Source organism: Sinobaca sp. TMA16-18 (assembly GCF_059510535.1).
Genome location: NZ_JCAKFM010000001.1, coordinates 398559 through 512781, shown reverse-complemented (window position 1 = coordinate 512781; position 114223 = coordinate 398559). Strand labels below are relative to the sequence as shown.

General features: G+C 44.3%; 123 protein-coding genes, 1 pseudogene and 2 other annotated features (2 of these 126 only partly in view). Of the genes and pseudogenes, 98 read left to right on the top strand and 26 right to left on the bottom strand.

What is annotated here, in order from left to right:
* The 31 genes from lon to AC5W14_RS02515 form a co-directional block, all read left to right on the top strand.
* Window positions 1-1699: the 3' portion of an endopeptidase La gene (gene lon, locus AC5W14_RS02665; RefSeq protein WP_496059649.1), read on the top strand. The gene continues 560 nt to the left of window position 1, outside the view; only the last 1699 of its 2259 coding nucleotides appear in the window; its start codon lies beyond the left edge, outside the window; it ends in the stop codon at window positions 1697-1699.
* Window positions 1696-2283 (top strand): ribosome biogenesis GTP-binding protein YihA/YsxC, encoded by a 588-nt coding sequence (gene yihA, locus AC5W14_RS02660; protein ID WP_496059149.1) that lies wholly within the window; start codon window positions 1696-1698, stop codon window positions 2281-2283. The genes lon and yihA overlap by 4 nt, the downstream gene beginning before the upstream one ends.
* 228 nt (window positions 2284-2511) lie before the next feature.
* The gene (gene hemA / locus AC5W14_RS02655) at window positions 2512-3912 is read left to right on the top strand and encodes a glutamyl-tRNA reductase (RefSeq protein ID WP_496059150.1); all 1401 of its coding nucleotides are present in this window, start codon (window positions 2512-2514) and stop codon (window positions 3910-3912) included.
* A gap of 15 nt (window positions 3913-3927) precedes the next feature.
* Window positions 3928-4758, top strand: coding sequence for a cytochrome C assembly family protein (locus AC5W14_RS02650; protein ID WP_496059151.1), 831 nt, complete (start codon window positions 3928-3930; stop codon window positions 4756-4758).
* A gap of 35 nt (window positions 4759-4793) precedes the next feature.
* Complete coding sequence (hemC, locus tag AC5W14_RS02645; RefSeq protein ID WP_496059152.1) at window positions 4794-5726, top strand: hydroxymethylbilane synthase; 933 nt, start codon at window positions 4794-4796, stop codon at window positions 5724-5726.
* Window positions 5723-6505, top strand: a complete 783-nt coding sequence (locus AC5W14_RS02640) for a uroporphyrinogen-III synthase (protein ID WP_496193628.1) — start codon at window positions 5723-5725, stop codon at window positions 6503-6505. The genes hemC and AC5W14_RS02640 overlap by 4 nt, the downstream gene beginning before the upstream one ends.
* Window positions 6498-7484 carry a porphobilinogen synthase gene (gene hemB, locus AC5W14_RS02635; RefSeq protein WP_496059154.1) on the top strand — a complete coding sequence of 329 codons (987 nt, stop codon included), beginning with the start codon at window positions 6498-6500 and terminating at the stop codon, window positions 7482-7484. The genes AC5W14_RS02640 and hemB overlap by 8 nt, the downstream gene beginning before the upstream one ends.
* Window positions 7485-7598: 114 nt before the next feature.
* A complete protein-coding gene (hemL, locus tag AC5W14_RS02630) occupies window positions 7599-8888 on the top strand; it encodes a glutamate-1-semialdehyde 2,1-aminomutase (RefSeq protein ID WP_496193627.1) in 1290 nt (429 codons plus the stop codon).
* Between the two features lie 66 nt (window positions 8889-8954).
* Window positions 8955-9176, top strand: a binding site (T-box leader).
* 66 nt (window positions 9177-9242) lie between these two features.
* Entirely contained in the window at window positions 9243-11888 is a 2646-nt protein-coding gene (locus AC5W14_RS02625; RefSeq protein ID WP_496193626.1) for a valine--tRNA ligase, read from the top strand.
* 81 nt (window positions 11889-11969) lie between these two features.
* Window positions 11970-13265, top strand: a complete 1296-nt coding sequence (locus tag AC5W14_RS02620; protein WP_496193625.1) for a bifunctional folylpolyglutamate synthase/dihydrofolate synthase — start codon at window positions 11970-11972, stop codon at window positions 13263-13265.
* 88 nt (window positions 13266-13353) lie between these two features.
* Complete coding sequence (locus tag AC5W14_RS02615; RefSeq protein ID WP_496193624.1) at window positions 13354-14115, top strand: prepilin peptidase; 762 nt, start codon at window positions 13354-13356, stop codon at window positions 14113-14115.
* A gap of 37 nt (window positions 14116-14152) precedes the next feature.
* Window positions 14153-14845 (top strand): RadC family protein, encoded by a 693-nt coding sequence (gene radC, locus AC5W14_RS02610; RefSeq protein WP_496059159.1) that lies wholly within the window; start codon window positions 14153-14155, stop codon window positions 14843-14845.
* A gap of 233 nt (window positions 14846-15078) precedes the next feature.
* Window positions 15079-16125 carry a rod shape-determining protein gene (locus AC5W14_RS02605; protein WP_496059160.1) on the top strand — a complete coding sequence of 349 codons (1047 nt, stop codon included), beginning with the start codon at window positions 15079-15081 and terminating at the stop codon, window positions 16123-16125.
* A 17-nt stretch (window positions 16126-16142) separates the two neighbouring features.
* Window positions 16143-17075 (top strand): rod shape-determining protein MreC, encoded by a 933-nt coding sequence (mreC, locus tag AC5W14_RS02600; protein WP_496059161.1) that lies wholly within the window; start codon window positions 16143-16145, stop codon window positions 17073-17075.
* Entirely contained in the window at window positions 17075-17596 is a 522-nt protein-coding gene (gene mreD, locus AC5W14_RS02595) for a rod shape-determining protein MreD (protein WP_496059162.1), read from the top strand. The genes mreC and mreD overlap by 1 nt, the downstream gene beginning before the upstream one ends.
* A gap of 80 nt (window positions 17597-17676) precedes the next feature.
* The gene (minC, locus tag AC5W14_RS02590; RefSeq protein ID WP_496059163.1) at window positions 17677-18378 is read left to right on the top strand and encodes a septum site-determining protein MinC; all 702 of its coding nucleotides are present in this window, start codon (window positions 17677-17679) and stop codon (window positions 18376-18378) included.
* Between the two features lie 63 nt (window positions 18379-18441).
* Window positions 18442-19239, top strand: coding sequence for a septum site-determining protein MinD (gene minD, locus AC5W14_RS02585; protein WP_496059164.1), 798 nt, complete (start codon window positions 18442-18444; stop codon window positions 19237-19239).
* 152 nt (window positions 19240-19391) lie between these two features.
* On the top strand, window positions 19392-19550 hold the full coding sequence (locus tag AC5W14_RS02580) for a hypothetical protein (RefSeq protein ID WP_496059165.1): 159 nt from the start codon (window positions 19392-19394) through the stop codon (window positions 19548-19550).
* A gap of 69 nt (window positions 19551-19619) precedes the next feature.
* Window positions 19620-21116: an Rne/Rng family ribonuclease gene (locus tag AC5W14_RS02575; protein WP_496193623.1), complete on the top strand. Its 1497-nt coding sequence runs from the start codon at window positions 19620-19622 to the stop codon at window positions 21114-21116.
* Window positions 21117-21168: 52 nt separating this feature from the next.
* Window positions 21169-21242 (top strand) — a sequence feature (ribosomal protein L21 leader region).
* Window positions 21243-21255: 13 nt separating this feature from the next.
* Entirely contained in the window at window positions 21256-21564 is a 309-nt protein-coding gene (gene rplU / locus AC5W14_RS02570) for a 50S ribosomal protein L21 (protein WP_496059167.1), read from the top strand.
* Between the two features lie 12 nt (window positions 21565-21576).
* Complete coding sequence (locus tag AC5W14_RS02565) at window positions 21577-21906, top strand: ribosomal-processing cysteine protease Prp (protein WP_496059168.1); 330 nt, start codon at window positions 21577-21579, stop codon at window positions 21904-21906.
* A gap of 6 nt (window positions 21907-21912) precedes the next feature.
* A complete protein-coding gene (gene rpmA / locus AC5W14_RS02560; protein WP_496059169.1) occupies window positions 21913-22197 on the top strand; it encodes a 50S ribosomal protein L27 in 285 nt (94 codons plus the stop codon).
* A 66-nt stretch (window positions 22198-22263) separates the two neighbouring features.
* Window positions 22264-23001, top strand: coding sequence for an MBL fold metallo-hydrolase (locus AC5W14_RS02555; RefSeq protein ID WP_496193622.1), 738 nt, complete (start codon window positions 22264-22266; stop codon window positions 22999-23001).
* 236 nt (window positions 23002-23237) lie between these two features.
* Window positions 23238-24242 (top strand): PstS family phosphate ABC transporter substrate-binding protein, encoded by a 1005-nt coding sequence (locus AC5W14_RS02550; RefSeq protein ID WP_496193621.1) that lies wholly within the window; start codon window positions 23238-23240, stop codon window positions 24240-24242.
* 93 nt (window positions 24243-24335) lie between these two features.
* Window positions 24336-25280, top strand: coding sequence for a phosphate ABC transporter permease subunit PstC (gene pstC / locus AC5W14_RS02545; protein ID WP_496059650.1), 945 nt, complete (start codon window positions 24336-24338; stop codon window positions 25278-25280).
* Entirely contained in the window at window positions 25281-26189 is a 909-nt protein-coding gene (gene pstA / locus AC5W14_RS02540; RefSeq protein ID WP_496193620.1) for a phosphate ABC transporter permease PstA, read from the top strand.
* 75 nt (window positions 26190-26264) lie between these two features.
* On the top strand, window positions 26265-27032 hold the full coding sequence (pstB, locus tag AC5W14_RS02535) for a phosphate ABC transporter ATP-binding protein PstB (RefSeq protein ID WP_496059651.1): 768 nt from the start codon (window positions 26265-26267) through the stop codon (window positions 27030-27032).
* A 17-nt stretch (window positions 27033-27049) separates the two neighbouring features.
* Window positions 27050-27703: a phosphate signaling complex protein PhoU gene (gene phoU / locus AC5W14_RS02530; RefSeq protein WP_496059173.1), complete on the top strand. Its 654-nt coding sequence runs from the start codon at window positions 27050-27052 to the stop codon at window positions 27701-27703.
* Window positions 27704-27878: 175 nt separating this feature from the next.
* Complete coding sequence (locus AC5W14_RS02525) at window positions 27879-29894, top strand: chemotaxis protein CheW (RefSeq protein ID WP_496193688.1); 2016 nt, start codon at window positions 27879-27881, stop codon at window positions 29892-29894.
* A 10-nt stretch (window positions 29895-29904) separates the two neighbouring features.
* Window positions 29905-30369, top strand: a complete 465-nt coding sequence (locus AC5W14_RS02520; RefSeq protein WP_496059174.1) for a chemotaxis protein CheW — start codon at window positions 29905-29907, stop codon at window positions 30367-30369.
* A gap of 18 nt (window positions 30370-30387) precedes the next feature.
* Window positions 30388-30750 carry a response regulator gene (locus AC5W14_RS02515; protein WP_496059175.1) on the top strand — a complete coding sequence of 121 codons (363 nt, stop codon included), beginning with the start codon at window positions 30388-30390 and terminating at the stop codon, window positions 30748-30750.
* A gap of 66 nt (window positions 30751-30816) precedes the next feature.
* Here AC5W14_RS02515 and AC5W14_RS02510 read toward each other — a convergent pair whose 3' ends face one another.
* Window positions 30817-32022, bottom strand: coding sequence for a DUF418 domain-containing protein (locus AC5W14_RS02510; protein ID WP_496193619.1), 1206 nt, complete (start codon window positions 32020-32022; stop codon window positions 30817-30819).
* Between the two features lie 301 nt (window positions 32023-32323).
* Between AC5W14_RS02510 and AC5W14_RS02505 the strand changes: the two genes are divergently transcribed.
* From AC5W14_RS02505 to AC5W14_RS02475, 7 genes are all read left to right on the top strand, one after another.
* Window positions 32324-33451: an FtsW/RodA/SpoVE family cell cycle protein gene (locus AC5W14_RS02505; protein ID WP_496193618.1), complete on the top strand. Its 1128-nt coding sequence runs from the start codon at window positions 32324-32326 to the stop codon at window positions 33449-33451.
* Between the two features lie 86 nt (window positions 33452-33537).
* Entirely contained in the window at window positions 33538-34179 is a 642-nt protein-coding gene (locus AC5W14_RS02500; protein ID WP_496059178.1) for an SDR family oxidoreductase, read from the top strand.
* Between the two features lie 125 nt (window positions 34180-34304).
* Complete coding sequence (gene resA, locus AC5W14_RS02495) at window positions 34305-34838, top strand: thiol-disulfide oxidoreductase ResA (protein WP_496059179.1); 534 nt, start codon at window positions 34305-34307, stop codon at window positions 34836-34838.
* A gap of 185 nt (window positions 34839-35023) precedes the next feature.
* Complete coding sequence (locus tag AC5W14_RS02490) at window positions 35024-36184, top strand: D-alanyl-D-alanine carboxypeptidase family protein (RefSeq protein ID WP_496193617.1); 1161 nt, start codon at window positions 35024-35026, stop codon at window positions 36182-36184.
* A 13-nt stretch (window positions 36185-36197) separates the two neighbouring features.
* Entirely contained in the window at window positions 36198-36785 is a 588-nt protein-coding gene (locus tag AC5W14_RS02485) for a CPBP family intramembrane glutamic endopeptidase (protein ID WP_496059181.1), read from the top strand.
* Between the two features lie 37 nt (window positions 36786-36822).
* Complete coding sequence (mgtE, locus tag AC5W14_RS02480; RefSeq protein WP_496059182.1) at window positions 36823-38184, top strand: magnesium transporter; 1362 nt, start codon at window positions 36823-36825, stop codon at window positions 38182-38184.
* Window positions 38185-38256: 72 nt separating this feature from the next.
* Window positions 38257-38775, top strand: coding sequence for a hypothetical protein (locus AC5W14_RS02475; protein ID WP_496059183.1), 519 nt, complete (start codon window positions 38257-38259; stop codon window positions 38773-38775).
* A gap of 70 nt (window positions 38776-38845) precedes the next feature.
* On the opposite strand, the gene AC5W14_RS02470 is transcribed toward AC5W14_RS02475, so the two are convergent.
* A complete protein-coding gene (locus AC5W14_RS02470; protein ID WP_496059184.1) occupies window positions 38846-39289 on the bottom strand; it encodes an RrF2 family transcriptional regulator in 444 nt (147 codons plus the stop codon).
* 143 nt (window positions 39290-39432) lie between these two features.
* On the bottom strand, window positions 39433-40086 hold the full coding sequence (locus tag AC5W14_RS02465) for a potassium channel family protein (RefSeq protein ID WP_496059185.1): 654 nt from the start codon (window positions 40084-40086) through the stop codon (window positions 39433-39435).
* Window positions 40087-40519: 433 nt separating this feature from the next.
* On the opposite strand from AC5W14_RS02465, the gene AC5W14_RS02460 reads away from it, so the two are divergent.
* The 6 genes from AC5W14_RS02460 (at window position 40520) to queF (ending at window position 43948) form a co-directional block, all read left to right on the top strand.
* Window positions 40520-40819 carry an IDEAL domain-containing protein gene (locus AC5W14_RS02460; protein WP_496059186.1) on the top strand — a complete coding sequence of 100 codons (300 nt, stop codon included), beginning with the start codon at window positions 40520-40522 and terminating at the stop codon, window positions 40817-40819.
* 144 nt (window positions 40820-40963) lie between these two features.
* Window positions 40964-41506, top strand: a complete 543-nt coding sequence (dcd, locus tag AC5W14_RS02455) for a dCTP deaminase (protein ID WP_496059187.1) — start codon at window positions 40964-40966, stop codon at window positions 41504-41506.
* A 92-nt stretch (window positions 41507-41598) separates the two neighbouring features.
* Window positions 41599-42267, top strand: a complete 669-nt coding sequence (queC, locus tag AC5W14_RS02450) for a 7-cyano-7-deazaguanine synthase QueC (protein WP_496059188.1) — start codon at window positions 41599-41601, stop codon at window positions 42265-42267.
* Window positions 42267-42710 carry a 6-pyruvoyl trahydropterin synthase family protein gene (locus AC5W14_RS02445; RefSeq protein WP_496193616.1) on the top strand — a complete coding sequence of 148 codons (444 nt, stop codon included), beginning with the start codon at window positions 42267-42269 and terminating at the stop codon, window positions 42708-42710. Before queC ends, AC5W14_RS02445 begins: the two co-directional genes overlap by 1 nt.
* Window positions 42707-43426, top strand: coding sequence for a 7-carboxy-7-deazaguanine synthase QueE (gene queE, locus AC5W14_RS02440; RefSeq protein WP_496059190.1), 720 nt, complete (start codon window positions 42707-42709; stop codon window positions 43424-43426). The genes AC5W14_RS02445 and queE overlap by 4 nt, the downstream gene beginning before the upstream one ends.
* 45 nt (window positions 43427-43471) lie before the next feature.
* Window positions 43472-43948, top strand: coding sequence for a preQ(1) synthase (gene queF / locus AC5W14_RS02435; RefSeq protein WP_496059653.1), 477 nt, complete (start codon window positions 43472-43474; stop codon window positions 43946-43948).
* 35 nt (window positions 43949-43983) lie between these two features.
* Here queF and AC5W14_RS02430 read toward each other — a convergent pair whose 3' ends face one another.
* The 3 genes from AC5W14_RS02430 to AC5W14_RS02420 form a co-directional block, all read right to left on the bottom strand.
* Entirely contained in the window at window positions 43984-44394 is a 411-nt protein-coding gene (locus AC5W14_RS02430; RefSeq protein ID WP_496059191.1) for a hypothetical protein, read from the bottom strand.
* A complete protein-coding gene (locus AC5W14_RS02425; protein WP_496059192.1) occupies window positions 44391-44843 on the bottom strand; it encodes a DUF948 domain-containing protein in 453 nt (150 codons plus the stop codon). Before AC5W14_RS02425 ends, AC5W14_RS02430 begins: the two co-directional genes overlap by 4 nt.
* 200 nt (window positions 44844-45043) lie before the next feature.
* A complete protein-coding gene (locus tag AC5W14_RS02420) occupies window positions 45044-45337 on the bottom strand; it encodes a 4a-hydroxytetrahydrobiopterin dehydratase (protein ID WP_496059193.1) in 294 nt (97 codons plus the stop codon).
* A gap of 227 nt (window positions 45338-45564) precedes the next feature.
* Here AC5W14_RS02420 and accC point away from each other — a divergent pair, with 227 nt between their 5' ends.
* From accC to AC5W14_RS02335, 17 genes are all read left to right on the top strand, one after another.
* Window positions 45565-46914: an acetyl-CoA carboxylase biotin carboxylase subunit gene (accC, locus tag AC5W14_RS02415; protein ID WP_496059194.1), complete on the top strand. Its 1350-nt coding sequence runs from the start codon at window positions 45565-45567 to the stop codon at window positions 46912-46914.
* Window positions 46915-46954: 40 nt separating this feature from the next.
* Complete coding sequence (locus tag AC5W14_RS02410; protein ID WP_496059195.1) at window positions 46955-47584, top strand: TetR/AcrR family transcriptional regulator; 630 nt, start codon at window positions 46955-46957, stop codon at window positions 47582-47584.
* Between the two features lie 13 nt (window positions 47585-47597).
* Window positions 47598-48116, top strand: coding sequence for an acetyl-CoA carboxylase biotin carboxyl carrier protein (accB, locus tag AC5W14_RS02405; RefSeq protein WP_496059196.1), 519 nt, complete (start codon window positions 47598-47600; stop codon window positions 48114-48116).
* An 82-nt stretch (window positions 48117-48198) separates the two neighbouring features.
* Window positions 48199-49746 (top strand): acyl-CoA carboxylase subunit beta, encoded by a 1548-nt coding sequence (locus tag AC5W14_RS02400; protein WP_496059197.1) that lies wholly within the window; start codon window positions 48199-48201, stop codon window positions 49744-49746.
* 17 nt (window positions 49747-49763) lie between these two features.
* The gene (locus AC5W14_RS02395) at window positions 49764-51800 is read left to right on the top strand and encodes a methylmalonyl-CoA mutase family protein (protein ID WP_496059198.1); all 2037 of its coding nucleotides are present in this window, start codon (window positions 49764-49766) and stop codon (window positions 51798-51800) included.
* Window positions 51790-53940, top strand: coding sequence for a methylmalonyl-CoA mutase (scpA, locus tag AC5W14_RS02390; protein ID WP_496193615.1), 2151 nt, complete (start codon window positions 51790-51792; stop codon window positions 53938-53940). The genes AC5W14_RS02395 and scpA overlap by 11 nt, the downstream gene beginning before the upstream one ends.
* A 13-nt stretch (window positions 53941-53953) precedes the next feature.
* The gene (gene meaB / locus AC5W14_RS02385) at window positions 53954-54967 is read left to right on the top strand and encodes a methylmalonyl Co-A mutase-associated GTPase MeaB (protein ID WP_496059200.1); all 1014 of its coding nucleotides are present in this window, start codon (window positions 53954-53956) and stop codon (window positions 54965-54967) included.
* Between the two features lie 110 nt (window positions 54968-55077).
* Window positions 55078-56133, top strand: a complete 1056-nt coding sequence (locus AC5W14_RS02380) for an EAL domain-containing protein (RefSeq protein ID WP_496193614.1) — start codon at window positions 55078-55080, stop codon at window positions 56131-56133.
* 14 nt (window positions 56134-56147) lie between these two features.
* The gene (locus AC5W14_RS02375; RefSeq protein ID WP_496193613.1) at window positions 56148-56756 is read left to right on the top strand and encodes an NAD(P)H-dependent oxidoreductase; all 609 of its coding nucleotides are present in this window, start codon (window positions 56148-56150) and stop codon (window positions 56754-56756) included.
* Window positions 56756-57649, top strand: coding sequence for a fumarylacetoacetate hydrolase family protein (locus AC5W14_RS02370; RefSeq protein WP_496193612.1), 894 nt, complete (start codon window positions 56756-56758; stop codon window positions 57647-57649). Before AC5W14_RS02375 ends, AC5W14_RS02370 begins: the two co-directional genes overlap by 1 nt.
* 84 nt (window positions 57650-57733) lie before the next feature.
* On the top strand, window positions 57734-58777 hold the full coding sequence (locus AC5W14_RS02365) for a LacI family DNA-binding transcriptional regulator (RefSeq protein WP_496193611.1): 1044 nt from the start codon (window positions 57734-57736) through the stop codon (window positions 58775-58777).
* A 51-nt stretch (window positions 58778-58828) separates the two neighbouring features.
* A complete protein-coding gene (locus tag AC5W14_RS02360; RefSeq protein ID WP_496193610.1) occupies window positions 58829-59953 on the top strand; it encodes an AI-2E family transporter in 1125 nt (374 codons plus the stop codon).
* Window positions 59937-60347 (top strand): rhodanese-like domain-containing protein, encoded by a 411-nt coding sequence (locus AC5W14_RS02355; protein ID WP_496193609.1) that lies wholly within the window; start codon window positions 59937-59939, stop codon window positions 60345-60347. The genes AC5W14_RS02360 and AC5W14_RS02355 overlap by 17 nt, the downstream gene beginning before the upstream one ends.
* 90 nt (window positions 60348-60437) lie before the next feature.
* Complete coding sequence (locus AC5W14_RS02350) at window positions 60438-60749, top strand: YbyB family protein (RefSeq protein ID WP_496059207.1); 312 nt, start codon at window positions 60438-60440, stop codon at window positions 60747-60749.
* A 141-nt stretch (window positions 60750-60890) separates the two neighbouring features.
* Window positions 60891-61646 carry a serine aminopeptidase domain-containing protein gene (locus AC5W14_RS02345; RefSeq protein WP_496059208.1) on the top strand — a complete coding sequence of 252 codons (756 nt, stop codon included), beginning with the start codon at window positions 60891-60893 and terminating at the stop codon, window positions 61644-61646.
* 25 nt (window positions 61647-61671) lie between these two features.
* Complete coding sequence (locus AC5W14_RS02340) at window positions 61672-62517, top strand: YitT family protein (protein WP_496059209.1); 846 nt, start codon at window positions 61672-61674, stop codon at window positions 62515-62517.
* A gap of 52 nt (window positions 62518-62569) precedes the next feature.
* On the top strand, window positions 62570-63034 hold the full coding sequence (locus AC5W14_RS02335) for a BsuPI-related putative proteinase inhibitor (protein ID WP_496193608.1): 465 nt from the start codon (window positions 62570-62572) through the stop codon (window positions 63032-63034).
* A 29-nt stretch (window positions 63035-63063) separates the two neighbouring features.
* On the opposite strand, the gene AC5W14_RS02330 is transcribed toward AC5W14_RS02335, so the two are convergent.
* Together AC5W14_RS02330 and AC5W14_RS02325 are read right to left on the bottom strand one after the other, a co-directional pair.
* Window positions 63064-63369 (bottom strand): AzlD domain-containing protein, encoded by a 306-nt coding sequence (locus AC5W14_RS02330; protein ID WP_496193607.1) that lies wholly within the window; start codon window positions 63367-63369, stop codon window positions 63064-63066.
* Entirely contained in the window at window positions 63362-64081 is a 720-nt protein-coding gene (locus tag AC5W14_RS02325; RefSeq protein WP_496059212.1) for an AzlC family ABC transporter permease, read from the bottom strand. Before AC5W14_RS02325 ends, AC5W14_RS02330 begins: the two co-directional genes overlap by 8 nt.
* 71 nt (window positions 64082-64152) lie before the next feature.
* On the opposite strand from AC5W14_RS02325, the gene AC5W14_RS02320 reads away from it, so the two are divergent.
* Entirely contained in the window at window positions 64153-64707 is a 555-nt protein-coding gene (locus AC5W14_RS02320) for a helix-turn-helix domain-containing protein (protein WP_496059213.1), read from the top strand.
* A gap of 12 nt (window positions 64708-64719) precedes the next feature.
* Here the strand turns inward: AC5W14_RS02320 and AC5W14_RS02315 are convergent, their stop codons facing one another.
* Complete coding sequence (locus tag AC5W14_RS02315; protein WP_496059214.1) at window positions 64720-65172, bottom strand: GNAT family N-acetyltransferase; 453 nt, start codon at window positions 65170-65172, stop codon at window positions 64720-64722.
* Between the two features lie 90 nt (window positions 65173-65262).
* The gene (locus tag AC5W14_RS02310; protein WP_496059215.1) at window positions 65263-66108 is read right to left on the bottom strand and encodes a Cof-type HAD-IIB family hydrolase; all 846 of its coding nucleotides are present in this window, start codon (window positions 66106-66108) and stop codon (window positions 65263-65265) included.
* Between the two features lie 163 nt (window positions 66109-66271).
* On the opposite strand from AC5W14_RS02310, the gene ctaG reads away from it, so the two are divergent.
* The 15 genes and pseudogenes from ctaG to fabF all read left to right on the top strand — a co-directional run bounded on the left by ctaG (window position 66272) and on the right by fabF (window position 80956).
* Window positions 66272-67189, top strand: coding sequence for a cytochrome c oxidase assembly factor CtaG (gene ctaG, locus AC5W14_RS02305; protein ID WP_496193606.1), 918 nt, complete (start codon window positions 66272-66274; stop codon window positions 67187-67189).
* A gap of 36 nt (window positions 67190-67225) precedes the next feature.
* Entirely contained in the window at window positions 67226-67822 is a 597-nt protein-coding gene (locus AC5W14_RS02300; RefSeq protein ID WP_496059654.1) for an SCO family protein, read from the top strand.
* Window positions 67823-67836: 14 nt separating this feature from the next.
* Window positions 67837-68010, top strand: a complete 174-nt coding sequence (locus AC5W14_RS02295; RefSeq protein ID WP_496059217.1) for a hypothetical protein — start codon at window positions 67837-67839, stop codon at window positions 68008-68010.
* Between the two features lie 15 nt (window positions 68011-68025).
* Window positions 68026-68337 (top strand): annotated as a pseudogene (locus AC5W14_RS02290) (peroxiredoxin family protein); the annotation flags it as partial.
* Between the two features lie 238 nt (window positions 68338-68575).
* Entirely contained in the window at window positions 68576-69607 is a 1032-nt protein-coding gene (gene argC, locus AC5W14_RS02285) for an N-acetyl-gamma-glutamyl-phosphate reductase (protein ID WP_496193605.1), read from the top strand.
* Window positions 69608-69634: 27 nt separating this feature from the next.
* Entirely contained in the window at window positions 69635-70867 is a 1233-nt protein-coding gene (gene argJ / locus AC5W14_RS02280) for a bifunctional ornithine acetyltransferase/N-acetylglutamate synthase (RefSeq protein ID WP_496059219.1), read from the top strand.
* Between the two features lie 11 nt (window positions 70868-70878).
* Window positions 70879-71655, top strand: a complete 777-nt coding sequence (argB, locus tag AC5W14_RS02275; protein ID WP_496193604.1) for an acetylglutamate kinase — start codon at window positions 70879-70881, stop codon at window positions 71653-71655.
* A gap of 16 nt (window positions 71656-71671) precedes the next feature.
* Window positions 71672-72847 (top strand): acetylornithine transaminase, encoded by a 1176-nt coding sequence (gene argD / locus AC5W14_RS02270; protein ID WP_496059221.1) that lies wholly within the window; start codon window positions 71672-71674, stop codon window positions 72845-72847.
* Between the two features lie 23 nt (window positions 72848-72870).
* Entirely contained in the window at window positions 72871-73953 is a 1083-nt protein-coding gene (locus AC5W14_RS02265; RefSeq protein ID WP_496193603.1) for a carbamoyl phosphate synthase small subunit, read from the top strand.
* Window positions 73946-77122 (top strand): carbamoyl-phosphate synthase (glutamine-hydrolyzing) large subunit, encoded by a 3177-nt coding sequence (carB, locus tag AC5W14_RS02260; protein WP_496193602.1) that lies wholly within the window; start codon window positions 73946-73948, stop codon window positions 77120-77122. The genes AC5W14_RS02265 and carB overlap by 8 nt, the downstream gene beginning before the upstream one ends.
* A 1-nt stretch (window position 77123) precedes the next feature.
* Window positions 77124-78083, top strand: coding sequence for an ornithine carbamoyltransferase (argF, locus tag AC5W14_RS02255; RefSeq protein ID WP_496059224.1), 960 nt, complete (start codon window positions 77124-77126; stop codon window positions 78081-78083).
* Window positions 78084-78247: 164 nt separating this feature from the next.
* Window positions 78248-78415, top strand: coding sequence for a hypothetical protein (locus AC5W14_RS02250; protein WP_496193601.1), 168 nt, complete (start codon window positions 78248-78250; stop codon window positions 78413-78415).
* A gap of 19 nt (window positions 78416-78434) precedes the next feature.
* Window positions 78435-78623: a ComZ family protein gene (locus AC5W14_RS02245; RefSeq protein ID WP_120192467.1), complete on the top strand. Its 189-nt coding sequence runs from the start codon at window positions 78435-78437 to the stop codon at window positions 78621-78623.
* Window positions 78624-78743: 120 nt separating this feature from the next.
* Window positions 78744-79679 carry a beta-ketoacyl-ACP synthase III gene (locus AC5W14_RS02240; protein ID WP_496059226.1) on the top strand — a complete coding sequence of 312 codons (936 nt, stop codon included), beginning with the start codon at window positions 78744-78746 and terminating at the stop codon, window positions 79677-79679.
* Between the two features lie 32 nt (window positions 79680-79711).
* Window positions 79712-80956: a beta-ketoacyl-ACP synthase II gene (gene fabF / locus AC5W14_RS02235; RefSeq protein WP_496193600.1), complete on the top strand. Its 1245-nt coding sequence runs from the start codon at window positions 79712-79714 to the stop codon at window positions 80954-80956.
* Between the two features lie 132 nt (window positions 80957-81088).
* On the opposite strand, the gene AC5W14_RS02230 is transcribed toward fabF, so the two are convergent.
* The 5 genes from AC5W14_RS02230 to AC5W14_RS02210 all read right to left on the bottom strand — a co-directional run bounded on the left by AC5W14_RS02230 (window position 81089) and on the right by AC5W14_RS02210 (window position 86517).
* On the bottom strand, window positions 81089-83623 hold the full coding sequence (locus tag AC5W14_RS02230; protein ID WP_496193599.1) for a CBS domain-containing protein: 2535 nt from the start codon (window positions 83621-83623) through the stop codon (window positions 81089-81091).
* Window positions 83624-83634: 11 nt separating this feature from the next.
* Window positions 83635-83919, bottom strand: a complete 285-nt coding sequence (locus tag AC5W14_RS02225) for a hypothetical protein (protein ID WP_496059229.1) — start codon at window positions 83917-83919, stop codon at window positions 83635-83637.
* A 288-nt stretch (window positions 83920-84207) separates the two neighbouring features.
* Window positions 84208-85191 carry a tryptophan--tRNA ligase gene (trpS, locus tag AC5W14_RS02220; RefSeq protein ID WP_496193598.1) on the bottom strand — a complete coding sequence of 328 codons (984 nt, stop codon included), beginning with the start codon at window positions 85189-85191 and terminating at the stop codon, window positions 84208-84210.
* 76 nt (window positions 85192-85267) lie between these two features.
* Entirely contained in the window at window positions 85268-85456 is a 189-nt protein-coding gene (locus tag AC5W14_RS02215; RefSeq protein ID WP_496059231.1) for a hypothetical protein, read from the bottom strand.
* Window positions 85457-85524: 68 nt separating this feature from the next.
* A complete protein-coding gene (locus AC5W14_RS02210) occupies window positions 85525-86517 on the bottom strand; it encodes a sodium:calcium antiporter (RefSeq protein WP_496059232.1) in 993 nt (330 codons plus the stop codon).
* A 185-nt stretch (window positions 86518-86702) separates the two neighbouring features.
* Here AC5W14_RS02210 and AC5W14_RS02205 point away from each other — a divergent pair, with 185 nt between their 5' ends.
* Window positions 86703-86975, top strand: a complete 273-nt coding sequence (locus AC5W14_RS02205; protein ID WP_496059233.1) for a YciI family protein — start codon at window positions 86703-86705, stop codon at window positions 86973-86975.
* A gap of 110 nt (window positions 86976-87085) precedes the next feature.
* On the opposite strand, the gene AC5W14_RS02200 is transcribed toward AC5W14_RS02205, so the two are convergent.
* Window positions 87086-87616 (bottom strand): HD domain-containing protein, encoded by a 531-nt coding sequence (locus AC5W14_RS02200; RefSeq protein WP_496059234.1) that lies wholly within the window; start codon window positions 87614-87616, stop codon window positions 87086-87088.
* A 337-nt stretch (window positions 87617-87953) separates the two neighbouring features.
* Here AC5W14_RS02200 and AC5W14_RS02195 point away from each other — a divergent pair, with 337 nt between their 5' ends.
* The 7 genes from AC5W14_RS02195 to pepF all read left to right on the top strand — a co-directional run bounded on the left by AC5W14_RS02195 (window position 87954) and on the right by pepF (window position 94956).
* Window positions 87954-89162 (top strand): putative glycoside hydrolase, encoded by a 1209-nt coding sequence (locus AC5W14_RS02195; protein ID WP_496193597.1) that lies wholly within the window; start codon window positions 87954-87956, stop codon window positions 89160-89162.
* Between the two features lie 141 nt (window positions 89163-89303).
* Window positions 89304-89876 (top strand): GNAT family N-acetyltransferase, encoded by a 573-nt coding sequence (locus AC5W14_RS02190; RefSeq protein ID WP_496059236.1) that lies wholly within the window; start codon window positions 89304-89306, stop codon window positions 89874-89876.
* Between the two features lie 63 nt (window positions 89877-89939).
* Window positions 89940-90074, top strand: a complete 135-nt coding sequence (locus AC5W14_RS02185; protein WP_496059237.1) for a hypothetical protein — start codon at window positions 89940-89942, stop codon at window positions 90072-90074.
* Between the two features lie 279 nt (window positions 90075-90353).
* On the top strand, window positions 90354-90749 hold the full coding sequence (spxA, locus tag AC5W14_RS02180) for a transcriptional regulator SpxA (RefSeq protein ID WP_120192454.1): 396 nt from the start codon (window positions 90354-90356) through the stop codon (window positions 90747-90749).
* Window positions 90750-91134: 385 nt separating this feature from the next.
* On the top strand, window positions 91135-91806 hold the full coding sequence (mecA, locus tag AC5W14_RS02175; protein ID WP_496059238.1) for an adaptor protein MecA: 672 nt from the start codon (window positions 91135-91137) through the stop codon (window positions 91804-91806).
* Window positions 91807-91898: 92 nt separating this feature from the next.
* The gene (locus tag AC5W14_RS02170; RefSeq protein WP_496193596.1) at window positions 91899-93068 is read left to right on the top strand and encodes a competence protein CoiA; all 1170 of its coding nucleotides are present in this window, start codon (window positions 91899-91901) and stop codon (window positions 93066-93068) included.
* Window positions 93069-93141: 73 nt separating this feature from the next.
* On the top strand, window positions 93142-94956 hold the full coding sequence (gene pepF, locus AC5W14_RS02165) for an oligoendopeptidase F (RefSeq protein WP_496193595.1): 1815 nt from the start codon (window positions 93142-93144) through the stop codon (window positions 94954-94956).
* Between the two features lie 16 nt (window positions 94957-94972).
* Here pepF and AC5W14_RS02160 read toward each other — a convergent pair whose 3' ends face one another.
* The 4 genes from AC5W14_RS02160 to AC5W14_RS02145 all read right to left on the bottom strand — a co-directional run bounded on the left by AC5W14_RS02160 (window position 94973) and on the right by AC5W14_RS02145 (window position 98059).
* Entirely contained in the window at window positions 94973-95926 is a 954-nt protein-coding gene (locus tag AC5W14_RS02160; protein WP_496059241.1) for a ClpXP adapter SpxH family protein, read from the bottom strand.
* Between the two features lie 22 nt (window positions 95927-95948).
* Window positions 95949-96332: a globin domain-containing protein gene (locus tag AC5W14_RS02155; protein ID WP_496059242.1), complete on the bottom strand. Its 384-nt coding sequence runs from the start codon at window positions 96330-96332 to the stop codon at window positions 95949-95951.
* 349 nt (window positions 96333-96681) lie between these two features.
* The gene (locus AC5W14_RS02150; RefSeq protein WP_496193594.1) at window positions 96682-97422 is read right to left on the bottom strand and encodes a lytic transglycosylase domain-containing protein; all 741 of its coding nucleotides are present in this window, start codon (window positions 97420-97422) and stop codon (window positions 96682-96684) included.
* 31 nt (window positions 97423-97453) lie between these two features.
* Entirely contained in the window at window positions 97454-98059 is a 606-nt protein-coding gene (locus AC5W14_RS02145) for a CYTH domain-containing protein (RefSeq protein ID WP_496193593.1), read from the bottom strand.
* Window positions 98060-98187: 128 nt separating this feature from the next.
* On the opposite strand from AC5W14_RS02145, the gene AC5W14_RS02140 reads away from it, so the two are divergent.
* From AC5W14_RS02140 to AC5W14_RS02125, 4 genes are read left to right on the top strand one after another with little or no spacing between them, the layout of a single operon-like run.
* Entirely contained in the window at window positions 98188-98574 is a 387-nt protein-coding gene (locus tag AC5W14_RS02140) for a UPF0738 family protein (protein ID WP_496059245.1), read from the top strand.
* A gap of 12 nt (window positions 98575-98586) precedes the next feature.
* Entirely contained in the window at window positions 98587-99243 is a 657-nt protein-coding gene (yjbM, locus tag AC5W14_RS02135; RefSeq protein ID WP_496059655.1) for a GTP diphosphokinase, read from the top strand.
* 1 nt (window position 99244) lies between these two features.
* Window positions 99245-100039 carry an NAD kinase gene (locus AC5W14_RS02130; RefSeq protein ID WP_496059246.1) on the top strand — a complete coding sequence of 265 codons (795 nt, stop codon included), beginning with the start codon at window positions 99245-99247 and terminating at the stop codon, window positions 100037-100039.
* A 4-nt stretch (window positions 100040-100043) separates the two neighbouring features.
* Window positions 100044-100958: an RluA family pseudouridine synthase gene (locus AC5W14_RS02125; RefSeq protein ID WP_496193592.1), complete on the top strand. Its 915-nt coding sequence runs from the start codon at window positions 100044-100046 to the stop codon at window positions 100956-100958.
* On the opposite strand, the gene AC5W14_RS02120 is transcribed toward AC5W14_RS02125, so the two are convergent.
* Window positions 100945-101382, bottom strand: coding sequence for a hypothetical protein (locus AC5W14_RS02120; RefSeq protein ID WP_496059248.1), 438 nt, complete (start codon window positions 101380-101382; stop codon window positions 100945-100947). The two genes, AC5W14_RS02125 and AC5W14_RS02120, sit on opposite strands and share 14 nt — an antisense overlap.
* Window positions 101383-101399: 17 nt before the next feature.
* Entirely contained in the window at window positions 101400-102152 is a 753-nt protein-coding gene (prpE, locus tag AC5W14_RS02115; RefSeq protein WP_496193591.1) for a bis(5'-nucleosyl)-tetraphosphatase PrpE, read from the bottom strand.
* Window positions 102153-102366: 214 nt separating this feature from the next.
* Between prpE and fabI the strand changes: the two genes are divergently transcribed.
* From fabI to AC5W14_RS02090, 5 genes are all read left to right on the top strand, one after another.
* Entirely contained in the window at window positions 102367-103149 is a 783-nt protein-coding gene (fabI, locus tag AC5W14_RS02110; RefSeq protein ID WP_496059250.1) for an enoyl-ACP reductase FabI, read from the top strand.
* Between the two features lie 179 nt (window positions 103150-103328).
* A complete protein-coding gene (gene glcT / locus AC5W14_RS02105) occupies window positions 103329-104156 on the top strand; it encodes a glucose PTS transporter transcription antiterminator GlcT (protein ID WP_496059251.1) in 828 nt (275 codons plus the stop codon).
* 192 nt (window positions 104157-104348) lie between these two features.
* Window positions 104349-106412, top strand: a complete 2064-nt coding sequence (ptsG, locus tag AC5W14_RS02100; protein WP_496059252.1) for a glucose-specific PTS transporter subunit IIBC — start codon at window positions 104349-104351, stop codon at window positions 106410-106412.
* 135 nt (window positions 106413-106547) lie between these two features.
* Window positions 106548-106781 (top strand): hypothetical protein, encoded by a 234-nt coding sequence (locus tag AC5W14_RS02095; RefSeq protein WP_496059253.1) that lies wholly within the window; start codon window positions 106548-106550, stop codon window positions 106779-106781.
* A 22-nt stretch (window positions 106782-106803) separates the two neighbouring features.
* A complete protein-coding gene (locus tag AC5W14_RS02090) occupies window positions 106804-107118 on the top strand; it encodes an HNH endonuclease (protein WP_496059254.1) in 315 nt (104 codons plus the stop codon).
* A gap of 20 nt (window positions 107119-107138) precedes the next feature.
* Here AC5W14_RS02090 and AC5W14_RS02085 read toward each other — a convergent pair whose 3' ends face one another.
* Both AC5W14_RS02085 and AC5W14_RS02080 read right to left on the bottom strand, forming a co-directional pair.
* A complete protein-coding gene (locus AC5W14_RS02085; protein ID WP_496059255.1) occupies window positions 107139-107564 on the bottom strand; it encodes a GNAT family N-acetyltransferase in 426 nt (141 codons plus the stop codon).
* Between the two features lie 18 nt (window positions 107565-107582).
* Window positions 107583-108308, bottom strand: a complete 726-nt coding sequence (locus AC5W14_RS02080; RefSeq protein ID WP_496193590.1) for an alpha/beta hydrolase — start codon at window positions 108306-108308, stop codon at window positions 107583-107585.
* A 114-nt stretch (window positions 108309-108422) separates the two neighbouring features.
* Here AC5W14_RS02080 and AC5W14_RS02075 point away from each other — a divergent pair, with 114 nt between their 5' ends.
* Both AC5W14_RS02075 and AC5W14_RS02070 read left to right on the top strand, forming a co-directional pair.
* Complete coding sequence (locus tag AC5W14_RS02075; protein ID WP_496193589.1) at window positions 108423-108974, top strand: phosphatidylglycerophosphatase A family protein; 552 nt, start codon at window positions 108423-108425, stop codon at window positions 108972-108974.
* A gap of 175 nt (window positions 108975-109149) precedes the next feature.
* Window positions 109150-109335: a hypothetical protein gene (locus AC5W14_RS02070; protein WP_120192434.1), complete on the top strand. Its 186-nt coding sequence runs from the start codon at window positions 109150-109152 to the stop codon at window positions 109333-109335.
* Window positions 109336-109462: 127 nt separating this feature from the next.
* Here AC5W14_RS02070 and fumC read toward each other — a convergent pair whose 3' ends face one another.
* Window positions 109463-110851, bottom strand: a complete 1389-nt coding sequence (gene fumC / locus AC5W14_RS02065) for a class II fumarate hydratase (protein ID WP_496193588.1) — start codon at window positions 110849-110851, stop codon at window positions 109463-109465.
* A 183-nt stretch (window positions 110852-111034) separates the two neighbouring features.
* Between fumC and AC5W14_RS02060 the strand changes: the two genes are divergently transcribed.
* Together AC5W14_RS02060 and AC5W14_RS02055 are read left to right on the top strand one after the other, a co-directional pair.
* The gene (locus AC5W14_RS02060; RefSeq protein WP_496193587.1) at window positions 111035-111880 is read left to right on the top strand and encodes a 50S ribosomal protein L11 methyltransferase; all 846 of its coding nucleotides are present in this window, start codon (window positions 111035-111037) and stop codon (window positions 111878-111880) included.
* A gap of 1 nt (window position 111881) precedes the next feature.
* Window positions 111882-112844, top strand: a complete 963-nt coding sequence (locus AC5W14_RS02055; RefSeq protein ID WP_496193586.1) for a 2-hydroxyacid dehydrogenase — start codon at window positions 111882-111884, stop codon at window positions 112842-112844.
* 78 nt (window positions 112845-112922) lie between these two features.
* Here AC5W14_RS02055 and AC5W14_RS02050 read toward each other — a convergent pair whose 3' ends face one another.
* Window positions 112923-114223, bottom strand: partial view of an alanine/glycine:cation symporter family protein gene (locus tag AC5W14_RS02050; RefSeq protein WP_496193585.1) — the 3' portion only. The gene runs 46 nt beyond the window's last position; 1301 of the gene's 1347 nt are visible here — the last part of the coding sequence; the start codon falls outside the window, past its right edge; it ends in the stop codon at window positions 112923-112925.

Here is a 114223-nt window from a genome sequence, read left to right as displayed (position 1 = left end):
GCAGAAAATCGGCCAGACGGTAAAAAAATCAATGGAAAAAACGCAGAAAGAATACTACCTGCGCGAACAAATGAAAGCTATTCAAAAAGAATTGGGCGACAAAGACGGCAAAGACGGAGAGGTTGGAGAACTTCGGGAAAAAATCGAACAATCCGATATGCCGGAGCAAGTACTCGCAAAAGCCTATAAAGAGTTGGACCGCTACGAAAAGATGCCGTCCACGGCTGCGGAAAGCTCTGTTATCCGCACTTATATCGAATGGCTGACTTCGATTCCATGGAAAGAAGAAACGACGGACCGTCTGGATGTTAATCATGCCCAGGAAATTCTTGACGAGGACCATTACGGTTTGGAGAAAGTAAAAGAACGGGTGCTTGAACATTTAGCTGTGCAGGAGCTTACCAACTCGCTGAAAGGGCCTATTCTCTGCCTCAGCGGCCCGCCGGGTGTCGGAAAGACATCGTTAGCTAAATCGATTGCCCGTGCACTCGAACGCAAGTTTGTCCGTATGTCCCTTGGCGGTGTCCGCGATGAAGCGGAAATCAGAGGCCACAGGCGTACGTATGTAGGAGCAATGCCGGGCCGTATCATCCAGGGGATGAACAAAGCAGGCTCTACCAACCCCGTGTTCCTATTGGATGAGATTGATAAAATGGCCAGTGATTTCAGAGGAGATCCGTCTTCAGCGATGCTTGAAGTGCTGGATCCTGAACAAAACAATTCATTCAGCGATCATTATATTGAAGAAACGTATGACCTTTCCAAAGTACTGTTCATTACGACAGCCAATAATATTTCCGCTATTCCGGGACCTCTTTTGGACCGCATGGAAATTATTCCGATTGCAGGCTACACCGAGCTTGAAAAAGAGCGGATTGCGATTGATTATTTATTTCCCAAGCAGCTGGAAGCTCACGGCCTGACGAAAAGCAAACTGCAGATTAAAGATGAATCGATGATGAAATTAATCAGGTACTATACAAGAGAAGCAGGAGTCCGCAGCCTGGAACGAGAAATAGCCAAAGTATGCCGGAAAGCTGCAAAGAAAATAGTAGCAGGCGAGAAAAAGCGTGTCGTTGTCACAGAAAAAACGATTGAAGAAATGCTCGGCCGTCCTAAATTCCGATACGGCCAGGCGGAGCTTGAAAACCAGGTAGGAACAGCAATGGGACTTGCTTACACTACTGCCGGAGGTACCGTTTTATCGATCGAAGTGTCGCTTGCAAAAGGAAAGGGCGAGCTAAGCCTGACCGGAAAGCTTGGAGACGTGATGAAGGAATCGGCACGTGCTGCTTTCAGCTATACGAGAGCAAACGCCGAGCGCCTGGGTATCTCTCCTGATTTTTACAAGCAGTACGATATTCATATTCACGTGCCCGAAGGTGCTACGCCAAAAGACGGCCCGTCGGCAGGGATTACGATCGCAACTGCTTTAATATCTGCTTTTACCGGCAAGCCGGTTAAAAAAGAAGTCGGCATGACCGGAGAAATTACGCTGAGAGGCAGAGTTCTTCCAATCGGCGGCCTCAAAGAAAAAGCAATGAGCGCCCATCGTGCCGGATTAACAACTATCATTATTCCAAAGGATAATGAAAAGGATTTGGAAGACATACCGGAGAGCGTGAGACAAGGGCTTACCTTTATACCGGTAGCCCAGTTAGATGAAGTATTAGAACATGCGTTGGAGGAAAAAGAATGAAAGCCAATCAAGCAGAGCTTGTGATTAGTGCAGTAGCAGAAGAACAGTATCCCGCAATGGATCTTCCGGAGATTGCAATGGCCGGAAGGTCCAATGTAGGGAAATCTTCTTTTATCAATACCTTGCTTAACAGAAAAAACCTGGCCAGAACCTCGTCCAAGCCGGGAAAAACACGGACGCTTAATTTTTATTTGATCAACGAAATACTGATGCTCGTAGACGTGCCGGGATATGGTTACGCAAAAGTCTCCAAGACAGAACGAGCAGCATGGGGAAAAATGATTGAAACGTATTTAGGAGAACGCGACCAGCTCTGCGGGGTTACGCTTATTTTAGATGTACGGCATGCGCCGAGCAGTGAAGATGTAAGAATGTATCAGTATTTAAAGCATTTCGAGCTTCCTGTAGTTATCATAGCTACAAAAGCAGATAAAGTAACAAAAAATAAACGCCCCAAACATGTGAAACAGATAAAAGATACGCTGGGACTGCATAAAGAGGATTCAGTCGTATTATTTTCCTCGGAAACCGGTCAGGGTAAAGAAGAAGCCTGGGGCGCTATTAACAGACTTAGAGCAAAATAAGGCTGGAGCGAGATGTCGTTTGCTGTTCACATTTCTTTTTTTCGTTTATAATAAATCATGTTATAATAGAATTATTCTAAATAAGAAAAACGTTCAGCTTCTTTAATATGAACGAAAAAAATGGTATAACTATAAGAGTATGAAAGCGTATGTAAAAAAGTAAAATGTTACGGCATACTTACATTCTCTGTGAAATAGTGCAGCTTATTTATTAGGGGTGAACAATACATGCATATTCTCGTTGCAGGATTAGATTATAAAACAACCCCTGTTGAGATCAGGGAACAGCTTGCTTTCCAGGATGGAATGCTGCCGGAAGCTCTCCAAAGCCTGAGTGGAATGAAGAGTATTCTGGAATGTACGATTATTTCCACCTGTAACCGCACGGAAGTATACGCTGTTGTTGATCAGCTTCACACAGGGCGTCATTATATTAAACAATTTCTTTCCCAATGGTTCGATCTTCCAAAAGAAGAGTTCGGCCCTTATTTAACGATTCGTGAAAATGATGCTGCTATTCAGCATCTATTTAAGGTGGCAACTGGTCTCGATTCGATGATTCTAGGAGAGACGCAGATTCTCGGCCAGGTGAAGAACAGCTTTTTCACTGCCCAGGATGCAGGAGCTACGGGAACTATTTTTAACGAATTATTTAAACAGGCTATTACATTTGCCAAAAAAGCCCACAATGAAACGGAAATCAATGATAATGCCGTTTCGGTAAGCTATGCAGCCGTTGAGCTGGGCCATAAAATATTTGGGGATTTCTCGAATAAACATGTCCTGATTCTCGGTGCAGGCAAAATGAGTGAACTGACGGCCCGCCATTTGTATTCAAGCGGCGCGGCGGAAGTGACCGTTTTAAACCGGACGTATTCAAAAGCAGCCGAGCTGGCCGACCGTATTTTCGGCCGGGCGCTGGGGATGGATCATCTTCAGCAGACGCTTGAAAACGCAGATATCGTCATTTCTTCCACTGGTTCAAAAGAATATGTGATCGATCGCAAAATGATGGAAACGGCTCTGAAAAAGAGAAAAGGACGCCCTCTGTTTATGATCGATATCGCTGTTCCAAGAGACCTCGATCCGGAGTTAAACGATCTGGACAATATTTTCCTTTATGATATAGACGACCTTCAGGGAATTGTGGAGTCCAATCTTTCAGAAAGGAAAGTCGCAGCAGCTAAAATAGAAGAGATGATGAAAGGGCAGCTGCTCCAGTTTAAAGACTGGGTGGAGACGCTTGGCGTCGTGCCTATCATTTCAGCTCTGCGCAGCAAGGCCGTGTCTATACAGGCGGACACGATGGACAGCATCGAGCGGAAGCTTCCTGACTTAACAGACAGAGAACGTAAAATTCTGCGTAAACACACAAAAAGCATCGTGAATCAAATGCTTCGTGATCCTATTATGCGTGCAAAAGAATTGGCCGCTGAACCGGATGCAGAGCAGTCTCTGGCTTTATTTACAGAGATTTTTGCCCTCGAAGAGGAAATCGCTTCTGCTAAAGAAACAGAAACGAGCCGACAGAACCATAACATGCAGATAGAAGAAGATAGAAAAATAGCATCAAAAAAGCCGGCTTTGCTTCCTTACGCTTATGCTAAGGATGTTACTCTCCGAGTATGAGAGGAGTTTTCGTAGATGGTTGCTGCAGCTAATATTATTTATGTCGTGACCATTGTTCTATATAGTTTGAGCCTGCTTGGCTACTTTTTTGATTTTCTGCAGACGAACCGGAAGGCAAACCGAGCTGCCTTCTGGCTTCTCACTGTGGTCTGGCTGCTGCAGACCTCATTTTTTATTATAAGAGCTGTGCAATACGATAGACTTCCCGTTATTACACCCTTTGAAGGGTTATTTTTTTATGCATGGCTTTTAGTAACTTTTTCCTTAATCATCAATCGGCTGTTTCGAGTCGATTTCCTCGTTTTTTTTGCCAACGTTATTGGTTTTGTGATGCTTGCTTTCAGCTTGTTTGCACCCGACGGTGATATACCTAATGAGTTAAATGAGCTCCTTATTTCAGAGCTGTTGATTATACACGTGACGTTAATCATTATTTCCTATGCTGCCTTTACGCTCGGCTTTGCTTTTTCGAGCCTTTATCTGCTGCAGCATAAGCTCTTGAAAAGAAAGCAGTGGGGAAATCGGCTTCTCCGGCTTGAGAATCTGCCTAAAATGGAAACTCTTACTTTTTACTCCACTGTAGCCGGGGTGCCGTTATTAATGATTGGCATCATTTTAGGATTCATCTGGGCAAGCATTCAATTTCAAACCCTGCCGTGGATGGATGCTAAAGTGATTGCTTCCACTGTACTGCTTTTAGTGTACAGCTGGTATTTATATCTTTGGGCTGTTAAGGACCGAAGGGGTTATAATATGGCAGTGTTAAATATTATTGGATTTTTACTGCTGTTAACCAACTATTTTCTTTCAAGTGAACTGACCGAATTTCATATGTGGTATTTATAAAATAGGAAAATACTATAGACGATGTGGAGGATGACATGAGAAAAATTATTGTAGGCACAAGAAAAAGCAATCTCGCGATAAAGCAGGCAGAGTGGGTCATTGATGCCTTAAAACGTGCTGGTGCACCATATGAATTTGAAATGAAAAAAATTGTAACAAAAGGCGATAAGATTCTGGATGTAACCCTTTCAAAAGTAGGGGGCAAAGGCCTTTTTGTAAAAGAGATTGAGCAGGCAATGACGGACGGGGAAATTGATTTTGCCGTACACAGCATGAAAGACATGCCGGGAGAGCTCCAGGAGCAGTTCACGCTCGGAGCTATTACCAACCGGGTGGACCCAAGAGACGTATATATTGCCAACGACCATGTTCCTTTTTCTGAGCTTCCGGCAGGAGCCGTTGTGGGCACAAGCAGCCTCCGCCGCTCCTCCCAGATCCTGGCAAAACGTCCCGATTTAAAAATTCAGTGGATCCGTGGAAATATTGAAACGAGACTCCGTAAACTCAGGGAAGAAAATTATGATGCGATTATTCTGGCAGCAGCCGGCCTGGAACGAATGGGCTGGGATCCGGAAATGGTGACAGAGTTTCTTGATCCGGATATCTGCCTGCCGGCAGTCGGACAGGGAGCGCTCGGTATCGAGTGTCGTGCTGATGATGACGAGGTTATTTCCCTTCTGCAAAGCATCCATGAAATCGAAGTAGCCCAGAGGGTACGTGCAGAAAGAGCCTTTCTGCAGGCAGTAGAAGGCGGATGTTCTGTACCGATAGCAGGTTATGCAACGATGGAAAAAGAACAGATTTACCTCACCGCTCTAGTAGGAACACCTGATGGCAGAATCATTCTCCAGGAAAAAAGAGAAGGCACGGATCCGGAGAAAATCGGCAGGGAAGCTGCAGAAACGCTCCTGGCCCGAGGAGCCAAAGATATACTCGATGATGTGAGAGCAGAGCTGGATAATCAGTGAGTCTTTCCTTAAATGGAAGCCGGGTTCTGATAACAAGACCTTCTCATCAAAGCGATCTGCTGGCGCACCCTATCGAAAGCAGTGGAGGCAGACCGGTTATTATTCCGCTTATTGAAGTGGCACGGCTGCCTTTTTCCGAAGAAGATCTGGAAAAAATAAAAACCATTCATACGTACGAATGGTTTGTTTTTACGAGTGTAAATGCGGTACATTATTTTATGGAAGCACTGAAAGAGCATGATCAGTTTTTTCCTGACCATGTTAAAATAGCGGCCGTTGGTTCTAAAACCGCACGTGCTCTTACAGACGCTGGAGTCTCTGTAGAGATGATACCGCAGGCGTATACCGCTGAATCTTTGGTGGAGGCATTGTCTCCTGTAATAAAAAGCGGAAGCCGCATTCTTTTTCCGAAGAGCCGTATCAGCCGTGACACGATTACAGCACGACTTCACTCTGAAGAGAAGCTCATTGATACGATTGATGTGTATACGACACAGCCGGTAACGGCTAATATAGATAGACTGCGCGATGCTTTTCTGCACAATAAGATAGACTTTATTACATTTACGAGCCCATCGGCCGTCAGAGCATGTATGGAGGGGGTACGTCTGCTTCCTGCTGAGCACTGGTGTGATATTCCGGTCCTCTCCATAGGACCGGTTACGACCCGGGAAGCAGAGCGGCATAGATTTAAGCATATACACACGGCAGATCCACATTCGATTGAAGGAATGATGGAACTGCTTTTGAAACTTTCGAAGGAGGATTTTGATGAGTGATATACAGTTTCGGAGACACCGTCGTCTCCGCTCGACACCGGGAATTCGCAAAATGGTGCGGGAAAATGAAGTAAAAAAAGAAGATTTGATTTTTCCTATTTTTGTCGTGGAAGGGGAAAAAGTAAAAAATGAAGTACCTTCCATGCCGGGCATTTATCAGGTGTCTCTTGATATTCTGGTTCAGGAGACAAATAAACTGGAACGCCATGGTGTTCCGGCTGTCATGGTATTTGGCCTTCCCGATCACAAAGATGAGTATGGATCGCAGGCGTACGCTGCAGAAGGTATTGTACAGCGTGCAATCAGGGTCATTAAAGAAAACAATCCCTCATTAACTGTGATAGCGGATACGTGTTTATGCCAGTACACGGATCATGGGCACTGCGGTCTGATTAAAGACGGGGAAATTCTTAACGATGATTCCCTGAAACTGTTGACCGAAACAGCAGTTTCCCAGGCAAAAGCCGGAGCGGATATTATTGCTCCCTCCAACATGATGGACGGATTTACAGCGGCGATCCGTCGCGGCCTCGATGTAGCAGGATTCGTGCATACGCCAATTATGTCATATTCCGTTAAGTACGCTTCTGCTTTTTATGGTCCTTTCCGGGATGCTGCCCACAGCACGCCTTCCTTCGGGGATCGGAAAACCTATCAGATGGATCCGGCAAACCGTGAAGAAGCACTGCGGGAAGCCCGTTCCGACGTAGAAGAGGGTGCTGATTTTCTGATTGTAAAGCCGGCACTTTCCTATCTTGATATCATGAGAGAAGTGAAAGATGCCACCGGTTATCCTGTAGTAGCCTACAACGTATCCGGGGAGTTTGCGATGCTTAAAGCTGCAGCCCAAAACGGATGGATTGATGAAAAAGCAGTAGTGATGGAAAAGCTTGTCAGCATGAAACGGGCGGGCGCTGACCTGATTGTTACGTATTTTGCATTAGACGTGGCAAAATGGATTGATGAAGAACTGTATTAGAAGTTACTGCCTGACTGCCTTGCAGCAGGCAGTTTTTCCTTATTAAAGAAAGGTCGCAGGTGAAAGCGGCATTTGTTATCCTGAAAGTAGATTATAAAAAGGGAAGTGACAGCGATGAAATCCTATGAAAAATCCACAGCTGCTTTTGAAAAAGCAAAACCGTTAATGCCGGGCGGTGTAAACAGTCCTGTTCGTACATACAATTCGGTGGGACATCCTGCCGTGTACATGCAGAGCGGAAAAGGTTCCAAAATAACCGACCTGGATGGAAATGAATACATCGACTATGTTTTGTCATGGGGCCCGCTTATTTTAGGCCATGCCCAGGATCATGTCGTGGAGCAGTTAAAGGCAGTAACCGAAAAAGGAACAAGCTTTGGTGCGTCTCACGTGATGGAAATTAAACTTGCCGAGCTCGTTATTGATAGAGTGCCTTCTATCGAAGTCGTTCGAATGGTTAATTCCGGCACGGAAGCAACAATGAGTGCTCTCCGCCTGGCCCGCGGTTTTACCGGACGTGACAAGATTCTTAAAATGGAAGGCTGTTACCATGGGCACGGAGACTCTTTATTAATTAAAGCCGGTTCCGGTGTTGCTACGCTTGGCCTTCCGGATAGTCCCGGTGTTCCGGAATCGGTTGCCTCCAATACGTTGACCGTGCCGTACAATGATCTGGACAGTCTGCAAAAAGCATTCGACGAATACGGGGATGAAATTGCTGCCGTTATATTGGAACCGGTCACAGGCAATATGGGTGTGGTGCTTCCGGAAGAAGGATTTTTGGAAGGCGTCAGAGACATTACGAACCAACATGGCAGCCTGCTGATCTTCGATGAAGTAATGACAGGCTTCAGAGTCGGCTATAACTGCGCTCAGGGTGTTTATAACGTAACGCCTGACATAACGTGTCTTGGGAAAGTTATTGGCGGAGGACTGCCTGTAGCAGCTTACGGCGGCAGGCGCGATATTATGGAACAGATAGCGCCGAGCGGCCCGATTTATCAGGCTGGTACCCTGTCAGGAAATCCGCTTGCGATGACAGCCGGATTTGAAACGTTAAACCAGCTGAAGCCGGAAGACTACGAGACGTTTGACCGTCTTGGTACACTTCTGGCCGACGGCCTGCATGAAGCGGCCCAAAAGCATGGTATTCCTCATCATATTAACAAAGCAGGATCAATGGTTGGCTTCTTTTTCACAGATGAAAAAGTCGTTGATTTTAAAACGGCCAAAACGTCGGACCTGGAAATGTTTGCGGCATACTTTAGAGAAATGATGGCCCAGGGTGTTTCCCTTCCTCCTTCTCAATTTGAAGGGATGTTTCTTTCTACTGCCCATACAGAAGAAGATATTGAAAACACGGTAAAAGCCGCCGAAAAAGCTTTTTCCGTGATTAAAAAATAAAAGTAATTTGCATTGACTGACAGGCAGGGCTCTGCTTAAAATAGAAGCATACCAAACAGCATAAATAAGAAAGCATAGATAGGGAAGAGTACGGATGACGCGCTTGTACAGAGAGAAGGCAGCCCAGCTGAAAGGCCTTTCCTGTGCGGATCCCGAAGGTCGCCCCGGAGCTTTTCCTCTGAAATGAAGTAGGAGGAGACGGCAGGTACCGTTATACCTAAGTGTGTGACGCTGGCAGACAGCGGCACAAATAAAGGTGGTACCGCGTAAACTCTTTTCGTCCTTTGCAGACGAAAAGAGTTTTTTTATTTGCACAAAAAGCAAGCTGACTTTCTACTAAAGGAGAACGATAAAATGGATAAGATCAACCAGACCGATATGCCGACCAAGTACGATCCACAGGCGACCGAAGCCAAATGGTATCCCTATTGGACGGAAGGGGAGTTTTTCAAAGCCGAAGGCAGTGGGGATAAAGAACCGTACACGATTGTTATTCCGCCTCCTAACGTTACCGGAAGGCTGCATTTAGGTCATGCCTGGGATACGACCCTGCAGGATATTATTTCCCGTTTGAAGCGGATGCAGGGCTATGACATGCTCTGGCTTCCCGGCATGGATCATGCCGGAATTGCCACGCAGGCTAAGGTCGAAGGAAAGCTGAAAGAAGAAGGGACGAACCGGTATGAAATGGGCCGGGAGGCGTTTCTTGAGAAATCGTGGGAATGGAAAGAAGAGTATGCCGATTTTATCCGGGAGCAGTGGTCCAAAATCGGCCTGTCCCTGGATTATTCCAGAGAGCGGTTTACCCTGGACAAAGGCCTGTCGGATGCGGTTCGTAAAGTGTTTGTCACGCTATATAATAAAGGGCTGATCTACCGCGGGGAATACATTATTAACTGGGATCCGGATACAAAGACGGCTCTCTCAGATATAGAAGTTATCTACAAAGACGTGCAGGGTTCTTTTTATCATATGGCCTATCCATTGGCGGACGGCAGTGGATCGATTGAAGTTGCGACCACGCGTCCGGAAACGATGCTCGGCGATACAGCAGTCGCGGTACATCCGAAAGACGAACGCTATGCGCATCTGATCGGCAAAAAGGTAGAGCTGCCTATTGTAGGACGGGAAATAGAGATTGTTGCAGATGATTATGTAGAAATGGATTTTGGATCCGGTGCCGTAAAGATTACGCCGGCGCATGATCCCAATGACTTTGAAATGGGCAACAGGCATAACCTGGAGCGTGTCCTTATCATGGACGAGTCTGGAAAAATGAATGAAAACGCCGCGAAATATGAAGGGCTGGACCGCTTTGAATGCCGCCGTCAAATTACAGCTGATCTTAAGGAGCAGGGCGTGCTGTTTAAAGTGGAAGACCATATGCATTCGGTCGGGCATTCGGAACGAAGCGGCGCCGTTGTAGAACCGTATTTATCCACGCAGTGGTTCGTAGATATGAAGCCGCTTGCTGAAAATGCGATTGCTCTGCAGCAGAAGGAAGAAAAAGTACATTTTGTGCCGGAACGTTTTGAAAAAACGTACCTGCACTGGCTTGATAACATCAGGGACTGGTGCATTTCGAGGCAGCTGTGGTGGGGCCATCGGATTCCTGCCTGGTACCATAAAGAAACAGGCGAAATGTATATCGGCATGGAAGAACCGGCGGACGCTGAAAACTGGGTACAGGATGAAGACGTGCTGGACACATGGTTCAGCTCAGCGCTTTGGCCTTTTTCCACGATGGGCTGGCCTGACGAGCAGTCGGAAGATTTTAAACGATTTTACCCGACTAATGCACTCGTAACCGGATATGATATTATCTTTTTCTGGATTTCCCGGATGATTTTCCAGGGGCTTGAATTTACAGGGCAGCGTCCGTTTGAAGATGTGCTGATTCATGGACTGGTACGGGACAGTGAAGGCAGGAAAATGAGTAAGTCACTCGGCAATGGTGTTGATCCTATGAACGTCATTGAGAAGTACGGAGCCGATGCGCTGCGTTTCTTCCTTGCTACCGGTACAACCCCCGGAAACGACCTGCGTTTCCAGTGGGAAAAGGTAGAAGCCAACTGGAACTTTGCCAATAAAATCTGGAACGCTTCCCGCTTTGCGCTGATGAATATGGACGGATTGACTTATGAAGAAATCAGCCTGGAAGGCGAAAAAACAATGGCTGACCGCTGGATCTTGACAAGACTGCAGGATACGATTCAAAGCGTAACGAGGCTGATGGATCAATATGAGTTTGGAGAAGTTGGACGTCTGCTGTATAACTTTATCTGGGAAGATGTATGTGACTGGTATATTGAAATGGCAAAACTGCCGCTTTACGGAGACAGTGACGAGCAAAAGCAAATGACCCGTTCGGTGCTGGCCCACGTACTCGATCAGACGATGAGACTGCTGCACCCGATTATGCCATTTATTACCGAAGAAATCTGGCAGCACCTGCCTCACCAGGGAGATTCCATCACAGTAGCGGCATGGCCTGTTGTAAACAAAGACCTGGCTGATTCCGAATCCGTTGAGGATATGGAGCTGATCAAGCGTATCATCCGCTCGGTACGTAATACACGTGCAGAAATGAATGTAGCGCCGAGCAAGGAAATTGAACTGCTCGTTAATGCAGCTTCCGAGAAGGAACTGCAGCAGCTGCTGCGCGGACAGGAGTATCTGGAGCGCTTCTGCAACCCTGAAAAGCTTACGATTAATACAGGACTGCAGGCGCCGGAAAAATCCGTATCCCACGCATTGACCGGAGCAGACCTTTATATGCCTCTGGCCGGGCTGATCCAGCTGGACGAAGAGATTGCCAGGCTTCAAAAAGAAAAAGAAAAACTCGATAAAGAAGTAGAGCGGGTACAAAAGAAGCTTGCGAACGCAGGCTTTACGAGTAAAGCACCTGCCCACGTTGTGGAAGAAGAAAAGCAGAAACAGCAGGATTACGCAGATAAGCGGGATAAAGTGATTGCCCGCATGGAAGAACTGCAGCAATAAAAAAATAGCAGGGGGAGGCTTGAAAACCTCCCTTTTTTTCCTGCATTCACGGACAGCTTGAATAGAGAAACGAGGGATAGCATGCAGACGTATAGAGAAGCGAGAGATTGGCTGGAGGACAGAAAGAAATTTGGCATTCATCCGGGACTGGAGCGGATGAACCTGCTGCTGGAGGGCCTTGGCAATCCAGAGCGGAAAATGAAAAGTGTGCATATTGGAGGCACAAACGGAAAAGGGTCCACTACAGCTTTTTTAAGAAATATTCTGGAAGAGTCCGGGATGGAAGTAGGCACATTTACTTCTCCTTATATAGATACATTCAGAGAGCGTGTTTCCATTAATGGAGAGCCGATAAGTGAAGAAGCGTTTTTAGAAGCCGCGAATGTGGTGCGCCCGATTGTCGAAGCCGTAGAGAAATCACTATTCGGTCCGCCGACAGAGTTTGAAATTATTACAGCTATTGCCGCACGCTATTTTTCTTCGGTCGCTTTTCCTGATGTGGTCATATGGGAAGTAGGGCTTGGAGGCAGGCTTGATTCAACGAATACGATGCTTCCGCTTATCAGCGTTATTACAAATATCGGGCACGATCACCAGCACATACTTGGAAACACGATAGAGGAAATCACAAGAGAAAAAGCGGGAATCGTTAAATCAGGAGTCCCGTTAATTACGTGTGAAGAGAAACCGGAAAGCCTGGAGATTCTGGAAGAGGCGGTATCAGAAAAGTTTACAAAAATGTATCAGCTCGGCAGAGATTTTCACATTGAGAATGTAGAGGCCCATGAAGCTGGAATTACGTTTTCGTTTCAGTCATTGTTTTTGAAAAGGCTCGAGCGTGTGCAGCTATCCATGATGGGACCGCATCAGGCAAAGAATGCTGCCGCTGCTGTAATGGCCGCAAGGTACCTTAAAATGTATTATGCTTTTCCGGCAGAGGACAGTGATATCCTGCGCGGTCTTGAGAAAACGAGCTGGCCTGGACGACTGGAGATTAATCGGGAAAAACGAATTATCATTGACGGAGCACATAATAAAGAAGGCATGATGAGTCTTACAGAAGCGCTTCAGGCTCATTTTTCAAAGGACACCTTTCACTTTATTATCGGTACAACAAAAGAAAAAAATGCAGAGGATTTTCTAACCCCGCTCAAAAGCCTGAATACGGCTACGGTTTCACTGGCCGGTTTTGACTTTGAACGGGCAGCTGCTCCGGAAAGCCTGAATGTGCATGATCTTTCAGGGCAGCCCGGGACATATGCAGACTGGAAACAGGCAGTGAAAGCAGTAGAAGCACTGCGCCGGGAAGAAGAATGGCTCGTAATAACCGGCTCTTTGTATTTTATATCCGACGTACGTAAAGAATGGAAGCCCTGATAAGGGGCTTCTTTTTTTATAAAAAAACTTAAAATAGTCCTTTAGTTGTGGTATTATATAATCATTAAAAGAAAGGAGAACAAACTATGTGATTTTAATTTGGTACAGCTTCATTATAGGAAGCGTCATGGGGTCATTTACGAATGTGGCCGGCCTTCGGCTTCCTAAAAAAGAATCGCTTGTTTACCCTGCTTCCCACTGTCCTTCATGCAGCCGCTCTATCGCAAAGAAAGATTTAATTCCGATTGTTTCTTTTTTTCTGCTGAAGGGAAAATGCCGGTTTTGCAGAAAAAGTATTTCTTTTCTTTATCCATGCATGGAACTCGGGGCAGGTGTATTGTTCGCAGCAGCCTTTTTACGGTTCGGATGGGGGTGGGAACTCGCGCTGGTCCTTATTGTTGTGCTGGTTCTCTGCGCGGCAGTAGTGAGCGATCTCGCGTACATGATTATTCCAGATCGGCTGCTGCTTGCAGGAACAGGAGCGGCAGCGGCCGTTAAACTGGTGGCCGGGCCGTTTAGTGCATTGGTTTTTTCTGTGTGGGACGGCCTGCTTATTTTTTCCGTGCTGTATGTATTTGCTTTTCTTACAAAAGGCGGGCTGGGCGGAGGAGATATAAAGCTGTTTGCTTTTATCGCGTTTGCTGTTGGATGGCCGGCAGCGGTTCTTACTATTTTTCTAGCTGCAATCGCCGGCACGGCCTGGGGAACATTCAGGCTCTGCACGAAGAAAATGAACCGGAAACAGTTGTTTCCATTTGCGCCATTTATCGCGTTTGCCTGCATAACTGCTGTTTTTGCCGACGGTACTTTTTACATCTGGTACAGTCGCTTGATTGGCCTATCCTCTTAATTTCCCCTCTAACTAACTTTGCGAAAAGGAGATATGCATGACTTCCCCCCTTATTTTTAAAGATATTCCTAAAACAGAACGACCTAGAGAAAAAATATTGAAAAATGGAGCCAAGTCGCTCTCTAATCTGGAACTGCTTGCGCTTCTGCTCCGGACAGGTACGAAAGAAGAATCGGTAATGGTACTTGCCCAGAGGCTTCTTTACACGTTTGATGATTTATCCTTTCTGAAGGAGGCTACACTTGAGGAGCTCCAGACGGTTAAAGGCATCGGAAAAGGCAAAGCAGCGGAATTGAAAGCTGCATTGGAACTGGGCCGCCGCTTGTATACATATAAAGCGGAAGAGAAATACACGATTCGTTCGCCGGAAGATGTAGCCGATTTTGTTATGGAAGAGATGAGGTTTCTAAAACAGGAACATTTTGTTGTGCTGGCTCTGAATACGAAAAATCAGATTCTTCATAAACAAACCTTGTTTATCGGCAGCCTGAACTCAAGTATCGTACACCCGAGAGAAGTATTCAAAGAAGCGCTGCGCCGCTCCGCCGCTTCTATCATCTGCCTGCATAACCATCCTTCCGGAGATCCATCGCCGAGCAGGGAAGATATTGACGTGACAAAACGTCTTGCTGAATGCGGCAGGCTGCTGGGGATGGAAGTTCTCGACCATGTTATTATTGGAGATGAAACGTTCATCAGCCTCAAAGAAAAGGGACATATTACACAATAATAAGTAAAGAATGCCCCTGCCGCTTGATAGGCCGGGGCATTTTTTATATGTTAGCAAGAAAAAATAGGCAGATCTTCTCCTAAAAAAACACCAGGCGGGTCTATGTTTTTGGTTTCATTTTGCGTATAATGGAGAATAGTGGTTAAGATGATGAAATAAATCCGCAGTACAGCAGGATGCCGATCTGACACAGCAGCGTTGTAGATTTACAGGAACTGAAGGGAGATACATAGATGTTTGGTGGTTTTACAAAGGATTTAGCAGTAGATTTAGGTACGGCGAATACATTAGTATTTGTAAAAGGCAAAGGAGTTATTGTAAGAGAGCCCTCGGTCGTAGCGATCCGAAAGGACACGAATACGATTGAGGCGGTGGGTACAGCTGCCAAGAACATGATTGGAAGAACACCTGATAATATAGTGACACTCAGGCCAATGAGAGATGGAGTCATTGCCGACTTTGACACAACCACCACCATGATGAGGCACTTTATAAATCAAGCACAGAAAACAAAAAGCTTCTTCAGCAGAAAGCCGAACGTAATGGTATGTGTTCCCTCAGGGATTACATCAGTGGAAAAAAGAGCGGTGGAAGATGCCACCAGGCAGGCCGGTGCAAAAGAAGCTTATACAATTGAAGAGCCTTTTGCCGCAGCGATTGGAGCTGACCTGCCGGTTTGGGATCCTACAGGAAGCATGATAGTGGATATTGGCGGAGGTACGACAGAAGTGGCCGTCATTTCTTTAGGAGGAATCGTCACGAGCCAGTCTATTCGCATTGCCGGAGACCAGATGGACAGTGATATCACCCAGCATGTGAAAAAGACGTATAATGTGCTGATAGGTGATCGTACCGCTGAGTGGGTAAAAATGGAACTGGCTGCAGCACCTAAAGAAGCTGAAGAAAAGCCTTCTGAAATCAATGTCCGCGGACGGGATCTTTTAACCGGTTTTCCCAAAACCATTACACTGACTTCAGAAGAAATTACGGAAGCAATGAAAGAAACAATCGGTGCGATTGTAAATGCTGTTAAAAGCACATTGGAGAGTACTCCGCCTGAACTAGCAGCAGATATTATGGATCGTGGAATACTGCTGACCGGCGGAGGCGCCCTTTTGAAAAACATGGATAAGATACTAAGCGAGGAAACAAATATGCCTGTATATGTGGCTGAAAACCCATTGGACTGTGTAGCTCTTGGCACCGGTAAGGCGCTGGATAATATGGAGTTATTCCGTTCAAAAGACAATTCCTCGTTTAGTTCTTATCGAAACAAGTAGCAAAGCGGGTGGACAGGATGCCACAATTTATTAACAACAAACGATTAATTGTATTGATGGTTAGTATCATTATTTTAGTTGCTGTGATTGGCTTTTCCATGAGAGACAGAGAGAATATTTCTCTTCCTGAACAGCTTTTCCGGGACGGGGCAGGATTTGCCCAGTCTGTATTAAGCAAGCCGGCTTACATTGCTGTTGATTTCTTTAACGATGCAAGTCTGCTGATTAATGTGTATCAGGAAAATCAGACGCTGAAAGCAAGAGTGGATGAAGCAGCTTCTATCTCTGCCGAGCTTGCCAGTGTCCGTCAGGAAAATGAAACACTACGGGAAATGGTCGAGCAGGAAGAAAGCCTGACCGATTATTCCATCCGTTCTGCTCAGGTTATCCACAGGTCTCCGGATCACTGGACGGAAACAATAGGCATTGATAAGGGCTCACAAAATGGTATTGAGGCAGATATGGCGGTCATGACACCTGAAGGCCTGATTGGACGGGTCCAGTCCACATCTCAGTTTACTTCCACGGTCCAGCTGCTATCAGACAGCGACGATAACAACCGTGTTTCTGCCATGGTTACGACAGAAGAAGATCCGGTCTATGCATTTATTGAAGGCTGGGATGACGAGCGCGAAGGGCTAATGCTCCGCAAGATAGAATCGGATGCAGAAATTGAAGAAGGTCAGCTTGTCAGTACGTCCGGACTTGGAGGCATCTTTCCAAGAGGGCTTGCGATTGGGGAAGTTGTCAGCGTCGAGCCTGATGAATACGGCTTAACGTACAATGCCCTGGTGGAACCCGCTGCCGGTTTTTATAATATTGAGCAGGTAACAGTAATAGAGCGGAACAGCGAAAGCCTGGACGATGCTTTAGAAGAAGAAGCAGAAACATCAGAAGACGAGGAAGAGGAAGAAGAGCCGGTTGATGTGACAGAAGAGGGTGGAGGCTGATGGTTAGATATCTCCTGCCCTTTCTTGTGTTTTTTTCCTTTCTTATAGAAGGCACGTGGTTTCAAATCTTTGTAAACACGTCTTCAGGAGGAGTGGAATGGGTCCCGCGCTTTACCCTTCTCCTGGTTATCTTTACCTCCATTTACAGAGGGCCCGGAGCTGGAATTATACTTGGCTTATTTGCCGGCGCACTGTATGATCTTACTTATACGGATTTATTGGGATTGTATATTTTCAGCTTTGGGCTTGTAGCTTACTTATGCTCCTATCCATTTCGAGGCTTAAAAAGCAGTCTGATTCTTCAATTGTCTGTGGTGGTAGGAGCCCTCGTTATTTTTGAATGGATGACATACGGCATTTATTATGTTACAGACTATACAAATGTGATATTTGCCGACTTTTTTGTGTGGCGTCTTATGCCTTCCCTTCTTTTGAACACAGCAGCAGCTGCCCTTCTGTATCTGCCATTGCAGAAGCTTTTCACCTATATTGAAAAAAGTGAAAAAATATGGCAGAGGTAAATCATACGCATCAATTAAAAATAAGGCGGCCGGCAGGATAGTATGCGCCAGGCCGACAGTTTAGGATGAGGGGTGAAAAAATGGAACAAAGCTCCGGAAGCCAGTATATTACGATTAAAGGCACGAAGCAGGGCTTAACAATATTTCTGGATGATCAATGTGACTTCACTGAATTGATGAAAGGACTGGAAGAAAAAATCAGCAATGAACAACAGCTGGTTAACGACGGTCCTAAAGTATCAGTGAAAGTTAATGCAGGTTACCGTTATATTAAGGAAGAGCAGGAAAGAGAAATATCGAAAGTCCTATCAAAAACAGCGACGATTGAAATGAAAGAGCTTGAATCCTACGTCATGACAAAAGAGGAAGCCAAGCGAATTAGGGAAGAGGCCTCTATTACCTCTTTTTCAAGCATCGTCCGCTCCGGCCAGGTTCTGCGTGCCAAAGGCGATATCGTTCTTTTAGGGGATATAAATCCCGGGGGTACCGTAGAAGCGACCGGCGATATTTACGTACTCGGCGCATTAAAGGGAATTGCACGTGCCGGAATTGATGGGAAAAAAGACGCTGTGATCTGCGCTTCTATTATGAGGCCGAAGCAGCTGTCGATTTCAGATAAGTATTATCATGCTCCGGAACGCCACGAACAGCAGGAAGATCTTCTTTCCGAGCCGTTATACGCGTATTACGAGCAGGAAAAAGATGAAATTCTTTTTGAAAAAATGAAAGTATTGACGTATTATACGTCTCGAAGAGATAAGAAAACTGCCGATGTAAAGTAATAATCAGCAGCAAAAATCGTACCATAACAAATTTCATGTTTTTGCATGAAAGGAGGAATTACAGTGGGAGAGGCTTACGTTATTACATCAGGAAAAGGCGGAGTTGGTAAAACAACAACCTCCGCAAATATAGGAGCTGCCTTGGCTCTGCAGGGAAAAAAGGTGTGTATGCTCGATACCGATATCGGCCTGCGCAATCTTGACGTTGTGATGGGGCTGGAAAACCGGATTATTTATGATCTGGTCGACGTAGCAGAAGGACGCTGCCGTGTGCAGCAGGCATTAATTAAAGATAAACGATTTGACTGCCTGCATTTAATTCCTGCTGCCCAGACAAAAGACAAGTCGGCGGTCAGTCCGGAACAAATGAAGGAAATTATTGATTCTCTTCGGGAAGACTATGATTTTATTCTGATTGACTGCCCGGCAGGAATTGAGCAGGGGTATAAGAATGCGGTAGCTGGTGCAGATCACGCGATCGTTGTGACAACACCGGATACAGCAGCGGTAAGAGATGCAGACCGTATTGTCGGCCTGCTTGAACAGGAAGGCATTACGCCCCCTAGATTGGTTATTAACCGGGTGAGACAGCATCTCTCCGACACAGGCGAAATGCTGGATGTGGATGATGTGACGTCCACTCTTGCTATTGACCTTTTAGGTGTCATTGTAGACGAAGATGATGTTCTGAAAGCTGCCCATAAAGGGGAGCCGATTGCGATGAATCCAAACAGTAAAGCATCCATTGGCTATCGTAATATCGCAAGACGTTTGATGGGGGAATCCGTACCGTTGATGTCATTGGAAGAGAAGAAAGGCTTTTTCTCCAAAATGAAAAAATGGTTCGGCATGAAAGCATAGATTGATTCAGAGTCCCCGGCGTGGGGCTCTTTTTCATGACAGCCGTTCTTCCCAGGCAAACTGCGCTATACTAATGCCGGGTTATGGTATACTTAGAGAAGAGGAAAGTACACTGAAGTCCCGCGAATGAATCAATAAAGGAGACGTTACCTATGGCTGTTATTGATCTGCTTTCTCCTGAAGAAAAAAAGAAAGCGAGCCAGCTTACGGAAAAAATATACAAATCCGGTTCAATTGAGAATGACGACTGGAAAAAATATACAACGCAGCTGACACTTTTGTATGAAAAAGCAAAAAACAGAAAGCTGTAGCTGGACTCCCGCCAATACGGGGGTTTTTTTGTTGGAGGCACTCCAACGGCAAAAAGGAGGAATGACGCAATGAAAGAACTAATTTTTAATACGGCTACGTCGGAAAAAAGGGCAGCTCTTCTTGAAGACGGGGAGCTGACAGAGGTGCATATTGAACAGCCGGATGAAACGAAAACGGCAGGGGATATTTACATAGGTCGTGTAAAAAATGTCGTGCAGGGCATGCAGGCGGCTTTCGTAGATATCGGACGGGAGAAAAACGGCTTTCTTTATAGAGACGAACTGCTCTCCTACCGCCGGCTGGAAGAGCCGTACGCACGAAAAGAAAAGCGCAGCATAAATGAATTTATTACAGAAGGCCAGCTTATTGTCGTCCAGGCGGAAAAAGAAGAGTTTGGGGAAAAGGGAGCCAGGTTAACCGAAAATCTCTCGTTCGCCGGAAAATACAGTGTGTTTATGCCAAACGGAAGCTATATTGCTGTTTCTAAAAAAATTCAGCCGGAAGCCGAAAGAGAAGCATGGCGTACAAAAGCCGCTGAAGTAATGGAGCAGCAGGAGGGGTTGGTTATCCGCACCAATGCCGCTTCGAGTACATGGGACGCTGTGAAATCGGATATTATGCTGCTCAAAGAGGAGTGGGCGGATCTGGAGAGAACGACAGTGCGTGCGAAGCAGCCGGGTCTTTTAAAAAAAGGAAGCGGCCTGGCAGAAAAGCTGCTGAAAGATTATCCAGCTTCCCAGCTCTCGCGGATTGTAGTGGATAATGCAGAAGAAGCCGGAAGAATCCGGCGTCTTCTCCGCTATGAAGAAAAAGATACAAAAAAGATGGTCACGTACCGTGGGCGTGAAAATGTATTCAGCTATGAAAAGCTGGATAAACCGCTGGAGCGGCTCCTTCTCGATCACGTATGGCTGAAAAATGGGGCTTCGCTGAAGATAGATAAAACCGAAGCTCTTACCGTTATTGATGTAAATACGGCTCGTTTTACAGGGAAAACAAATGTAGCTGAAACGATAAAGCAGACGAATCTGGAAGCCGCCAAAATAATTGCGAAAGAATTGAGGCTCCGTGATATTGCAGGCATTATTGTTATTGATTTTATAGATATGAAACGAACCGAGGATAAAGAGGAAGTAACCGATTGTTTAAAGCAGGCGTTGAAAAGCGACCGGGCTCTTACAAATGTCCTCGGCATCAGCCGGATCGGTCTTCTGGAAATGACCAGAAAGAAAACTGCCCGCAGTCTGCATGACCGGCTGTTTAAACCATGCCGGGACTGTCATGGAAGCGGGAAAATAAAAAAAGCAGAAACCATTGTGTATGAAGCGGAACGGCTGTTGTATGAATACAGGGAAGTCGAGTCGGAAGCTGTTCTGCTTTTGCTCCCCTCCCATGCAGCAGAGTGGCTGGATGAAAAGGGACGCCATCTTCGTGACTATTGGAAACAGCTTTTTCCTTTTTCCATATGGATTCAAAGCGTCCAGGGTGTGCGTCCGGAAATAGGATTTGCCGGAACCGCAGAAGAGGCGGCAGCAAGGCAGAAAGAAAGGCAAAGGAAGAATTGACACTGTCCTTTACTCTATGGTATTATTTCATAGTTAGTCGTTTGGATTAGCACCCAAACTACAACCGCACATGACTAGGTTTTCAAGTCCGTTCAGGCACCTAAAGTGGCGAGTCTTAGTATAACAGGAGGTGCAAAGTATGTACGCAATTATTGAAACAGGCGGAAAGCAGATCAAAGTAGAAGAAGGACAGGAAATCTACATTGAGAAGCTGGATGCGGAAGCTGGAAATTCTGTAACATTTGGAAATGTAGTATTTGTCAGCGGTGATGATGCAAAAGTAGGAGCTCCATTTATTGAGGGCGCTACAGTTACAGGCAAGGTCGAAAAGCATGGCCGTGCCAAAAAAATCATCGTCTATAAGTTCAAGAAAAGAAAGAACTACCGTCGTAAGCAGGGACACCGTCAGCCTTATACTAAAGTAGTTATCGACAAAATCGATCTTTAGGTTAGGACCGATATGATAAAAGTAACGATCAATAGAAGAGACGATCAATCCATCTATTCTTTTTTAATGTCAGGCCATGCTGAATCTGGTCCTTATGGATATGATTTAGTCTGTGCGGGCGCATCAGCTGTTTCGTTTGGAGCAGTAAATGCAGTCACGGCTTTATGCGAAGCCGAACTTGAAATTGATTTAGGAGACAACGGCGGATTTATGCAGTGCATTCTCCCGGAGGATGAAAGTTCACCGGAAGCACAGCTCCTGCTCGAAGGCATGATTGTTTCTCTTCAAACGATTGCCGCTGATTACAGCGAGCACATCAGCATTTCCGATCACGGGAGGTGAAGACATATGTTGAGATTAGATCTTCAGTTTTTTGCATCGAAAAAAGGTGTAGGTAGTACGAAGAACGGTCGTGATTCCAAATCAAAGCGCCTTGGTACGAAGCGTGGAGACGGGCAGTACGTAACAGGTGGTTCTATCCTTGTACGCCAGCGCGGAACCCGCATCTATCCAGGAACGAACGTAGGAATCGGCGGCGACGATACATTGTTTGCCAAGATCGACGGCGTAGTGAAATTTGAGCGCCTCGGGAAAAAACGCAAGCAGGTAAGCATCGTAGTAAAAGAAGCATAATTGCAGAAGCGCTGTCTCTATCATTATAGAGGCAGTGCTTTTTTATATAGCTGGGGAGGAATGTATATGAAAATAACGGTGGTAGGATTCTGGCATGCTTATCCGGAAGCGGAAGAGGCTGCGTCCGGGTATCTGATTGAAGAAGATGGGTACAGCGTATTAATTGACTGCGGCAGCGGTGTTATTTCCAATGTACAGCGGTATATACAGCTCGAACACATAGATGCGGTTGTGCTTTCTCATTATCATAATGACCACGTAAGTGATATAGGGGCCTTCCATTACTTCCGGCTGCTGCAGCCGCATATTCTGAAAACCCCGGCAAAGCCGGTAAGGGTTGTTGGCCATACGCTGGATCAGAATGGTTTCGCAGGACTTTCCTACAAAAATATCGTGCAGGCGGAGGCATATGAAGAAAACAAACCGCTTTCGCTCGGCCCCTTTGTCTTTCAGTTTTATGAGGTGCAGCATGCTGTCCCGTGTTTTGCAATGAAAATCAAGGGGAGCAGCGGCAGCCTGTTTTATACAGCAGATACTTCTTATTTTATCGAACTGGCTGATTGGGCAGCAGGCGTTGATCTGCTGATAGCGGAAGCCAGCCTCTACAGCGGCCAGGACGGATCAGGACCGGGCCATATGAACAGCGTAGAAGCTGCCCGGCTTGCTTTACAGGCAGGGGTGAAGAAGCTGCTACTTACCCATCTTCCTCATTTCGGAGATCATCAACAGCTTTTGAAGGAAGCGGCTTCTGTATTTGACGGCCCAATCGATTTAGCAGCCGCAGGCTGGAATACAACCATATAAAAATCGTACTGTCTGGAGAAATCCAGGCAGTATTTTTTTTGCTTTTACCTTATTAAGACGGTATTTTCCGGCAGCAAAAGCAGCACATTTACATAATCTTTACAATACGCCTATTTTGGCTTAACAATTCTCTTCTATACTAACAATTGTGAGCAGGAGAAATAAAACGCTCCGTACTCAGCTTTAGAACACTACTTAGACAATTAGAGAAAAAGGGGAGAAAAAACATTATGCGTATGAAAAAAGGTTGGATGGCTTTATCACTAGCAGGACTTATGGCAGTATCTGCCTGCGGAGGCGGCGGAGAAGAAACAGAAGAGGAAGAAGCAGGTGCTGGTGAAGAAGCATCAGGTTCCGGTGAAGAAGAAGCAGGCCAGGAGCCGGTTTCAGGTGATGGAGATAACGAAATCGCCATTGATGGATCTTCAACCGTATTTCCAATAATGGAAGCAGTCTCTGAAGAATATACAGCAGAAAATCCGGATGTACGCGCTCCGATTGGTGTTTCAGGATCCGGTGGCGGCTTTGAACGGTTTATCGGCGGGGAAACAGATTTAAGTAATGCGTCGAGACCGATTGACGATGAAGAAGCAGCTCAGCTTGAAGAGCAGGGTGTTGATTATCTTGAACTTGAACTTGCCTATGATGGATTGTCCGTAGTGGTAAGTGAAGAAAATGATTTCATTGAATCTCTTACAGTCGAAGAGCTGCAAACCATTTTCGCGGATGGAGAAGTAGAGACTTGGAACGAAGTGAACCCAGACTGGCCGGAAGAGCCAATAGAGCGTTTCAGCCCAGGTACTGACTCCGGAACGTTTGACTACTTTGTTGAAGAAGTACTGGAAGACGGCGATATTTCCCGTGATGCCCAGCTGTCAGAAGATGACAACGTGCTTGTAAACGGTGTACAGGGAAGCCCGAACGCGATTGCCTACTTCGGATATGCTTACTACGAAGAAAATCAGGATAACTTAAAAATTGTACCAATCGATAACGGAGACGGTGCAATTGAGCCTACAGAAGAAACCATTAACGATGGTACGTATGAGCCGTTGTCCCGTCCGCTTTACACGTATATAAAAACTGAATCGCTTCAGGAAGATCACATTTTGGAATATGTAAACTTTCTTAATGACAACGTAGGAGATCTTGCTTTGGAAGTTGGCTATATCAACCTGACAGATGAGGAATATGAAGAAAATGCACAGATGATTGAAGAAGCCGCTGCATCAGCAGAGTAGCCAAAAGGCAATGTAACGGGTGAAAGCGAGACGGACGCTGTCTTGCTTTTCTCCTTTTTATAAAGACGAATTGAGTATAGGGGATCAAGGGGGATCATAATGGAAAACCGTCCAAAAAAGTCGATCAGCCAGCAGATTGAAGAAAAAGCCTCTAATCGGGGACTGACTAATGCGGCTGAAATAATCATGCCTAAGTTATTTCTAACCTGCGCGGTTATATCGATTTTAACTACTATTGGCATTGTCGTTACATTATTATCAGAAACATTTACCTTTTTTACAGAAGTATCTTTCATAGAATTTGTTACAAGTCCAGACTGGTACCCGGTATTTTCGGAACCGGATTTCGGTATCCGGCCGCTTCTTATCGGTACATTGATGATTGCTGTTATTGCGATGATTATCGCCATCCCTGTAGGACTGGCAGCTGCCATTTTTCTGAGTGAGTATGCATCGGATAAAACGCGCAGAACGATTAAACCTATTTTGGAAGTATTAGCTGGGATTCCAACGATCGTATATGGATTCTTTGCTTTAACATTTGTTACACCGGTTTTGCAGAATGTTGTTCCTGGACTGGGAGTATACAATGCGCTCAGTCCCGGACTGGTCGTAGGTATTATGATTATTCCTATGGTAGCCAGCCTTTCTGAAGATGCGATGAGTGCTGTTCCAAGGTCGATGAGAGAAGGCGCTTATGCGCTCGGCTCTACAAAGTTCGAGGTAGCAATGAAAGTTGTCGTACCGGCAGCTCTGTCCGGTATTCTGGCTTCTTTCGTACTCGCCATTTCACGAGCGATCGGAGAAACAATGATTGTCACAGTAGCCGGTGGAGCGAATCCAACAACCAATATGGATATAACTGGCGCTGTTCAGACAATGACCGCTTATATTGTACAGGTGAGCCTTGGAGACGTAGGTTATGGAACAACTACCTACTACAGTATTTATGCTGTTGGTATGACGTTATTCCTTTTCACCCTGCTGATGAACGTCATTGCCTACTTTATTTCGAAGCGGTTCAGGGAGGTTTATTAAATGGCTCTACCAGAACAGGACATTACAACTGTAGAAAATTATCCTGAAGTAGAAGAAAATTCAAATGACAAAAAACGGCATTTAAAAAATAAAATATTCAAAGGCATCTTTTTCGGAGCCGTACTATTCACGCTTCTTATGCTGCTGATATTATTAGTACGGATATTCACTCAGGGGATTGGCTTTTTGAACTGGGAATTTATGACTTCCTTTGCTTCAAGAAACGCAGATGAAGCAGGGATTCAAGCTGCTATCATTGGGACGATCTGGATGATGGCCGTTACCGCGCCTGTCGCTTTTATATTAGGTGTCGGTACGGCAGTCTACTTGGAAGAGTATGCACCAACAAATAAGTTTACCGCTTTGATCCAAATGAATATCTCCAATCTGGCAGGTGTTCCTTCTATCGTATTTGGACTGCTCGGCCTGACTATTTTCGTAAGAGAACTTTCCATGGGCCGCAGCGTTCTGGCAGGCGGGCTTACGATGGCGCTTCTTATTCTTCCTATAATTGTAGTAGCATCCCAGGAAGCGATTCGTTCCGTGCCGTCAGAAATGAGAGAGGCATCTTTTGGTATGGGAGCAACAAAGTGGCAGACGATGTTCCGGATAATATTCCCGGCGGCTCTGCCCGGTATATTAACAGGGAACATTCTTGCCTTGTCCCGTGCTATAGGAGAAACAGCACCATTGATTATGATAGGCGCATTAACGTATATTGCATTTTTACCAGACAATGTATTTTCACAGTTTACCGTTATGCCTATCCAGATCTTTAACTGGACGAGCAGACCGCAGGAAGAGTTCCATTTCATTGCAGCAGCAGGGATTATTGTTCTGCTTGCTATGCTTTTACTAATGAATTCCATCGCCGTGTGGATTCGAAATAAATTCCAACAAAGATTCTAAGGGGGATCCACAATGCAATCTGAAAAAAAGAGGGATACTATGATTCAGACTGAGGATAATCGTTCAACCAATCAGATGAAAAAAGAAACAAGCAGTGTTTATAAAGTTGATAAGTTAAATCTCTGGTATGGAAAAGATCAGGCACTGAAAGATATCACGCTCGACATTCCCGAAAAAACAGTAACCGCAATTATCGGACCTTCCGGCTGCGGAAAATCAACATTTATTAAAACGTTGAACCGTCTGACAGAAATGGTGCCGATTGTAAAAACATCAGGTGAGGTTTACTACCGTGATAACAATATTTTTAACAAGAAATTCAGCGTCGAAAAATTAAGAACCAAAGTAGGAATGGTATTTCAAAAGCCGAATCCATTTCCAAAATCCATTTATGAAAATGTGGTGTACGGCCCGAGAATTCACGGGATTAAAGACAAGAAAGTCCTTGATGAAATCGTAGAGAGAAGTTTAAAAGATGCTGCTTTATGGGATGAAGTAAAAGACAGGCTGAAAGAAAATGCGTTTGGCCTTTCAGGCGGACAGCAGCAGAGACTCTGCATCGCACGCTGCCTGGCCATTGAACCAGACGTGTTGTTAATGGACGAGCCGACTTCTGCTCTGGACCCTATTTCTACATTAAAAATAGAAGAGCTTGTTCAGGAATTAAAGAAGAAGTACAGCATCATTATTGTGACTCACAATATGCAGCAGGCAGGTAGAATTTCGGACCGGACCGCCTTTTTCTTAAATGGGGAAGTCGTGGAATACGATGATACCGCTAATATTTTCTCTTCTCCTCAGGATCAGCGGACCGAAGATTATGTATCCGGGCGTTTCGGATAAGAACGGAGGAAAAGCTGATGAGTGTAAGAGGTACGTACGAACAAGAACTGGCTTCCCTGCAGGATGAAGTATTTAACCTTGGCAAGGAAGTTATCCAAACGTTTGAACGTACTATGGAGCTTCTGGATAAAGGGAAGGGTCATCTGCTGCAGGATATTATAGATTATGACAAAGTCATTAATAAAAAAGAGCTGGAGATCCACGATAAAGCGACGCTTATGATTGCCCGGCAGCAGCCGGTAGCTACAGATTTAAGAACAACGATCGTAGCTTTGAAAATATCGAGTGATTTGGAACGAGTCGGAGATCTTACGATTGATATTATAAAAGCCTCCAGACGGATGAGTGTCTTACAGCCGGAGCAGAAGATAGAAGAAATGCGTGAAATGGCTTCTATTGCAATTTCTATGCTGGATCAGGCGCTGTCTGCCTACAAGCATAAAGATTTAATGACAGCCCAGCAGATTGCAGTCATGGATGATAAAGTGGATGCCAAATACAAAACGTTTGTACGCGGACTTTTTGCGATGTCGATTGAGCAGAACGAAATAGAAAATATCGCCCAACTGGCATTTATCGGCAGATATATTGAACGGATTGCAGACTATGCCACGAACCTGGCCGAATGGATTGTCTATGAAGAGAACGGACAGCATTTTGATCTGAATTAAAGAGCACTGCATAAAGGCGCACCTTCATGGGAAGGTGCGTTTTTAATTATTTTCACTGTAATTTTCTACGGACAGGAGGTAGAAATACTTAAATAATCTATAGAGAATGCCGATAGTTAGTAGGAAGGACTCCATAAGCAGCAATGAAATAGAAGATGTGGAGAAGGGAGAAGCTGTGGATAATAAAGAGTATTTAACGTTATTTATTGAAGAAAGCCAGGAGCATCTGCAGGCTGTAAATACACACCTGCTGGAGCTTGAAAAAAATAACAGCAGTAAAGAACTCATCAGTGAAATTTTCCGGTCAGCCCATACACTTAAAGGTATGGCAGCTACCATGGGCTTTGAAGATCTGGCTCATTTAACTCACCAGATGGAGAACGTTCTGGATCAGATTAGAAACGATCAGCTTACAGTGACGCCGCTTATTCTGGATGTTGTATTTGAATCAGTGGATGATCTGGAGTATATGATTAATGACATATCCAGCGGTGGAGACGGTACTAAAAACGTACAAGCCACAGTGTCAAAGCTGGAGGCCCTCCTTACAGGAGATGTTGTCGAAGATACTTCAACTTCAACTCCGGAAACGTCTTACTTGAAGCCGCCGGCCGTGCCCGAATACGATCAGTACGAATGGGCAGTGATTCAGGAGTCCGAGGAACAGGGATACCACGCAGTCTGTCTCAACGTAACGCTCGATGAGCAGACGATGCTGAAAGCAGCACGCGTATTTATGGTGTTTGGCATAGTAGAAAAAGCCGGCGAAGTAATTAACTGCCAGCCGGCTATGGCTGATCTGGAAGCGGAGGCATTTGATAACGAGTTTACGGTAACACTCGTTACAAAAGAAGATCCCGAAAGCCTGCAGTCCCAAATTGCCAATGTCTCGGAAGTGACAAATGTTCATGGGCAGGTTGTAAAGAAAGAACAACAACATTCAGAGGTGTCTTCAAGAACACCTGGTGAACATGAGCAGAAGCCTGCCGGCGGGACACCGGACGTACCCAACAAAACGGAAGTTCCGCAGCGCCAGACCGAAGCGGTGAAAACCGTGCGGGTAAACACTGATCGCCTGGATAAGCTGATGAATTTATTTGAAGAGCTGGTGATTGATAGAGGAAGACTCGAGCAGCTGTCAGCAGAACTAAAGCACAGTGAGCTGACTGATGCAGTAGAACACATGTCCCGTATATCCGGTGACCTGCAGACGATTATACTTACAATGCGAATGATGCCGGTAGAGCATGTTTTCAACCGTTTTCCACGTATGGTCCGGTCTCTTTCCAAAGAACTCGGCAAAAAAATTGAGCTCGAAATTATCGGTGCAGAGACAGAGCTTGACCGCACAATCATTGATGAAATTGGAGATCCTCTCGTACACCTGCTGCGCAATTCACTCGATCACGGGATTGAAACACCGGATGTCCGCAAGCAGGCAGGCAAGCCGGAGACCGGCAGGGTAACGCTGCGTGCTTACCACAGCGGCAACCATGTTATGATTGAAATGGAAGACGACGGGGCAGGTATTAACAAGCAAAAAGTAATAGACATAGCGCTGTCAAAAGGGATTATTAACGCAGAGGATATAGAAAAAAAGTCAGATCAGGATATATACGGTCTGCTGTTTGCCTCCGGGTTCAGCACAGCTGCCGAAGTAACCGATATTTCGGGACGGGGTGTGGGTCTCGATGTAGTAAGAAATACGTTTGAATCGCTTGGAGGGATTGTTTCTGTTGATTCCGAGTACGGAAAAGGATCTGTGTTTTCCATTCAGCTGCCGCTGACACTGTCTATTCTGGACGTTATGCTCGTGGAAGCAGGGTCGGAAAAATATGCGGTGCCGATTTCTTCGATTGTAGAAACGGCTATTATTACGAAAGACAATATTTTTCATTCCCACGGCCAGCGTGTTATTGATTTCCGGGGCAGAATTATTCCGCTGCTTTCGCTGCATCAAGTATTTAACATTCCAGGCTCCCACGAAGAAAACAGCCAGCATTCCATTGTAGTCATCAATAAAGGCGATAAGATAGCAGCTGTCATGGTTGATCATTTAATAGGCAAGCAGGATATTGTCCTAAAATCGTTAGGCCCATTCCTTCCAGATATAGCCTCTATTTCAGGCGCGACTATTTTAGGAGATGGAAACGTAGCGTTAATAGTGGATGTAAATACGTTGATTGCGTAAGGAGGAAATAATGGCATCAGAACAATTGGAACATACACAAGAAGCAGTATTAACAAAAGTAATCGTATTTCAGCTGAACGAAGAAGAATTTGCCATTGATGTCCGCAGAATTCAATCGATTGAAAAGGTAAAGAATATTACCCGGATTCCCGGAGCTTCACCTTCGATAGTTGGTGTTATGAACCTGCGCGGTATTATTACTCCTGTGATTGAAGTAAGAACTCTTTTTCAGCTGGATGCTAAAGAAATGGATGAACATACCCGAATCCTCGTGCTGGTCCGGGAAGAATATGAAGCAGGGCTTATTGTAGACGGGGCTAACGATGTTATGGATATCGATTTAAGCAGCATGGAAGCTTCTCCGGAATCTTCGGGACATAGAAAAAATGAATACGTAGATGGCGTGATTATGATAGAAGGCCGGCTTATTACAATGCTCGATTTGGATAAGCTGATTACTCCATTAATTAAATAAAAGAAAGCAGGGATATATGTGTCTTCAGTATTAGTTGTAGATGATGCCGCCTTTATGAGAATGATGATAAAGGATATTTTAGTAAAAAATCAATTTGACGTAGTAGGAGAAGCCGCCAACGGACAGGAAGCCGTTGATATGTATGAAGAGCTGAAACCGGATCTGGTAACAATGGATATTACGATGCCTGAAAAAGATGGCATTACGGCGTTGAAAGAAATTAAAAGCAGACACAGTGACGCCAACATTATTATGTGTTCTGCGATGGGACAGCAGTCGATGGTTATTGATGCCATTCAGGCAGGCGCTAAAGATTTTATCGTGAAGCCATTTCAGGCGGACCGCGTAATGGAAGCCATTCAAAAAGTAGTCGGAGTATAAAGAAAAAAAGAAATAATAAAAAAGCGGGAGCCCTCCTTTGAAGGCTCCCGCTTTGAATTAACCGCATCAGCGGTAGACCCAGCGTCTCCATAAGTTTTCCAGAGGCCCCTGGCTGAAAGCCAGAAACCAGAAGAATGTTAAAATAACCTGGGCTGTGTATATAATTAAAACGATTAGAATTCCCGTAGATACAGTAACGGTTCCGAATAGCTGCAGGCCGAATCCATAAAAGATAAAGGCACAGACAATAGACTGCAGGAGATAGTTCGTCAGCGCCATCCGGCCGACCAGGGCTATTGGAAACAGCAGGCGTTTAAATGATTCGTTCCGCACAAGCAGTACAATACTTGCTACATAGCCAAGCATTAAAAGCGGGCCTCCGATGTAGTTTATTCCTTCTCCAAAAGACTCTGTCGTCCATGCAGGAAAAGAAGAATAAGAGCTGTTAAGATAGGCATACATAAAGGTTAAAGGAAGTCCGGCTCCCAGGCCGGCCAGACACAATTTTTTCCAAAAGCCCGTGGCAGCCGGAGAGCTATGGAATAATTGTTTTTTAGCGAAATAAAACCCAATAAGAAACAAGCCAAGAATAGAAGGTACGGTAAAAAATATATTACTGAGAATAAGAGGAAGTTCATTGGCCATGCGAAAGCCTAATAGCTCCAAATAGCTTCCTGTACTGTATACGGTTTCTGCGCCGGCAATATCGGTCTGCGCCCTTTCCACGGCAGCACCGCTTGATAAATAATCAGCCGATAAAGTATAACTGAGCGTAAGGAGTGCGGTTAAAAAGACAGCAGAAACAACAATCAGGGAAATCCCCCATACGAGAAGCGTTTTAGCCGAGGCTTTCAGAAAATAAAGAAGGAGAAATCCAGCAACGGCATACGTGTGAAGGATGTCACCGGACCAGATGAAAATAAGGTGAACGAGGCCGAGTATTAATAAAAAGCCAAACCGCCTGAGAAAATAAGGGACAGGCTGTAATCTTTTTTCTGCAAGGCGGGTATAAAAAATATAGGCGCCGAGACCGAATAAAAAAGAAAACATTGGGTAAAACTTACCGACGACCAGCCAGTTTATAAGAAATTGGAACCACTCATCCATTCGGCTTAAAGGCAGCAGCGACTCCGTGCCCGGAAAACTCTGCAGCTGCAAAGCCGGGGATTTAAAAAAAGCCATATTGGCTAACAAAATTCCAAAAAGAGCGAAACCGCGGATAATATCGAGCGATACGATACGTTCATTGGAGCGTGGAGTCAAAGAAGTCATAGAGTTCCTCCTGGATTATGTATAGCTTTTCTTATTTCATAGTACACGGTTATCATGCGCAGGACAATCACATTTCTTCCATTTTCATACAAGTGGCATGCGTGACAAACAGCGGCGTTTGGTACGGATGCCGCCTGCCTTCTTTACTGAAACATTCATTTAAATGGAAAAGGCTGTACTGTTAGTATAGAGAAGAGTATATTATATATCAGCGGTTCTGCAATATAATTAATTTAAAAGGATATGGTGATGAAGATTGAACGGAAATTATCCTTCAACTGAAAAGCAGTATGATATTAACATGTTTTTTGTACTGTTTTTGTTTGCAGTCATTAGTTGTTTTTATATTTATTTTGCCCAGCAGATGGGCCAGTATGACACTAATTTTTATATTAGACAGGGAATATTTTTTCTTATGGCCTTTGCTGTTGCTTTTGCTGTTGTTCATTTTGATTATGAATATTACTTGAATATGCATTGGGTTCTTTATGGGTTTGGTCTGTTTCTGCTTCTGGCTCTGGATATTATCGGCCCTAATGAAATGATTGCACCATTAACCAATGGAGCCGTCAGCTGGTTTACGCTGCCTGTTATCGGGTCGGTTCAGCCATCTGAGCTGATGCGGATTATATTGATTATTACGCTTAGTGCTATTATCTACCGGCACAATCAGCGGTTTAAAGACAACTCTTCTTTAAAAACAGATTTTCAACTGCTTGGAAAAATGATCCTGCCTATTCTTCCCGTTGTGCTTCTTCTGGCAAGACAACCGGATATGGGAAGCGTCATGCTGATTGCAGCCATCTTTATTGCGTTGATGGTTGTTTCAGGAATTTCCTATAAAATCGTCAGTGTATTGATTGGCGTTCCTCTAGTAGGATTTGCTGTATTTATCTTTTTATTCTTTCAAATACCTGCTGTTCTCGATGCTACGTTATTTGCTCTCATGGATCAATATCAGGTGAACCGTATTAACGGCTGGCTGAACCCGTTTGAATATGCAGATGAAGGTTTTCAGACAGTGAGGGCATTAACGGCCATTGGTGCGGGGCAGCTGCTCGGAACAACGGATGATTCCATTTACATCCCGGAGGCGCATACCGATTTTATTTTTGCAGTTATCGGTTCTATGCATGGCTTTCTCGGTGGAGCTATGGTGATTACTTTATACTTTGTACTTTTGTATCAAATTTTAATGATCGCTTTCCGCTCCAATCATGCGTTTGGTAAATACCTGTGCGCCGGGTTTATCGGTATGCTTGCCTTTCAGATTTTCCAGAACATCGGGATGAGCCTCGGACTGCTTCCTGTCACGGGCTTCACGCTCCCTCTGTTAAGCTATGGAGGCAGCTCCGTTATTGCAACCATGTTTGCACTCGGGATGATTATGAGCATCCGCTACCACTCCAAATCGTATATGTTCGATTAAAGAAGCTGCCTCTTTAAAAGGCAGCTTCTTTACCTGTACAGAACCTAAAGAGCGTTTTATACTTAAAAGAAAAGGGGCGAGGTTGCATGAATATTTTGATCGTAGGGGCAAATGGCAAAATTGCAAGGCAGCTGATTAAGAAACTTGCCGAAGAGGAGAAATATCATATTACAGCAATGATTAGAAAAGAAGAGCAGGCAGCAGAGCTTAAAGAATTAGGGGCGGATGAAACGATTGTCTCCAATCTGGAAGGCAATATATCCGCAGTGTTTGAGGCACAGGAAGCTGTTGTATTTGCGGCGGGGTCGGGAGGCCACACAGGTGCGGACAAAACGATACTAATTGACCTGTGGGGAGCAAGAAAAGCGATAGACGCTGCCAAAGAACATGGAGCCCACCGTTTTCTGATGGTTGGATCGATGCGTTCAGTCAATCCGGACGAAGGACCGGACAATATGAAACACTATTTTGTAGCCAAGAAGCTTGCAGATGAATATTTACAGCACAGCGATCTTAATTACACGATTGTAAGGCCCGGCAGACTGACTGATCATACGCCTTCCGGCAGAATCAGCACAGATTCCGCTCTGGATGATTCGGGGGAAGTGACAAGAGCGGACATAGCAGAAGTGCTGGCGCAGAGTATTCAAAATGAGGCCACCTTTTATAAGGCGTTTGATGTAGTAAATGGAGAGACAGAAATTAATAAAGCTCTCCGGTCTATTTAAAAAGCCGGAGATTTTCCGGCTTTTTTTAAAACGGTTTCAATAAACGGACAGGAGGACTTGAATAACTCTGTTCCTTCATGAGAAACTAAAGAGAAAAGAAGCACTTTTAAATAGGGGAGATACATATGAATAAAAAAAAGCGCCGTTTTCTGATGCGGCTTTCCATACTCAGTGTTCTGGCAGTGGTGCTGGGTTATGTTTTTTACACCAACTTTATGAGTGACGAACAAACGGCAGTGACTGCAGGAGAAACCGCTCCTAATTTCCAGCTTACTAATATGGACGGAGAACAGGTGCAGCTGGAAGACTACAGAGGCAAGGGAGTCTTTTTAAACTTCTGGGGTACCTACTGTCCGCCGTGTGAAAGAGAAATGCCTTATATGGAGAATCAGCACCAGGCTTTTGAGGACCGCGGAGTGGAAGTGCTGGCAGTAAACGTAGCGGAAACAGAGCTGGTTGTATCGCGATTTTCAGACAGGCATCAACTAAGCTTTCCTATTGTGCTGGATAAAAACCGCAATGTGGTGGACAGTTATGGAATAGGACCGCTCCCCTCCACTTTTCTTATAGATGAAAATGGAGTGGTGCAGGATATTATTACAGGTTCCATGACCGAAGAAACAATTAGAGAGTATATGGAACAAATCGAACCGGCCTGAGAGAGTGTATCTTCTGGCCGGGCTTTTTATTTAGAACAGTAAAAACGAGCGGAACACATATCAAATGGAGCGGAAATACCGTTATGATGGTATATTAGAAAGTAGCCTGAAAAAAAGACTGCAGGCAAACGATACGAAGTACCGGCTGAAGGGAGCGAAACAGCATTAATACACAAAAAAGACCGTTGAACAAACTGTTTATCATAATCACAGCGATGCTCGTTCTGCTGCATTTTCCCGGCCTGGCCGCAGCTGAAGACGAAGACCGGATCAATCATCTGAACAGTGAAACTGCTGTGCTGATGGATGGAGAAACCGGACAGATTTTGTTTGACAAAGATGCAGACAAACGCATGTACCCGGCTTCCATTACGAAGATTGCCTCTGCTATAATGACGCTCGAAACTGGAAATGTAGAAGAAAACACAACGATCAGCAGAGAAACGACAGAAGTAGAAGGAACCTCGGTGTATCTGGTGGAAGGAGAAACCCTTTCAATAGACCAGCTGGTAAAAGGAATGCTGATCAATTCCGGCAATGACGCAGGATCTGCGATTGCTGAACATTATTCCGGCTCCGATGAAGCATTTGCAGAAGAGATGACGTCTTACCTTAAAGAAAAAACAGGAATAGAAGATACTTCTTTTAAAAATCCACACGGCCTTCATCATCCGGATCACTATACTACCGCTTCCGATATGGCGGAAATCACAAAGTATGCGATGGAAAATGAGGAATTCCAGGAGCTTTCTGAGACGAAAGAGTTTGCCTGGAACAGCGAAGGGTGGGACACAACGATTGTAAACCACCACCGCCTTCTTTTCAGCAATGAAAATGTAACAGGAGGAAAAAATGGTTTTGTAAGAGCCGCAGGAAATACCCTCGTAACAACGGCAGAAAAAGACGGGCAGGAATTAATTGCTGTAGTCCTGAACGCTGATGGCAGTACGAATGCGGATGCAGACACGACGGCTCTTTTAAATGAAGGGTTTACAGCATTCGAAGAGCGTGAAATAGAAAATGGAGTCATGGAAGCAGAAGATGGCATAGAATATGATATTCCTTTCCTTGAATATCAGGTCAGAAAAGACGCCCGCGTAGAGGTACTGGTGAAAGAAGGAGGATTTTTAACGGTTTTGGATGAAGAGAACAGACAGATATTTGTACGCGAGGTAGAAGCCCTTCCCGGTCAGGAAGAAATGATAGAAGAAAATATGGCTTCTATGGAAACTCCGGGAGAAACGTTTCTTGATTTCTTTCTGGAAAAACGCGGCAAAACCTCTCCAACTATTGCCGGAGTGATTCCGGAAATGCTGCAGTATCAATTTAACTATTTCACACCATAAAGGAAAGACGCCTATGACACATGATATTTCCTTAAAAGATGTATGGATCAGCTTTCTGCTGTTTGTACTGGCTGGGTATGCGGTTCTCTTTTTTCTGTTTGGATTTTCCTCCGGTGCCTATATTGTTTCTTTATTTGATATTGGAAATGTTGGTACAGAAATTCTGGCAGGAACAGGAGCAGGTCTGCTCAGCGCCGGTGTACTTCTCGCCCTTTATAAATGGACCGCCCTAGAGCTTCCCGACAATCAATACACCGCTCTAATTCAATCTCTTCTTCATAAAAAGTACGGAGTGACTACTATTGCGGCAGGAGCAGGTATCTCGGAAGAGTTTTTGTTCCGGGGAGTGCTTTTAGGCGTGCTGGCTTTATATATTGGGGGCCTGCCGGCACTATTTATTGTGTCGGTCTTGTTTATGCTTGTGCATATCCCCCAGTACAGAGGGAGCATAGCAGCTCATGCAGTCGTCTTATGCATAGGCCTGCTGCTGGGAGGACTGTTTCTATTATTTGGCACGTTGTGGGCGCCGATTATAGCTCATGCCGTGTATAATGGCCTTCTGGGCTTTACAATGAAACAGGCATCTCCGGAAAAAGTGTAAAAAATAGAAAACAGTATATAGGAAAGGAGGAGGCTCTGTGATTGAACTGAACGATGAAACAAAAGAAGACTATGTCAAAAAAATTGTAGAAGCGCTGGAGCAGGAAAAGATCAGCATATTCCGGGAGATATTTCTGGATTTTCATCCTACTGACCAGGCTGAAATTTTCAATAATCTGGAACCGGAGCAACGTGGGCTCGTTTATAAGTACTTAAGCCCAGAAGAATTTTCCGAAATATTCGAAAGTCTGGATATTGAAGAGCAGAAAGAAGCGGCTCCCGAGTTGAGTAAAGATTATGCTGCTGATGTGTACAATAATATGTCTGCCGATGACGTAGCTGATTTCCTGGGGGAACTACAGCAGCCAAATGTACGGGAAATTCTTGGCTCAATGGACAAAGAAGAGGCCAGGGAAGTACAGGAACTTCTGCTGTACGATGAAGAGACAGCAGGTTCGATTATGACAAAAGAATTTATTTCATTAAAATCCTCTTCTACAGTAGCGGAAGTTATCGATCTTCTCCGTAAAGAAGGTCCGGAAGCAGAAACGATTTATTACTTGTATGTAGTTGATGAAGATGGACGCCTTGCCGGTGTAGTATCGATACGTGATTTGATCACTGCCTCCTCTGAAGAGCAGGTTGAAAATATAATGAGCACAAGAGTTGTGTCGATCCACGTTAAAACAGATCAGGAGGAAGCGGCCCAGCTGATTCAACGATATGATTTTCTGGCAGCCCCTGTGATCACGGATGACAACACGCTGGTAGGAATTATTACAGTCGATGATGCACTGGACGTACTCGAAGAGGAAGCAACAGAAGATTTTGGGGAAATAACGGCCTCCAGAGGTTCCACAGATATTAACATTACTTCTTATCAGGCAGCAAAAATGAGGACGCCCTGGATTATTCTGCTTATGTTTTTCGGACTGGGAACGGCTGAAGTAATCAACCGTTTTGAGAGTACATTGGAAACAGTAGTACTGCTTGCGGCTTTTATCCCCCTTATTATGGGATCTGCCGGAAATACAGGAACGCAGTCACTGGCAGTATCTGTAAGGTCACTTGCCATTGGAACTTCTCATAAAAAAGGACTGATCCGCACCATTTGGAGGGAGTTCGCGACAGGTCTTCTTATTGGCGGCGTATCAGGCCTTGCTATTTTAGTATTGATTGGTACGTTTTATAATGATTATACGCTTGGATTGATCGTCGGCGGGTCCATCGTCTTATCACTCGGAACGGCCAGTGTCATTGGAATGACGATCCCCCTTATTATTAATAAAATGAATTTAGATCCGGCTATCGCATCCGGCCCGTTCATCACGACGTTAAATGATATTATCAGCCTGCTGATTTATTTCACAATAGCTACATCTTTTCTTCAATACATGTAGATAGAACAGCGGCATATACGTTAAAATAGGATATAAATAATCAGGATGGTAATGGAGAAAGGATGGAAGAGGATGGAAGGACCATTTGGTTTCTCATATGAAAAGAATCAGCGGGAGACCGCGTCGAATATCGAGCCCTGGAAATATACGGTACAGGAAATGATGAACGAAATGATCGTCTCCTCCCTATCTGCCTCTGCTCAGGAAAGAACGCCATCATTTTTGCTCGGCAAATACAAAGGATACTGGCAGCAGATGGTTTCCCCGCAGTGGTTTCATTACCACGCCTCCTATTACTTATGGATGGCCCATACGTCCGGTACGCTGCTTCCGCTTTTAGAGAAAGAAGAGGGCAGGCTGGAAGGGTGGCTGATGTACCGGACATCCGGAGATAGAGAGGGATTCTCCATACCGATCGTCCAGAATTCGCATGAACGGACATTGTATGTGTTTGAAAACAATTATACAGAACTCGAGCGTATTGCTCGTGCAGCTGAAGCAATGATGACTGCTGCCGGTGAAAAGCGCCGATTCGTAAATGTACATTCTGTTGAAAATGGCAAAAGTCTCCGCTATAAAAGATACGCCTGAAAAACGCCCAGCCTTGGATCGGCTGGGCGTTTTTTTAATAGTTTCCATACAATAGCGGGGTGTGGATGGATTACGTATGAAGTGCCGTTTGAAATAAAGAAAAAAGACGGGTGTTGTTTGCTGTAACGTCTTCCAGCGTATATTGATCAAGCACAGCGAGATAAGCTGTAAGAGCTTCCCGCAACGCAGACTGAAGTTCACAGCCTCCAGCGAGAAGGCAGGTATTTTCAGAGGAAAAGCACTCGACCATGTGAAAGTTATCCTCCGTCTGTCTGACGACCCAGCCGATATTAATTTCATCAGGCTCAGCGGATAAGCGTATTCCACCGTTCCGGCCTTTGACTGTTTCAATTAAATGCAGCTTTGATAATTCATGGCCCACTTTAGTTAAATGATTATAAGAAATAGAATATGCTTTGGATATTTCTTTAATGCTGGTCAGTTTTTCTCTGTCGACCGTTGCTAGATACATCAGAGTACGCAATGAGTAATCTGTATATGAAGTTAAGCGCATGAATATCCCCCGTTCTTTTTGCTGGTAACTCCAATAGTACCATAAAGTAAGAAACAGAAAAATCTTTTTGCCTTAACAAGAATCAAGGCTGTTTCTCTGAATGCGCAGCTCGTCTGCAGCAGGGATTATTATTTATATACTTGCTAGTTGGTGTCTTCAAAGCGCTTTAAATCGTTTTTCTGGCCGATCACAATAAGAATATCGCCGGCTAATATATCGTCTTCTGCAAGTGGAGAGATATTGATTTGTTTTCTGCGTTTAATTCCTAAAATGGTTACTCCGTATTTAGCACGAATATCCAAATCCAGCAGCGTTTTGTTATGCATTGACTTTGGAGCGGTGATTTCAACAATGGAATAATCTGCAGAGAGCTCAATATAATCAATTACTTTATCTGATACGAGATGCTGGGCAATTCGATGGCCCATGTCATGCTCTGGATGAATGATTTTGTCCGCACCGATTTTATCCAGTACTTTATGATGATAGTAGTTCTGTGCTTTTGCCCATACGGATTTAACACCCATTTCTTTTAATAACAGCGTACATAGAATACTGGCCTGAATATTGTCTCCGATAGCGACAATAACATGATCGAAATTAGCAATGCCGAGCTTTCGCAGTGCTTTTTCATCAGTGCCGTCTGCCACGGCACTGTGCGTGGAACAATTGGTGATTTCATTTACCTTGGACGAGTTGATATCTACAGCCAGCACTTCGTGGCCGAGTTTAAATAACTCTGTGCTGACGCTTACGCCAAATCTCCCCAATCCAATAATAGCAAATTGTTTCTTCAATATTAGCTCTCTCCCCGTTTATGCTGATAGGTATCTGGTAAGCAGCAGCTGAGCTGTCTGCGTCAATTCTATATGTAATGTACTCTTGCCGTATTCCTTTGTCAATAAACAGCATTAATTTTTCCTTTGTTCCGTAAACTCTGAATTCCCTGGAAAGATTAATAATATCGGAAAAATCAAAATACATAAAATAAATAACCTTCTACCCCCTTTTGAGTTTTAACGTTATCATGTATAATGTAGGAAAGCGCATACAAAAAATTGACAGTCACTCTTTTTTACTTAAAAGAAAGCAGATGCAAACGTTTATTCTATCGAAAAGGTGGGTATAAATGAGTATCATCAACTGCTACTTAACTCACGACGGAAACCAGCCTTTGTTATTATATAAGAAGCCGATAATCCAGATAAAAGGATAGGGGGTTTGAGAAAGATGTTACATCCAACTCACGAACAGCATTTTATGAAAAAAGTGAAATCTGCAAAGTATGGCAGAAGACCATCCAGGCAGGTGCTTCAGTCATTATACGCGCAAATGACACTCGAATATGCTCTGTTTGACTCCAACTATGAAAGGCTGCGCAGGTTAATTGACGATTCGCTTGATCAAAAAGACGCCGGCCAGTTTAAGATACTCACTGACCAGTACAATGAATTGATTCACGAGTATGAACACGGAAAAATCATTCAGGAGCAGGGATACGAGCTGGAACTGGATTTTAAATTTAATTAGAAAAGCCGCTTCTTAGGAAGCGGCTTTTTTTGTGGCCCGGTAAATCTTATTTTCTTTTCGGCGGGTTCAGGAATTATACTGGCATTAGGCCTCTAGTTTTACTATACTCAATAAAGAAGAGGAAATGAAAAGGTGGCGTATGAATTGATACTATCTGATATAACGATCCGTGAAATGATGAAGAATAAAGAATTAACAATTGAACCATGCAGTGAGGAACAAATCCAGCCGGCTTCAGTAGATATCCGCCTGGGCCATCATTATTTAAAAATTGATGAAAATGCAATTGCTTCCATCAACCTGAATGAACCTGCAAAATATGTGGAATTTGAAAGCGATGAAGTGATTATCCCTCCGCACTCTTTTCTGCTGGCAACAACGCATGAATACATAAAACTTCCCAATCATTTAACTGCTTTTGTAGAAGGCAGAAGTTCCATTGGAAGAATGGGCCTGTTTATTCAAAATGCAGGCTGGGTGGACCCCGGCTTTGAAGGGGAAATTACGCTTGAGTTGTACAACGCCAACCGCCTGCCTATTATTCTGCAGTCCGGCCGCCGAATCGCCCAGCTTGTGTTTGCCTCTATGGATCAGGAAGCAGGAGTACCTTATAACGGCAAATACCAGGGACAGCGTAAAGCTGTCGGGAGCCAGGTTTATTTGGATAAAGAAAGAAAGCAGCCGTAAAACGGCAGGGCGAGTACCTAATGTCTGCGTAAAGGCAGTCGTGATATAATGAACAAATAATCAGCCTAAACAAAATAGGAAGTGAAAAGACATTGAGTTTAAAAAATGAAAGTGCCGTTATCGTTTTCAGCGGCGGACAGGACAGCACGACCTGCCTTTTTTGGGCTCTTGAACAATTCAAAGAAGTGATTGCGGTTACGTTTGATTATGGCCAACGTCACTCTGAGGAGCTGAAAGCAGCTTCTGACATTGCAGATGACTTGAATATTGAACATCATATACTTGATATGACATTATTGAATCAGCTTGCTCCCAATGCACTTACGAGAGACTCTATAGAAGTGAAGGCAGGAGAAGACGGAGAGCTTCCATCTACTTTTGTAGAGGGCAGAAACCTGCTCTTCTTTTCCTTTGCAGCTATTGTCGCCTCTCAAAAGGGAGCCAAACATATAGTGACCGGCGTATGTGAAACGGATTACAGCGGGTATCCAGACTGCCGGGACGCATTTGTAAAATCGTTAAATGTCTCTTTGAATTTAGGTATAGGTAAAGACTTTGTTATCCATACACCGCTTATGTGGCTGGACAAAAAAGAAACCTGGAAGCTTGCAGATGATCTGGGGCAGTTAAATTATGTGCGTGATAACACACTGACGTGTTATCATGGCATACGTGGACAAGGGTGTGGAGAATGCCCTGCCTGTAAACTTCGGCGAGCAGGACTCGACCAATATAGGAGAGAAAAGGAACGGGAGTTATAATGCTTCATCAATTTTATCCTCAGGTACCGCATGAGTACCGATATGAACTGAATAAAGACATGCATCTGGCCGCTGCTCATTTTATTCCAAGTGAAGCGGCTGGGAAGTGTCAGGATATACATGGGCATACCTACGTAATAAACATTACCGTTGCTGGAGATCAACTAGACAGCAGCGGATTTTTGATTGATTTCAAAATACTGAAATCGTTAATTCACCGTCCGTTTGACCATACGCTGTTAAACGATCATGAATTATTCTCTGATAAAGAAGACAGCTGGTCATTTCCAACAACAGAAGTAATCGCCGGCCGGTTTTGGAAGCTTATTCAAACAGAACTGAACCAGCTTCCCAACCAGCCTAAATGTATCCAGCTTCTCGTAAGAGAAACGCCAACGAGCTACGTCGTATTCCGGCCGAAGAAAGAAGATTTCATTATATGAAAAAGATACCGGTTTTGGAAATATTCGGCCCGACTATACAGGGAGAAGGCATGGTTATCGGGCAGAAAACGATGTTTGTCCGCACAGGCGGCTGCGATTACAGATGCAGCTGGTGCGATTCTGCGTTTACATGGGATGGCTCGCAGAAGGCGGAAGCTATGGATGCTGCATTGATTGTAGATAAGCTTTATGAAAAGGGATCGAATCTTTTTACCCATGTAACAATTTCCGGGGGAAATCCCGCGATTCATCCAGGGATTCAATCCCTGGTGGAAGAACTACAGAAAAAAAACATGCAGACAGCAGTGGAAACTCAGGGGAGCATATGGGCAGAATGGATGATGGCTATCGATGAAGTGACGATATCACCAAAGCCGCCCAGCTCTTTAATGAAAACAGACTGGGAGAAGCTGGATTATTATATACACCGGCTTCAGGAAAGAACAAACCAAACATTCAGCTTAAAAATTGTTATATTCAATGAAGACGATTTGAGCTATGCGGATGAAGTGCACACACGTTATCCGGACGCTCCTATGTTTTTGCAGGTGGGTAACGATGACCTGGAAGAAAAAGAACCTGACATGCTGAGAGATCATCTGCTGGGACGATACGAGTGGCTGATTAATCAGACGATGGGTGATGCGAGATGGAATAATGTTAAAGTACTTCCACAGCTGCATACTCTACTATGGGGAAATAAACAAGGCGTATAGGCCATTAGATAAGGAGAGGTTATTTTGTCTGAACGAAAGACAGGAATGGATGATTTAACATTATTGGGAAACCAGCAGCAGGAGGGACAGCAGTTTGAATACGATCCTGCTCTGCTGGAAACGTTTGAGAATAATCATCCCGGCAGAGATTACTTCGTGAAATTTAACTGCCCGGAATTCACCACTCTCTGCCCAATGACCGGGCAGCCCGATTTTGCAACGCTTTATATCAGCTATATACCTGATATTAAAATGGTGGAAAGCAAATCGCTGAAGCTTTATTTGTTCAGCTATCGAAACCACGGCGGATTTCATGAAGATGCAATAAACACGATAGTGAATGACTTAGTAGAACTCATGGATCCCCGTTATTTAGAAATCTGGGGTAAATTTACTCCACGCGGCGGGATTTCCATTGATCCTTACGTAAACTACGGAAAAAAAGGCACAAAGTTTGAAGATATGGCATATCATCGATTAATGAATCATGACATGAATCCGGAAACAATTACGAATAGATAACAAAAAGCATCTGCCGTAGTGGCAGATGCTTTTGTTTAGATGTGCTCAGCATACACTTTATTTTGAGCGTCGCGGTTGGCTACCTTTTCTGCGTCTTCTTTCAACCCGTTCATTTCACCGCGGATTAACTCGTAGCGGATTTGTCCGGATTGATAAAATTTGTCGCGTTTGGCCTGCTTTTTCGCCTGCTTTGCTGCTTTTTTGTTTTGAACTTCCAGCTTCTTTTGTTCTTTTTTCTGCTGTAATTCCTCAAGCTTCTCTGTTTTTGCTTCCTGGAAGCTTGTTTTTTTCTGCTGTGCTTTTTCTACGGTTTGAGCACGGAACTCTTTGCCCTGAACAGGGGCTGTTAAAAGAGTTAAAGCAAAAGATAAAAGAAAACCAACGCTCAGGCCGGTTACGAAAGTAGGTTCGTCAGAACGATTTTCTTTTACTCCGGCACTGGTCATACAGAAGCATTCCCTTGGTGGCTGCCTTCTTTAAGCGCTTTACGCTTTTGGAAAAGGTAATAACCTAATGCAGCAGCTCCATAAATGCCTCCCAGATCCTTCTGCTTCGTTGTTTCGTTTCCTTCAGTCGTGTTTTTCTTCATAGAAGCTGTAACATCTACGAGAGAGGAAGAAACTTTTCTTGTAGCTTCACCGGCATCTCCAATGATGTAGAAAAGAGGGCTTAATGCTCCCATTTTTTCGTTCAAGTCATCAATGGTGGTATTGCTGCTGTTGAGAATGCTTTCCGTATTTTTCATAACATCGTCAAGCTGTGATGGAAGTTTCTCCACGGTTTTATCGACATTGCTCAGTACGCTTGTCAAATTGCGCAAAACGATAATGAGAAAAATAACTAAAATAGCAAAAGCGATACCAAACACTAATACTCCAATTCCTATTAAATCCATGCCTTTGACCTCCCAAATAGTAATTATAACCATCATAGCCTTTCTTAAAGAAAAAAGAATAAGCTATTATGTATACCTTTATACGTACCCCTGCGAGTCCGGCTCTAAACTAAAAGAACAGGCACCAGATGAATAAATACTGTTTTTTAATAAGGACAGCAGGCAGTATGCAGTAAAGGTATAGTGTATTGTATCACACCTTACGATGACTGTTGATCAAAGATTTTGTTATACGCTTCGGCTGAATCTACGTCTTTCATAGTGATCCCGCCGGCGTCATGGGTGGAAAGACGTATCGATATATTTGTATAATTAATGATTATCTCCGGATGGTGCTGCACGCTCTCGGCATGTTCAGCAAGTTGATCAACAAAGCGGATCCCGGATAAAAAATCATCAAACTGATAACGCTGTTCCAGTGTTTTAGCATCTTTACGTTCCCAGCCTTGAAGGGCCTGCAGTTGAGTTTCGATTTCTTCGTTATTCAATGTCATTATTTACTCCTCTCTAAAAATGTTATAGGACCCAATATATAGACGTGTATTACTAGAGATATTTCCTAAACTGCTTACATATAAACCTCATGGAAAAACCGTATAAAAAAAACCTTGTAGATAGAGAGCGGATTCATTAAAATAAGAGAAGAGGGAATATATTTAATTGGGGGAGACGGACCAGTCGGTCTAATATATAAAGATAGTAATGAGAGGAGTGGTTTGGATTGTTTAAACGGATTTTAGTTGCAAACAGAGGAGAAATAGCGGTTCGTGTTATTCGTGCCTGCAAAGAAATGGGCATTGAAACGGTAGCAATCTTTTCAGAAGCCGACCGTGAAGCCCTGCATGTCATGATGGCAGACGAGGCTTATTGTGTTGGTCCTTACTCATCAGCCGAGAGCTATTTGAAAAAGACAAATATTATCTCAGCTGCATTAATGACGGGAGCAGAAGCTATTCATCCCGGTTATGGATTTCTTGCAGAAAATGCGGAATTTGCTGAAATCTGCAAAGACCACGATATTACTTTTATCGGCCCATCATCAGAAGCAATTAATAAAATGGGGGCAAAATCCAGCGCCAGGGAAACGATGAAAGCTGCAGGAGTTCCTATTGTACCTGGAACGGAAGGGCTTATTGAAGATGAAAAGAAAGCGTTGAAGGTTGCAAATGAGATCGGTTACCCGGTTATCGTAAAAGCTTCAGCCGGCGGCGGCGGCAAAGGAATGAGAGTAGCTGGAAGTGAAGAAGAACTCGCTAAAGCTATCAGCATGGCTAAACAGGAGGCCCAGACTTCCTTTGGCGATGCCAGTGTCTACTTAGAGAAATATATAGAAGAACCGCGTCACGTGGAAATTCAGGTAATGGCTGACAGCAAAGGAGCTGCTGTGCACTTTGGAGAAAGGGACTGCTCGATTCAAAGGCGCCACCAAAAATTGGTGGAAGAAGCTCCCTCTCCTGCTCTTGACCAGAAAACACGTAAGCAGATGGGTGACGCAGCCGTAAAAGCGGCAAAAGCCGTTGACTACTGCGGAGCCGGAACGGTTGAATTTTTACTGGACAAACATAAAAATTTCTATTTTATGGAAATGAATACGAGAATCCAGGTCGAGCACCCTGTAACAGAAGAAGTAACAAATACAGATTTAATTAAAGAACAGATTTCTGTAGCATTTGGAAACCCGCTTTCTATGAAACAGCGTGATATTAAAGTGGAGGGATGGGCCATCGAATGCCGGATCAATGCGGAAAATCCGATGAAAAAATTCATGCCTTCTCCAGGACGGATTGAAACATATCTGCCACCGGGTGGTTTCGGCGTCAGGGTGGACAGTGCTGTATATCCAGGCTATACCATCACCCCCCATTATGATTCGATGGTAGCCAAAGTGATCGTGCGTGGAAAAACGCGGGAGGAAGCCATAGCGAGAATGAAGCGGGCTTTATCAGAATTTGTAGTGGAAGGCGTGTATACGACGATTCCATTCCATATAAGACTTTTAAATCATCCAGCTTTTGAGGATGGGGATTTTAACACAGGGTTTTTGGAACAGTACAACATAATGGAGGATTAGGTTCATCTGCCGTCCTTCTAGAAAGAGCAGGTGAGTTAACTTGCCTTCAAGATCAACGAAGCAGCGCATAACAGACTCTGCATTAAAGCTGTTTGAAGAATTCGGCTTTCATGCAGTAACCGTTGACACGATAGTTAAAGACAGCAGTACGTCTAAAGGAGGCTTTTATCATAATTTCCGTTCCAAGGATGAACTGCTCTACACAATTCATGATTCATTTATAACTTATGTGATAGATAAAGCTGTAGAAGCCCATGACGTGAATGAAACACCTGCTGAAAAACTATACGAAACGGTCCGTTCGTTTGTGAAAATGTTTGAAGTATACCGTCCTCATGTCACCGTGTTTTATCAGGAAAGTGTGTATTTATCCCCGGAATTTTATGAGAATATCAAAAAGAAACGTAAAAAGTACAAAGATCTTATGTTTAAAGTAGTACAGGAAGGTAAAGAAGCAGGCGAATTCCGTGAAGAGCTGCCGGTTCCAATTACATCCATGGCGATATTTGGAATGATCAACTGGACGTATAAATGGTATAAGGCGGAAGGGGAATATTCCATTCAGGAAATAGCCGATATTTACGCCGATTTAATTATGCATTCCGTTCTTACTGAAGAAGCCAGGCAGAATCCGGATTATCAATATTTTTTTTATCGGCCATCTAATTAAAGGAGTGAACAGCATGTATAAAGTAAACGAAATCAAAGAACTTATTAGAGCATTGGACAACTCTTCTCTGGAAGAACTTGAAATAAGAGGAGAAAATAAAACAAAACTGTTACTAAAAAAGACGGCCTCTGCCGTATCCGCCCCTTCTAGACAAAGGCAGGGAGAAGAGCCGGCAGGAAACAGAGAAGAACAGGTACCAGCACCGGCCTCCGAGCAGCCGCAGGAAACAGCCAAAGAGCCGGCAGCGGCACAAAAAGAAACAGAAACTAAAACAGAAGCAGATACAAGCCACCTAGGCAAAATTACTTCTCCTATGGTAGGAACATTTTACAGCGCTCCATCTCCGGAAGAAGGTCCGTACGTTAAAGAAGGAGACAGCGTGAAAAAAGATTCTATCGTCTGTATAGTGGAAGCAATGAAGCTGATGAACGAACTCGAAGCCGAAATTGACGGCGAGATTGTAGAAATTCTTGTTGAAAATGGAGAACTGGTGGAATACGGCCAGCCGCTTTTCCTCGTTAAAGAAGCATAATAAATGAAGAGAAGAGTCTCCCCGGAATCGGGAGATTTCTTTTTTACAATTGAATGTAAGCGTTTTAAAAGGAGATGATTAAATGAGCCGGGATATGATTGATTATATTGATGAAATGGAAAAAAGACGAGAAAAAGTAAAAATGGGGGGCGGGGCAGCCCGAATGGAAGCCCAGCACGACCGCGGCAAAGGTACAGCCAGAGAAAGAATAGACATGCTCGTGGATGATGGAAGCTTTGTGGAGCTGAATCCTTTTATTGAAGGAAGTGTAGGGGACGGCGACCTGGAAGCCCCCGGAGAAGGCGTAGTGACCGGCTACGCAAAAATTGAAGGGAAACAGATTTTTCTTTTTTCCCAGGATTTCACCGTATATGGAGGAGCACTTGGAGAAATGCATGCGTTAAAAATCGCCAAAGTGATGGATCTTGCTGCAGAAAACGGTTCTCCTATTATTGGACTGAATGATTCCGGCGGGGCACGCATTCAAGAAGGTGTTCTTTCCCTCGATGGATACGGCCATGTGTTCTATCGTAATTCGATTTATTCAGGTGTTGTTCCGCAGATTTCCGTGATTCTTGGGCCTTGTGCCGGTGGCGCCGTATATTCACCGGCTATTACAGATTTTGTATTTATGGTGGAAAAAACGAGCCAGATGTTTATTACCGGCCCGAAAGTAATTGAAAGCGTGACCGGTGCAACGATTAATTCGGAAGAACTCGGCGGCGCAAAAGTGCACGCTAAAAAGAGTGGAAACGCCCATTTTACGGCGCCGACGGAAGAGGAAGTGCTGAGTCGGGTCAGGGAGCTGGTTCGTTACCTTCCTTCCAGCTATAAGGAAAAAGCGCCTATATTGGCACCGACAAAGAAAAAAGAAGGCCGCATTGATGAAATGCTTGATATTGTCCCTGTAGAAACAACCAAAGTGTACGATGTGCGAAACGTAGTCAGAAGTATATTGGATGAAGAAGAGTTCTTAGAAGTACAGGAAGATTTTGCAAAAAATATGGTCATTGGATTTGGGAGAATTAAAGGAGAAAGCATTGGCATCGTTGCAAACAATCCTAAAATGATGGCAGGCGGCCTGGATATTGATTCTTCCGACAAGTGCTCACGTTTTATTCGTTTCTGCGATTGTTTCAATATACCGATTGTGACGCTGGAAGACGTCAGCGGGTTTATTCCCGGCATTCAGCAGGAGCACGGCGGAATTATCCGCCACGGGGCGAAAATTCTATATGCCTACTCCGAAGCGACGGTGCCAAAAATTACGATTATTTTACGAAAAGCATTCGGTGGTGCCTATGTCGCACTGAACAGCAAAGCGATCGGCGCGGATCTTGTTTTTTCCTGGCCCAATGCAGAAATTGCAGTTATGGGGCCGGAAGGTGCCGCCAATATTATTTTTTCAAAGGAAATAAAAGAAAGCAGCAGTCCGGATGAAACAAGAAAACAAAAGATTGAAGAGTACCGTAATCGTTTCGCCAATCCATATATTGCTGCAAGCAATGGAATGATTGACGACGTCATAGATCCAAGAGATACAAGAACCGTTTTAGCAGAATCCCTTGAAATGCTGCGCCGAAAACAGCAGCAGAAACCAGCCAAAAAGCATGGCAATATTCCCCTATAAAAAAGGAGGACTGCACGATGGCCGAGAATGAAGACAGCCGGCAGGTACTGAATGATATCTGCCTTTTTCCAGTCCCGTCGCTGGAAGAATGGGAAGAGGCAGTAAAAAAAACACTCAAAGGAAAAACAGCCGCGGAATTAATCCATCAATCCGAAGAAGGCATAGAGATTAAGCCGCTTTACACAAATGCTGACCGGCCGGAAGCTGCCAAAAACAATATGCGTTCAGGTGCTTTTCCTTATACAAGAGGTAATAGAGCGTTTCAGAATCAGCAGAAACCGTGGAAAATTATCCAACAGACATTTGAAAGGCTGCCGGAGAAAGTAAATATGGAAATAAAAGAAGGGATGCTTAAAGGGCAGGACGGGTCTGAAATCCGTATAAATACAGATTTTCAAAAACAGAACAGTGCTGTTTCGGCAACTGGCGTGTGCGTGTTTTCTAAAAAGGATGCTGCAAAAGTGCTGGAAGGCATTCATGTAGGAGAATATTCGATTTCCCTTCATGCAGAAGGTCCGGTGTGGCCCTTCTTTTCCATCTGGATTCAGGCGTTGCAGCAGAAGGAAGGCTGGAAGCAGTTTGATGGAAGTATTACGGTGGATCCTCTCTCTGAACTGGCTGAAACCGGAAAGCTGAGTACGTCTTTAGATACCGCTGTTGATCAAATTGTGGAAGTAATAAAATGGCAGGAGCAGGAGAAGCTGGATTTCCCTGTGCTGCGTGTTTCAAGCGAAGCCTGGCACAATAATGGAGCAGACATGGCCCAGGAGCTGGCTGCTATGACAGCATCCGGCGTCTACTATATAAATGAAGCCCTTCAGCGTGGTGTAAGTCTGCAGCGGGCTCTTCGCTCTCTTGTGTTTCATATGCCGGCAGGCGGAAGGTACTTTTCGGAGATGGCTAAGCTGCGTGCAGCACGGTTGTTATGGGCTAATGCTGCAAAAGCATTCGGTGCCTCGGATGAAGAATGCCGGATGGAGCTGAGAGGCTCTACATCACAGCGCACGAAAACAATCTATGATCCGTTTAATAATATGCTCAGAGGATCGATTGAAGGATTTGCCGCCGCCGCCGGGGGCGTAGATGTGCTTCATATTGCTCCTTTTGATGAAGTTATCCAAAAGCCGTCTTCTTTTGCGAAGCGTATTGCCAGGAACACACAGATTATTCTGCAGGAAGAAGCCCATATTGGAAAAACAATGGATGCGCCGGGCGGCTCCTTTTATGTAGAGGCGTTAACAGGAGAGCTGGCGGAAAAAGCCTGGTCACTTTTTCAGGAAATAGAAAAAGAGGGCGGTATGGCATCTGCGCTGGCATCCGGTGTGATCCAAAAGCAGGCAGCAGCAAGCAGAGAAATGCGGCTGAAACAGATAGAAGAACGAAAAAAAGGAATCATTGGTGTTAATATGTATCCTAATGAAAAAGAAAAGCCTGTATCTCCAGGATTTGATGATAAGAAGGAAATAAGCGAATACACCAATCCGCAAAAGCGCACTTCAGACAGGAAGACAGGAGCGGCCACATTTATAGAAGTGCTGCAGCTGGCTGATGAAGGATATTCTCTTAGGGAGATGTCCGACGGCACACAGAAAGACTTCACGCAGGTGGATTCCATGCCGTTAATACGTGATGCGGAACGGTTTGAACAGTTACGGATGACAATAGAGGCAGCCGCTGCTGAGAGAGAAGGTCTGTCCCTCCTCGTACTTGGAATCGGCTCTCTGGCTTCCTGCAAACCACGAATGGATTTTGCAGCCGGATTTCTGAGAACGGGCGGATATACCATTGTCAGTGAGCAGGCAGACACGATAGAAAAAGCGGAGCAGGCAGCGAAAAAATACAGCCTGCCTGTCGTTTTATGCGGATCAGATGAGCAGTACCAGCTGCTTGAAGAACAACAGCTGAAAGCGATAAAAAAGAATGCCGGTACACTAATGCTTGCAGGGGAAGACAGCCGGGAAATAATAGATCTCTGCCTGAACAGAAAGAAAAATGTGTATCAAAGCCTGGTGTGGCTCCGGGAAAAAATGGGAGGGAAAGCGTATGCCGACTAAACCGGATTTTTCAAAAATACAGTTGAGCACGTCTTCTTCAACAGGAAAGGCGAACGAGAAGCAGAAAACAACCGGTTTTTCCACCGTAGAAGGGATTGACGTTCGACCCGCTTATTCCAGAGACGATATAAAAGATCTTTCTCATATTAACTATTTATCTGGCATCACTCCATTTTTACGAGGCCCTTATCCCGCCATGTACATTACGAGGCCCTGGACAATCAGGCAGTATGCAGGCTATTCCACAGCGGAGGAGTCCAATGCTTTTTACCGGAAAAATCTAGAAGCCGGACAGAAAGGGCTTTCCGTCGCTTTTGATCTGGCCACCCACCGCGGCTATGATTCCGATCATCCCCGGGTGGAAGAAGACGTCGGAAAAGCCGGAGTCGCGATTGATTCTATTTTGGATATGAAAATATTATTTGACGGTATTCCCCTTGATAAAATGTCTGTCTCCATGACGATGAACGGGGCTGTTCTTCCGACGCTCGCTTTTTATATTGTAGCAGCAGAAGAGCAGGGAGTTAGCAGAGAAAAGCTGACGGGTACAATTCAAAACGATATATTAAAAGAATACATGGTCCGCAACACGTATATTTATCCGCCGGACATGTCCATGAAAATTATAGCGGATATTTTTTCTTACACGTCTGAACATATGCCTAAGTTTAACAGTATCTCCATCTCCGGCTACCATATGCAGGAAGCCGGAGCGACAGCCGATCTGGAGCTTGGTTATACGCTCGCCGACGGTCTGGAATACCTGCGCACGGGCCTTGGGGCCGGCATGAGTATTGATGAATTTGCGCCGCGCTTATCTTTTTTCTGGGCCGTTGGCATGAATCACTACATGGAAATAGCAAAAATGAGAGCCGCCAGGGTGCTGTGGGCGAGAATTCTTAAGCCGTTTGCTCCAGAGAATGAAAAGTCATCCGCCCTCCGCACTCATTCGCAGACATCGGGATGGAGCCTGACAGAGCAGGACCCGTACAATAATGTAGCCAGAACAAGTATGGAAGCACTGGCGGCTGCCATGGGCGGCACCCAGTCTCTTCACACGAATGCGCTGGACGAAGCTATTGCCCTGCCTACAGATTTTTCGGCAAGAATCGCGAGAAATACCCAGCTTTATCTACAGGAAGAGACAGAAATTACAGATGTGGTGGATCCGTGGGGAGGCTCCTATTACGTAGAGACATTAACAGCCGAGCTGATCAGCAAAGCCTGGGCCCACATTCAGGAAGTAGAAGAAGCAGGCGGCATGACTAAAGCCATTGAAGCCGGACTTCCTAAAATGAGAATTGAAGAAGCCGCTGCAAAAAGGCAGGCCCACATCGATTCCGGACGGGAAACGATTGTAGGGATCAATAAATACAAACCGGAGGAAGAAGAGCCGCTTGAAATTAGAGACATTGATAATACGACGGTCCGGCAGTCCCAGCTGCAGCGTTTGGAAAAGCTGAAAGCAGAAAGGGACGGCAAAGCAGTTGAAACCGCACTGCAGGCGTTAACAGAAGCCGCCCGTTCCGGTGAAGGCAATCTGCTTGAAAAAGCCGTGGATGCTGCCAGAGTCCGGGCAAGCCTCGGCGAAATATCCTCTGCCCTGGAGGAAGTGGCCGGCCGGCATCAGGCGGTGATCCGATCGATCAGCGGTGTGTACAGTGCTGAGTTCGGGGAAGGAGAAATCGTGGACGACGTTAGAAAACTAACCGATGCATTTGCCGATGAAGAAGGACGCCGGCCGCGGATTATGATTGCAAAAATGGGACAGGACGGACATGATAGGGGAGCAAAAGTTATTTCGACAGCATTTGCAGACCTCGGTTTTGATGTGGATATAGGACCGTTGTTCCAAACCCCGGAAGAAGCCGTGCAGCAGGCCATCGAAAATGATGTCCACGTACTTGGCATGAGCTCTCTTGCCGGAGGGCATAAAACGATTCTGCCGAAAGTTATGAAGGAATTGAAAAAAGAAGGAAGAGAAGATATTGTCGTCATTGTCGGAGGCGTGATCCCCTCCCAGGATTACAATAGTTTGAAAGAGGCAGGCGCTGCAGCCGTATTTGGACCGGGAACGGTCATTCCGACGGCAGCTAAACAAGTAGTAGAAGAAGTACAGTCCAGGCTTCGGGAAGCTTAGTCCGAAAGGAAGGATGAGGATGGGAAGCACGCGAAAAAAGAAATTAACACCTGCCGAGCATGTGGAAGGAGTCAGGCAGGGACGCCGGGCTTCTATTGCACAAACGATTACGCTGATTGAAAGCAGCGCAGCAAAGCACTTTGAAGATGCTCAGGAGGTCCTTGAACAACTAATGCCGTACACTGGAAAATCAATTCGAATTGGGATTACCGGAGTGCCGGGAGCGGGAAAAAGTACGTTGATTGAAGCATTGGGCATGCAGCTGTGTGAAAGTGGATTTAAAGTGGCGGTGCTTGCAGTTGACCCATCCTCAAGTGTGAACAGAGGCAGTATTCTTGGAGACAAAACGAGGATGGGGGAACTCTCGAAACACCCGGATGCCTATGTCCGTCCCTCTCCAACAGGAGGAAACCTGGGTGGAGTGGCTAAGAAAACACGGGAAACGATGCTTGTATGTGAAGCCGCCGGATATGATGTCATTATTATCGAAACAGTCGGTGTCGGACAAAGCGAACTGACGGTTCGTTCGCTTGTAGACTTTTTTATGGTGTTAATGCTTACCGGAGGCGGAGATGAACTGCAGGGTATAAAAAAAGGCTTAATGGAAATAGCAGATGCCGTTTTCATTAATAAAGCCGACGGGCAGAACAAGCAGCCGGCCGAATTAGCTAAGTCGGAGTATAACCGCCTGCTTCATTTTCTGCAGCCGGCTTCCCCGGGATGGGAGACCAAAGCCTATACCGTATCGGCTTTAACTGGAGAAGGACTGGATCACATCTGGTCTGTTATCCAGTCCTTCGAACGCACAATGAAGGACAATGGCCATTTTGACCGGCGCCGCAGGGAGCAGGTATCGGAGTGGATGGAACGATTAATGATCGATGAATTAACATCTTCATTTTATCAAAGCGAGCAGCTGCAGACGCACTTTGCCGAAAGTAAAAAGTTAGTCCAGGATGGAGAAAAGCCATTGCGGAAAGCGATTCAGGAATTGATGGAAGAATATAGGGAGTTACAACAAAAATAGAATATATTCAGACCTAAAGTGCTAGTTCTTTAGGTTTGTTTATTCATTTTTTTCGAAGTATAATGGGAAATGAGTCATATAATTTAAACAGATAGATAGGAGGAGTCGCAATGGCAGGATGTTCAAATTGCAGTATGGTCCCTTCTCTGGAAGACAATGGCACCTTTTTGTTTACCGCAGCAGATACCGGCGGCACCACCTTACTTGTTAAACATTTAAACGATAGAGACGTCGGAATAGAGCAGGAAAACGGGATTATTCACGCCCCGTTTCGCAGTTTGGAAGAGGCTGTTCGAATTGTCGGCAACCTGGAAGCGGATTTACTGGACAGCGGTACTTCAGCAAAAGGGACCTGGAAGAATGAAGCCTCGGTGTTTGGCCACATGCAGGAGCTTTCGGTGCTTAAAGAAAGAATATCAAATCCTTTGTATTTTCAAATCATTAACGAAGGATTATTTACACATCATATGCAGCCAATTATCAATTTACATAGCTCGGAAGTGATGGGCCATGAATTTTTAATGAGACCTAAGAGCAGCGGACACTTTTTTTATCCTGGAGAGCTGTTTGAATATGCACAAAAAGCAGATCTTCAGTCTATGCTGGACAGTCAGGCCAGAATGTCTTCTATTGCACACAGTTCCCGCCATTTAAGTCAGGGAACGAAACGATTTATTAATTTTCTTCCATCTTCTATTTATGATCCCAGCCACTGCTTGAAATCAACATTTAAAATAGTAAAAGAGCATGGGGTAGATCCGGCCGATCTTATTTTTGAAGTAGTGGAAACAGAGGAAATAGCGGACGTTGCCCATCTGCAGAACATTTTTAAAACGTATCAGCATTATGGAGTGAACGTAGCGCTTGATGACCTTGGTTCAGGGTTTGCTACAGTAGAAATGCTGGAACAATTACAGCCTGACTTCGGCAAAGTAGACCGCAGTCTGATTTCTTATTGCGATCAAAGCGCAGAAAAACAGGAAAAACTTAAACATATGCTGAAAAAAGCAGACTTACATAACATAAAAATGCTGGCAGAAGGTATTGAAAGAAAAGAAGAACTAGATGTGGTAAAACAGCTTGGTTTTCATCTGGCCCAGGGCTATTATATTGGAAAGCCTTCCGATTATCCAATAGGTAAATCATTCATAACAGCAGGAAAATAGAAAGGAAGGATATTGTGGCTTCCATTCTTATTTGGTATTTTCATCCGGATACAGACAGCTACAACGGCTCTATTTTAACCCGGATAAAAGAGGAATTGATTGAAGCCGGTCATAACGTAGATATACGTATGCCGGAAAAAGAGCTGACTGTTTTTTCTCTTTCCAAAAAAGAGTATAACGCTTCTGTGGAGGGGGTTTACTCCAATGATGTTCAAAAAGAACATCAGTATATAAAAAAAGCAGACGGCATTATTACGCTCTTCCCGTTGTGGTGGGGCAGCTTTCCGGCGGTTGGCAAAGGATACCTGGACAGGGTGCTTTCTTATAAATTTGCATATGAGGTGGAAGAAGAAAAGCCCGTTCCATTAATGGATGCAAAGCCGATTACGTTTATTTATACGACCGGCACACCGGAAGAGGAATTCCGGCAGTCCGGTTTGAAAAAGATAACAGAAGACAACTGGCAGGAGCATATTCTGTCATTCTGCGGATTCAGGAGCGTTCCATTTTGTCATCTGGGTAATGTAATAGATTGTTCCGAACAGGACAGGGAAAAGAAACGAAGCCGTGCCTCCGCCCACGTGGAACAATTTGCGGCAGATATAACGAGGAGGACAGAGTAATGAAGCTGGTATCCTACAGAGAAAACGAAGTGACTGCACTGGGAATAATGATCGAAGAAAGTATAGTCTCGTTGGACGAAATAAAAACACGGGCCGGTCTGGATATACCATCTACTATGGAAGAAGCCATAGAGTGGAAGCAAAGCCGCTTCGGTGAATTAAAGCACTTGGAAAAATGGGCATATGATAATCAGGGCCTGCTTCTTATGACGCCTGTCGAATCTGCCGCTGTTCTTCCACCTATTTATCCAAAAAGAAATATTATGTGCGTGGGAAAAAATTATGCTGAGCATGCAGTGGAAATGGGGAGCAAAGCAGACATACCGGAGCACCCGATTATTTTTACAAAGCCTCCCACTGCCATTATCGGGACAAACGAGACAATCGAAGCGGATGAACAAGTCACGAAAGAGCTCGATTATGAAGGGAAAATTGCTGTTATTATTGGTAAAAAGGGAAAGAAAATCCCAAAGGACCAGGCACTGGACCATGTATTCGGCTTTACCCTTCTAAACGATGTAACCGCAAGGGATATTCAGGCCCGTCATAAACAATTCTACTTAGGAAAAAGCATGGACACCTTCTGTCCGCTCGGGCCGTTTGTTCTTCTCGACAAAGATTGGGAAACGTTTTATCCTGTTCTTCGGACTTATGTAAATGGAGAACTGCGCCAGGAGTCTTCCATGGATAAAATGATTTTCTCCGTCAAAGAATTAATCTCCACGCTTTCAGCAGGAATGACGCTTTACCCGGGAGATATTATTGCAACGGGAACGCCATCAGGAGTAGGAAAAGGGTTTAAACCTCCTAAATTCCTCCAGAATGGGGATGAGGTCGCTATTTCAGCCGAGGAACTGGGAAGTCTGCATAACAAAGTTACCATTTACTCATAATAGGGTATAAGAATAGACGGCGACGAAAGACAAAGTGTACCTGCTTTGTCTTTTTGCGTTTACATTTTACAAAAGGAGAAAATAATGGGAATAACAATAAAAGACGTGGCGGAAAAAGCAGGGGTAGCGCCGTCAACTGTATCAAGAGTATTATCGAGCCATCCGAGTATCAGTGAGAAAACAAAAGAGAGGGTACGCAGGGCCATGACAGAAATGGGTTACGTTCCTAATCTTCATGCGAGGCGTCTGGCAGGACGAAAAACGAATACGATTGGGATTGTTATGCCCAACGACGCAGGATCTTCCTTTCAGAACTTGTTTTTTCCGGAGATTTTAAAGGGCATAAGTACATATGCTTCCGAAAAAGGAGAAGGCCTCTATATAACAACGAGCCAGACAGAAGAGGAAAAGCTGTTAGAGGTCAGAAAAATGGTAGAAAATCGAATGGTTGATGGAGTAATTGTTCTGTATTCTTTAAAAGAAGACAAGGTGCGGAGTTATCTGGAAACAATGAAGTTTCCCTATACTGTTATCGGCAGCCCGGCTCCTTTCCCGGAAGCCTCTTTTGTGAATAATGACAACGTACAGGCCGGCCGGGAAGCTGCTTCCCACTTGTGCAGGCTTGGCCATGAGCGCATTGCGTTTATTGGCGGCAGAGAAGACTATGAGGTGACGTCAGATCATGAAAAGGGATATATATCCGCTCTGCGGGAAGCCGGCCTTCCGGTAGAAAAGAGCCTTATTTTTAAAAATGCCGGCAAAACAGATGGTGGCAGAAAAGCTGCCCGGGAACTGATTAATTTACAGATGGCGCCCACAGCTGTTGTAGCTGCAGATGACATGATGGCACTGGAAATTATTCATTATCTTCATGAGCAGGGTGTTTCCGTACCGGAGCAGATGTCTGTTATCAGCTTTAATAATGTTGTTATTGCCTCGTTAGCCTCCCCGCCGTTAACGACAATAGATATTCAAATTTCCGAGCTGGGCAGGCAGGCGGCTAAAGCAATATGTTTCGGTATGGAACATACGGATAAGCCGGCTTACCAAAAAGTTGTCAGCCACAAGCTCGTTACAAGAAAGTCCTGTGCTGCTTTAAAGAAAGCAGAAAGGCGGACAGAACGGTAAAAAAATTATGCTATAATAAAGTAATGAAAATCTGAGAATAGTGGTGGTAAAATGCCTAAAGGCAAGTACTTTAATATTGGTTATGGAATACTGCTTACGTTTTTGATTATTTATCTGGGAACGCTGATTGATTTTATTTTCACACCTATTGTTATTTTAGTCTCTACATTGTTTGCTCCAATATTAATCGCAGGAGTGCTGTTTTACGTATTTCGTCCAATCGTCAACTTGTTATCAAAAAAACTGCCGCGTGGTTTGTCTATACTTATTTTGTATTTGGCATTTGCCGGTCTGCTTACGGGTCTCGTGTTTTTCCTCGGTCCTATTATTCAGGAACAGGTGACAAGCCTGATTGATGGACTGCCGACATTTGTAGAGGAAGCTCAAAGTCTGCTGAACACGGTATCGCAGCAGCCGTGGTTTGATAGTGCATTAGATCAGGCGGGGTATTCCTCGCTCGACGAATTACTGTCTGATTTATCCACTTATTTAACAGATTTCCTAAGCGGCATAGGGGGAAATGTTATTGGCATTATCACTTCTATTGCAGGCGCTTTAGTCATAGCTGTCGTTATTCCTTTTGTTTTGTATTACATGCTTAAAGAAGGAAAAGGCGCGCCGGCTATGATTCTCAGACTGCTTCCGAAAAAACAGGAAGAAGAGGGATTCCGCATTCTGCGTGATATGGACCGGGCGTTAAGTTCGTACATTGTGGGACAGGTACTCGTTAGTATATGCGTCGGTGTGTTGATTTATATCGGCTATATCATTATCGGTCTCGAATACGCGCTTATTCTGGCTCTGATTGCGATGGTGACAAATGTTATTCCATTTGTAGGACCGTGGATCGGGACATTTCCAGGGGTTATTGTCGGTCTGTTCCAAGATCCTTTAATGGCGGTCTATGTAATTATAGTCGCGGTTGTTGTTCAGCAGATTGAAAGCAATTTAATCTCCCCGCAGATTATGGGAAAACGACTGCATATTCATCCTGTCACGATTATTCTGCTGTTACTCGTGGCCAGCCAGTTTGCCGGTCTGCTCGGATTAATTCTAGCTGTACCAGCTTACGCTGTTGGTAAAGTGATTGTAACGCATACGTTCAGACTGATTAAGCTTCGAAACCGGAAGGCATCGTTGGATGAATATGAAGCGCAGCATGGTATTAAAAATTAAAACAACGGAGTGGGGATATAAGATGAGTGAGAAAATAGAAGGAATTGAGCAGATAGACGTCCAGCAGTTGAAACAATTGTATAAAGACAATCAGTCCGCTCCTATTTTCATTGATATAAGAGAACCTTCCGAGTATGTGGAAGGACACATTCCAGGTGTGCCGCTTCTGCCGATGCAGCAAATTCCGGAAGCGGCGGAATCGATGAAAAAAGATGAATCTTATGTGTTAATCTGCCGAAGTGGCAGCAGGAGCCAGCATGCGGCCCACTACCTGAAAGAAAATGGATTCGGCCAGGTGAAAAACTTTGCCGGGGGCATGCTTACCTGGGATGAAGAAATGCAGATCGGGATGGAAAACCCGCTGGAAAATATTAATGACCTGTACGAAAAATAACAACACGATTTAAAGAAGGAAGCGTTTTAGCTTGCTTTAATAAGGGAAGAGATTCAAGTGAAGCAAAGAACAACGAAGGAGGACAATACAATGTGTAAAAAGAGTCTATTTATTTTAATCATTGCAGGCATTACCACAGCAGCAACCATTCTGCTGAAAAGTGAAAATGCAAGAAGCCAGGTCAGGGGAAATATTGACCGGGGCATGGCTGCAGCAAAAAATAAAACAAAGCAGGATGAAGATAAATATTTGAACGAAAAAACGGGTCATTCTGATCCCCACGATATAGACGACAACAAAATGGTGTCTGAAGGGGCAGTGAATTCTGTCCAGTATTTTAACAGCACGCAGGAATCCGGCGAAGAACCTGTAAAAAGCACGCATAAAGATTCCAGTAAGTAATACAGAAGCTGCCCTTGTAATTAGGGCAGTTTTTTACTATTTTATAAGGAAAAAGAACATTTCCGGCAGGTCCTTCTCTTTTAATCCCATGATGGATCAAGTACAATGATATAGGATTATATAAATCAAAAGGCGGTTATTATGTACATCATTGAGAAAGAAACAATTAATCAGATCCCAATGCTACATATTCATAAAAAATCTTTAGCCGGAAGGCCGGCTCCGGTTGTTATGTTCTGGCACGGATTTTCCAGTGCGAAAGAACATAATCTTCCAATTGCCTATCAGCTTGCGGAGAAAAACATACGTGTACTGCTTCCGGAAGCTGTTCTGCACGGAGAACGGTCTGAAGACATTTCAGAAAAAGAACGAATGTCAAAATTCTGGAAGGTTGTCGTTCAATCCGTAAGGGACACAGAAACGATTTATAATGAAATAAAAAAAAGAAACTGGATACTAGATGAGCGCTTGTTTGTCGGGGGAACATCTATGGGAGCGATTTTAACGTTTGGTGCTCTTAAAGTGTACCCGTGGATCAAAGGCGGTATCAGTCTGATGGGTGATCCGGCCTGGGGGGATCTGGCAAAGGCCCAACTTGAAGGCCTTAAGCGCAATAACTTGTGGGAAGAATCAGAAGAAAAAACACAGGAAATTTTACATGGGCTTCATCCGTTCGATCTTTCAGCTGCCCCCGAAGCGATAGCGGACCGCCCATTATTTTTCTGGCACGGCCGGGAGGATGATGTAGTGCCTTATCAATCCGCCTATCATTTATACAAAACGCTCGAACAACAATCAGCCGGCCCAATGGAATATCATTTGGATCCTAAGGCGGGACATAAAGTTCCAAGGCCAGGGATGCTGCAGATGACTTCATGGGTGGCCAAACATATTTAAGCTGCCGCTGTAGGGGAGGAATACTATGATAACAACGCATACTACGTTATCTCAAGAATTAAAAAAGGTTGGTGTCATCATTGTTGGTGCACTGATCATGGCCGTCGGATTAAATATGTTTTTGATACCGGCTAATGTTTTTTCCAGCGGGGCGACGGGTATCGCGCAGATACTATCCACTCTGGTTCCGTTATCAACGGGGATGCTCTTATTTATATTAAATATACCTATAGCTGTTCTAGGGTGGATACGTGTAGGAAAGCTCTTTACATTTTACAGCTTTCTGCATGTTGCCCTGACTACTTTTTTTCTGGAAGTTATACCTATCACTGAATTATCTTCCGATATTTTATTAAACGGGGTATTTGGCGGGGTTATTACAGCTATTGGAGCGGCCATTGCTCTTAAGTGGGGCGCTTCTGCAGGCGGACTGGATATTGTAGCCCTTGTGCTTGCGCAGTCGAGTGACCGCCCGGTAGGTACGTACTTTTTCATGCTCAATGGTGTTATCGTTATTGCGGCCGGCCTGCTGTTTAACTGGGAGAGTGCACTTTATACTCTTGTAACATTATATGTAGGATCAAGAGTGATCGATGCGATTCATACCCGTCATGTGAAGCTCACAGCGTTTATTGTTACTAAGAAGCCGGACTTGCTGCGGGACGCTATTCATCAGAATATTACAAGAGGAATTACAAGGCTGCCGGCTAAGGGCGGATTTGATGCCAGTGAAAAAGAAATGCTGATGATTGTTATTACCCGATATGAGCTGTATGCGCTGCAGCAGGTCATACAGGAAGTCGATGAGCAGGCCTTTACGAATATCGTGAATACTGCCGGCATTTACGGGATATTCCGAAAAGATAAATAAAAACGTTCTGTTTGTATGAAATCCACACGATTTTACAAGAGGATGTGAATGTATGAAGTGGCTGACAGTGGGGATTGTGGGAATCATGCTTGTTTCGGGCTGCGGGACCGCAGGCCGGGAGGAGGCAGAAAGCGGGGAACCATCCATGCAGACAGATAATTGGGAGCTTTCCGGTGGATTTAACGAAGAAGCTTATACATGGGAATTTGATTTGACCAATATTTCCGGGGAACCATTAGATCTTGCTTTTAACAGCGGCCAGGAAATTAGTGTTTTCATTCATAAAAAAGGGAAATCAGAGCCCGTTTACAATTATGCAGAGGAAAAACTTTTTACCCAGGCGTTAAAAGAAATAACAATTGGTGAGGGAAACATCCGCAAATGGGAAGAAGAAGTTGATTTTGATCTGCTCGAACCTGGAGAGTATACGTTATCGTTTGAACTGCTCGTCTCCGACATCAATGGAGAACCCCCTGAACAGCCTGTAGAACTGGAAGATTCTTTTTCTATAGAATGATAAAAAGCATCCGCCAATTCGGTGGATGCTTAAAATATAGGCAGAAACAGAGAAAGAATGAAAATAGAGCCAAGTACAATAAAAACCATATTTTCATTTACATAGCTTAAGATAATAGCAGAAGCGGCTCCGACCAATCCAAAAAAAAGAGAATCCTGCACAAATAAAATGCCGGGAAAAATCAGAGCGCCCAATGCAGCAAAGGGAACATTTCGAAGCGCTCCTTCTATCCGCGATGGAAGCCTTTTTCCGTTCAGCACCACGAATGGCAGCATACGGGGAATATATGTCACAACGGCCATGCCGATAATAATCCAAAAAATAGAACTACTCATCAACCAGCTCCTCCTTTCTAGTATGGTCCGGAGCCACCCATTCTATAAGAATGGCAGCGGCTGAGGCAGCGGTAATAATCGCCCAGCCTTCCGGCATGAACGGATAAAGCATGCCATGGATCAAAGCTGCTGTTCCGGCAAGAAATAGAACCTTCCGGCTTTTTTTTAACGGCGGCAGCAGAAGGGCCAAAAACAAAGCATAGATTGCAAATGAAAGGCTTGTTTGTAAAAAAGCAGGCAGCAGATCCCCTGCGCTGTGGCCGGCCACGGTGAAAAAGACCCAGCTGGCATAGGCGGTTAAAAATACACTGTATATGTAGCCGCTGCTTATTGTACCTGTATTTGTTGACGTCACCGCAAACACTTCATCTGTAATACCAAAGGCATAACCGGCTTTTATAACCGGGTGATCCGGCTCTGCTTTTTCATGAAGAGATGCGCTCATCAGAAGATGGCGAATGTTTAATACGAACGTGGTGATAATAATTTCCAGGGCACCCGTGCCTGCACTGATCAGGCCAAGCGCTGTATACTGGGCCGCTCCGGCGAATACAAACGTACTCATCATAAACGCTTCCATAAGTGTTAAACCTGTACTCTGGGCCAGAAATCCAAACGTTACAGCAGCCGGCATGTAACCGAGAGCAATAGCAGCGCCATGCTTTAAACCTGTAAATTTATCCGGTGCCGGATGTAAAGAATGCGTATCCATTACTGCCTCCTTATCGTATTTTATAGTAAACTATTTGTATGTTATAGTATATCAGCGAGGGGAGAAACGCAATGAAAAAAGACATTAACGTAGAAATTGGCAGAAGACTTCGGGAGCTTCGCAATCAGAAAGGATGGAGTCTGCAGATGCTGGCAGAGCACACTAACGTCAGCAAGCCGATGCTCGGGCAGATCGAACGGGGAGAAACAAACCCCACGGTGGGAACTCTTTGGAAAATAGCGGATGGGCTTGGCGTCGCTTTTACTTCATTTATCGAAGAAGATAAAGAAACCGCATATGTAATAAGGGGTGCAGACATTCAGGCACTGGAAAGCGGGGACAGTCGTTTTAAAGTAAAGCCTGTTTTTTTGAAAGAAAAAAAAGCCCCTGTAGAGGCTTATCTGGTGGAAATGGAGCCCGGGTGCGATTACCACTCCAGAGCGCATCAGGAAGGGGTGGAAGAGTATATTTTTGTGCAGGGTGGCAGCATTTGCATTGAAGCAGCGCAGCAAATGCATGAGCTGCATGCGCTGGATGCTATTCGTTTTGCGGCAGATAAGCCGCATCGTTATATTAATTCCGGAGATGCAGAGGCCGTCTTTACGATGGTGATACTATATAAATAACAAACAGGCTTATTAAAAGCGGAAGCCGTACCGTTTAGACACAACATCATAAAAGCCTAAAGAGTTATAAAGAGCTTTCGTTGCTTCATTGTTGATCCCGGTTTCAAGCTCGATCCCTTTTAACTCATTGTTTTCGGCCCAATAAATAATTTTAAGGAGCATTTTTTTAGCGATTCCTCTATTTCGATGATTTTTATCAACAAATAAATCATTCAGCCAGATGTACTTGCCGCCCTTATCAAGGGAAATAGAAATATTCATAAAAGCCGCGCCCAGTATCGCTCCGTCTACATCAGCCACAAACAAATGGGCATTGGAGCCTTCTTCGAGTGTCAGGTGAATGGAATTAATCAGCAGTTCGTATGCATTATCAAGACCGATGGATTCCATCTGCCCCATAAGCAGATCGGCTACATTTTTAATCATTTCCTCGGAGGCGTCTTTGGGAACTTCGTATACTATCATGTGCTGGCTCCTTTCTTAAGCGTTTACTTTTTCCTTCATTATTCTACCACAGGAAAATGTTTTTCTCTGCAGAAAAATAAAAGCAGGTGATTAACCCTGCTTGTTTGTCTGAATGGAAAATTCAGAAAGTCCGAGCTTTTTATTCAGGTAAACGGCGATTCCATCTTCTTCATTGCTTAATGTTACTTCATTAGCCGCGTCTTTTAAATCATCAATAGCATTGCCCATTGCCACACCGAAACCGGCTTCGCTGATCATCTCTAAATCATTGTCCTCATCACCGAATGCAATGACATTCTCCATTGGAATGTTGTAGTGGGATGTTATTCTGCGCAGCCCCTCTGCTTTATTGTTGCCGGTGTTAATAATTTCAATCATATGATGCGGGGCCCCCCAGGAGCGCTGTTCAATGGCCTGGGAATGGTTACCGGACAGTAGTTCTTTTAGTTCTTCGGCATGATTTTCTTTAGGGTACACAAGCAGCGAGGTTGGATCTTTCTGCAGGAGCCGGCTCAGGTCTCCAAATGCTGCAGGCGTGCCCCCCAGTGCAAATAAATCAATAAACTGCTCATCGTAATCATCCAGAAATACATCATCGGCGACTTCAGCCATCATGTTATTTACTTTGAAATAGCGGCAGGTTTCAATAATTTTCCGTGCTGTATCAAGCTCGAGCGGCGAATGGTGTATTGAAAATCCGCTGTTACCTGGATGATGGACGTAAGCTCCGTTAAAATTGACGATTGGACTCTTTAAACCAAGCTGCTGGTAGTACATTTTGCTCGCGCGGTACGGACGTCCGGTTGCAATAGCTACTTCATGGCCTGCCTTTAAGGCTTCTTTAATAGCAAAGTAGGTTTTGGTGGAAATGGTTTTATCCTCTTTGAGCATCGTGCCGTCCAGATCAATTGCAATTAGATATTTTTCGTTTGTCATGTTAATCCCATCTTTCTTCTATAAAACTAGTAATTAATTTCCCTGCTTTTCTGTGCTAAAATATAATGGAAACGTTTTATTGGGTTAAAGCTGCTCAGCGTTTGAACCACTGTTTTCTATTTTACTGCAGGAATGGCAGAAAGAAAAGAAAGGCGGGATAGAGTTGCAGGATTACTTCTCCATGTTCTCCTTCCGGGCTGTATGGACACCAGAACTTATTATCATACTTATCCTATTCATTTTTTTATATTACCGGCTTGTTTATTCGAAGGTACAGGCAGAACACATAGAATCCCTGAAAACAAAAAGGCTGGTTTATTTCGGAGGGGCGCTGACAGCAGTTTACCTGGGCTGGGGGGGACCGCTGTATACAGCGGGTCATTCCATTATGACATTTCATATGGCGCAGATGGTGCTTGTTTACTTTATAGCGGTACCGTTGTTTATACTTTCTGTTCCTCCTGAAGTCTGGAAAAGCATCCTCCAGCGCTTTCAAGGCCGGCCGGCCCGGATAGGATCGCACGTTTTCCATCCGGTCACCGCGCTGCTGTTGTTTAATGCATTATTTTCTATTTATCATCTGCCCGGGGTGTTTGATTATTTAATGCAGGCTCCCATTTATCATGATCTTTACCAATGGATGCTTTTTGGCGCCGCTTTTCTAATGTGGTGGTATATGCTGGCTCCAGTTCCGACCACGAATCAGCTGTCTGAATTAAAGCGGATTGCTTATATTTTTGGAAACGGTATTCTTATCACGCCGGCCTGTGCCCTGATTATCTTTGCAGGCTCGCCAATGTATGAAACGTATACCAACGCTGCTGTGTGGTCCAGCGTCATGGCTTACTGCCTGCCGGCAGGAAGCGAAATGCCGGCAGGGCTGGCGAGTACAGCGGGCGGAGGGCTTCAGTTTATGCAGCCCCATACAGATCAGCAGCTCGCCGGCGTCATGATGAAAGTAATGCAGGAGTTTGTGTACGTATCTACGATTGGATTTGTATTTAAACAGTGGCTGAGCAGAGAAAAGCAGCAGGATGGAGAGCTTTCCATCAGCGATATTCCTGTCCACCCGCAAAAATAACAGCATGAAAATACTGGAGTGAAAAGCGTGCGTCGAATGTTAGTAACGAGTGTATGGTCAGCAGCAGTTTTATTTCTTGGAGGATGCAGTTTTTTATTCTCCGGGGCGGAACCGGAAAACGGGACCGATTTAACAGAAGCCGATATGATGATAGAAGACTTTGCCTATACAAACCAGGATAATGAAACAGTGACCAATGAAGATCTGGAAGGAAGCTACTGGGTCACGAATATGATTTTTACCAACTGTCCGACGGTCTGTAATTTAATGACCCCGAACATGCTGAGCCTGCAGGGCCAGCTTGAGGAAGAGGAAGCCGGTATTCCTCTTGTTTCCTTTACTGTCGACCCTTCAAACGATGATCCGGAAACTTTGAAAGCATACGGTGAAGAATACGGAGCCGACTTTTCCAGCTGGCACTTTCTGACGGGATACAGTGATGAAGAAATGCAGGCGCTGGCCGGAGAGTCATTTTTAAGTACCGTAGAAAAAGATGAAGAGAATGAAGACATTATCCATCCGACAAGCTTTTACCTCGTAAATCCGGAAGGCCAGATTATCCGGAGCTATGACGGACTCGATAATGATACCGATTTAATTGCAGATGATGTACAGGCATTAGTTAACGACTAAAGGAGAATCAATCCATGCATAATGTAAAAAAGAACTCATTTCTTGTCTTATTGTTTTCCGCAGTATTTCTGCTGGCTGCCTGTGGAGGCGGACAGGACATTGTATTGCAGGATCAATCCGGAGAAGAAGTATCCGTTTCAAGCAATGACAGGCCAATCGTATTTTTCCATTTTACAGGTGTTGATTGAGGGGCCTGCCAACAGCAGCTCGTGCAGCTGCAATTACAGCAGGAAACCTTTCAGGATCTTGATGCAGATATATATGGATTAAGTACCGATTCACCGGAAAATCACGCTTCGTTCCAAACATCCGCCGGGCTCTCTTATTCGCTGCTTTCCGACCCGGACATGGAAATTATTGAAAAGGCAGAGATGCAGAACGGCAATACGTCTTTTCGCGGCTATTCGGTCTTTGATGAAAATGGAGAATTTCTTCACTCTGAACAAAACGACTTATTTGGCCAGCAGGCACCGGCTATTAAAGAACAAGTAGAAGCGGTATTAGAAGAACAATAAAAGAATCCCGGGCGGGGTTCTTTTTTTACTGTCATTTTGTATATTTTAGTGCATATATGTATAAGCGAATAAAAGAAATTAAGAAAGATAACGTGTAAAAAAACTCTGTAAAACGGAGAAAGTCAAGTGAAATCAATTAACGAAGGGTTAATATAAAAATACAGTTGCATTAATATATATTCACATCTATAATAAAAGATACAAGAAAATGTATAAAGATAAAACGAGGTGCAAATTTATGAAAACTGCTATTATCGGCGCTACCGGCTACGGCGGCATAGAATTGATCCGCCTGCTTTCCAATCATCCTGATGTTACACAAATAGCTGTTTTTTCTTCTTCCCAGCAGGGAGTGAAAATGACAGACAGCTATCCTCATATAAGTGAACGATTTTTTGAAAGCCTCCAGGATATATCGATAGAGGCGCTGCAGGGGTTTGATGTTATATTTCTTTCCACCCCTCCAGGTGTTTCCGCTGAATGGAGCAGCAGGCTTTCAGCCGCAGCAAAGGTGATCGACTTGTCCGGAGACCTGCGGATAAACGATCCTGCAGCATACGAAAAATGGTACGGACGCGGAACGGCTTCACAGGACGTTCTCGACAAAGCAGTCTACGGCTTGAGCGAGTGGAACCGCAGCCAGATCAAAGAAGCGCAGGTTATAGCCAACCCCGGCTGTTATCCGACGGCTGTTCTGCTTGGCATGATTCCGCTCGTCAAGTCAGGTGCTGTTGAGCCAAGTACGATTATTATTGATGCCAAGTCCGGTACGACGGGAGCAGGACGTTCAGCGTCGGCTATGACACACTACAGCGAAATGAATGACAATTTAAAAATATACAAAGTAAATGAGCATAAACACATTCCGGAAATTGAACAGGAACTGGCTGGATTTTTAAATGAAGAAGTTACTATTACACTCAGCACTCATCTGGTCCCGATGACCAGAGGGATGATGGCAACCATGTATGCCACGGTACCGGAAGGATTTGACGAACAAAAGATAAAAGAAATAATGGAGTCGACGTATAAAGATACCCCTTTTGTCCGGGTCAGACCGCATAAACAAATGCCTTCTACAAGAGAAGTGAATGCGAGTAACTTTTGTGATATTGGCTGGGTATATGATGAAAGAACAAAACGGCTGACTATCGTTTCGGTTATAGATAATTTAGTTAAAGGTGCATCGGGACAGGCGGTACAGAACATGAATATTATGTTCGGTCTGGAAGAAACAGCAGGATTAACCGGCCTCCCGGTCTTTCCGTAAGCTTTGAACAAAAAAGGAGAGAACAAAATGGATACGGCTTCTTCAACAGAAAAAATTATAAAATTGGACGAAGGAAGCATTGTTTCGCCGAAAGGGTTTAAAGCGGACGGGCTGCACAGCGGTGTGAAGAAAAAGCGCCGGGATCTGGGCATCATATATTGTGAAACCCCGGCCGCGAGCGCCGGTGTGTATACGTTAAATAAAATACAGGCGGCTCCTCTCTATGTAACGAAAGAAAGCATTGCCGAAGAAGGTCTGCTGCAGGCCATTATTGTTAACAGTGGAAATGCCAATTCCTGTACTGGAGAGGAAGGAATGCGCGACGCCTATAAAATGAGAGAAGAAGGCGCCCGGGCGCTGGGGATTCCGGTGAACCGTGTAGCTGTCACTTCAACGGGAGTTATTGGGGAAAAGCTTGATATGGAAAAAATTATTCCTGGTATCCATCAGTTAAAGCCGCAGGGAGCGTTTTCTTCCGCAGATGCATTTAATGAAGCAATTATGACAACCGACCTCGTAAAAAAACACAGCTGCTATCAAACAGAAATCGATGGAAAAACTGTTACGTTCGGGGGAGTTGCTAAAGGTTCCGGCATGATTAATCCGAACATGGCTACAATGCTTGGCTTTGTAACAACAGACGCCAATATAGAGCCGCAGTATCTCCAGGCGGCGCTCTCAGAAGTAACCGATCAGACGTTTAACCGTATTACCGTAGACGGTGACACTTCCACCAATGATATGGTAGTCGTCATGGCAAGCGGCCAGGCAGATAATCAGGCACTGCACCCCGGACACAGCCAATGGGGCACTTTTATAGAAGCGCTCTGCAAAACGAGTGAAGACCTCTCCAAGAAAATTGCACGCGATGGGGAAGGCGCCACTAAACTAATTGAAGTGAATGTGCGCGGCGCGAAAAGCGAAGAAGAAGCGGGAAAAGCGGCTAAACAAATCGCCGGATCAGACTTGGTGAAAACAGCCGTATACGGAACAGATGCGAACTGGGGCAGAATTATTGTAGCGCTTGGATACAGCGAAATCGATTTAAATCCAGACACAATAGATATATCATTAGGTACGATTCAAACACTTAAAAACAGTACACCTGTTGTGTTTTCGGAAGAAAACGCCAAGCGTTATCTCGAACAGGATACTGTACAAATATTTGTAGATCTGCACGTCGGAACCGCTGCAGGAAAAGCATGGGGATGCGATCTGACCTATGAATATGTCAGAATTAATGCCGGATACCGAACATAAAGGAGACCATCATGAGAGAAGTAGTTATCGTTAAATGCGGCGGATCTACAGCATCAGATTTAACACCGGCGTTTTTTGAATCCTTAAAATCCATGAAAGACAGCGGACTGTATCCAATTATTGTTCACGGCGGAGGCCCTGCTATTAATGCGATGCTGGAGAAACTGGATATTCAGTCGGAATTTGTGGACGGACTTCGAAAAACGACCGAACCGGTTCTGGATACGGCAGAAATGATACTGTCAGGAAAAATGAATAAACATTTAGTATCAGAAATTCAGAAAACGGGCATAAAAGCTGTTGGGCTTTCAGGTGTCGACGGAGAGTTGCTGCTTGCCGATAGTATAAACGAAGAAAAGCTGGGGCTTGTAGGAGAAATAAAGAAAGTGGAGACATCTCTGTTGGATGTAGTAATAGAATGGGGAGCCATTCCAGTCATTGCTCCAATTGCTGCAGATGGCAATGGAGGCAGGTTGAACGTAAATGCCGACAGTGCAGCTTCCTCCATAGCAACAGCCATGAACGCATCACAGCTCTTATTTATTACAGACGTAAACGGAGTTTATGTTAATAACGAACTGATCCAGGAAATGAACGAGGAAAAGATAGAAGAATTAATTCAGAGCGGTGTGATCTACGGAGGGATGGTTCCAAAAGTAAAAGCAGCGCTGGCAGGCTTGAAAGGTAATATAAAAGAAGTCGTTATTGCCGGAGCTCATGGAGAACGTACCACATCCGAAGGGTTTATTGATGGCACAACGATCGTAAAAAACCAGCTGAACAGCTGATCAAAGGAGGCTTATTATGAACCCGCAGCAGACAAAACAGACAAACGAAGAAAGCACCCTGTTTCCTACGTATAAAAAATGGGAGCTCACCTTTGAGTCAGCAGAAGGATCTTATATCACAGCTTCCAACGGCCAGACTTATCTGGACTGTATGGCAGGAATTGGTGTGGTTAACTTAGGCCACAAGCACCCTGCCGTTTTAAAAAGCGTAGAGGAGCAGCTGCACAAAGGCTGGCATGCATCCAACTTTTTTCAATATGAGGGTCAGGAAAAAACAGCACAGCTTCTGACAGAACAGTCATCCGGAGATATTGTGTTTTTTGCAAACAGCGGCACAGAAGCCAATGAAGCAGCCATAAAGCTGTCCAGAAAATATACGGGACGTACGAAAATCATCAGCTTTGTCCAGTCTTTTCACGGCCGAACGTTAGGAAGTATGGCAGCCACCGGCCAAGAGAGTATTCATCAAGGTTTCGGTCCTATGCTTCAAGGGTTTGAATACCTGCCGTATAACGATGTGAATGAACTGGAGAGTGCCATCGATGAGGATACGGCGGCCGTTATGGTGGAGCCGATACAAGGAGAAGGAGGGGTTGTCCCCGCTTCTTCCGAATTCCTGCAGGCGGTAGAATCGCTTTGTAAAAAAAATGGAGCGTTATTCGTAGTAGATGAAGTCCAGACTGGTATCGGCAGAACCGGAGCCTTTTTCGCCTACGAGCATGCAGGGGTTTCTCCTGACATTATAGTTGCTGCCAAAGGACTGGGGAATGGTTTCCCGGTAGGAGCTATTATTGGAAAGAAGTATTTGGAATCAGCTTTTGGACCTGGTACGCATGGAACGACGTTTGGAGGAAATCCGTTAGCTATGGCTGCGGCTCAGGCTACGCTGGAAACAGTGCTGGCAGAAGATATTACCGGACAGGCAGCGGAAAAAGGAGCCTTCTTGATGGAGGAGCTGGAAAAGAAACTCGGCCACTCCGACAAAGTAAAAGAAATCCGTGGAAAAGGGCTGATGGTTGGAATAGAACTTCATGAACCAGCAGCCGGATATATTATGAATATTCAAAAGCAGGGAGTTCTTATGATAGGAGCGGGACCCAACGTTATCAGACTGCTTCCGCCGCTTACGATAACCAAAGAAGAACTGCAGCAGGCGGTAGCTGCTATCGCATCCGTGTTAAATAATAATTAAAAGAAAAAAGGAGGATGGAGAGCATGCAGGGACATATTACGTTGGAAAACGGCGAAATATTTGAAGGAGAACTACCGGAAGGCTTTAATGGCAGAACGTATGGAGAAATTGTCTTTTTTACAGGAATGACCGGATACCAGGAGGTGCTGACCGATCCTTCCTTCTATGGACAAATTGTTGTCTTTACGTATCCACTGATTGGAAATTACGGTATTAATATAACAGATAATGAAAGTATCCATCCTCAACCGGCCGGTATTGTCGTTAGCACGGCTTCTGCAGAAGCCACGCATTACGAATCCGAAATGACATTCTCCGAAGCAGCAGCAAAAGCAGGCATTCCTGTTATCAGCGGAGTGGATACAAGAGCGCTTGTGCAGAGTATCCGTGAAAAAGGGGATATGGGAGCCGTATTGGCAGAACATCCGGTTAAAATCCAGGAAATGACATATGAACCTCTCGGAGATAAAATGGTTATGGATGACGTCTCGGTCACTCAGTCAGAATCATTTGGAGAAGGACATTACCATGTGGTATTAGTGGATTTCGGCTACAAGCGTTCTATGGTTAAGCGTCTTAATGAAAGAGACTGCAGGGTAACGGTAGTCCCTTTTGATACATCAGCCGATGACATAAAAAAGCTTGCGCCGGACGGCCTGTTATTTTCCAACGGACCGGGAAATCCAAAGCAGGTGGCTAAATACCTCCCTCATTATAAAGCACTGGCAGAATCATATCCGACACTTGGCATTTGTCTTGGCCATCAGCTGCTGGCACTCGCTTTTGGGGCGGACACTGAAAAACTCCGTTTCGGCCACCGGGGAGCAAATCAGCCTGTACAGGATATGGACTCAAAAAAAGTATTCATGACGTCTCAGAACCACAGCTATGTGGTAAAGGAAAACACGATTGATACAAATGAATTCATTGTAAAATACAAAAATATTAATGACGGGTCTATTGAAGGGCTCTCCCATAAATCGCACACTATCATTACCGCGCAGTTTCATCCGGAAGCCCACCCGGGCCCGGCAGACAGTGAAGAAATTTTTGATGCATTTGTGGAAGTCCTTCAGACTAAAGGGAGCGAAAAATCCTATGCCTAAGCAGGAAAACATCAAGAAGGTTGTAGTGATCGGATCAGGTCCGATCATTATCGGCCAGGCAGCAGAATTTGATTATTCAGGCACACAGGCCTGTCTTGCCTTAAAAGAAGAAGGAATCGAAGTTATTTTAATTAACAATAATCCGGCCACCGTGATGACAGACGATTTCTGTGCTGATAAAGTATATTTTGAGCCGTTAACCGTTGAATCAGTGGAACGAATTATTCAAAAAGAGAAGCCTGACGGATTTCTTGCAACACTTGGAGGGCAGACCGGCCTTAACCTCGCTCTGGCACTGGATGAGCAGTCTATACTGGAAAAGTACGACGTGAAGATGCTCGGTACGTCAGTTGCTTCGATTAAGCAGGGAGAGGACAGAGAGGAATTTCGTTCTCTTATGCATAAACTCGACGAGCCGGTGCCGGAAAGCACGATCGTTTCTACCGTACAGGAAGCTTTGGACTTTGCTGACGAGATTGGCTATCCAATCATTGTACGGCCTGCCTATACGCTTGGCGGAGGCGGGGGCGGAATTGCTTCGGATAAAGAGGAACTTGCCTATATAGCTTCGGGCGGCCTGGAAGCAAGTCCGATTCACCAATGTCTGGTAGAAAAAAGCATTGCCGGTTTCAAAGAAGTAGAATATGAAGTGATGCGGGACGCCAATGATACGTGCATCACGGTATGTAATATGGAAAATATTGACCCGGTAGGAGTTCACACAGGGGATTCCATCGTCGTGGCTCCTTCCCAGACGCTGACGGATGTAGAGTATCAAATGCTTAGAGCTTCTTCACTGAAAGTCATTCGGGCACTTGGAATCGTCGGCGGCTGTAACATTCAGTTTGCGCTGGATCCGGACAGCAAGCAGTACTACCTGATTGAAGTGAATCCACGGGTAAGCCGTTCTTCCGCGCTTGCATCCAAAGCAACAGGCTATCCTATTGCAAGGATGGCTGCCAAAATCAGCGTCGGCTATCACCTGCATGAACTGATTAATCCAGTAACAGGACATACGTATGCAAGTTTTGAACCTGCTTTGGATTATGTAGTAGTGAAATTTCCGCGCTGGCCGTTTGATAAATTCGCCTATGCCGACCGCAGTCTGGGAACCCAGATGAAAGCAACGGGAGAAGTAATGGCTATCGAACGAAATCTTGAAGCGGCGCTGCAAAAAGCAGTCCGGTCTCTTGAAATTAAACTGGACGGCCTGTCAATGCCGGTATTACAAGGGCTGGATACAGAAACGTTATATACAAAACTGCATGAACAGACAGATGAGCGATTCTTTATTATTATGGAACTGCTTCGTCATGGAGAAACGATCGACTCGATTCATCAAAAGACCAATATCGATTTGTTTTTCCTGCGTTCGTTTAAACAACTGATCGATCTGGAAGCACAGATTAAGCAGACCGAGTGGCAGAATATCGACAAAAAACAGCTGCTGGCCTTTAAGAAAAAAGGTTTTACCGACAGCTGGATGAGCCGCCAGTGGAACTGTGCGCCACTCGACATTTATGAGCAGCGCAAAAGCTGGGGCGTACTGCCTACTTATCACATGGTAGATACATGTGCCGCAGAATTCACAGCGGAAACGCCTTACTATTACTCGAGCTGGTACAGCCGCAGTGATAGACAGCCCGAAAAGAAAGACAATAAAGTGATCATTCTGGGATCCGGCCCGATCCGTATCGGGCAGGGAATTGAATTTGATTACTGCTCGGTTCACGGCGCACGAGCTTTAAAAGAAGCGGGCTATGAAGCGGTAATCATCAATAATAATCCTGAAACAGTCAGTACCGATTTTGAAATGGCGGATCACTTGTATTTTGAGCCTATCTCGTTGGAAGACGTGCTGCATGTAGCGGCAGAGGAACAGACAGATAAGGTGATTGTACAGCTGGGAGGCCAGACCGGCATCTCGTTAACCGAAGAGCTGGAAAAAGCCGGCATGACTATTCTCGGCACTTCCTTTGACACGATTGACAAGCTGGAAGATAGAGGACGGTTTTATGAGCTGATGCAGGAAGCAGGCGTTCCTCATATTCCCGGAGTAACAGGGGAGAACAAAGCAGATGTGATAAAAAAAGCAGCGTCCGTCGGCTTTCCAGTGCTTCTGCGTCCGTCATATGTAATCGGCGGACAGGGCATGACGATCCTGACGAAAGCGGAGGAATTGACCGCTTATTTGAATGAAGAAGCACAGACGATTGAATACCCTATTCTTATTGATTCTTATCTGCCCGGCATAGAACTGGAAGTAGACGTTTTAACAGATGGAGAAGATATATACATCCCGGGAATATTTGAACACGTGGAAGAAGCCGGTATTCACTCCGGGGATTCCATGGCGGTAACACCTCCATTTTCTATCAGCGGGGAAGTGAAAGAATTAGTCGTAGAACATGCCCAGAAGATTGCCCGTTCCATTGACTTTAAAGGAATCTTTAACATTCAATTTGTGTATGACAAAAATACACTTTATGTGATTGAAATCAATCCGCGTGCCTCCAGAACCGTTCCTGTGTTTTCAAAAGTGACCGGAGTGCAGATGATCGACGGCGCAGTGCATCTGCTTCTTGGACATCCGCTGAAAGAATGGACCGGAGGAAAAACAGGACTTGAGCAGGAAACCTCCTACTATACGGTGAAAGCACCTGTATTTTCAAATGACAAGCTGCCTGGTCTTGATCCTATTCTGGAAGCAGATATGAAATCGACGGGGGAATTAATCAGCATTGCTCCGACGGTGAAAGAAGCCTGCAACAAGGCGTTTGCCTGGTCGGAAAGTCAGATTCCGCTTTTATTTAAACAAAAAGGCAGCGTGTACTGTGATATTGAGGACAGCCAGCTTCCGGCCTGCATTGCCTCCCTGGAGAAATTAAAAGCCAAGGGCTGCAGCCTCGTGTTTGAGAAAGAAGCTTCGTCTTTTAATAAGTGGGTCCTGCAGGAAGACGCAGTCGCTTATATCAGCCTGCCGAAAACCGGCTTCAAAAATGGGAAAGATAAACGCCGGGAAGCGCTGAAGCAAAGAAAAACAATTATTACGAATGCAAGAACCCTGGAAGTGATGGTAGAAGCAATGGGGCATGCCGCTCAGGAACCATTGTCCATACAGGAACTGCTTGCAGGAGAAACAAATCCGATTGGAAAAGGGGTGTTGTAAAATGAATGCAGAGGCTGCAGCTTCAATAGCTGCCACATTAAAAAATAAAGATCTTCTTACGCTTTTTGATTATTCACCGGATGAAATAAAATATCTGCTGGCAAGAGCAGAGACATTGAAAACAGAACAAAAAGAAGGAAAGCTGTCGACTACACTGGCAGGAAGGTCCCTTGGTATGATTTTTGAAAATGCATCAACACGGACACGGGTTTCCTTTGAAGTAGGAATGACTCAGCTTGGCGGACATGCATTATTCCTGAGCCCGAGAGATCTGCAGATTGGCCGCGGTGAATCGCTGCGTGACACGGCAAAGGTGTTGTCACGTTACGTGGATGCTATTATGATCCGCACCAATTCCCACGAAAAAGTGGAAGAGCTTGCAGAATATGCGGACATTCCTATTATTAATGCACTCACTGATCTGTATCACCCATGTCAGGCCCTGGCAGACCTGCTGACGGTGAAAGAGCACAAAGGCACATGGGATGGACTAAAAGCGTGTTTCATAGGGGATGGAAATAACGTAGCCCATTCTTGGATCATTGCCTGCACGAAACTCGGTATGGATGCATCTTTAGCGGTACCTGAAGGCTATGAGCCGGATGCAGAAGTGTGGCGGAAGATCGAGGAGCTTGCTCTGGAAATGGGCACGATAGTAACCTGCACGAACGATCCGGCAGAGGCTGCTTTTAAAGCAGATGTAGTGTACACGGACGTGTGGACGAGTATGGGAAGCGAAGCGGAGCAGGATAAGCGGTTAAATGATTTTAAAGGATTTCAAATAAATGAAGAATTGATGAGTCATGCTGCCAACGACTATATCTTTTTACACTGCCTTCCGGCCCACCGTGGAGAAGAGGTATCAGCAGAAATCATCGATGGCCCTCATTCTGTTATTTATGATGAAGCTGAAAATCGTCTTCATGCACAAAAAGCAGTATTGGAAGCAGTCATCGGCTGATTCGTATAAAAAAGAGCCCATTTTTTTCAAATTGGGCTCTTTTTATTTCGTTCTGCAGCAGTTAAGAAGAGCAGTGATTGAAAATGGTGCTTTGCTTTCCGAACGGGATTCGCTAAAATGGAAGAGTACAGGATGAAGAGTCCGATACAGAAGCAGGTGAAACAATGGTTGTACGAAAGATTATTACAGGAGCAGTCCTTTTCTGTGCGGTTACTTTTGGCGCCTTTATCCTTTTTGACGTAGTATTGGGAATAAATGAAGGCCTTTCCGTTATATTGGCCATTGCCCTGGGGCTTAGTACAGAATTTCTTTACAGAAAATACACAGCGTAATTACATTAGGAGGAATAGTATGGATCAGGAATTGAATATGCGTTTTATGGAAGTAGCAATGAGACATGTACAGGAGGGCCAGTCTTTTCTGAATAATAAAGGGATTGAACTGGATATGCACGATTTACAGCCGGCTCTCGAAATGCTTATGCAGGTAATGAGCGAAGCATATGAAATGGGCTACGAGGACGCCAAAGAAAATAAATAAGCGGAACCTTCCTTAATAAATAGACAGAACATAAAAAATGGATTAAAATTAGAACCAGGTACTATAATTAAGTATAACCTGCAGGAATTCCGACGAATGCCTGCCGAGGAGAGATAATATATGAGAAATGCAGGAATTTTAGGAATTGGAAGCTATACGGAAGGCCGGGAAGTAACAAATTTTGACTTCGAAAAAACGCTGGATACAAGTGATGAGTGGATTCGAACGCGAACAGGCATTGAAAGCAGAATTTTTGCTCCAGATGATGTAGACACGTCCGATATGGCTTATCATTCAGCGAAAGAAGCAATGGATGATGCCGGCCTGACCGGAGAAGATATTGACCTGATTCTTGTAGCTACCGTGACACCGGACTATCCATTTCCTTCTGTTTCAGCGTTGATCCAGACAAGACTGGGAGCGGTAAACGCAGCAGCAATGGATATTAGTGCTGCCTGTGCCGGGTTTATTTACGGAATGTCTGTAGCCGAGCAGTATATTAAGACAGAAACCTACAAACATATTCTCGTAGTCGGAGTAGAAAAGCTGACTAAAATTACGGATATGACAGACCGCAATACGGCTGTACTTTTTGGAGACGGTGCAGGAGCTGTAGTGATGGGACCTGTATCTGATGATAAAGGAGTACTGGCTATTGAACTTGGAGCAGATGGAGCCGGGGCGATGCATATCCGCCAGGATCCCCAGATGATTATGAACGGCCGGGAAGTATTTAAATTCGCGGTACGCCAAATGGGAGAATCTTCTCTGAGCGTTCTGAAAAAAGCAGGCCTCACAAAAGATGATGTTGATTTTCTCGTTCCTCATCAGGCCAACATCCGGATCATGGAAGCTGCAAGGGAGCGGCTGGACCTGCCGAAAGAAAAGATGGCGGTAACGGTAAACAAATACGGCAATACATCGTCCTCTTCTATACCGATAGCGATGGTCGAAGAATTGAAGAATGGAAAAATTAAAGACGGTGATTTAGTGGTCCTCGTCGGTTTTGGATCAGGACTGGTCTGGGGCGCGGCTGCTATACGCTGGGGAAAATAATTGGACGATAAAAGTGTAAAGGGGAGATGAACATGAGCGGCGAACACCGGGTAGTAGTAACGGGTTTAGGAACGGTCAATCCATTAGGAAATGATGTAGAGACAGCGTGGAATAACGTTGTTAATGGAGTTTCCGGTATTGGAGAGCTGACACGTGTAAATAAAGACGAATTTCCAATGAAAACAGCTGCAGAAGTGCAGAATTTTGATATGGAAGCGTACGTTGAAAAAAAAGAAAGCCGAAAAATGGACCGTTTCACTCAGTTTGCAGTAGCTTCTGCAAAAATGGCTCTGGAAGATGCGAATTATGAAATTACAGAAGAAAATGCTCCTCGTATCGGCGTCTGGATTGGTTCAGGCATCGGCGGTATGGAAACGTATGAGCAGCAGTTTCTAAACTTCCAGAAAAAAGGCTATAAGCGGGTCAGTCCTTTCTTTGTGCCGATGATGATTCCGGATATGGCAGCCGGACAGGTTTCTATTTTTACCGGTGCCAAAGGGCTGAATTCCTGTACGGTGACGGCCTGTGCCTCTGGAACAAACTCCATCGGTGATGCGTTTAAAGTAATCCAGCGCGGAGACGCGGACGCAATGATTACAGGCGGAGCGGAAGCGCCTATTACGAACATGGCAGTAGCTGGATTCTGCTCTGCAAAAGCAATTTCCACTAATGAAGATCCGGCCCGTGCATCCCGTCCATTCGACAAAAACCGGAATGGTTTTGTAATGGGTGAAGGTGCAGGAGTTTTAATACTGGAATCCCTCGAGTCGGCGCAAAAGCGCAATGCGCCTATTTACGGAGAAATTGTCGGCTACGCAGGTACAGGAGATGCGTATCATCTAACCGCTCCTGCTCCAGAAGGAGAAGGCGCGGTCCGGGCAATGACGCAGGCAATTGAAGATGCCGGCCTTACGCCGAAAGATATTACCTACGTGAACGCTCACGGAACGAGCACTGCTTATAATGATAAGTTTGAAACACAGGCTCTTAAAACCGTATTCAGCGATCATGCCTATGATCTGCTCGTAAGCTCTACCAAATCAATGACGGGGCATCTGCTTGGAGCGGCAGGAGGAATTGAAGCAATTTTCTCCTTAAAAGCGATGCAGACAAATACTGCCCCGCCAACTATTAATTATGAAGAACCTGATCCGGATTGCGATCTTAACTATGTTCCAAACCAGGCTCAGGAAACAGAAATAAATGCGGTACTCAGCAATTCGCTCGGTTTTGGCGGCCACAATGCCACTATCGTGTTTAAGAAGTTTACAGAATAACGCAGAAGAGAAGGAAAGCCACATGAGGCTTTCCTTCTTTTCATGTTGTTAAAAAAGACGGAATATATGTATTTTAATAAAAAAACTTGTACAGGGCTTGATTTCCACGGGAATCCCGCCCTGTTTCTTTTTTTATATATGAAGCCGGCCGGTAACAAATTGAAGGGCATCTTCTTTTGTATTCATTTCTCCATTGAGAGCAGCTTTTTCCACTTCAAATAAATAATAGCGGAAATCCCGTGAAGGCTTCAGGCCGGCTTCGATCAAATCAGACCCGCGCAGCAGCGGGAGACGCTGCTGCCGATTTGTGAGATATGCAAGCAGGGCATCACTGAGGAAGCGGTCAGCAAGGGCATATTTGAAATAAGCAATGACTGCCTTAAGGTCTTCGCTTCGATAGGAATACAACGCATCATGAATCGTGCCGGGCCGCTGCATATAAAAAGATCTTGGCAGCCCTGATAGATAAATAAAAGACTCTAAAAACCGTTTCTGTTCTTTGGATACAGCCAAAAAACGAGCTTTCGCGAGCAGGTCCGGTTTCTCCATATAGAGGCAGAGCAGGTAGTGAAACCAGGATTCCTGATAATATGGCACTGCCCAATGTTCAAGCATTTCTTCTGCGGCGGTTCCCCAATACGCATAGGGAAGAAAGTCGTCCAGAACATCTAACGCAAAAAGCCTCTCCAGGCTGAAGTAAGGATCTGTTTCTTTAAAAAGAAGCTTCATTTCATTAATCGTTCTGCTGTTGGAAAGTGTTTTAATAGAGCTTCCTGCTTCTTTCGCAAGACGTTCAGCGCGGGCATCCATTTGAAAAGAAAGCCGGTATTCAAAGCGGAGGCCGCGGAGAATACGGGTAGGGTCTTCAACATAGCTGAGATTATGAAGCACCCGCAGGGTTTTTTCTTTGATGTCCTCCCAGCCATTAAAGAAATCAAGAAGGTCTCCGAATGTTTCGGGACAGATAGAGGCCGCCATTGCATTAATAGTAAAATCCCTGCGGTATAAATCTTCTTTAATATTAGAATGGCGGACAGTGGGAAGAGAGGCCGGTCGTTCGTAATACTCGGTTCTGGCGCTCGAAAAATCAACTTTAATCTGCTCGGGAAGAGTAACTGTTGCTGTACCGAAAGATTCGTGCACATGGACGATTCCATTTTTTGCTTCAGCATATGCGGCGGCAAACGATGGGGCGTCTCCTTCAATAATAATATCCATATCTTCACTCGGACGCTCCATAATTAAGTCACGGATCATTCCGCCGGTTATATAAGCACGAAGACCTTCCTTTTCTGCTTTTGAACCGATTTCCTCCAAAAGGGAAGCAATTGCCGGCTGTAAGTACTGTTTAATGTATGTTGCAATATTTTTCTTTTTTTGTACAGCGTAGGCAGTATCCTGCTGCATCCAATCAATCATGTCGGTTCTTGAAATAATGCCCGTAATTTTGCCGGCATCGCCAAATACCGGTACCCGGCCGATGTTATGCTGAATCATCAGTTTCTGAATGTATTCAATGGAGTCCGTTTCTGCAGCGTAGTAAGGGTTGGAGCTCATGTATCCTTTAACGGGAGCATGGGCGAGCTTGTGCTGCATTGCTTTATCGAGATCCCTTCTGGAAATGATGCCTTCCAGCTCCTCTTTATCATTAACGACGGGGAACCCGTTATGGCCGAATCGAAGCATTAAGTTGTAGGCGTCCTCCACACTCGTATCCGGCGTAACGGTTTTAACAGGCCGTGTCATGATCGAACGGGCAGAAGCGCTGGGTTCCATACATTCTGGTATAACGCTGCACAGCTGTTCATATATGGATTCAGGTTCTCCGTGCAGGGAAAGCCCGGCGGCACCGAGGTGGCCGCTGCCGCCGAATGGTTTGACGAGCGAAAGAATGGAAAAGCGCCGGGTGCGGGAACGTCCGACGATAAACGATTTGTTTTTTGTATGCACAAGCGTGATTACGGCATCCGTATTGATCATTTCCAGAAGTTTTTCCGTAACGGTATTAAGCTGTCCTTCCAGCTGGCGCACAGAAATCCGGCAGATCGTAATACGAACGCCGTTGTGTTCCATTGTTTCCTGTTGGGACAGCAGCTGGTGAAAGAGCTTCTGTTGTTTTTTATTTAATGTTTCTTCATTAAATTGGCGGATAATCTCCAGGTTCATGCCGTAATCCATTAAATAAAGCGCAGCCTGCAAGTCTTTTTTGGACGTATGGGAAAACATAAAGGAGCCGGTGTCCGCATAAATGCCAAGGCCGAACAAAGTAGCTTCTTCACTTGTAATGTCAAGCTGCTTTTCTTTGATACGGTTAACGAGAATAGAAGTCGCTGATCCCGTCGCCTCCATAACATATTCATGATTTTTCTGTTTCTTTTTCGGAGGAGGATGATGATCATAAATGATAACAGACGCCTGCTCTGAGAGCATTGATGTTTCCTCGGCACCCTGTGTGTCAGTTAAAATACAAGTGGTAACGTTGCGCCAGTCGACATCGGATCGTTTAATAAAAGAAAAATGATCCCGGTATATAGCCAGGTAATGACGAACATTTTCCTGAATATCATCATGAAGAATAACGAGAGCATCCGGGTGAAGTTTTTTGGCGGCAACGGAAGAAGCAAGAGCATCAAAGTCGCTTTTATTATGGGTTAAAATTACTTCCATCAGATCCACTCCTACCTTCTTGTGCCTTTAATATCCATTAATGATTTATGAAGCTCAAGCAGGCCCAGGGAGAGAATGGACTCTGCTGAGTTTTTCTCCGGCTGCATGCCGACCTTATCGAAGTATGACATAATGTCTTCTATCTGGTCTTTCTGCTCCTTGTATAAGCGCAGATGAGTCAGCAGCGTTTCATTGCCGAGCTCTCGGGAAAGCTGATTAATTTCTGTGACCAGATTGTCGTATTCGGATAATTTCCGGTAATAATATTCCTGTTTTCGTTCCCGGCTGGTTTCCATGACCTCACCTATATGATATGACATACATATAGTATAGGATGAATAGCGGCAAATGAAAACTAATCACAAAGAATGCGTTTACAACTATAAGATGCTCGATTATACTGAAATTAGGTACATATAGGAAAGGGGCTTAATAATGGAAGGTTTTGCTTATTTAGTCATGCAGATTTTTACAGCCATCTATTTTTTTGGAACGTTTGCCGCCTTTTTATTTGTGGGCAAAGTATGGAAGAAACGAAACGGATATTAAAAAGGACAAACCTGGAAGTCCCAGGCTTGTCCTTTTTATTTGCGGCCGAGGCCCATAGCCCGTTCCGCTTTGGTCAGCATTTTGATGGCACGGGCATTTGCCCGTTCAGCCCCGTTATCTAAAATGCTATCCAGTTCCGATGAAGTCATTAAATCGTGATAACGTCCCTGGATAGGCTCAAGAACGGAAACAACGGCTTCTCCGACAGCTTCTTTAAATGCTCCGTAGCCTGCGTGTCTGTATTCGGAGACAATATCATTGACCGTGCGGCCTGAGCACTCAGAGAAAATAGTTAGTAAATTTGATACGCCGGGTTTATTTACCTGATCGTAATATACTTCATTTTCCGAGTCGGTTACGGCGCTTTTGCATTTTTTTCGAATCGCAGCAGGCTCATCGAGCATAGAGATGAAGCTTTTCTGATTGGAATCGGATTTGCTCATCTTATTATCCGGCTGCTGAAGAGACATAATGCGGGCTCCGTTTTTTTCAATTTGTACTTCGGGTATAGTAAAAATATTGTTGTACTTGTTATTAAAGCGTTCCGCTAAATTCCTCGTCAGTTCGAGGTGCTGCTTTTGATCTTCACCAACGGGAACAATATCTGTTCCATATAATAAAATATCAGCAGCCATTAAAGGCGGATAGGTCAATAAAGCCGAAGAAACGCCATCTTTTCCGGTAGATTTATCTTTAAATTGTGTCATACGCTCGAGTTCCCCAATGTAAGATATGGCCTGCATCATCCAGGCAAGCTGGGAGTGGGCGGGTACCTCGGACTGAATGAAAAGAACAGACTTTTCCGGATCAATGCCGGAGGCCAGATAAAGAGCAGCGAGACTTTTAATATTATGACGAAGTTCTTTTTTCTTTTGAGGTACCGTGATAGCATGCTGATCAACGATGCAGAAATAACAGTCATTTTCCTCCTGCAGCGGCGGAAAATGACGCAGTGCGCCTAGATAATTGCCGAGTGTTAACGTTCCGCTCGGCTGAATGCCTGAAAAAACGGTTGCCATGATTGATTCATCCCTTCTGCGTGCTTAACTGCTTCCTTTCATATCATATCGAAACTACTTGGCGGAGTAAACGAAATCAGTCGTTTCTTCTATTTTTTTTACTGGAGTGCTTTTTAGCTGTATAAAAACACCATAAAAGAAAAGCGGCAGCAAGTAAAAATGGAAGAATATCATCTGCCAGAGTAGAAACACCGCTGTAGGATAAAAGGATACATATTACAATTAGTCCGGCTGAAATCATGAGAAGCAGCTGCATTTTAAACATGATCGATTCTCCTTTTTAAACACAGAAGAGCAGCGGCTTTCCAGCCTCTGCTCTTCACGTTGTCTGTATTAATTGGCTATAAAAATAAGATAAGAGGATACAAAATAAATAACGACGATAGCGATGGATGGAAGTGCATAGTAACGAATGACTTTTTTTCTGGCCCGCATAATCGAGTATACAAGAATGCAGGATAAAAGTGCAATGGCCGTAGAAGTAATTAGGTTTGTCCGGCTGGACGCGGCAATAACCGGTCCTTGAAAATAGAAAATATCACTTACCGTTAACAAAATCATATTAAATAAGTTACTCCCTAAAATGGATCCTAGTGCCAGGTTGTAATTACGGAGTTTAAGAGCGATGAAAACAGAGACACCTTCCGGCAGGGAAGTAGATGCGGCTATTAAGAAGCTTCCGACGAAACTGGCACCGATGCCGGTTCTTGTAGCAATGCCGTCACCGCTGAAGGTGAGAGCAGAGCCTGCAATTAACGTAATAACCGCAGCAATGAGAAATCCCGTCTGGGCTTTTTTCAATGTAACGCTTTTCTTGGGAAGCGGAGCTTTTGCTTCTAAAGAAGGAGCAGCTACTTCATTGGAGCCGGTAAATTTATTAATGATGATCATTCCAATAACATACGTCAGCAATATAATAATGGAATCAATCCCGATGCCCAGTATGGATATATCTGTCCGGATAATTAATGCAAAGAAAACCAGGGCAGTTAAAAATACTCCAAGCAGAGCGGTGTATATGTTGGATTTGGCCATACTGGCAAAAATTTTGTCTTTACGATAAACAAGGTCAAAAAACCCGATGATTAAAATATTAAATAAATTACTTCCGAGTACGTTACCGACCGCTATATCCGGGCTGTCGATTAATACAGCGGTAACGCTGGCTGTGACTTCGGGAAGAGAAGTGGCACCTGCAAGTAGAATAGTGCCGACCATCATTCCTCCCCATTTGGATTTTTCGCTGATGACATCAGCATATGTTGATAATTGAACAGCTGCAAATATAGTGACCAGAGCAGCGACGAGAAATAAGATGTAAATCATGTGTTCTCTCCTTCTAATGATGGAATGTAGTATAAATTCAAATTTGATCTTCTTTAGTTTACATTAGGATTGAGAAAAGTAAACAGAAACCGCACCAGCCAGAATAAATGAAAGTACATCCATTATTTTTTTTCAGCAGTTAAGAAGGTATAATAAAAGAGCACAATAAAAAGGAGAGTGACAGAATGTCAATATTTGCCGTATTTTTGCCTATGAAAGATGAACAAAAAAGCGCACAGTACCGTCCTCAGCATCTGGAGTTCCTCGAACAGCTTCATGAAAGCGGACATGTGCCGGCTTATGGGAAATTCGCCGATGGCAGCGGAGGTCTTGTGATGTATAAAGTAAACAGCTATGAAGAGGCAGAGAATCTTGTAAAAGAAGATCCGTTTGTAAAAGAAGGGGCAAGAACATACGAAATACGCGAATGGGTGATGACATCCAGCGAATGGAAATAAAAAAGCTAATGCAAAAAAAGCCCGCCTCGGAACAGGCGGGCTTTTTGTATGCTGTCTATGTAGAACAATTCCGGATAAAAACTGAGCTGCTTTCCGGAATGCCTGGAGTTTTAGTGCGTGTTCTGAAGAGGTGTGGCGGACTGTTCAATACGAAAGTCCAGGTCACCTATTTTCTTAGCTGCCAGTTCGTCAGTAATCTGGCGGTAGTGATGGTTTCCGTTAGGCTCCTCGTCTCTTTCATCGGCGAGAGCTACTACTTCCTGCAGACTGTTACGGTAAACGGTCTGCTCGGGCAGATACGAATCTGTGTGAAGAAGTACGGCTAATGCTATTTCTTTAGCTGTTCTTGGATCTTCTCCGAGGCGTACCAAAAGCTTATGTGCTCTTTCCGCCCCTTTGATGGCATGAATATCATTTGCTTTATAAGAATCAAAATCCCATTCTCCGTCACGATACCATTCGTAATGGCCCATATCATGCAGGAAAGCGGCTTTTACAGCCAGGTCCGGATCAACCTGGTATTGCTTTGCCAGTTCAAATGCATGATAAGAAGTAGAAATAGCATGAGCAAGTCCGGACCGCTTCACGTATTTCTGAGTAATCGGGTGTTGATAAATCTGCATCAGCGTCACTTTTCTCATGTTTTTTCCTCCTTTTATCTTTACTGGCATCATCTATACCTTTTATATAAAATAAATGTTTTTTTACAGGTAGTGCCAGATATAAAAAATAGTCCCCACCTAGGAGTTCTCCCTAAATGAAGATATTTTAATTAATATACCATAAATAAGGATTGAAAAGCAAGAATAAATGCATATTAGTTAAACAAGATTTAAACTTTTACCTATCATGTAATTTTTGGACAAAAACTAGTCATAAAGAAAGGAAAACAAGAAAATAATTACAGTTAATACTTGGTAATTACACAAATTATATGTATAATTTCACCTAGAAAGATACATACAACTGGGGGCACTTATGAAAAGAACAGTATTGAAAGCAGGCGCAGTCCTCGTATTGGGAGGACTGGCAGCACTCCAGTCCGCACAGCCGGTTCAGGCCGAGGAACAGGGAGCCGCACACGTGTACAAAGAATTGGGTAATATGGAGGTGCAGTGGGAAGGGTCTTCCAGATTTTTTCATGACTCCGGGTATAATTTTGAATATCCGGATGCTGTTCGGGGTGTTTACGTTACGGCAAACTCTATTGTAGGAGAAAAATCAACAGGTTTATTCGACTTAATGGAAACGACGGATTTGAACTCTATGGTTATTGACATAAAAGATGACTTTGGAAACCTTACGTTTATGCCGCCGGAAGATTCGGATCTGCCGGAAATAGGGGTAAATACCATCGCAGATCCAGAAGCAATGATGCAGCAGCTTGAAGAGCACGAAGTGTACCCGATAGCAAGAATTGTTGTGTTTAAAGACACGGAGCTTGCCGAAGAGAGGCCGGATCTATCATTTACTGAAAACGGAGAAGTCTGGAAAAACTCCCGCGGTGAAGCATTTGTTAATCCTTATGAAAAAGAAGTGTGGGACTATAATATAAGAATAGCAGAAGAAGCAGCAAAACTTGGATTTAAAGAAATACAATTCGACTATGTACGTTTTCCGGAAGGATTTGAAACACGCGATGAAAGTCTCGAGTATTCCAGAGGAGACTTTGGATCAGAAGGAACGAATACAGAACAGCGCGTTAATGCGGTTAACAGCTTTGTAGGATACGCCAGGGAAGAGCTTCAGGGAAAATATGATGTAGACGTTTCTGTAGATATTTTTGGAAATTCAGCAGTAGTTGGAACAGAGCCCGGTATCGGCCAGAGTTTTACAGGTATTTCGGAACAGGTTGACGTTATTTCTTCCATGATTTATCCAAGTCACTGGGGACCGGGTTCATTTGATATTGATAAACCGGATCTGCACCCGTATGAGCTGACAAAAGAGTATGCTGTATTGGAAAATGAAGTGCTGGGAGGTTTAGAGGAAGCTCCGGTAACACGTCCATGGATACAGGACTTCACGGCAAGCTATCTCGGAGCCGGCAATTATATAAGCTATGGAGATCATGAAGTGGAAGAACAGATACGAGCACTTAATGAAGAAGGAATTGATGAATACCTGCTCTGGGACGCCGGCAACAATTATTCTGCAGACGCAGACTATACACCGATAAGCGATTAGTAGCGAAACCGCCTTTTATAAGGCGGTTTTTTTTGAACACTTATTAATCTGCTGGTACATGGATCATTTTTGACCGGTTACATATTGAGGCATAAACACGTATAATAGAAATAACATAAAGGGAACCAGAGGGGGAGAAGTATGAACTGGTATGATAAATTAAGCCAATATTTTCCTATTGAAGAAATGAAGTCAAAAGAACATATGGAACTGCTGTTGAAAGAAAAAAGTGATATTTATCATAAAGATGAGGGCAAAGATTATGTTATTATGTACGTAGAGACAGAAGATTTTGTGTTTATCGATTACCTATTTGTATCAAAGAATTCACGAGGGCAGGGCCTCGGTAAAAAGCTGCTTGATTTGTTAAAAGAAAAACAAAAGCCTATTATTCTGGAAGTGGAACCTCTTGATTACGAAGACACCGATACGGAAAAAAGACTGAACTTTTATAAGAGGGCCGGTTTTGAACATGCGGAGTCTATCGGTTACACAAGAAGATCATTATCTACAAAAGAATTGAATACATTGGAAATCCTTTATTGGTCTCCGGAAAATGACAGCGAAGAATTAATATACGAAAAAATGAAGCACACGTATGAGCATATTCATACGTATAAGGATGAACAGTTATACGGAGAGTCCTATCAGACTGTTGATGAAGTTCTATCTTTTTCAAAAAACGACAGCCCTGTAAAAAAAGAAAAAGCCTAAACCATTTAATCCTTATGAATGATCAAGTATAAATTCAATTACCTCTTAGAGGAGGTGGGAGAAATGAAAGGCAAAACGAAAGAAAAGCGCAGGCGCAAGAGAGAAGTGCTAAAAGAACTTCTCCGTAAAAATTTAAAAGACTGGAAGACAGCACCAGCTCCAAAAAGTGGATCGGCTTCTGCGAAGCTGTCTGCTTAAGGCGCAGCATAAAAATAGAGGCCATAAATAGTGGTCTCTATTTTTATTATTTAAAATAAATATAAAAAAAGAACCATATATAGGTTTTGTACATGTAATAAAAAGGTATTGTAAAGTATTGTCCAAAACCATCCTTCTATAATAGAGAACATATATTCACATTTAGCCTTTTCAAATTAGAATAATTATTGTATAATTATACTTGTAAACAGAATGATTTTATTAATGGCTCCATCATATAAAAAACCTTGTTAAGCAAGGAAGGAGAGGTTCATTCGAATGGTAACCTTACTCACATCGCCAAGCTGCACATCATGCAGAAAAGCAAAATCATGGCTTGAAGAAAATGACATCCCTTTTGAAGAAAGAAATATCTTTGCTTCTCCATTAAGCATCGATGAAGTAAAACAGATCGTGCGCCTGACAGAGGACGGCACAGATGAAATCGTATCTAAACGCTCTAAAGTATTCCAAGAGCTTGATGTAGAGCTGGAGAGCCTTCCACTGCAGAAACTCTTTGCTTTAATAAGCGAGCATCCGGGATTATTGAGACGCCCGATTATTTTTGACGAGAAGCGCCTGCAGGTAGGCTACAATGAAGCAGAAATCCGCCGATTCCTTCCAAGAAAAGTTAGAACGTTTAATTTAATGGAAGCACAAAAAATGGTAAACTAATGTAGAAAAACTTTCGCTTTTAATGTGAAAGTTTTTCTTTATCTTTTTTATCCATTATTTCTCAATTACTTTTATTGATTATCAGTTTAAATATATACTGAGAAAATTTGTTCAAAATAATGAAAAAACTTATAAATAGATCATGCCTTTTTCTTGACTTATAGAGCGTAATCGTTGAAAATATACACTTAATAGGACTACTATATAAAAATACATGTGACGCTCCGCTCCCCCCTTAGTAAAAGGGTGCTTGCATTGGGATGAGCACATATAATACAAGCCGTATCTGCATCGAATTGTTACCTGCAGAAAAGGATGCTTGAGTTTTCATATAACTAGAGAGAAGACAAAACGAGCACCACCTTATATAAGGAGGGAGAAAATCGTGGAAATCGAAAGAATTAATGAATCCACTGTAAAGTTTTTTATTACCTACAAAGATATTGAAGACCGGGGATTTGACCGGGATGAAGTATGGTACAACCGTGAACGCGGAGAAGAATTATTTTTTGAAATGATCAATGAAGCTCATGACCAGGAAAATTTTGAAATTGAAGGTCCACTTTGGATTCAGGTTCAGGCATTGGATCAGGGAATGGAAATTGTTGTCACGCGCGGCCAGATTACAGACGGCAACGTGAAACTGGAAATTCCCGTCTCACAGAATAAATCTGATGACATCCCGGTAGACGATAATATTGTTGATATGCTGGATGATCAGTTCAAATCCACGCAGAAAAGCCGTCATACCAATAGCGGTCAGGATTCCGAAGAGCTTGAGATTGTTATTGCCTTCGCCGATCTTGAAGATCTTATTTCACTAAGCCACGCTTTTGATGCTAAGGGTGTCCAAAATGAAATATATTTCTTCGAAAATAGGTATTATCTATACCTTATGTTCGATAATCAATATTCAGAAGAACACCAGGATGATATGGTCAGTCACGTACTTGAATACGGCCAGGAATCTGATGTTTCTATTTTCCGTATTAAAGAATACGGAAAGACCATTGTGGGAGAAGAAGGACTCAGCGTAATCAAGTCCAATTTTTCGTAACACAACGAGTACAGATAGCTATACCGCTTCTTAAACACTGTGTAAACGGTGATTTGAGGAGCTTTTTTTTGTGAAAAAAAGGAGGAGAGGCGTTGTTCATTGCAATAAATGAGGAGGGAAAACGGATTTCATTGTTTCAACCGCACTCAGCAGAAACCTTAAAAGGTTGTTTTCGGTGTGAAGTGTGTAACGAACGGGTGATTTTAAGAAAAGGCACTAGAAAAAGATGGCATTTTTCGCATCGTTCCCAGGCAGCATGTACGACTTCTGGAAAAGTCGAATCAGATCTTCATATAACAGGGAAAAACTTGCTGCAGCAGTGGGCCGCCCAATATCATGATGTGGAAATAGAAAAGTTTATTCCCGGCATCAACAGAAGAGCAGATGTATTGGTAAAAGCGGATGAAAAAATTTACGCGCTGGAATTTCAATGTGCTGTTATATCAGAACGGGCACTAATAAGCCGCACAAAGGATTATCGATCCTGTGGAATTGAACCGGTATGGATATTCTGTTCGAAGAATATGCGGGTGAAGCCAAATGGGAAACGTTTGATTCATTCTTTCGAATGGATGGCGCTGCGGGAATCAGCGGATAGACGCTCACGATTTTTAGTGTATTTGGATCCACATGCAGAAACGTACAGTCTGGTCAGGGCCTCCTCCTATCTATTGGACGATCAACTGCCTGCGCTTCATTCCATCCGGGAGTGTTCGTTTAGGGATATTATCGAGGGAAATATGATTCCGGCACAAAAGACGTTCAGCGTGGAAAAATGGCTGCAGCTTAAAAAGGATTGGCGCTTTAAACCGCAGACCTGGATGGGAAAGGCAGATGCGACTGCATTAAAAGAACATATGCTGAAAAAGCAATCGGACGCAGCTTTTTTTCCTTCCGAAGCAGGGTGGCCTGTTTTCGGGCATGAATATTTTATTACACCTATTTACATATGGCAGACCTGGATCCTGTTGGAGGTCTTTCCTTCTTTTGGTCACCGAAAGCACGGCTTCACGATCGAAGAGGTTGTACACTGTATAGAACAGAAAATAACAGCTGACATTTTCCGCATCCGCTCTTTTCCTCAAATAGACCAGCCGCTTAAAACGGTCCTCCTTAATTACTTGTTCCTTCTTTGCCGGTTTGGCTGTCTGTCCTATGGGCATTCTTCAAGGTCGTTTTTCATAAAATTTCTTCCTTCTCCAGAGTCTTCTCTTATGGAGGGATACAATAAAGATAAGCGTTACAGCATTTGCCTGCAGTAAACAAGAGTCAACATTGGCAATCAGAAAGCAGGTTCGGTAAAATAAATAGTGGAAACTAAATGGAGGTGTCAACATGGCAGAGCAATCAACTGCACCTCTTCCGAAGCGGGAAGAGGTCAAAAAAGAATGGACATGGGATCTTGAAAATATTTTTTCTTCTGATGAAGAATGGGAAAAAGAATTCACGTGGATAAAAAATAATATGAATACTCTCGAGGAATACAGAGGCAGACTGCATACGAGTGCAGACACACTTTACAAATGCCTGGAAACGCAAAGCAGTATTACGGAACGGTTTGGGCGCCTTTTTTCATACGCCCATATGAAATACGACCAGGACACCGGTAATTCCCATTACCAGGGGTTGGAAGACCGGGCATCGGGACTGGCTGCCCGACTGGGGCAGGCAATGGCTTTTGTAACCCCCGAGATTCTTGCTCTCCCGGAGCAGATCCTTGAATCGTTTATTGAAGAACACGAAGGGTTATCTTTGTATAAACAGGCGTTAGAGGAAATAAACAATAAGCGGCCTCATATTCTCACCGAAGCAGAAGAGTCTATTATGGCGCAGGCTTCAGAAGTGACGAGCAGCCCGGGAAATATATTCGGCATGCTCAATAACGCAGATATAGAATTTCCTGTTATACGGGATGAAAGTGGAGAAGACATTCAGGTCACGCACGGCCGTATAATACGCTTTCTGGAAAGCTCTGATAGAAGAGTCAGAAAGGATGCGTTTGAGGCGGTATACAGCACGTATAAGAAGTACCGGAATACGCTGGCAAGTACACTTAACGGCCAGGTGAAGAAAAACTTATTTCAGGCAAACGTCCGAAACTATGAATCAGCCCGGCAGGCAGCATTAAGTAAAAATAACATTCCGGAAATAGTGTACGATCAGCTTGTTGATACAGTAAACAAAAACCTTCACCTGCTCCACCGTTATGTGAAGCTTCGTAAAAAAGTACTTGGGTATGAAGAAATTCATAACTATGACCTGTACACTCCGCTCGTAGACGATACGAACATGAAAATACCTTATGAGCGGGCAAAAGAACTCGTGCTTGACGGCGTTTCTCCTTTAGGGAAAGAATACCGGGAGACTGTTGCCAGCGGTTTTAATGAACGCTGGATTGACGTTTATGAGAACAAGGGAAAACGAAGTGGAGCTTATTCTTCCGGAGCTTATGGAACAAAACCTTTCATTTTAATGAACTGGCAGGATAATGTAAATGATACCTTTACGCTGGCTCATGAACTGGGTCACTCCATGCACAGCTATTTCAGCAGAAAGCATCAGCCCTATCTGTACAGTGACTATACTATTTTTGTAGCAGAAGTAGCGTCTACTGTAAATGAGGCTTTATTAAATGAACACATGATTAATACAGCAAAAGATAAAAAAGAAAAGCTTTACCTTCTGAATCATTTTCTTGAAGGATTCCGTGGTACTGTTTTCCGTCAAACAATGTTTGCTGAATTTGAACAGCTCATTCATGAAAAAGCGGCCTCCGGGGAAGCCCTCACACCGGATTCTCTGGAAAGCCTGTACTTTGATTTGAACCGTAAATACTTCGGGGAAGACATTGCCCTGGATGAAGATATACGATTGGAATGGGCAAGAATCCCGCATTTTTATATGAATTTTTACGTCTATCAATATGCTACCGGCTATAGTGCAGCTGCGGCTCTTACGAGAGGTATTCTGCAGGAAGGGCAGCCGGCAGTGGACCGCTACCTGGAATTTCTTAAATCAGGAAGTTCGGATTACCCTATTAACGTACTGAAAAAAGCGGGTGTTGATATGACTTCGCCGAAACCGGTGGAAGATGCGATGCTTTTGTTTGAAGATACGTTGGAACAAATGGAAAAACTGCTGGAAGAATAATAAAAAAGCCTTCTCCTTATTTAATAGGAGAAGGCTTTTTTGAACTGGCTGGAATGGTGCTTACATACTTCCAGAATGAGCCGTGTTTAACAGGCACATGTTCTATTTTACGTTGCAGAACAAGCTTTTTTAATTGGGCTTCTGTTTCTTTTTCCGTCCAGTCGAACACAACGGCTACTTCTTTTGTAGCAACAAATTCATATTTCTGCAAAAACTTTTCCAACGACAGGTGATTGGATGGGACGGGGAGTTCGCCGAGCATTTCCGTCAGGATATCTACATACACCTGGTATGGATAAAGCCCGGAAATTTTCAAGCCGCCGTCTTCAACCCTGTCATTAAAGAAAACGAAAGTAGGGGCGTAATCTATTTCCATTTCTTTTGTTGTTTTCACATCGCACTGCAACGCTCTTGCGGCACATGGGGAAGCCATATCCCGTTTGAATTCTTCTATATCAAGGCCAACGTCTTCGGCGCACTGTAACAGGACGTTCTCATCGGTAATATTCTGCTTGGATAGAAACAGTAATTCCCGGATACGTCTGAAAAAAGACGTAGCAAGCTGCTTGCCCTGCATTTCTGAAGCTTTAATAGCCAGGGAAGGCATATAAGGGGAGTCAAGGACATTTTCCAGCCAAATATCCCCATCGCAGGACATACCGGTTTTGCTTGCTGTTTTGTCATAGTAGTCAGCCAGATACTTTTGGACTTTTGGCTGTTTGTGTTCTCTTTTATTCCAGCTTTCCAGCTGGGCCGCTACGAAAAAGCGAATGGAGAAATACTGTCCGTACTCCAGAAAAAGTTTTTTCAGCGTTGGTTCAAACGCCCAGCATTCCGGGCACAGTGGATCAATAAAAATATAGAGTTCAATTTTCTTTTTTTCGCGTTTATATAATAACGTATCATCCTCGGAAGAGATTCCGCAGATTCCAAGGGTATTATCACATGAGAGGCTTTCATCGTATGTCATGGGAGTTCTGACTCCTTCCTTGCTATTCTTCCGGTGTGTTAACCATGTGTTTTGCTGTATAAGAGAGTCGGGTAAAAATGTGCTCCCGCACAGGATCTTCCACCTCTGCTTCGTCCATCGCCCTGTCCATACAGGCAAGCCAGGCTTCCGCGCGGGCAGGGGTTATTTCAAAAGGCATATGGCGTGCTCTAAGCATAGGATGCCCATGTTCTTCTGTATATAAAGCAGGTCCTCCCAAAAATTGGGTTAAAAATTGCTTTTGCTTTCTGGCTGTTTCTCCTAAATGATCAGGAAAGATAGGCTGAAGCATAGGATCTTCTGATACATTACGGTAAAATATATCTACCAGTTCACTCAGTTTATCTTCTCCGCCAAGTGCTTCAAACGGTGTTAAACTTTCAGGCATATCTATCCCTCTTTTTTATATGAATGCATTAGTAAGTGTTCCCCATGCTTATTGAGAAATTCGTTCTGCAGAGCAAGCGCTGAAGGCATATTCTGCATCATTCCCTTGCTTAAGATAACGGGTGCTGTCCAATTATGCAAGCATTACGAATTCATATGTTTATTCCATACATATTCTTAAGTGAATTTTGATTTTTCAGAGAAAATAACCTAAAGACAACTTACATAAATTCATTTATTCTTCCAATTACTCTCATTCTAACAATAGGAAAGGTAAAACAGCAAACAATATGAACATTATGTGACAAAAAAAATCGGACATAAAAAAACCGCCATGTGTAAATGGCGGATTACGTAAGAGAACGGAATGTATTTAATACTTTAGGAACATATGCCTGGGTTTCCTTAAAAGGCGGAATGCCGTTATGTTTATCGACGTTACCCGGGCCGGCATTATAAGCGGCCAGTGCCAGTTCTTTGTTTCCGTTGTATTTATTGAGCATATCTTTAATATATTTTGTGCCTCCCTCAATGTTTTGAGCAGGATCGAGAGAGTTTTGAACGTTTAAATATTTAGCTGTTCCAGGCATAAGCTGCATAAGCCCTGCCGCTCCGGCGTGGCTCTTGGCGCTGGGATTGAAATTGGACTCCTGTTTAATAATAGAATAAATCAGCTTGGGGTCTACTCCATGCTTGGCAGCTGAAGCTTCAATGAGCGACTTGTACTGGTTGTCAGATGGAATGGCACCGGAACCTGCCGCCGCGCTCGTGCTGGTCTCGTTTACGGAAGCAGGTACAGAAGCAGGTGTTTCAGCGGCCGCTTCTGATGGCGGACGGGTCAGCGCAGCGGCCCCATTTTGAAAAAAGCTCATTGCGTCCTGAACGGATAAGAACAAAGAGAGAGGGGAGCCTTCCCCGCCCATAAGCTGCTGGGACTGGCCGGTATCTGGATTACTTCCGCCCGACATAGCCTGGTCTATCATGGATGGAAAAGCGGAAAGCATGGAAGAGAATGCTCCGGCTCCGCTTTTAGCTGTATCTGTTGTATTGTAGGAAGAACTGGGAATAAAAAAAGACTGGTCAATATTCATACTATATATCACCTCATAAGTAAATTAGTGTTCAAGATAACGGAGGTTCCGATTGAGCGTATTTCCGATTAAAAAAACGGGCTATTTTATTGGGAGCCGACCTTACCGGGATATCAAATGTAGTTAAGAGCCTGGTCATTAACTGCTCAACTTCTTCTTCGGAATAGGATTCAATCTCCACTTCAAAATCTTCTGTATCTAAGTATTGGCTGCAATCGAGAAATACTTCGCCGTCATGCCAGCGTATGGAAGCGCGCTTCGTGTGGAGCGTACCCAGCTTTTGAAGGTCATGTAAAGAGAGCTGTAAAGAAGTCTGCAGCTGCTCTGCCACTCCGCCTTCGGGAAATAAAGTGCGGTGAAGTATATCTTCTTTTTCTTTATCGGTCAGGTTTTGATTTGTTTCAAGTAAACCGGGAATATTTTTATTTTTTTGTTTAAGAGTGAGTTCAGCGCTGCTGCCTTTTTCTCTTATCCTAAGGGCAGCCCCGGCCTGCTTCAGGGAAAAATCCGGGGTATCAAAATATGTATTGGCCTGGTTGAAAAAATCTTTTTCTTTTAACTGAAAATATACACATAATGCTTCAAATTCCTTTTTATTAAGCATATTCTTTTTTTCGATTTCATATTCCTGTGCCATATTTATACGTCCTTTCTGCAAGACAACTGTATTAAAATTATGATACCATATCGAAGGAAAACCATCTTTGCCGCGTAAGAGAACAAATATGGTAAAATATGAAAAGATACATTAAAAGAGGTGCTTATATGGAACATATGCTTACGGTAACAGAAGCAGCATGGAAAGATAATAAATTAAAGCTGTATCCAATAGAAGAATGGCCTATTATGGAATGGAAAAAACTAAAAGACGGCATGAGAATGCTGGCAGACTCCAACGCTTTAACTTTCGTTTACGTTCTGGACACAGAAGAGGCATTCATCCAGCTCAGGCTTCCTAAACAAATCTGGCCTGAGCTTGCAGAAGCTGTCAGGCGGGAAGCGGAGGTCACTGTTGAAGGCCCGACATCGATTACGCTTGATTCCTTTCAGCAGGAAATGGATTACCTTCTTGATAATATTCCCGGCAACAGCAATTACGGAAGCGAAATGGTGAATGCGGTAGAAGACAATTTTCTCCCTCAAAATGACTAATGGCGGTGAATGATAGTGAGCAACTGGGATACATTTCTTTCTCCTTATAAACAGGCGGTAGAAGAGCTTAAAGTAAAACTTAAAGGTCTCCGCGAGCAGTATAAGCTTTCGTCCAAGCATACGCCTATTGAATTTGTGACCGGACGTGTGAAGCCGGTTACGAGTATTCTGGAAAAAGCAAAACTTAAAAATATTGCTTTGGACGAATTAGGTGAACAAATGCAGGATATTGCCGGAGTGCGCATTGTCTGCCAATTTGTAGGAGATATTGACACCATTGTTGAACTAATAAGCAGCCGTTCTGATTTTAATGTAGTAGAAGCAAGGGACTACATTAAAACAAAAAAGGAGAGCGGCTATCGTTCGTATCACATGGTTATTGAGTATCCGGTTCACACCATTGACGGAGAAGTAAGCGTGCTTGTAGAAGTTCAAATACGGACGATGGCTATGAACTTTTGGGCCACGATTGAGCATTCATTAAATTACAAATACAGCGGAGAAATTCCTGAAAATATTAAACAGCGGCTGCAAAGTGCTTCAGAGGCTGCTTTCCGGCTTGATGAAGAGATGTCTATGATTCGTGGGGAAGTAAGAGACGCCCAGCAGATTATCCTCCGGAATAAAGAAGGCTACCGTAGAGATCAGGAAAGAAGGGAAGGGGGATAATATGAGATATACGATAACAAGCAGAGGAGACGACACGTCAAACTCCTTAAAGAAAAAAGTGGACCGGTATTTGAGAGAATTCGGGCTTACAGAGGACAGCGAGAAACCGGAAATCGTTATCACGATTGGCGGAGACGGCACGTTTCTTCATGCTTTTCATCAATACAGCGATCTATTGAGTGAAACCTGTTTTGTCGGGATACATACGGGACATCTTGGGTTTTATGCAGACTGGAAACCGGAAGAAGTAGAAAAGCTGGTCATTCATATTGCCAAAACCCCATTTCAGGTCGTGGAGTACCCGCTGCTTGAAGTGGTAGTGCGCCACTATGACCGTCCGCAGTCCGATCGCTACCTTGTGTTAAACGAATGTACGATCAAAACACTGGAGGGCTCTCTTGTCTGTGATGTGGAGATAAAAGGGGAACCTTTTGAAACGTTCCGTGGAGACGGTTTATGTATATCGACGCCCTCAGGGAGCACCGCGTATAATAAAGCGCTTGGGGGTGCTATCCTGCACCCATCTCTTGCTTCCATGCAGATTGCCGAAATGGCTTCCATCAACAACCGTGTCTATCGTACGGTCGGCTCGCCGCTCATTCTGCCCCAGCATCATACCTGTCTGCTTAAGCCGTTAAATGAAGTAGATATGCAGATTACGCTTGATCATAAATCCATCGTTGATCAATGTATCAAATCAATTCAATGCCGGGTTGCGGAAGAAAAAGTCCGTTTTGCCCGTTTCAGACCGCTTCCCTTTTGGAAACGGGTCAAAGAATCGTTTATTGGAGAGTAAAGAAATGAATTCCTTCCGCTTTATACGCTGGACCGCATCGTCTTCCAAGACCGTTCACGATTTTTTGCTGCACGAAAAGAAAATATCAGCCGGATTTAAACGGAAAATAAAAAGAGAGGGCCTCGTTATTGTTAACGGCAGGCCCTCTCCTCTTCGTAAAAAAGTAAATAGGGGAGATCGTATTGTACTGTGTGTGCCCGTCAAAGCACCGGAAGTGTTTGTACCTTCCTTTTATCCATTTGACGTCATCTACGAAGATGAGCATCTTCTCGTTATCAACAAGCCGGCTCCTCTTCTCACCATGCCGGGACGAAAAGGCGGAGAACCAAACCTGGCACAGGCAGTGTTGTATTATTTGCAGCAGAAAAACCAACCGCTGTCTTTTCATGCGGTCTCAAGGCTCGATCGGGAAACAAGCGGGGTTATTATTATAGCGCTGCATGCTTATGCCCACGAAAGGCTCTCTCACTATTTTGACATGAACCCCGGCAGTAAAACGTACCAGGCGCTCGTGCAGGGAAACACAGGCTGCGCAGAAGGGAATATGACCGGCCGTATCCGCGTGAGAACGGACAGCATTGTTACGAGAGAAATACATGAAGATGGAAAAGCTGCCAGAACAACGAGAACCACCATTGAAGCCGCAGAAAATGCCTCGTTTGTAGAACTGGTACTGTACAGCGGAAGAACGCATCAAATCCGTGTGCACATGCAGGCAGCGGGACATCCACTTTTAGGGGATACTTTATATGGAGAGCCTTCTGCCTGGATAAACAGGCAGGCGCTGCATGCAAGCCGGATTACGTTTGAGCATCCAGTAACGAATAAACCAATGTCACTATACGCCGGCCTGCCGGGTGACTTCCGACAGGCGCTGGAACTGGCGGGCATCAATGCTCCCGTCCTTAGCGATAGCTGACGTCCACATCGGTCATAGGTAAAGTCTGCAGGGAATCATGGTTATCATCATATACATTCACTTGAATGTTGTTTTGCAGTGCTTCTTCAGATGCGCTGCCGTTGTAATCAAACTGCTCGTGTAAAAACCGGCCGTAATCCGGGTTAATCGTGAACTGTTCGGGAACCCCTCTTTGGTCGGTATTATAGTATAGCGTTGATGCTTCGAGCTGAGAGGCCAGTTCGTCATCAAGTATTTCGAATTCAGCATACATGGTTTCGGTATCCCAAGGTCTGTCATTTTCTATTAATGCCTGAATAATAAGAGATGACGTGTTGGGGTCAATGACAATAGAGCTGCTTTCAGTATCTATAGAAAGACTGGTCGGCTCACAGGCAGCCAAAAGAAAGCAACAGCTTATTAATAACAAAATTTTTTTCAGCACTGGCATCCACCTTCTACCTACATAGTTATATTTGATTCATCGAACGGAAATTTAGCCGGGAGAAAAGAGTAAGAAGAAGAAACAGAAATAGTTTTCTTTTCGGGATATTGAAAAGCCGTTAAAGCATTTCCAAACACACAGCCGGTATCAATATTTACTGTATTATTTACATATCTCGCGGAAAGAACAGGCGTATGGCCGTAAACGATCAGACGGCTTCCCTGGTAATGCCGGGCCCAGTCTCCGCGGACAGGAAGACCGTTTTTATCCTTTCGGCCTGTTACGTCACCGTATAACACAAATCGCTCTGCTTCCTTTGAATAACTGCCATATAAAGCTTCCGTTAGACCGGCGTGGGCTGCTACTACCTGTGCCTTATCAAGCGGGGCGTACAAGGGCGCATTTTTATATAATGCAAGAAAGGAGGAAATGATCGTTTTCCGCTTCGACGCAGAAAGGCTGTTTATTTCGTAAACGGTCGTTTCGAGGCCGTGATTTACCGTTACAGGTCGTCCAATCAAATATCTGTACAGTTTGTTACAATGATTGCCGGGTACATATACGGCCCGGCCGGAGGAAACCATTTCAGATACTAATTGAATAACATCAACAGAGTTGTCGCCGCGATCAGTGATATCTCCGACAAAAACGACTTTTCTGCCGTTTGGGTGGGCATATGCTTTGCCACTCTTTTGATAGCCGAGAGCGGTAAGAAGCTCACACAATTCTTTAAAACATCCATGTATATCGCTGATAAAATCATATTTCATACTGTGTAAATCCTTTCCGGTAATCTATCCTGGTTTTTGTTTTCTTATTTTTTACGTAATACATGTGGTTATGTTTCTTTTTTTCCGCAAACAACAAAGAATAAACGAGAAAAGATTCTTTGAAAAAGCGGATAGGAGAATAATAGCTGACATGATATACTAGTTATTAATAACAGGTAATAAATTATGCAGATATAACAAAGGAGTGTCGTACATGAGTTTTTCTTTAGAAGGACGCACATATGTCATTATGGGAGTGGCGAATAAGCGAAGTATCGCCTGGGCGATTGCCCAAAGCCTTTCCAAAGCAGGGGCAAGGCTCGTATTCACGTATGCAGGAGAACGCCTTGGTAAAAATGTCCGCGAACTGGCTGATTCGCTCGACCGGGATGACTCTCTCGTGCTGCCATGTGACATATCAGAAGATAGTGCCATTGATGAAGCATTTAAAAAAATTAAAGAAGAAGTAGGCGTGATCCACGGACTCGCTCACTGCATTGCCTTTGCCAAGTCGGAAGAACTTGAAGGCGAGTATATGAATACGACGCGCGAAGGTTTTCTTCTGGCCCAGAATATCAGCGCGTATTCTCTTACAGCTGTGGCAAAAGCCGTAAAAGAAATGGATTTAATGAATGAAGGGGGCTCCTTTGTCACGCTTACATACCTGGGCGGAGAAAGAGCCATTAAAAATTACAACGTTATGGGCGTGGCAAAAGCCTCGCTTGACGCAAGCGTCCGTTATTTAGCCAGTGACCTCGGCCAGTACAATATCCGAGTCAATGCTATTTCAGCAGGTCCGCTTCGTACTCTTTCAGCTAAAGGTATCGCCGGATTTAACAGTATTTTAAAAGAAATGGAAGAAAAATCTCCGCTCCGCCGCCCGGTAACACAAGAGGAAATCGGGGATACGGCATTGTTCTTAATGAGTGATCTTTCCCGTGGAATCACAGCAGAAATTATCCATGTAGACGGTGGTTATAATACTGTCGGCATGTAATATGTTTAAAAAAGAGAGGCTTTTATCTATACAAAAAGCCTCTCTTTTTTGTATGATATGATAGGTATACATAAGCAGAACCAGCAAAGTATGCAAAACTATGCCACATACATTTGCCGGGCATGCGTTCTTTATAAGTTATCATCCGGGACAAGTTGGAAGCAAATGGGGTTGAATAAATGAAAGTGCTCAAAGTGTTAAATAACAACGTAATTATAGCAGCCCATGAAGATTACGGCGAAGTAATCGTAACGGGAAAAGGGATAGGATTCGGAAAAAAAGCGGAGGACAGTACATCTGAGAATGCTGCAGAGAAATTTTTTGTATTGAAGGATGTGCACGAGCAGGAGCAATATAAGCAGCTCATTAATCATGTAGACGAATCGTTTATTGCCTGCATGAATGAGTGCATGGTGATACTGGAAGAATATTTCCAGGTCCGGCTGAATGAGCATATTCATGTCAGTCTGACAGATCACTTGTTTTTTGCCATAAAACGGCAGAAGCAGGGATTGTCATTTAATAATCCTTTTCTGGAAGAAGCTGAAATTGCCTATCCTGCTGAATACAAAGCCGCAAGAAAAATTCTGCTGCATGTAGAAAAATGTACAGGCAGCACGCTTCCGGAAGGTGAAATTGGGTTCGTTGCGCTGCATATTCACAGCGCGCTGACGGATAAAGATATTCATCAGATCAACAAGCATACTCAGATTATCGGGGATTTAACACGAACTATTCAGCAGAATCTTGATATTGTGATTGACTACAAAGACCTTGATCACCAGAGGCTGATCCGCCATATTCAACAGGCAATTGATCGTATTGAGAATGGGGACAGCAGAGATGAACCCGATTCTTTAAAAAAAGTATTGAAAGAAGAATATCCTGTGTGCTATAATCTTGCTTGGAAGCTCATCAAGATGATGCAGCATCAATTACACGTAACCGTACCGGAAAGCGAAGCAGTGTATTTAACGATTCACTTGCAAAGGCTTTCAACTAAATAAAGCACATTCCAACCCGTGTGACTGGTAAAGCAGGCATGAGAGAAACGAATGGTTCTGATGATGAAAGAAGAGGCAGGGTGGCTTTTCTTTGATCGGTAGAGCTTTTTTCTCTCATGCCTTTTTGTGTGCTAAAAAAGAAGTATTGGTGCGTTGTTAAATGATGTAAGCGTTCTAAAAAAAGGAGGAAAAGAAATGAAAGAAACGTTTAAAAATTTATTTGGGCTGCTTCAGCGCATAGGTAGAGCATTAATGCTCCCTGTAGCACTTCTGCCGGCAGCCGGTCTGCTTCTTGCTATTGGAACAGGGATGCAGGAAGAGAACATGGTCAGCATTTTTCCATTTTTAACAAGCGACTTTTTTGTTCTTTTAGCTAGTCTCATGTCCGAAGCAGGGGGAGTAGTGTTTGATAACCTCGCTATTTTGTTTGCGGTAGGTGTAGCGATTGGCCTCGCAAATGGAGACGGGGTAGCGGGTCTTGCCGCTTTAATAGGGTTCTTTATTATTAACGTTACGATGAGCGTACTTGTCGGTATTGACGCTGATATGGTTGCAGATAACCCGGCCTACGCCAGCGTATTAGGTATCCCAACTCTTCAAACGGGTGTGTTCGGCGGTATCATTGCCGGTATCCTCGGTGCTTACATGTTTAACCGCTTTTACAAAATAGAGCTTCCTCAATACTTAGGCTTTTTCGCAGGGAAGCGTTTTGTTCCGATCGTTACATCGATCGGCGGCCTGATTATTGGTGCGATTCTTACATTCGTATGGCCTCCAATTCAGGAAGTATTAAATACATTTTCCTACTTTATGACGGAATCGAATCAGACGCTTGCTGCATTTATATTTGGTGTAGTTGAAAGATCACTTATTCCATTCGGTCTTCACCACGTATTCTACACACCAATTTGGTTTGAATTTGGCACATACGTAAACGCCGCCGGTGAAACGATCCGCGGGGACCAGCGCATTTTCATTGAACAAATGAGAGATGGAGTCGATTTTACAGCTGGAACGTTTATGACAGGTAAATATCCATTTATGATGTTCGGCCTTCCTGGTGCAGCACTTGCGATTTACCACTGCTCAAAGCCGGAAAATAAAAAATATGTTGCGGGTATCATGGGCTCAGCCGCACTAACTTCTTTCTTAACAGGTATTACGGAGCCATTGGAATTCAGCTTCTTATTCGTAGCTCCTATCCTATTTGGTATTCACGCAATTTTTGCCGGATTGTCCTTTATGGTAATGCATCTATTGGATGTGAAAATCGGCATGAGTTTCTCCGGGGGAGCGATTGACTACTTCCTATACGGTATTGTTCCAAACCGGACAGAATGGTGGCTTGTTATTCCAGTAGGTCTTGTATTCTTTGTGATCTACTACTTTATGTTCCGCTTTGCGATAAGGAAATTCAACTTAATGACGCCGGGCCGTGAAGAAGCATCTGCAGCAGTAAGTGCCGGCGGAAAAGGCGAAATAAGCGAACTTCCGTACAATGTGCTTGAAGCCTTCGGCGGCAAAGAAAACCTGAAGCATTTAGATGCGTGTATTACACGTCTTCGTATTACGGTAAACGATAAATCACAGGTGGATAAAGATCGTCTGAAGCAGCTCGGAGCAGCAGGTGTAATGGAAGTCGGCAACAATGTCCAGGCTATCTTCGGACCAAGGTCCGATGCAATTAAAGGTCAAATGCAGGATATCATTGCCGGCCATACACCATCAGAGCCAATTGATAAAAAGCCGGATTTTGACCCGGATAAAGAAGCAGAACCAGCGATTGCGCCGGATCTGTCAGAAGAGAAATCTATCACATCTCCAGCAGAAGGACGTATTCTTCCGCTTGATGATGTACCGGATGATGTATTTTCCGGACGCATGATGGGTGACGGTTTTGCGATAGAACCGGCTAACGGCGAATTTGTGTCTCCGGTAGACGGAAAGATCAACAACGTTTTCCCAACAAAACATGCGATTGGTATTATTGCTGACGACGGACGGGAAATTCTTCTTCATATCGGTATTGATACAGTAGGTATGCAGGGAGAAGGATTCGAAGTCTTCGTTTCAGAAGGAGATATCGTTGCGCAGGGCCAGACCCTTGTAAAAGCTGATCTTGCTCTTATAGCGGAGAAAGCTAAATCAACCATTACTCCTATTATCTTCACGAACTTGAATGAAGGCCAGAAAGTAGAAGTGAAAAAAACAGAAAAAGTATCCAAGAATGAAGCGGATATTATTAACATTTCCAAATAAGAGTAAAGGTCTGCCTGCAAAGGCAGGCCTTTTTTTATTTTCATAAAGCAGATGAAAATAGTTATATAGGCATGAGGGATTCTTTTATATGAATACAGGGTATACTATCAGTAAAAGCACGAGAGGATGAGGAGTATGGGGTATGTTCCGCCGGTACCAAATGAGGCTGCTATTTTATATGGAAGCAGACAAGTAGAAAAACCAAAGGGCACAGCAAAAGTAGCTGGTCCTAAAAGAATAGAAAGTATTTCCCCGGTAACCGATAATGAATCGCCCGATCCGGATGAAGAAAGAGAAATTCTGCAGAAGCGAAGAGAAATAGAGCAGGATCTTTACGGAAAAGGAAACAGATTTGATCAGCAGACATAGAAAGGAGCCGGCATTTTAGAATATGGCACGAAAAAAAGACAAACAGGGTAGTTGTGAACTCTGTGGAAGAGAAGTGGACGAGCGCACGGTTCATCATCTGACTCCTAAAGACAGAGGAGGCGCCCACAAAGAAACGGCTTTATTGTGCAGAGCGTGCCACCGCCAGATTCATGCGCTGTTTACGAATAAAGAGCTTGCTGACCGTTACGATACACTGGAAAAATTAAAAAGTGAGGAGCAGATGCATCGTTTTTTAAAGTGGATCCGCCGGCAGTCTCCTCACAAAAAAGTAAAGGTAAGAACCGCTTCTCAAAAGAACAGCCGCTTTCTTCCTTGATAGGAAAAAGCGGCTGTTTGTTATAGTGGTTTGGTCATCGCCACATGAGGGATGCCGGCATCGATAAAAATGTCAGATGTAATCGTATAGCCAAGCTTTTCATAAAAGGGCACAGCCTGGGTCTGGGCATGCAGTTTTGCTTCTGCAAACTGCTGCTCTTTCCCGAGTGCTTCAATAGCGTTCATAATATAGCGCCCCGCTCCTGTCTTTCTGTAAGCGGCCAGCACGCAAATACGTTCTACCTTTATGAAACCACTGCCTTTACGCATTCGTCCTGCCCCGATAGGTCTGCTGTCTTCGTAGGCAACAAAGTGAACGGATTCTTGTTCGAATTCATCAATTTCTTCTTCAGGAGGTACGTTCTGCTCTTCTACAAATACGGCATGTCGAACAGAAAATGCGTCATCCAGCTGTTTTTTTGTTTCGACTGTTTCTATAACGACCATAGGACGATCCTTCTTTCTTTAAGAGGGTGTAATATCATACATAAAACGAAGAGCTGGGAGCATATCTGCTTCCCATACTTTCCAGAAGTGGCCGCCGTCTAACTCTTTATAACGGTAACGGGACCCTTGGGTTTCCAATATTTCAGCAAGCTTTCGGTTTGGCTCTAAAAAATCCTCATACGTGCCGTTTGTTGTTTTAACTGTATGCTCTTCGAGGCCGATCGTATGATAAATATCAAAGTGAGCCATATTTTCAGCTTTTTCCACTTCTGCTGCTACGTTGTCATCGCTGTAGGGAGAATGCATCACAACCCGTGAAAAAGTGTTCGGATAGCGGACAGCGGCCCGCAGAGAGACGGTAGCGGCGAGGGAATCGCCAAGCAGCGTCCGGCCGTGGGAAAGATTCCAGGTTTGATATGTTTTATCTAAAAAAGGAAGAAGTTCCTTAACGATAAACGTTAGGTAGTCTTCGCTTTTTTCGCTTTTAGGGTGATACCATTCGCGGCGTTGTCTGACAGAAGGATAGGGCACACCGACAACAATAGTCTGTCTGGCACCTTCTTTCATCGCCGTTTCCATATGTTCAGCTATCTTTCCGAGTTTAAAATAATCACGTCCATCTTGGGTTATTGCCAAATGATACGTGTAAAGCGGGTTGTAGTGAGCCGGAAGATAAACATACAGTTCAAATGTATGATCTAAAATAGCACTGTGCAGGGTAAGTCGTTCTGTTGTACCGTTCATTAAAACAATCCTTTCCAGTAAGATGTATCGTTCAGCAGTCCTATTGTATCACAGCATTTAACCAAAGCGCAGGCTCTATTGATATGTTAAAATAGGTAAAAGGAGGCATCCGTTATGAAAAAACCTGTATCATGCGACGTAGTTGAAAACGCTGCGAGAGAAGCATTAAAAAAACGGGGTGTCCTAATTGACGACATCGCTGAAATTGTTTACGAAATGCAGGCCAAATATTCACCGAATCTAACGATGGACGATTGTTACGAGAGTGCCGATGCAGTTTTGTGCAAGCGCGAAATTCAGCACGCGGTTCTTGTTGGTATCGAATTGGATATGCTTACCGAGAAAAAACAGCTGTCTGAGCCGCTGCAATCATTAATTGAGTCAGATGAGGGTTTATTCGGCGTAGATGAAACCGTTGCTTTAGGTTCCGTGTTTGGATTTGGAAGTATTGCGGTAACAACATTTGGGTATTTGGATAAAGAAAAAAAAGGCATCATTAAAAAACTCGACAACAACAAAGATGAAGTACACACATTTTTGGATGACCTGGTAGCCAGCATCGCAGCAAGTGCATCCGCGAGACTTGCTCACCGTTTGAGAGACCGTGAAGAAAATAAACGCAGAGACCAGATCAAAAAACGCGAAGATGAAGAGCTTATAGGATAGATTAAAAAACCGGCCGGGCCGGTTTTTTTGCTGTTTTAAGAGAAATACAGATAAACCCTGAAGAAACATTTGATGATTTTTCCGATGGAATCCGCTACAATATGAATAATAACCAATCCCACCATACCTGCTTATACAGCATTTAAATATAATAAATAAAGGAGTCGGCGATAACGTGAATGCACATCAACCACGCTGGATATACTGGAAAGAAACATTCCGCTCAAAATTCCAGGCTGGATGCCTGAAAGCAAAGCTTGAGGATAATTGGAAAGAAGGATATGAACTCGGTCCTTCTGTAGAAGTAAGGAAATTAAAAACAAACCGTTACGTTGTCCGCTATACTTATGATGAAGCATAATACATAAGTGAAGCAGTTCTTTTACGTAATACCTTTGTATTAACTTATAAAAGAGGCCTGAATGCACATGCATTCAGGCCTCTTTGTAGTTTAACACTGATTTCACATACAGTATTATTTTTACATATTATTCTTTAGGCGTAACCATTTTGGCCGGATCTACGTATTCTTCAAACTGTTCCTCTGTCAGCAGTCCGCTTTCCAGAACTGCTTCTTTCAGCGTCTGTCCTTTAACATGAGCGCTTTTCGCTATTTTTGCTGCATTTTCGTAGCCGATATGCGGGTTAAGCGCTGTAACGAGCATAAGAGACTGGCGAAGGTGTTCTTCAATATTTTCGTGGTTCGGCTCAATGCCGACGGCACACTTTTCATTGAAAGAAATCATCGAATCTGCAAGAAGGTAAGCAGACTGCAGGAAGTTGTAGATAATAACCGGCTTAAATACATTAAGCTCAAAATTTCCCTGACTGGCGGCAAATCCGATAGCGGCATCATTGCCCATAACCTGGGTCGCTACCATAGTCATTGCTTCACTTTGTGTAGGATTCACTTTACCCGGCATAATAGAACTGCCCGGCTCATTTGCGGGGATGGAAAGTTCTCCGATACCGCAGCGTGGACCGCTGGAGAGCCAACGTACGTCATTGGCAATTTTCATTAAGTCAGCGGCCAATGCTTTTAAAGCGCCGTGGGCATAGGTCGTTTCATCATGACTCGTTAAAGAGTGGAATTTATTCGGTGCCGAGCGAAACGCGGTGCCGGTAATAGTGGAGATTTCTTCTGCGACATATTCTCCAAACTTAGGATGGGCATTAATGCCTGTTCCAACGGCAGTACCGCCGATAGCCAGATCTTTCACGTGATCAATGCTTTCCAGAATCATCTGTTCGCAGCGTTCGAGCATTCTGTGCCAGCCGCTGATTTCCTGGCCGAGTGTGAGCGGGGTCGCATCCTGAAGATGAGTCCGGCCGATTTTAATAATATCATCAAACGCTTTCATTTTTTCTTCAAAGGTTCCTTTTAAAACGTTTAAAGCAGAAATCAGATCTTTTTCTACTTTCAAAACAGCTGCAATATGCATCGCTGTTGGGAATGTATCGTTGGAGCTTTGGGAACGGTTTACATCATCGTTAGGGTGAACGGTAAATTCAGATCCTTTTGCTTTCAGAAGCTCGGTAGCTCTTCTGGCAAGAACTTCGTTCATGTTCATATTGGACTGTGTGCCGCTGCCCGTCTGCCATACGACAAGTGGGAAATGATCATCAAGCTTGCCGGATGTCACTTCTTCGGCGGCTGCTGAAATAGCATCTGCTTTTTCGGGCTCTATTTTTTCCAGACGTTTATTTGCCAGAGCCGCTGCCTTTTTCAAAATAGCAAAAGCATGTACGACTTCAATAGGCATCTGCTCTTTGCCAATTTTAAAATTTTCGATGCTTCGCTGTGTCTGGGCGCCCCAGTGCTTATCAGCCGGCACCTGCATTTCTCCAATAGTATCTGATTCGGTTCTAAATTCCATGTGTGTCCCTCCTGGGTAGCTTGAATTCTAGTTCAGTTCAAAATCACCTGCTCTTATAGAGTACCTAAAAACCGGGGAAAAAAGAAAGAGAAATCCTGTATTTTCTTTCAAATTCTTTAAGAATCATGAGAAAATGATAAAAGGACAGATAGAATCTGCGAAACACTGGAAAGGAAGAGGACAATGTGGAAAATAACAGTTAGTCCGGAAAAAGAAGAAGAGACGGTGCACCGGCTGAATGAGGCCGGACTGTATTCCTTTTTCATACAAGAAGCAATTTGTGTAACAAAAGACTTTGATGGGTACAGCTACATAAAAGATACCAAAGGAAGCCAGCTGTTGTTTATCGACGATCAGGCCCATCCGGAAGCTTCTTTCATCGCTGAAGTGCTGGACCTTCCAAGGGAAGAGATAGACTGGGAAGAATCGGACACTGATGTTGAAGAGTATAAAGATCTTCCTATTGTAAATGGATGGGAACTGCAGTATCCTCCATTTAAAAACCGGCATGAAAAAAGTATCTGCCTGGATCCACAGGGTGCTTTCGGTACCGGCCTTCACGGAACGACTATTGATATGCTTTCCGTCATCGTAGAGGAAGAGCCGGCACCAGCCGTTGTATTGGACGCCGGAACCGGCTCCGGTATTTTAGCTGTAGGCGCTGCATTAAGAGGGGCGGAAGTGGATGCATTCGATATTCAGCCGGTAGCCAGGGAGGTTATGAGCCAGGCAGCTTTAAACGAGGTAGCAAAACAAATCCGCGTATATGAGAAAGATCTGCTGTCTGAAACGCCGCCGCGCAAAAGCTATGACTGGATAGTAGTCAATATTGGCGCCAGCTTCAGCATAGAAATGCTCATGTATTTGAAAAAACACAATATCCGCTTTAATAAACTGGCCGTATCCGGAATAGTGGAGTGGTCGGTGGAAGCGGTAGAACAGGCTTGCAGGCTTGCCGGCCTGGAAAAAGAAAAACATAAGGTGTCAGGAGAATGGCATACAATGCTTTGGAAAAAGAGAGGGGTATAACATGAAGCCATATGTATTTATTGCTAGAAAAATGCCGGAAGAAATTGTTGATAAACTAGCGGAGAAGTGCAAAGTAAGCATGTGGGAGAAAGAAGAAGAGCCGGTACCCGAAGGCAGGCTCTTTGAAGAATGCCGGAAAGCAGATGCTGTTTTCTGCACGATTACAGAAGCAATGACAGGGGATCTGCTGAGACAGTCGCCAAATCTGAAAGTGATTGCGACGATGGCTGTCGGTTTTAATAATATTGATACAGATACAGCCGCTGAACTTGGCATCAAGGTAGCCCATACGCCGGAAGTGCTTACAGAAACAACAGCGGATTTAACATTTGCCCTGCTTATGGCTGCGGCCAGACGGATCGAAGAGGCTGCTCTTTCCATTAAACAGGACAAATGGAGCTCCTGGTCTCCCTTTCATTTAACCGGCCGGGACGTGTTTGGCGCCACGCTTGGCATTATCGGAATGGGACGGATAGGAGAAGCCGTGGCGAGACGGGCTAATGGATTTGATATGAACGTTCTCTATTATAACCGTTCCCGGAAAATAGAAGCAGAAGATCGTCTCAGCGTGAGGTATACCGAGAAAAAAGAGCTCTTGGAAAAGGCAGATTTTCTCTGCGTAATGGCTCCTTATTCTAAAGAAACGCATCATATGATTGGAAAAGAAGCGTTCACGCGGATGAAACAAACCGCCATCTTGATTAATACTTCCCGCGGCGGCGTTGTAGATGAAGAAGCTTTGTATGACGCGCTGCAAAACGGTGAAATTACAGGGGCGGGTCTCGATGTGTTTGAACAGGAGCCGATCGACTCTACACATCCATTACTGAAGCTGCAAAATGTCACGGCCACCCCTCATATAGGCAGTGCCAGTGTGAAAACACGAATGGCTATGGCTCATATGACGGCAGATCACATCCTGCAGGCGCTGACAGGAGAAGAATTGACGCACCCGGTAGTGTAAATCCTTCCCGGGTAAAACAAAAAAGATGCCGGTTATCAATAGTTGATAACCGGCATCTTTTTGATAAGGCAGTTTGTGTTATTTTGCCATTCGTTCTTCTTCTCGTTTTTTCTTCAGGAATATTTTTGTTTCCGCTACGACAACACCAGAAAGGAGGAGCAGGCCAATTAAGTTCGGCACAGCCATTAAACCGTTCATGATATCAGCTAAAGCCCAAACCGTATCGAGCTGTAGAACGGCTCCAACAAAAACGGCTGCAACATACAAAAGCCTGTATGTCATAATAGCTCTGGACGTTTTAAACAAGTAGTATACAGAGCGTTCGCCGTAATAGGACCAGCCGAGTATCGTGGAATAAGCAAAGAATACTAACCCAATCGCAACGATAGTGGCTCCAATAGGTCCTAAAAAGAACTCAAAGGTCGCGGAAGTCAGTGCGGCCCCGTCAGCCCCATCTAAATACATGCCTCCCATTACAAGCGTTACGCCGGTAATCGAACAGATAACAATGGTATCAATAAATACCTGGGTCATAGATACGAGCGCCTGGCGTCCCGGATAATCGGTTTTGGCAGCCGCTGCGGCAATAGGAGCGGAACCAAGACCTGCTTCGTTTGAGAACACCCCTCGGGCTACACCGTATTGGATAGCGACACCAACGGCACCACCAGCAGCAGCCTGGCCGGTAAAGGCGTCAGATAGGATGAGCCATACAGCGCCCGGGATCAACTCCAGGTTTAATATAAGAATAATAAGTCCGGCAGTAACATAAAATAAAGCCATGAATGGTACGATAAAACCTACGACGCGTCCGATGGATTTAATCCCGCCTAAAATAACAAAAGCAGTAAAAAACATAAGAACAAGACCGGTAATCCATACAGGAACCGCCCAGTTCTCCTGCAGCACGTCAGCTACAGAGTTGGACTGTACAGTATTTCCTATACCAAAAGAGGCGATGGCGGCAAAAACAGCGAACAAAACGGCCAGCCATTTCCATCCCAATCCTTTTTCAATATAATACATAGGGCCGCCGGCCATTTGACCGTTGGCATCTTTAACACGGTATTTTACAGCAAGAATGGCTTCCGCATATTTTGTTGCCATACCGACTAATGCAGAAATCCACATCCAGAATACAGCTCCGGGCCCACCAATAACAACTGCGGTAGCAACCCCTGCTATGTTACCTGTACCTATTGTTGCTGCAAGAGCGGTCATCAAGGATTGAAAGTGGGAAATATCCCCTTCGGATTTCTTATCCTGATTTTTTGTGAAAGCTGTCTTTAATGCGTAGGGCAGCATCGTAAACTGAAGAAAGGACAACCGGATAGTAAGATAAATACCTGTTCCAACCAACAAAATAAGAAGGGGAGGAC

Excerpts from the sequence above, each read along its gene's own strand:
- yihA (WP_496059149.1), top strand. The coding sequence starts at position 1,696 with ATGAAAGCCAATCAAGCAGAGCTTGTGATTAGTGCAGTAGCAGAAGAA.
- hemA (WP_496059150.1), top strand. The coding sequence starts at position 2,512 with ATGCATATTCTCGTTGCAGGATTAGATTATAAAACAACCCCTGTTGAG.
- AC5W14_RS02650 (WP_496059151.1), top strand. The coding sequence starts at position 3,928 with ATGGTTGCTGCAGCTAATATTATTTATGTCGTGACCATTGTTCTATAT.
- hemC (WP_496059152.1), top strand. The coding sequence starts at position 4,794 with ATGAGAAAAATTATTGTAGGCACAAGAAAAAGCAATCTCGCGATAAAG.
- hemB (WP_496059154.1), top strand. The coding sequence starts at position 6,498 with ATGAGTGATATACAGTTTCGGAGACACCGTCGTCTCCGCTCGACACCG.
- hemL (WP_496193627.1), top strand. The coding sequence starts at position 7,599 with ATGAAATCCTATGAAAAATCCACAGCTGCTTTTGAAAAAGCAAAACCG.
- AC5W14_RS02625 (WP_496193626.1), top strand. The coding sequence starts at position 9,243 with ATGGATAAGATCAACCAGACCGATATGCCGACCAAGTACGATCCACAG.
- AC5W14_RS02620 (WP_496193625.1), top strand. The coding sequence starts at position 11,970 with ATGCAGACGTATAGAGAAGCGAGAGATTGGCTGGAGGACAGAAAGAAA.
- radC (WP_496059159.1), top strand. The coding sequence starts at position 14,153 with ATGACTTCCCCCCTTATTTTTAAAGATATTCCTAAAACAGAACGACCT.
- AC5W14_RS02605 (WP_496059160.1), top strand. The coding sequence starts at position 15,079 with ATGTTTGGTGGTTTTACAAAGGATTTAGCAGTAGATTTAGGTACGGCG.
- mreC (WP_496059161.1), top strand. The coding sequence starts at position 16,143 with ATGCCACAATTTATTAACAACAAACGATTAATTGTATTGATGGTTAGT.
- mreD (WP_496059162.1), top strand. The coding sequence starts at position 17,075 with ATGGTTAGATATCTCCTGCCCTTTCTTGTGTTTTTTTCCTTTCTTATA.
- minC (WP_496059163.1), top strand. The coding sequence starts at position 17,677 with ATGGAACAAAGCTCCGGAAGCCAGTATATTACGATTAAAGGCACGAAG.
- AC5W14_RS02580 (WP_496059165.1), top strand. The coding sequence starts at position 19,392 with ATGGCTGTTATTGATCTGCTTTCTCCTGAAGAAAAAAAGAAAGCGAGC.
- AC5W14_RS02575 (WP_496193623.1), top strand. The coding sequence starts at position 19,620 with ATGAAAGAACTAATTTTTAATACGGCTACGTCGGAAAAAAGGGCAGCT.
- rplU (WP_496059167.1), top strand. The coding sequence starts at position 21,256 with ATGTACGCAATTATTGAAACAGGCGGAAAGCAGATCAAAGTAGAAGAA.
- AC5W14_RS02565 (WP_496059168.1), top strand. The coding sequence starts at position 21,577 with ATGATAAAAGTAACGATCAATAGAAGAGACGATCAATCCATCTATTCT.
- rpmA (WP_496059169.1), top strand. The coding sequence starts at position 21,913 with ATGTTGAGATTAGATCTTCAGTTTTTTGCATCGAAAAAAGGTGTAGGT.
- AC5W14_RS02555 (WP_496193622.1), top strand. The coding sequence starts at position 22,264 with ATGAAAATAACGGTGGTAGGATTCTGGCATGCTTATCCGGAAGCGGAA.
- AC5W14_RS02550 (WP_496193621.1), top strand. The coding sequence starts at position 23,238 with ATGAAAAAAGGTTGGATGGCTTTATCACTAGCAGGACTTATGGCAGTA.
- pstA (WP_496193620.1), top strand. The coding sequence starts at position 25,281 with ATGGCTCTACCAGAACAGGACATTACAACTGTAGAAAATTATCCTGAA.
- pstB (WP_496059651.1), top strand. The coding sequence starts at position 26,265 with ATGAAAAAAGAAACAAGCAGTGTTTATAAAGTTGATAAGTTAAATCTC.
- phoU (WP_496059173.1), top strand. The coding sequence starts at position 27,050 with ATGAGTGTAAGAGGTACGTACGAACAAGAACTGGCTTCCCTGCAGGAT.
- AC5W14_RS02520 (WP_496059174.1), top strand. The coding sequence starts at position 29,905 with ATGGCATCAGAACAATTGGAACATACACAAGAAGCAGTATTAACAAAA.
- AC5W14_RS02510 (WP_496193619.1), bottom strand. The coding sequence starts at position 32,022 with ATGACTTCTTTGACTCCACGCTCCAATGAACGTATCGTATCGCTCGAT.
- AC5W14_RS02505 (WP_496193618.1), top strand. The coding sequence starts at position 32,324 with ATGTTTTTTGTACTGTTTTTGTTTGCAGTCATTAGTTGTTTTTATATT.
- AC5W14_RS02500 (WP_496059178.1), top strand. The coding sequence starts at position 33,538 with ATGAATATTTTGATCGTAGGGGCAAATGGCAAAATTGCAAGGCAGCTG.
- resA (WP_496059179.1), top strand. The coding sequence starts at position 34,305 with ATGAATAAAAAAAAGCGCCGTTTTCTGATGCGGCTTTCCATACTCAGT.
- AC5W14_RS02485 (WP_496059181.1), top strand. The coding sequence starts at position 36,198 with ATGACACATGATATTTCCTTAAAAGATGTATGGATCAGCTTTCTGCTG.
- AC5W14_RS02475 (WP_496059183.1), top strand. The coding sequence starts at position 38,257 with ATGGAAGGACCATTTGGTTTCTCATATGAAAAGAATCAGCGGGAGACC.
- AC5W14_RS02470 (WP_496059184.1), bottom strand. The coding sequence starts at position 39,289 with ATGCGCTTAACTTCATATACAGATTACTCATTGCGTACTCTGATGTAT.
- AC5W14_RS02460 (WP_496059186.1), top strand. The coding sequence starts at position 40,520 with ATGTTACATCCAACTCACGAACAGCATTTTATGAAAAAAGTGAAATCT.
- AC5W14_RS02445 (WP_496193616.1), top strand. The coding sequence starts at position 42,267 with ATGCTTCATCAATTTTATCCTCAGGTACCGCATGAGTACCGATATGAA.
- queE (WP_496059190.1), top strand. The coding sequence starts at position 42,707 with ATGAAAAAGATACCGGTTTTGGAAATATTCGGCCCGACTATACAGGGA.
- queF (WP_496059653.1), top strand. The coding sequence starts at position 43,472 with ATGGATGATTTAACATTATTGGGAAACCAGCAGCAGGAGGGACAGCAG.
- AC5W14_RS02430 (WP_496059191.1), bottom strand. The coding sequence starts at position 44,394 with ATGACCAGTGCCGGAGTAAAAGAAAATCGTTCTGACGAACCTACTTTC.
- AC5W14_RS02425 (WP_496059192.1), bottom strand. The coding sequence starts at position 44,843 with ATGGATTTAATAGGAATTGGAGTATTAGTGTTTGGTATCGCTTTTGCT.
- AC5W14_RS02420 (WP_496059193.1), bottom strand. The coding sequence starts at position 45,337 with ATGACATTGAATAACGAAGAAATCGAAACTCAACTGCAGGCCCTTCAA.
- accB (WP_496059196.1), top strand. The coding sequence starts at position 47,598 with ATGTATAAAGTAAACGAAATCAAAGAACTTATTAGAGCATTGGACAAC.
- AC5W14_RS02400 (WP_496059197.1), top strand. The coding sequence starts at position 48,199 with ATGAGCCGGGATATGATTGATTATATTGATGAAATGGAAAAAAGACGA.
- AC5W14_RS02395 (WP_496059198.1), top strand. The coding sequence starts at position 49,764 with ATGGCCGAGAATGAAGACAGCCGGCAGGTACTGAATGATATCTGCCTT.
- scpA (WP_496193615.1), top strand. The coding sequence starts at position 51,790 with ATGCCGACTAAACCGGATTTTTCAAAAATACAGTTGAGCACGTCTTCT.
- meaB (WP_496059200.1), top strand. The coding sequence starts at position 53,954 with ATGAGGATGGGAAGCACGCGAAAAAAGAAATTAACACCTGCCGAGCAT.
- AC5W14_RS02380 (WP_496193614.1), top strand. The coding sequence starts at position 55,078 with ATGGCAGGATGTTCAAATTGCAGTATGGTCCCTTCTCTGGAAGACAAT.
- AC5W14_RS02370 (WP_496193612.1), top strand. The coding sequence starts at position 56,756 with ATGAAGCTGGTATCCTACAGAGAAAACGAAGTGACTGCACTGGGAATA.
- AC5W14_RS02365 (WP_496193611.1), top strand. The coding sequence starts at position 57,734 with ATGGGAATAACAATAAAAGACGTGGCGGAAAAAGCAGGGGTAGCGCCG.
- AC5W14_RS02360 (WP_496193610.1), top strand. The coding sequence starts at position 58,829 with ATGCCTAAAGGCAAGTACTTTAATATTGGTTATGGAATACTGCTTACG.
- AC5W14_RS02355 (WP_496193609.1), top strand. The coding sequence starts at position 59,937 with ATGGTATTAAAAATTAAAACAACGGAGTGGGGATATAAGATGAGTGAG.
- AC5W14_RS02350 (WP_496059207.1), top strand. The coding sequence starts at position 60,438 with ATGTGTAAAAAGAGTCTATTTATTTTAATCATTGCAGGCATTACCACA.
- AC5W14_RS02345 (WP_496059208.1), top strand. The coding sequence starts at position 60,891 with ATGTACATCATTGAGAAAGAAACAATTAATCAGATCCCAATGCTACAT.
- AC5W14_RS02340 (WP_496059209.1), top strand. The coding sequence starts at position 61,672 with ATGATAACAACGCATACTACGTTATCTCAAGAATTAAAAAAGGTTGGT.
- AC5W14_RS02335 (WP_496193608.1), top strand. The coding sequence starts at position 62,570 with ATGAAGTGGCTGACAGTGGGGATTGTGGGAATCATGCTTGTTTCGGGC.
- AC5W14_RS02330 (WP_496193607.1), bottom strand. The coding sequence starts at position 63,369 with ATGAGTAGTTCTATTTTTTGGATTATTATCGGCATGGCCGTTGTGACA.
- AC5W14_RS02325 (WP_496059212.1), bottom strand. The coding sequence starts at position 64,081 with ATGGATACGCATTCTTTACATCCGGCACCGGATAAATTTACAGGTTTA.
- AC5W14_RS02320 (WP_496059213.1), top strand. The coding sequence starts at position 64,153 with ATGAAAAAAGACATTAACGTAGAAATTGGCAGAAGACTTCGGGAGCTT.
- AC5W14_RS02315 (WP_496059214.1), bottom strand. The coding sequence starts at position 65,172 with ATGATAGTATACGAAGTTCCCAAAGACGCCTCCGAGGAAATGATTAAA.
- AC5W14_RS02310 (WP_496059215.1), bottom strand. The coding sequence starts at position 66,108 with ATGACAAACGAAAAATATCTAATTGCAATTGATCTGGACGGCACGATG.
- AC5W14_RS02300 (WP_496059654.1), top strand. The coding sequence starts at position 67,226 with ATGTTAGTAACGAGTGTATGGTCAGCAGCAGTTTTATTTCTTGGAGGA.
- AC5W14_RS02295 (WP_496059217.1), top strand. The coding sequence starts at position 67,837 with ATGCATAATGTAAAAAAGAACTCATTTCTTGTCTTATTGTTTTCCGCA.
- argC (WP_496193605.1), top strand. The coding sequence starts at position 68,576 with ATGAAAACTGCTATTATCGGCGCTACCGGCTACGGCGGCATAGAATTG.
- argJ (WP_496059219.1), top strand. The coding sequence starts at position 69,635 with ATGGATACGGCTTCTTCAACAGAAAAAATTATAAAATTGGACGAAGGA.
- argB (WP_496193604.1), top strand. The coding sequence starts at position 70,879 with ATGAGAGAAGTAGTTATCGTTAAATGCGGCGGATCTACAGCATCAGAT.
- argD (WP_496059221.1), top strand. The coding sequence starts at position 71,672 with ATGAACCCGCAGCAGACAAAACAGACAAACGAAGAAAGCACCCTGTTT.
- AC5W14_RS02265 (WP_496193603.1), top strand. The coding sequence starts at position 72,871 with ATGCAGGGACATATTACGTTGGAAAACGGCGAAATATTTGAAGGAGAA.
- carB (WP_496193602.1), top strand. The coding sequence starts at position 73,946 with ATGCCTAAGCAGGAAAACATCAAGAAGGTTGTAGTGATCGGATCAGGT.
- argF (WP_496059224.1), top strand. The coding sequence starts at position 77,124 with ATGAATGCAGAGGCTGCAGCTTCAATAGCTGCCACATTAAAAAATAAA.
- AC5W14_RS02250 (WP_496193601.1), top strand. The coding sequence starts at position 78,248 with ATGGTTGTACGAAAGATTATTACAGGAGCAGTCCTTTTCTGTGCGGTT.
- AC5W14_RS02245 (WP_120192467.1), top strand. The coding sequence starts at position 78,435 with ATGGATCAGGAATTGAATATGCGTTTTATGGAAGTAGCAATGAGACAT.
- AC5W14_RS02240 (WP_496059226.1), top strand. The coding sequence starts at position 78,744 with ATGAGAAATGCAGGAATTTTAGGAATTGGAAGCTATACGGAAGGCCGG.
- fabF (WP_496193600.1), top strand. The coding sequence starts at position 79,712 with ATGAGCGGCGAACACCGGGTAGTAGTAACGGGTTTAGGAACGGTCAAT.
- AC5W14_RS02230 (WP_496193599.1), bottom strand. The coding sequence starts at position 83,623 with ATGGAAGTAATTTTAACCCATAATAAAAGCGACTTTGATGCTCTTGCT.
- AC5W14_RS02225 (WP_496059229.1), bottom strand. The coding sequence starts at position 83,919 with ATGGAAACCAGCCGGGAACGAAAACAGGAATATTATTACCGGAAATTA.
- trpS (WP_496193598.1), bottom strand. The coding sequence starts at position 85,191 with ATGGCAACCGTTTTTTCAGGCATTCAGCCGAGCGGAACGTTAACACTC.
- AC5W14_RS02215 (WP_496059231.1), bottom strand. The coding sequence starts at position 85,456 with ATGTTTAAAATGCAGCTGCTTCTCATGATTTCAGCCGGACTAATTGTA.
- AC5W14_RS02210 (WP_496059232.1), bottom strand. The coding sequence starts at position 86,517 with ATGATTTACATCTTATTTCTCGTCGCTGCTCTGGTCACTATATTTGCA.
- AC5W14_RS02205 (WP_496059233.1), top strand. The coding sequence starts at position 86,703 with ATGTCAATATTTGCCGTATTTTTGCCTATGAAAGATGAACAAAAAAGC.
- AC5W14_RS02200 (WP_496059234.1), bottom strand. The coding sequence starts at position 87,616 with ATGAGAAAAGTGACGCTGATGCAGATTTATCAACACCCGATTACTCAG.
- AC5W14_RS02195 (WP_496193597.1), top strand. The coding sequence starts at position 87,954 with ATGAAAAGAACAGTATTGAAAGCAGGCGCAGTCCTCGTATTGGGAGGA.
- AC5W14_RS02190 (WP_496059236.1), top strand. The coding sequence starts at position 89,304 with ATGAACTGGTATGATAAATTAAGCCAATATTTTCCTATTGAAGAAATG.
- AC5W14_RS02185 (WP_496059237.1), top strand. The coding sequence starts at position 89,940 with ATGAAAGGCAAAACGAAAGAAAAGCGCAGGCGCAAGAGAGAAGTGCTA.
- spxA (WP_120192454.1), top strand. The coding sequence starts at position 90,354 with ATGGTAACCTTACTCACATCGCCAAGCTGCACATCATGCAGAAAAGCA.
- pepF (WP_496193595.1), top strand. The coding sequence starts at position 93,142 with ATGGCAGAGCAATCAACTGCACCTCTTCCGAAGCGGGAAGAGGTCAAA.
- AC5W14_RS02160 (WP_496059241.1), bottom strand. The coding sequence starts at position 95,926 with ATGACATACGATGAAAGCCTCTCATGTGATAATACCCTTGGAATCTGC.
- AC5W14_RS02155 (WP_496059242.1), bottom strand. The coding sequence starts at position 96,332 with ATGCCTGAAAGTTTAACACCGTTTGAAGCACTTGGCGGAGAAGATAAA.
- AC5W14_RS02150 (WP_496193594.1), bottom strand. The coding sequence starts at position 97,422 with ATGAATATTGACCAGTCTTTTTTTATTCCCAGTTCTTCCTACAATACA.
- AC5W14_RS02145 (WP_496193593.1), bottom strand. The coding sequence starts at position 98,059 with ATGGCACAGGAATATGAAATCGAAAAAAAGAATATGCTTAATAAAAAG.
- AC5W14_RS02140 (WP_496059245.1), top strand. The coding sequence starts at position 98,188 with ATGGAACATATGCTTACGGTAACAGAAGCAGCATGGAAAGATAATAAA.
- AC5W14_RS02130 (WP_496059246.1), top strand. The coding sequence starts at position 99,245 with ATGAGATATACGATAACAAGCAGAGGAGACGACACGTCAAACTCCTTA.
- AC5W14_RS02125 (WP_496193592.1), top strand. The coding sequence starts at position 100,044 with ATGAATTCCTTCCGCTTTATACGCTGGACCGCATCGTCTTCCAAGACC.
- prpE (WP_496193591.1), bottom strand. The coding sequence starts at position 102,152 with ATGAAATATGATTTTATCAGCGATATACATGGATGTTTTAAAGAATTG.
- fabI (WP_496059250.1), top strand. The coding sequence starts at position 102,367 with ATGAGTTTTTCTTTAGAAGGACGCACATATGTCATTATGGGAGTGGCG.
- glcT (WP_496059251.1), top strand. The coding sequence starts at position 103,329 with ATGAAAGTGCTCAAAGTGTTAAATAACAACGTAATTATAGCAGCCCAT.
- ptsG (WP_496059252.1), top strand. The coding sequence starts at position 104,349 with ATGAAAGAAACGTTTAAAAATTTATTTGGGCTGCTTCAGCGCATAGGT.
- AC5W14_RS02095 (WP_496059253.1), top strand. The coding sequence starts at position 106,548 with ATGGGGTATGTTCCGCCGGTACCAAATGAGGCTGCTATTTTATATGGA.
- AC5W14_RS02090 (WP_496059254.1), top strand. The coding sequence starts at position 106,804 with ATGGCACGAAAAAAAGACAAACAGGGTAGTTGTGAACTCTGTGGAAGA.
- AC5W14_RS02085 (WP_496059255.1), bottom strand. The coding sequence starts at position 107,564 with ATGGTCGTTATAGAAACAGTCGAAACAAAAAAACAGCTGGATGACGCA.
- AC5W14_RS02080 (WP_496193590.1), bottom strand. The coding sequence starts at position 108,308 with ATGAACGGTACAACAGAACGACTTACCCTGCACAGTGCTATTTTAGAT.
- AC5W14_RS02075 (WP_496193589.1), top strand. The coding sequence starts at position 108,423 with ATGAAAAAACCTGTATCATGCGACGTAGTTGAAAACGCTGCGAGAGAA.
- fumC (WP_496193588.1), bottom strand. The coding sequence starts at position 110,851 with ATGGAATTTAGAACCGAATCAGATACTATTGGAGAAATGCAGGTGCCG.
- AC5W14_RS02060 (WP_496193587.1), top strand. The coding sequence starts at position 111,035 with ATGTGGAAAATAACAGTTAGTCCGGAAAAAGAAGAAGAGACGGTGCAC.
- AC5W14_RS02055 (WP_496193586.1), top strand. The coding sequence starts at position 111,882 with ATGAAGCCATATGTATTTATTGCTAGAAAAATGCCGGAAGAAATTGTT.